The organism is Ruegeria sp. HKCCD6604 (genome assembly GCF_013110635.1).
Taxonomy (GTDB): Bacteria; Pseudomonadota; Alphaproteobacteria; order Rhodobacterales; family Rhodobacteraceae; genus Ruegeria.
This window is the reverse complement of sequence record NZ_WVQW01000004.1, coordinates 115,344-230,686: the sequence shown is the minus strand read 5'-3', so window position 1 is coordinate 230,686 and position 115,343 is coordinate 115,344. Positions and strand designations below refer to the sequence as shown.

The following is a 115,343-nucleotide window of genomic DNA, read 5'->3' as shown; positions in this document are numbered from 1 at the left end:
TTTCCTAAACCTCACTATCCTGATCAGCAGTGCCATCCATCGGCACGAGTCTTTTGCATGAAAATGAAGGGGCACCTGGTCCATGATAGACGCAGCGCTTTCAAACTATCCCCGCGCAAGGTTGATGACATCGGTTACCCCGGTCGAACGGCTTGAGCGTCTTTCTGACCAATTGGGGCTGGATCTGTGGATCAAGCGCGACGACCTGACCGGGCTCAGCTTCGGCGGAAACAAGACCCGCCAGCTGGAATTTTATATGGGCGAGGCGCTGAGGCAGCGGGCGGACACCATCCTGATCACAGGTGCCGTGCAATCCAATTTCGTGCGCACCGCGGCAGCTGCGGCGGCAAAGCTGGGAATGTCATCCGTTCTTCAATTGGAAGACCGCGTGACGAATATGGGAGAGTACTACCATCGATCCGGGAATGTTCTTCTGGCACAGCTTCTGGGGGCGGAACATATTGGCTATCCCAAGGGTGAGGACGAGGCGGGCGCGGACGGCGCTCTTCACGGACGCGCCGAGGAACTGGTTGCCATGGGTCGGAAGCCATACGTGATCCATCTGGACATAGATCACCCTCCGCTGGGGTCATTGGGCTATGTGGCGGGGGCGGCCGAGTTGCATACTCAGATCAGCGATTTCGACGCCGCAGTGGTGCCGTCGGGAAGCGGGGCAACCCATGGTGGGTTCCTGGCCGGATTGCGTTTGGTCGGACAGACTGCGCCTGTCTACGGCATATGCGTGCGTCGCGATCAAAACCAGCAGCACGCGCGACTGCAAAACGTCCTAGGGCGATTGGCGACCATGATGGGTTTCGACCCTGCTTTGGTCATGGAAGACATCTATACCTGGGACGGCGCCTTGGCGCCCGGATATGGGCGGATCGGTCGCGCAACCCGCGAGGCGTTGACCCTGATGGCGCGCTCCGAGGGCATCTTTCTTGACCCTGTTTATTCCGCCAAAACCTTTGCAGGGCTTCTTGGACTGGTTGAACAAGGCGCCATCGAAAAAGGCCAGAAAGTTGTTCTGCTGCACACGGGCGGTCAACCTGCGCTGTTCGGATATCAGGACGAGTTGCAACCAAGTTGACGCAGCGAAGCTTTGCGCCTGTGGTCCTGCGGGGCGACAGGATGGATGGAAGGGTGCTGCCCGCCGAACTGGCCGGGTAAGTACCCTACGACACTTTCGATTGATTGAGCAAAGACATGGCCCGCGCGACATCGCGGGTCTGCGCGCCGCCAACAATCATAGCCAGAATCTTTCCAAGATCAGGCGGCGAGGCCGGTGAGCAGCCAAAGCGGTCGCAAGTTTGCACGTAATCCACCGCTGTGCGCAGTTCGAACATTATTGCCTGCTGTTTGCGTGCGGTTTCCAGAGCCTCCGTGAACAGATCATCTGCGGCAGTGTCCATGGACCGCACCAACGCCTGTATCCGATCCGTCTCGGGCTGAGCCCAGGCTTCATTGGTCAGAACCTGCTGTTCACGGGCTTCATCCAGCAGGCGCTGAGCCGCCTTCGGGTCGTTCGCCTTCAATGACGCTTCGGCAAGGGCCGTCAGGAACACCGGCTTGTAGTTTCCGGCCCCGCTGGCCCACCAGGCTTCGGACGCCTCGCGCATTGCTCGGATCGTTTCCGGGCCTGGCTTGATCTGCGCGTCCGCCCAACACCGCCAAACATTCGCCGTCAGTGTCATGAAGGGGAAGGTGTGTTTGGTCGCCAGTTCCTCGAGGCGCGCGGCAACGTCGTAAACCTGTTCAGGTTCACGCCGCAACAGGTGCAGCATACACAGATATGTCAGCGTCTGTGCCAGGCTATGAGCGTGATTGAGTTTCTGCGCCGCCGAGATCGCCTGATGCTGAATCTCGAGCGCGCGGTCGGGTTCTCCGCGCAACCAGACCGTCATGCTCAGGAAGCAGGATGTAATGGCGGCATGATCCGTGCCGTAGACATAGGCAAGACGGCTGTGCTGCTGAGGATCATACAAGCGCAACGCTTGTCGCAGATGTGCATAGGCGGCGTCCTGCTGCCCGATATGCAACAAGACGGCACCCATGGCCCGATGGGCAATCATTATGTGATGCGTTTCGTCGGTCAGCTTGGACAGGTCCAGCAACTGCGCCGCGACGTCCTTGGCAAGGTCGTATTCGCCGCGGACCAGATGATACGCATAGAGACCATTGAGCACAGGGAACAATTGTTCGGTTTCGCCCAGCCGATTGCACAGGTCGCGGATCCGGGCATACACCGCACCCGTTTCATCGGCCGCGATGCCAGCGGTCGAGCGCAGAACGCCGGCCCGCAATGTCTGGATCTTGGTTTCCATGCGGTCGCGGTCAACCGAGTCTTCCTGCTGTTCAAGCAACGCCAACGCACGCCCCAACTGAGTGACTGCTTCAATCCCGGCCGAGCGTTCAACGGCACGTTGCCCGGCCAGATACCAGTGTTCTATCGCTTCGTCCGGCATATCTGCCATCGTGTAGTGATGAGCCAGAATTTCCGGACCGGCAGAGTTTTCGCGCAACGAGGCAGAGTTCAGTGCTTGGACCACACGCGCATGCAGCGTTCGCCTCTCGCGTTTCAGCAGGCTGTTGTAAGCGGTGTCGCGAATGAGAGCGTGACGATAACTGAACGTTTCCTCGGGCTCTGAGGCTGAAACAATCACGATCCCGGCATCCACCAGCAAATCCAGACCGGAACGTAACGCCCGTTCATCAAAGCGGGACACGCTTGCAATCATCGGATAAGAGAATTGCGGGCCAATGACAGCGCCGATCTGTGCCACTTCCTTGGCCGAGCTCAGTCGATCAAGACGAGCCATCAACGCGTCATGCAGTGTTTTCGGCACAGTGGGTGATGGCGTGGACCGGTCGATCGTATAGGCGTCGGCGCGTTCGGTCAGAAGATCGGATTCCAGCAGATCCTTCGTCACCTCTTCTACGAACAGCGGGACACCGTTGGATCTGGCGGCAATCAGACGGTGAATTTCGTCCGGGACGGTCTTGCCTTTGGCAACATCGTTCACGATCTCTTTGACCTGCGCGAAATCCAGTTGTTGAAGCGCGACGTGCATCAGGTTGCGTGATTGTGGCCAACCCGAATCAAAGCCTGTCCGATAGCTCATGACCATCAGCAGGCGCGCGTCCTCTATCCGGGTTACAAGCTGATCAAGCAGAGTCTTTGTCGTTGGATCGATCCAATGTGCATCTTCAAACAGCAACAGGGTCGGGGTTTCCTGCGCCATGCCGATCACATGGTTGACCAGCATGTCCAGCGTCTGCTTCATGATCTGCTCAGGGGTCAGATCCAGCGGGCCAAGCCTGTCTTCAAACGGGACCGACAACAGTGCCGCAGCCAGTTTCAGTGACCCTTCAGAAGGATCGCCCAGAACGCCGTGGATCTTGTTCAATTTTTCGTCCGCACTGTCACCGGCCCGCAGTTCGGCCGCGTTTTCAAGCTGGCGAATGATCGGGTACAACGCGCTTGCGTCATGAAAGGGCGAACACTGAAATCGAAGCTGTCGGTGTTTTGCGTCCGGGATCGTGCGGCGAAGCTCTTCGATCAGCCTGGATTTTCCTATGCCCGCCTCGCCCGAGACCAGCACCACCTGACCTTGACCCTGACGGGCCAGCTTCCACTTGCTTTGAAGGGTTTCATGCTCCTGCGCGCGCCCGACCAATGAACTCATCCGGGCGTCGTCTGCCGCAAGAAAACGGCTGAGAGTCTGGCGCGTGCCGGTGACCTGCCAGGCTTCGACCTCTTTGGCAAAGCCTTTCAATTGAAACGTGCCACGGCGCACATATTCGAACGCATCACCCGCCAATTCCCGTGTCGTCGGCGCGACGATCATTGTCCCCGGATCAGCCATCGATTGAAGCCGTGCGGCAAGGTTCGGGGTCTCGCCCATGGCGGTGCCATCCTCGAACATCTTCTCTCCCCGCAGGTCACCGACGACAACCAGGCCGGTCGCGATCCCTATGCGGACTTCAAGATGAGCATGCGTGCGGATTTCCGGAATTTCGCGAACGATCCGAAGACCTGCATGAATGGCGCGTTCCGGGTCGTCTTCATGCGCATGCGGAAAGCCAAAAAACACCATGATGCCGTCGCCATAGTAACTGGCGATATGCCCGTCAAAAGCGGCGACCGCAGCGGCGCAGGTCTCTTTGAACAGCCTCAGAACCTCGGCCAGATCTTCAGGATCCAGCTTTTGCGATATCGCCGTCGATCCAACAAGATCGATGAACATGACTGTCAGCTGTCTGCGCTCTGCAATGATGTTGGGTTCCTGATGCGTGCGATGTGATCCCGCAGGCTGCCCGGTTTCAACCCGTATTGCTTTCAGAAAGCGGCGCCTGGGTCCAAGGGGCAGCCCGATCGTGACAAGGTCATCGTCGCTCAGTTCCGGCAGATCACCCAGTTCGACCTCGTGCCGGTAGAAGGCATCGACATATTTGTACAAGCCGTTTCGGATCAGCCATTCATCAATTTCAGCCATTTGACCACCATGCATGGCCGCGACCAGGCCGATCCAAGCATTCCCCATTTCCCTCTGGTTGAAAGGACCAGCCCCGGGCGCAGTCCGGGAAAACACCACCCTATCAAGGACGACACGCGAATTCCGGTCAAGTGTTCAATTTAAGGGTGAGGAAATTTCATTGCGCGAAACGGTATCGGAGCCTGCCATCTCTATTCGCCGGTCCGAAAATCGATGTGAATGTGATTGCCGTCCGGATCCCAGACGTTCAACTGAACGGTGTCGATCGCCGTCAGTTCCACACGGCGATAGGAGACGCCATTTGTTTTGAGATGCGCTTCGAACCGATCCAACCCTGTCGCCGAAAAAGCGAAATGCTCAAGCTTCAGGTCTGCGTCCGAACCCGTGGCCTCGGCCTGGACACCGACCAGATGCACGAAGGCGTTTTCTTCGACATAAAGCCAGGCTCCGGGAAAGGGGAAGGGTGGGCGTGGCCCGACCCGCATCCCCAGCACGTTGCAGTACCATTCGATCATCTCGTCCAAACGCGTGGTGCGCAGATTGACATGATCCAGTGACGTGATCCCCATGGCCTAGCCTCGGGTCCATTTGATCGAACATCCCATTGAGGGTGTCTGATCTTGGGGGCCTTGCCCGGTCTCGGCAATTTGCAGCATCGCATTGACCAATTCTGGTTCGCGCTTGCTAGTCTGGCCGCGGCCCAGATTGTCCAGACGGCCCCGGTACTGCAACTTTCCATCCGCATTCAAACCGAAGAAATCCGGAGTGCAGACAGCACCATAAGCCTTTCCTACGGATTGATCCTCGTCCACGAGGTATGGAAAGTTGAAGCCGTTCTGCCGTGCAAATTCCAACATGTTCTGCGGCGAATCTTCGGCGTAATCGCGATAGTCGTTCGACATGACCGCCAACACGCCGATCCCCTTGGACATCAGCAGGTCCGTGTCCTGGGCAAGCCGGTCCGTGATCGTTTTGACATAGGGGCAATGATTACAGATGAAGGCGATCAGCAACCCGTTTTGCAGATGATCGGACATCTTGAAGGCCCGACCGTTCGGGTCTTTGAGCGTGAAGTCCGGGGCGTTCCAACCGAAATCGCAGATCGGAGTGTCGAGCAGCATGATTGTCCTTTTTGTGACCAATTGGCATGTTCAGACCAGCTTAGCTGACGGGCGCCGTTAAGTAGAGCGAGATTTCCGGCGTCATGTCTGCGACGGAATGCGCCTGCAAACGTAGCTGGTTCAGATCAGCAGCGTTGACAGGCTTGGGTAATAGCTGAGCAGAAGCAACACCAAAGTTACTGCGATCAGGAAAGGCCAAAGCGATTTCAGGATTGAACCGGGCGATGTGCCGCTCATGGACGAGGCGATGTACAATCCGATCCCGACCGGGGGCGTCAGCAGCCCAAGCACAAGGTTCAGGCAAGCAACAATGCCGAACTGATAAGGGCTGATATCATATGACCCGGTTGCAATCGGCAGCAGGATCGGAGTGATCAGGATGATCGCGGCGATGCCATCGATCACCATTCCAACCAGCAAAAGCGCAAGGTTCACGATCAGCAGGAACACGAACGGGTCCGAAGTGATCGAGGTGATCAACCCAGCCAGTTGCTGTGGTATTTCCTCATAGATGATGACCCAGCCGAACACGCTGGCGGCCGCGATCATGAACAGGATCATCGACGCGTTGGCCGCCGTGCGTTTGAACATCTGTGCCAGGTTGCTCGGCTTCAGGTCCCCGTAGACCAACCAGCCCACCAGAAACGCGATCAGGGACGCGATTGCGGCGGATTCGGTCGGTGTGGCGATCCCGAACAGAATGCCGCCTATGATCGACATCGGGATCAGCAGGGCGGGGGCCGCGCTGATCAAGGCCTGGACGGCTTCGGCACGCGTCATCCAATGCCCTTTCGGAAAGCTCTGCCACCACCCGATCAGGGTGATGACCGATGCAAAAGCCCCGGCAAGGATCAAACCGGGCAGGATTCCTGCAATGAACATGTCACCAATCGGGATCTGAGCCAGAACACCGAAGATGACAAACATCATCGACGGCGGGATGACCGGAGCCAGCAGCCCGCCCGCGGCCGTCGTGGCAGCGGCGAAACCCTTGTCATAGCCCTCCTCCTCCATCGCGGGGACCATGGCGCGCGACATCACCGCGATCTGCGCCGTCGCAGACCCGATGATTGCCGCCATGAACATGTTTGCCAGCAAGTTGATATAGGCCAGCCCGCCGCGAAACCCGCCGACAAATACCCGGGCCAGCGCGACAAGGCGCCGGGTCATGCCGCCTTCGTTCATCAATTCTCCGGTCAACATGAACAGAGGAATTGCCAGCAGGCCGTAATTCTCAAGACCGCCGAACATTTTCTGCGCGAAGCTGTCATAAAGAACCGTGTTGCCGCTTTCCCAGATGTACCAGATGGCCGTGATCGCCAGCACGATCGCCACGGGCACGGACAGAAGTAGAGTGGCCAGAAAGACGATGGGGCTCATGGCTGTGCCCCTTTGCCCGGGGGGCTCAGCAGATGCATGGTGGAATGCAGTGTCGCGCCCAGTGCGAAAAGCCACATCACCAACCAGAACAGATACTTTGGCAGGCCCAGGGTCAGCGTTGGCTCGGCGTAGATGAAATTGAATGTCTGACCTTGAAACGCCGCCACGTCAAATCCGCTGCTGGCGATGTCCAGCGGAAGGAACCAGCGCCAGCAGAACCACAGCATCGCAAGGGAAAAAGCAAACACGACCACGTCCACACCCTTGCGGATCAATGGTTTCGCGCGTTCGGGCACGTTGTCGGAAACGATGGAGATCGACACCGAGCTGCGATGGTGCAATGCGGAAGACGCGCCCAGAAAAGTCATCCAGACCATCGCGTAGATCGCCAGCTCATCAACCCAGAACAGGGCGTTGCCCGCCGTTCGCGTCACGACATTCAACAAAATCAGAGCCGTTATGCAGACTGCCAGAAAGGCAGCGCACCACAACTCGACCCGCGCCAAGCCTGCCGACAGCCGATACAACATCGCTGCTCTCCCGTGAAAAAGGGCGCAGGATCGAGCTGCGCCCCTTTCGTCATGCCGTTTTCGTTATTTTGTTTCTGCCGCAGTCTGCCGCAAAGCGTCAAGGGAAGAGGTTTTCTGGGACCAGATCCCGTTCCACTCTTCGATCGCGTCGCCAAAGAACGAGGCATCAACCTTTTTGTAGGCTTTGCCAGTGCCCTCGATCTGCTCCAGCCATTTGGCATCGTTTTCAACGTAGGCATCAATGGTGCTGTCGACATGCTTGGCCATGAGTTCCGCGATCATCGCGCGGTCTTCTTCAGACATACCAGCCCAGACCTTGGCCGATACCAGCCCGACCATCGGGAACATCATGTGATCCGACTGCACGATCGTGTCGGCGTGTTCATAATATTTCAGAACCCAGATCAGCTCGGCGTCCATGTCGATGGCGTCGACCTGACCATTGGCCAGCGCATCATAGACGGCAGGCAAGGGCATGGGCGTGGGTGCCGCCCCCACCGCGTTGTAGAAGTCGAGGATCGGCGTGAAAGGCGTGATCCGCAGCTTGAGGCCAGACAGATCTTCGGCGGAGGAAACCTCGCCCCGGCTGACGATCTGGCGCAATCCTGCCATCCCATATCCTAGTCCAACGACACCAACCTGCCCCGGCAAGGGTTCCAGCATGGATTTGGCCGTATCGGATCGCAGGATGCGCCCCGCGTGTCCAATGTCATCTGCCAGATAGGGCGCATAGAACGCCCCCAACTCGGGCGCGCGGTTCGAAACTTCAGCCACGGTCATGAAAGCCATGTCCAACGCGCCGGTCTGCAATTGTTGCAGCATTTCGGCCTCGTTCCCCAACTGGCGGGCCGGGAAGACCGATACCGAATGCGCGCCACCACTGGCCTCATTCAACTCGGCCCCAAACGCTTCGGCGGCTTTGGTCCAGATATGCGGTGGCGGCGTGATCAGACCCAACCGAAACTCTTCGGCGTGAGCGGCCACGGACGCCAATGCCAACGCAGCCGCAGAGGCGGCGATTTTTGCAAAATGTCTCATTACTTCCCCTGTTTGATCTTGTTTTACAACGTGACCCAGCCCTCGGGCGGTTCCTTTCCCGGGTGCACAGCCTGACAATTGGGGCAGGTGCGGTCTTGTTCCGAGGCATAGAACTTCTGATAAACCGGAGGCAGGTCATCAACGATGGACTTTAGCTGCATTTCCGCTCGATGCACCAGTGATCCGCATTCAAAGCAATACCATTCGATGGCGTCCAGCTCTCCGGTCTGGCGCTTGGGTTCAATCACAAGCCCGATCGAACCTTCCTGAGGGCGCTGTGGCGAATGGCGTACATGCGGAGGCAGCAGAAAAACCTCGCCTTCTCGGATCGGAACATCATAGAACTCCTCTCCGTCATAGATTTTCAGCACCATGTCGCCTTCAAGCTGGTAGAAGAATTCTTCCACCGGGTCATCGTGGTAATCGGTTCGCTTGTTCGGACCACCCACAACAGTGACCATCAGATCGGCGTCTTCCCAAACCTGACGATTCCCTACGGGCGGTTTGAGCAGATGGCGGTGTTCGTCGATCCAGGCCTTAAAGTTGAACGCTTTCAGTTTTGACATGTCCCACTCCCTATCCCGGAAAGTTTGGCGCGTTTTTTCATGACCGCAAAGAAATTATCAGCATCTCGCTATCCGATTTCCTTATACTGCCCGGCCTCACCCAGCTCAGACGCGCAGCCCGCTTTCATCAAATGCTTTGCGAATGATCGCTTTTTCGGCGTCGGTCAGTTCCAGCATCGGCGGACGTACACGGCCACCGACCTGACCCAGCAACTCTTGCCAGTACTTCCCGAATGCAGTGGGTTTGCCCGCAGGACGCGCGCGTTTCATCGCGTCGCGGACAGGGTTCAGACTGTCAAAGACACGTCGCGCTTCATCGGCCTTTCCCACAAAGGCCAGACGCGTGTATTCGTTCATCCGCTGATCGACCTTGCTTTGCAGCTGATAGGGCGGGGACGAGCAGAGATAGAGCTTCCAGTCCAGTTCCAATATGTTGTCCAGCCACTCATGTTCAGCCGAGGTCGAGACATGGATCCTGTCGCCCACCATATGGGTCAGCTTCACGTACATCTCGCGCGGGACCGAGTATTTTATCGCAACGATATTGGGTAAGTCCGCAATGCGAGCGCATTCTTCGGGTTGCATCAAATAGCCGCTGTCTGGATGGCTCCACATGGCGATGCCGATATCCAGTTCGTCACAAAAACGCTTGTAGTACTGGTACAAAACCTCTCCGCGATCGTGCACAAAGCTCAGAACCGGCGCGTGCAGTACGATGTAATCCGCACCGCAGTTCTGGGCGTGATGCGCCAGGTCCAAGGCCGTATTCATGTTCTGGTCCGAGACCGAGACGATTACACCGGCTTTGCCTGCGCATTCGTCAACGGCAATTTCGAAGTTGCGCTTGCGCTCTTCGATGCTCATCGAAAAGAACTCGCCCTGTTTGCCGGCGACGAAAAGGCCCTGGATGTCCAGATCATCGATCCAATGGCGGATGTTTGCACGCAGTCCCGATTCATCCAGAGACAGGTCATCATTGAACGGGTTCAGTGCCGCTGCCCATATCCCAGTCATATGTTCGCGGGCATAGGCCTTCGCATCGTGTTTTGAGTATTTCATTTCCAAAGTGGTCCCCGTGGCTTCATCAGGAACAAAACACACCAGGCGGGTCGGTCCAGTGCCATTTCAGGGAAATGGTTATCTGAAAAACATATACCACCAACTTACCAATTCAGATTTTTTCAATGCTGGTCTAGGGTCCAGACATGAAGATCGCAGTCATCGGAACCGGCGCAATCGCGCAGTTTGTGCAGCGCATGTTGCCAGAACATGGGCATGAGTTGGCAGCCATTCTGGTCAGACCACACCGCGTTGATCCAAAATCGCCCAAGTCAGTCGGTTCGGTTGATGACCTGCCGGCCGGAATCGAAATGGTTCTGGATTGCGCGGGGCACGAGGCATTGGCCGGTTTGGGTCCGGACATTCTGGCGCGAGGGCTGGATATCATCAGTGTCTCTGCCGGCGCACTTGCGGATCAGCAGGTCAGTGATCGGCTGAACAGGGCCGCGCGAAAGGGTGGGGCGCGGCTGCATCTGGCAAGCGGTGCCATAGGCGGGCTGGACTGTCTCAGCGCCGCAGCGGTCGGGCCGCTCAAATCCGTCACATATGTGGGGCGCAAGCCGCCGGCGGGGTGGAAGGGATCACTTGCCGAACACAGTCTTGACCTCGGCAACATCACCGCGGCTGAAGCACATTTTCAGGGTTCCGCACGAGAGGCGGCGCTGGCTTACCCAAAGAACGCAAATGTCGCCGCCGCCGTCGCCTTGGCGGGTGTGGGGTTCGATAACACACAGGTTCGTCTGATCGCCGATCCGACGATCCACAAGAACATTCACGAGGTCGAGGCTGAAGGCGATTTCGGCACGTTTCAGTTCCGGATCAGCGGCACCGCGCTGCCCGACAACCCGCGAAGCTCGGCGCTTGCGGCCATGAGCGTGCTGTCCAAGCTGGATCAGCTTTGCAAGCCGATTGTTCTGTAGCCATGGTTGGACGCCACTCTCGCATCGTTGACCGCGCCTTGACCCGCCTGAAGCTGCGACAGCTGCGTCTGCTGGTTGCAGTTGGCGCACATGGGAACATTCAGAATGCCGCGCGTGAGCTGGGAATATCTCAGCCAGCGGCAACCAAGATGATTCAGGATCTTGAACTGGATTTCGAAGTCAAGCTGTTCACGCGCACCAACCGAGGCGTTGTGCCAACGGTTTTTGGCGAAACTCTCATACGTCACGGGAAGCTGATATTTGCTCAGGTTTCCAATGCCGCGCAGGAACTGGACGATCTGAACGAAGGAAATTCCGGCCGTGTCGTGGTGGGAACACTGCTTGCAGCGTCAACTAGCTTGCTACCTGCCGCCATTGAACTGCTGTTGAAAGACCGCCCGAACGTTGCAGTCAAGATCAGCGAAGGGACCAACGAGGTGCTCATGCCCCGGCTGCTGTCGGGTGAGATCGACATGGTTGTAGGACGCCTGCCGTCGCACCGGCATCGCGACAAGATTCGACAGGAAAAACTGTTCGAGGATCGGATATTGGCCATTGTCGGCCCTAAACACCCGCTTGCGGGGCGGGACGCCGTGACCTTTGCGCAAACCAAGCCGTTTGGCTGGATTCTTCCCCCGCAAGAAACCACGTTGCGACGTCAGGCGGATCATTTTTTCGTCGGCCAGCAGCAATATGTGCCACCGGTCGCCATAGAATCCGTGTCCTACCTGACGAACCGGGCGCTGCTGCAATCCCGCGACCTGATCGGCCTTATGCCTGCCGAGGTCGTCGTCCAGGATATCGAAAACAACCATCTTGCCCAGCTCGCCTGGGAGGTTCCTTTCGGGCAGGGGCCGATTGGAGTGTCCTTCCGTGCCGATGACGATCTGTCGCCTGCGGGGCGCGCTTTCAAAACGGCTCTGCATCGGGCGGCGCAGAGCAGACAGACCAGATATTCGCCAATTTGATATCCGTATTCGCGCAATGCGCTTGAACTCATGCGAGGCATCGCGCGATCAAAAATCAAGGCAAATGGAGGCGCCGGTTTCATGTATCCAGAGCTCAGGCTGTTCATTGGCGGCACGTGGCGAAAAACCGGGCGCGATATCCCGGTTGTCAACCCGGCAACCGAGGAAGAACTCGGTCGATTGCCTTGCGCATCGGTGAAAGACCTGGACGACGCGCTGCAAGCGGCCGTCGAAGGCTTTCGACTGTGGCGCCGCACATCGCCGCGGGAACGCGCGGATACGATCCTGCGGGCGGCAGCCCTCATGCGTCAGCGGCAGGAAGAAATCGCGCATTCCATTACTCTGGAACATGGCAAGCCTTTGAAGCAGGCCCGGCTGGAGGTCATTCGCGGCGCCGAGTTCTTTGAATGGGATGCGGGCGAGGCGATGCGGACCTATGGGCGGATCATTCCGGCGGCGCAGGGGCACAAATTTGCAGTTCATCACCAGCCTGTCGGCGTTGTCGCGGCATTTTCGCCGTGGAACTTCCCCATGAGCCAACCTGCCCGGAAAATCGCCGGTGCTTTGGCCTCGGGCTGTTCGGTGATCCTGAAAGCGGCAGAAGAAACGCCTGCCGGCGCTTTGCACATAGCAAAAGCGTTCGAAGATGCCGGTCTGCCGGCAGGGGTTCTGAATTTGGTGTTCGGTGAACCATCCGAGATATCCGGCCATCTGATCCCGCAGGACCCCGTTCGCCTGGTGGCCTTCACCGGATCGACAACCGTCGGGCGTCATTTGACCATTTTGGCGGCCCGGCACGACACCCGAGTGCTCATGGAGTTGGGCGGCCACGCGCCGGTCATCGTTTGCGAAGATACGGATGTGCAATCGGCGGCCGTTTCAGGCGCGGTCCGCAAAATGCGCAATGCCGGTCAGGTCTGCACTTCGCCAACCCGTTTCTTCGCGCATGAGAGTATTTTTGACGCCTATGCGGCCGGGTTTGTTGCTAGGGCCAAAGCCACGGTTGTCGGCAATGGGCTTGACGCAACCGTTGAAATGGGCCCAACGGCCAACGACCGGCGCGTTCCAGCCTTGTCAGAGCTGGTTGAAGACGCAGTGGCACAAGGGGCAACGCTTGCCACAGGGGGATCGCGGCTTGGTGAGCGGGGATATTTCTTTGAACCCACGGTGTTATTGAACGTTCCTAAAGGGGCGCGGATCATGCGCGAAGAGCCGTTTGGACCGGTTGCGGTGATCAACCCGGTTGCTTCGCTGGATGAGGCGGTCGATCTAGCGAATTCAGTTCCATACGGGCTGGCGGGGTACGCTTTCACCAATCGGGCGGATTACATCGACCGTCTGATTGACGAGGTCGAGGTCGGTAATTTGTCGATCAACACGCTTGAAGCATCGATGCCGGAAACGCCCTTTGGGGGCGTGAAATCCAGTGGCTATGGTCGGGAAGGCGGAACCGAAGGCCTTGAGAATTACATGACGGTCAAGAACGTCTGGCATTCGGCCAAGATCTGCTGAAAAAGACCCCGGCACCTTCACCTGTCGACTTTTTCGCGACCAAGCCAGCCTTTTTCCTTTCGAAACCGACCAAAGGGCCAGCGCAACGCTGCGGTTGTGATTTCAATACCTGCGGAACCAACAAAGGCGGCAATGTGCCCTTCCTGATGGGGCGCCCGAACAGCGGATCATGACCTATGTCAATGACAGTAAACCCGCCTTGCTGTCCATTGGCCGGGAATTTCTGGCCGGACCGTGCGACAAAAACCATCGCGTCCTTTTGCCGGTGATGATCAGCGTTTCGGCTGACCTGCTGGGGGTTACCCGCCGGGCGGCCTGAACTCCGGAGGGACGGATGAACACTTGGCTGACGCTATCTGCACCAATCCCTGCCTGGGATACCGTGGGCTTCAAGAGGTCGTCGAGAGGGCCCACCGTAACGTCCACCCTTGGCATGGGCTCTGACTGCGCGCGCGTGTCTGAGCTTTGCGGCCAACCCGAGCCGGATTTGTCGTCCGGAAAAGAAGGCGGCGACGGCATAGGTCGCGCCGCACATGGTCGGCATGGCGTGGGCACGCTGCCGGTCGTTGGTGATCCCAACTCGGATTTGGAAGCGGTCAAAGCCGGTCTGCCCATTCTCGATCCGGCCGAACAGTCGGGATTCGCAGGACCCTTAATGTTTTCGGAGACTCAAAATGGCTGATGGATGCGCCTGTGACCGCCACGCCCACATGTATCTGACTGTAGATGACGCCCTTCAGCGCGGTCTTTCCGTCGCCGATCCTGTTGCCGAAACCGAGATTTTGCCGCTGGAACAGGCGATAGGCCGGGTTCTGGCCGAGGATTGCACCAGCAAGGTCGACATGCCTGCCTTCGACAACTCTGCCATGGATGGCTATGCCATCCGCACCGGTGATCTGGGCGATGGGCCGATGTTCGAACTGCCCATCGCCGGGCGCGTGGCTGCGGGCGACTGCGGTGACCATGATGCCCCTGAAGGCAGCGCTTTGCGCATTTTCACGGGCGCTCCGGTGCCGCCTGACTTCGATGCCGTGTTGATGCAGGAAGACTGCGATCTTCTGATCGACAGGATTCGATTCAGCCGCCGCCCGAAACCCGGCCAGCATATCCGGCGCGCGGGGGAAGATCTTTGTGCCGGGGGGCTGGTCCTGCGAGGCGGCTGTGAAATTGGACCGCGTGAGGTGGCAGCCCTGGCATCCGCCGGGTACGGCGAGGTCCTGGTGTTCCGAAAACTGAAGGTCACGATCTTTTCGACAGGCAGCGAACTGCGCCAACCGGGTGAGCCCCTTGGCCCCGGCCAAATCTACAACTCGAACCGATATATGCTGCTGGCGCTGTTGCAAAAACCCTGGATCGAACTGACCGACCGGGGGCCGGTCGTGGATGACCCGACCCGTCTGGAACAGGTTCTGCGCGAGGCGTGCGATGCCTCGGATCTGATCGTTACAACCGGGGGGGTGTCTGTTGGGGATGAAGACCACATGCCCAGACTGTTCAGTGAGATCGGCGGCGAAACCGATGTCATGAAAGTGGCGATGAAACCGGGTAAACCGGTCATGTTCGGGAGGCGCGGGCATGCTCTCTATGTTGGTCTGCCGGGCAACCCTGTTTCGGCCTATGTGACATGGCAGATAATCGGATCGCAGATGATGGCGCGCCGTGCGGGTCTGCGCCACAGGCCTCAGATACCTGTTCAGGCCGTGCTGGCTGAACCCGCGCAGCGTCACGCGGGCCGGCAGGAGTATCGTCCGGTCCAGATTGACGGCACCTCGCCCGAAGGCCTTCCCAAAGTGCGTCTGATGGCACCCTCCTATAGCGGCCGTGTTGCCTTGCTGGCGCAGGCAGACGGGTTGGCGATCATACCCGCTGAGATCGAAGATCTGCCCGCCGGGCATACGCTTGAATTGTTGAGGTTCTGATCCCCGCTAAACAGGTGCGTTGCCTTTTTTCCTGCAACTGCAACGCCGCGGTCATGGTGGGCAACCGGAGATCGGCCGGATGGTTGGCATCGCGTTCTTCGCGCGATGGCTGTGCCGGCCCGCGATGCATGCACCGGAAAACCGTCAGGTGGCGCGACAATCAAACCGAATACCGGCCTGAAAATTGTCGCAACCGATAAACTCCGTGACGGATTACGTCGTGACTGGGGCTTTCCCGGCGGCACATGATGCTTCGGCGCACTGAGGGTTAAGGACACAAATTCATGCGGTATTCGGCACTCGCGATTATGCGGCAGGTTTTGAACGGGCATCGGGGCTGGAAACCGGCATGGCGCGATCCCGAGCCTCAATCAAGCTATGATTTCATCGTGATCGGCGGCGGCGGTCATGGCCTTGCGACGGCATACTATCTGGCCAAGGAACACAACGCCGCCAGGGTGGCGGTTCTGGAAAAAGGCTGGATCGGTGGCGGCAACGTCGGGCGGAACACAACGATCATTCGCGCCAATTACCTGTTGGATGGCAACCAGCCATTCTATGAGCTGTCGCTGAAGCTGTGGGAAAACCTTGAACAGGACCTGAACTACAATGCGATGGTCAGCCAGCGCGGTATTCTGAACCTCTGTCATACGGACGCGCAGCGTGACGCGTATCGTCGTCGCGGCAACGCGATGATGTTCACCGGCTCTGGGGCGGAACTGCTGGATGCAGAGGGCGTTCGCGCGATGTATCCGTTCCTGAATTTTGACGATGCGCGCTTTCCGATCAAGGGCGGTCTGTTGCATCGCCGCGGTGGTACGGCGCGTCATGACGGTGTGGCCTGGGGCTATGCCCGTGCCGCGGATCAACGGGGGGTCGACATCATCCAGAATTGCGAAGTCAACGGGTTCCGCATCGAAAACGGAAAACTGCTGGGCGTTGAAACCACACGGGGTTACATCGGCGCCAAGAAGGTGGGCCTGGCGGTTGCCGGGTCTTCCGGGCGCGTGATGGCAAAGGCAGGGATGCGCCTGCCGATCGAAAGCCACGTGCTCCAGGCCTTTGTGACCGAAGGGCTGAAACCGGTGCTTGACGGGGTGATCACTTATGGCGCCGGACATTTCTATGTCAGCCAATCGGACAAGGGCGGTCTGGTCTTTGGCGGCGATATCGATGGCTACAATACCTATGCGCAACGCGGCAACCTGCCTGTGGTCGAGGACGTGGCCGAAGGCGGTATGTCCCTTATGCCGATGATCGGTCGCGCGCGCCTGCTGCGGATGTGGGGCGGCGTGATGGATATGTCGATGGATGGCTCGCCATTCATAGATCACACTGGAATTGACGGGCTCTACTTCAATGGTGGCTGGTGCTATGGCGGGTTCAAGGCAACGCCGGCATCTGGTTTTTGTTTCGCGCATCTGATGGCCACCGACCGACCGCATGACGTTGCAACTGCCTATCGGCTGGACCGGTTCAGAACCGGCCGGATGATTGACGAAAAAGGTGTGGGCGCACAGCCCAACCTGCATTGAGGAGGCCCGGACATGATCATCAATCATCCACTGCTTGGCCCGCGTGACGCGTCCGAATTCACCTATCTGGGCGACGCGAGCCTGATCAATCGGCCCGACTGGCAATCCGACACGGCCGCCGCTGAGTTTCACGACTATCTCTACCTGCGCGACAACCCGGCAGGAACCCACCGCGAGTTGTGGTTTCACGAGCAGGGCGACCGCTCGTGGCTGGTTGTGACACGCGACACGCTGACCCATGAAATTCTGGCAACAGAACTGGCGCGGGATGTAGCCCGCAAGACGGGGCGGGGAAAATGACCCAGAACAATCGTTTGCAGGGCGGTCTGATCGACCGGTCCAAAAAGCTGCGCTTTACCTTCGATGGCAAATCCTACGAAGGCTATCAGGGTGATACGCTGGCCTCGGCTCTGCTGGCCAATGACGTGCGGTTGGTTGGCCGCTCGTTCAAGTACCACCGTCCACGCGGTGTGCTTGCCTCGGGCTCGGAAGAGCCCAACGCGCTGGTCGAGCTGCGCACAGGCAACCGGCAGGAACCCAACACACGCGCGACCACGGTCGAACTGTTCGATGGGCTCGAGGCGACATCGCAGAACCGCTGGCCCTCGCTCGCCTTCGATGCGCTGTCGATCAATGATCGGCTTTCGCCCTTTTTGACGGCGGGTTTCTATTACAAGACCTTCATGTGGCCCAAGGCGTTCTGGGAAAAGCTCTATGAACCGATGATCCGCAAGGCGGCCGGTCTGGGCAGCCTGACGCAGGAGGCCGACCCGGATATCTACGACAAGGGCTATTTGCATTGCGATGTCCTGGTTATCGGTGCCGGTCCTTCCGGCCTGATCGCGGCGTTGACGGCGGCGCGGTCTGGCGCGCGGGTCATTCTGGCGGACGAAGACAGCCGGATGGGTGGGCGTCTGTTGTCTGACTGTGACCGGTTCGAGGGCATTTCGAATGCCGATTGGGTCGCGCAGACACTGGGAGAACTGGCGTCGATGGACAATGTGCGCCTTCTGACGCGCACCACCGTGTTCGGCACCTATGATCACGGCATTCACGGCGCCCTTGAGCGGGTCTCGGATCACCTTGCGGTGCCCGAGGCGGGGAAACCACGCCAGATTCTGTGGCGCATCTACGCGAAGCACTCGGTGCTTTGTGCCGGCTCTACCGAACGTCCGATTGCTTTCGAAAACAACGACCGACCGGGCATAATGCTGGCGGGCGCGATGCGGGCCTATGCAAACCGCTGGGCTGCGACACCGGGCCAGCGCGTGGCGATCTTCACCAACAATGACGAAGGACACCGCGCCGCACAGGATTTGATCAAAGCCGGGATCAAAGTTGTTGCCGTGATCGACCCGCGCCACGATGCACCGCGCATTGCCGAATGTGAATTGCTGGCCGGGGCGCAGGTCACGAACACGCAGGGCCGTCTGGGGCTAAAATCGATCAACGTGCAGATGGCCGATGGTCAGACCCGCCCCATCGAAGTAAGTGGTCTGGGCGTTTCGGGTGGGTGGAATCCGAATGTGCAACTGACATGCCATCAGCGCGGCCGCCCGCAATGGTTCGAACCGCTTGCAGCCTTAATCCCACCGGCTGAGCTGCCGAAAGGTATGGCTGTCGCCGGTGCCGCCGCGGGCAACCTGACCAGCCACGGGGCGATCGCCTCGGGCACCAATGCGGCACTTGCGGCGCTTGACGGCCTGGGGATCAGGGCCTGTCCGGTCAACCTGCCGAAAGCCGAGGATGATGAGATCCGTATCACCCCGTTGTGGCATGTGCCCGGCAAAGGCCGCGCCTGGCTGGATTTCCAGAATGACGTGACCGTCAAGGATGTCAAACTGGCCGAACAGGAAGGCTTCCGCAGTGTCGAGCATCTGAAACGCTATACCACCCTTGGTATGGCGACGGATCAGGGCAAAACCGCGAATGTCGGCGCGCTGGCCGTGATGGCCGAGATCACCGGCAAGAGCATTCCCGAAACCGGCACGACCATCTTCCGGCCACCGTACACGCCCGTGGCGATGGGGGCCTGGGCCGGGCGCTCGGTCGGAAAAGAATTCAAACCTACGCGACTGACGCCCAGCCACCAATGGGCCCAAGAACAGGGCGCGGTATTCGTCGAGGTGGGCCCCTGGCTGCGTGCGCAATGGTTCCCCAAGGCTGGTGAGACCCATTGGCGCGAGTCCGTGGATCGCGAGGTTCTGGCCGTACGCAGCGGTGTCGGCGTCTGCGACGTGACCACGCTGGGCAAAATCGACGTGCAGGGCGCGGATGCGGCAGAGTTCCTCAACAAGATCTATTGCAACGGCTTTGCCAAACTGCCGGTGGGCAAGACCCGTTATGGTCTGATGCTGCGCGAAGACGGTATTGCCATGGATGACGGCACCGCCGCCCGCCTGGCCGAGGATCACTTTGTGGTCACCACCACAACCGCAAACGCGGTTGGTGTCTATCGCCACATGGAGTTCGTGCGCCAATGCCTGTTTCCGGACATGGATGTGCAGATGATTTCGACCACCGACGCCTGGGCACAATATGCCATAGCGGGCCCGAAATCCCGCGAGTTGCTGCAAAAGGTCGTTGATGACGGCCATGACATCAGCAACGAAGGTTTTCCCTTTATGGCGTGTGGCGAGGTGACCATTGCCGGGGGGATCCCGGCGCGGCTTTTCCGCATCTCGTTCTCGGGCGAGTTGGCCTATGAGCTGGCTGTGCCTACCCGGTACGGTGACGCGCTGATCCGACATCTGATGGCGCTTGGAGAGCCCTTTGGCGTAACGCCGTATGGCACCGAAGCGCTTGGCGTTCTGCGGATTGAAAAGGGCCATGCCACCGGAAACGAACTGAACGGAACCACCAGCGCCCACAATCTGGCCATGGGGCGCATGGTCTCAGCCAAGAAAGACAGTATCGGTGCGACGCTCAGCGCACGCGAAGCACTGACCGATCCGGATGGCCTGGCTTTGGTCGGCATTCAGCCGGTCAACAACGCCGATACCGTGCTGGCCGGTGGCCATGTGTTCGACGAGGATGCGCCACACCTGCCGGAAAACGATCTGGGCTATGTCACATCGGCTGCCTATTCGCCGCACCTGTCCAGCAGCATCGGCCTGGCCTTTGTAAAACGCGGGGCGCAGCGATTGGGCGACACCGTGCAGATTGTCAGCCCGGTGGATGACACCAACATCAAAGCGACGCTTGTCAGCGCGCATTTCGTTGACCCCGAAGGAGAACGGCTCCGTGCGTGATTTTGTTACCAAGACCGCCATTGGCGGCAGTGAACCCAAACGGGACGTGGTCGGAACTCTGACCTTTCAGGAACGGGAGGATGTGGCGCTGGCATCCGTCTCGGCCCGGTTGGGACAGGAGGAAACCGTCAAAGCCAAACTTCAAACCGTTTGCGGAATCCCGGCGCCTGAGGCGGGGCGGTGGGAAAAGGGCGAAACCAGCAGCCTGCACTGGCTGGGCCCGGATCAGTACCTGTGCGAAGAAGCTTTTGCAGGCCCGTTGGACCTGGCCCGGCGTATGGAAACTGAGCTGGCCGGCATGGCGTCGGTGACCGATCAGTCGGACGCGTTCACACGCATCGACATGACCGGGCAGGGTGCAACAGGCTTGCTGCAACGCCTGACCGTTCTGGATGTCGAACAGATGCAGGCCGGAGCTTTCAACCGCACTGCAATCCACCATGTGGGGTGCTTGCTGCGCTGCAATGAGGCGGGAACGGATTTCTCGGTCTACGCGCCACGCAGCTATGCGATTTCAGTTCACCACATGCTGATCGAGGTGGCCAGGGCCCTGTGAAGGACGGTGCCCAAAGGACAAAGCCGCGTGTCTGGCGCCGCGGCTTCGTTCCTTGCGTTCCTGAGTCGGCGGCAGACCGAATTCGCGCCGATAGTTGCTTGAAAACGAACTGGCGCTGTCATACCCGACCGAAAGCGCGATTTCCTGCAAAGACTGGTCGGTGTAAAGCAGCTTCTGCCGCGCCGCATCCAGTCGCAGCCTGCGATAGTACCCTCCGGGACTGATCCCGGTTTCCTTCTTGAAATGCCGTTCCAATTGCCGGATGGACATGCCAACGCGCTTCGAAACCTGCTCGATCGAGATCTTGTTTTCGATGTTGTTTGCAAACAACTCGATGGCCCGTCGAACCGGGCGCGGCAGGGCATTGCGGGTCTGATTTTTGCTGTAGCCCGGCAAAACCTGCAACGTATCCGCATCGCGCAACGTCGCGTATTGGAACCAGCAGGCGGTTTCGACGGCAACCGCATCGGACACCTCGTCCGAAATCACGCCCAGCATGAACTCAAACACCGCTGAAGTCCCGGCAAAGGACATTCGGTTGCGATCTATCGTATAGAGCGTGTCACACAGGTTCACCCTGTCGAATTGTTCCTTCAAAGCAGCGGTGTAACAGAAATGTGCGCTACAGCTGTAACCATCGAAGAACTTTTCTTCCGCCAGCGCAAAAAGTGAGCCGCTGACCGAACCGATCCGCGCGCCACGGGACAATAGCCGTCGCAGCGCTCCGCCCGAAGCCTTGCGATCCTTCAACCGGGCTGAGGCCCCGGCAAAGACCAGCACGACGTCGGTTTCCTCAACCTCGGACAATGCCTTGTCAGGGTTGATGCTGAGGCGTGAGCTGGACATGATCTGTTGCCCATCTTCCGAAACGACAGTCCAGCCAAGACCATCGCTGCGGCTGATCTCATTGGCCACGCGCAGGGGGTCGATGGCCATGGACAAGGCAGCAAGCGGGAAATCTCCGAGGCACAGAAAGGTGAAATGGGTCATGCTTTGTCTCTTTGCCAGCACGATACCCCAACTACACCGATTTCGTCAGAACACCAAACGATGGGCGCGGCCGCGCTCGTATAGTTTTCGGTTCAACTCATCCGCTTGGGGCGCGCCGTATTCCAGCGCGAAAACAAACGCATGTGTAAGGTAAAAACAAGCGGCGTCGAGATCCTGATTTTGCTCGGCCCGGTCGGCTGCCTCGTGGTACAGCCGGATCAGCGCAGGCACATCATTATCCGCATGAGCCTGTAACAGTTGCTTGTCGAGTTCTTGCAGATCCAAGGTCAGCCTCTTACCGGAAACGCGAAGTGTGTTGGCCTGTACGCAATCATACGCTTTCTACCTTTTTGCGCCTGAGTCCCGATTTCCCAGCGTCGTTAGCGATGCGGACCGGCCCTTGATGAACCCATCAGACGCATCCGCATGCGTCTTTGCGCGATCGCGGAACATCGCCTGCATCTGCGATGTTCCTGATTGCAAATGACCGAGCAGGATACATCCGTGGCGCCCTCAGCCCATGATCCGGCCGGAAAGCCGCCTATGCCTCGGCACGGGCTTTTTCGATCTGAGTGGCCACCCAGTGGTGGAAACAATGCGTTGGGCCATCCATCGCGGGCGAGAAGCGGCCGCCGTCGAATTTGACGCCATGACGGCCTTTCTGCATGCCCTCGACCACGAACACGTCCTCTTCGAAAACGGTTTTCCAAAGCTGCGCGTTCTTTGCGCGCAACGCTTCGTGCTCGGGTGCGTCTTCCGGTTTTTTGGCGTAGTACAGCTCGATCCTTTCGTTCGACCGCTCATGCGTGATCGGATCGATGATGAAGGCAAATCCATGGTCGCGTTGAACACCCAGCAAGGTGTTCGGGTACACGACGATGTATTCCGCCCCTTCGTTCCACTTTTCGCTCAAATTCTGGAAGTCATCCAGTTTTTCGCCGTTCTGACCTTCAAACTGGCGATAGACGTAGGTGCCCTGACCCGAATACTTGCCCAGTTCATTGATGTTGTAGTGGTCTTCCAGACGCGAATAGCTGTTGAGACCCGGGTGAACCCAGGGCAGGTGATAGCTTTCGCAGAAATTTTCGACCGCCAGTTTCCAGTTCGACTCCAGCTCGAGCCGGACAGACGCGCCGGCGCCGCCATGATACATGGGCTGTTCAAAATCTTTCCAGCGTTCCATCAATTCGCGATGGACCTCTTCGAACTCCGGGGCGTTGCCATCCACATTTACGAAGACAACGTCGCGCCAGACATAGGAACGAATGCGGATCAGGCCCAGTTCAGCAAAGTCCAGATCTTCATGTGTGTTCTGTCCGGGGCCACCGACATGCGGCGCAGTGCGCAGTTCGCCATTCAGGCCGTAACACCAGCTGTGATAGGGGCATCGGATCGCGCCGCGGATTTTCTGCGGCTTGTCGACCAAAATCATTCCGCGATGGCGGCAGGTGTTCTGGAAAACGCCGATCTGCCCGTCACGGTCGCGCACCATCAGAAGCGGCACACCGAGGAAGTCGATCGGAAAGGCATCTCCCGCTTCGGGAATGTCCTTGCCAAAACCGATGCCCGACCAGTTCGCGAACAGGACCGCCTCCCGTTCCTCGGCGAAGACATCGGGATCGATATAATGCTCGTTCGGCAGGCCCTTGGCGGTGTTTACCGGGGTCAGAACAGACGAAAGCGCTGAATGCTTGTTCATCGGTTGCTCCTGAGTAATTCGGAATGTGTTGAACGTTACTCCCATTGGCCGGTCGAGCCGGCTTCATTCAATATCAAAAAACCTCATGGCCGATTGAGGCAGACTAAACCGAACCCCCGGACAATTCACCCAGCAACCAGTTTTTCAGCGCCAGGGCACCTTCTGTCAGTTGGTCGTCCGGGCGACCGACGAGGTAAAAATTGTTCGGGGCAGGGAGGCTGAATTCTTCCAGCGCAACAAGTTTTCCTGATGTCAGCATGGGCTGGATCAAGCGTTTCCACCCCAATGCAAGCCCGGCCCCTTTCCGGGCCAACTGCAACGCCAACGCATAGCTGTTTACGCGCGACTGCACCGGTACAACTCCGGTATATCCGAGGTCGTGAAACCAAGACGGCCAAGTGGTCCATGTGTTGTCCTGCGTTTCAAGGTGGATCAGGCGACGTTCGACCAGGTCTTCAAGGCTTGCCCCCTTCAGTTCCATGGCCATCTCGGGGCTACAGACCGGCGTCAGAGTATCACGGTACAGTTTAGTATGGTTCAGCTGCGAGTTCACGTCACGACCGTAACGGATGAAAAAGTCGATATCCGGTCTGTCCGAGAATGGCTTGTCTTGCGCCATCTGGTTCACTTTTACGTGCGGGTAGTCTTGCCAGAACCGGATGACCGACGGAGAAAGCCACAACGCCGCCACTGCGGTAGTGGACCCGACCGTCACCGGATTTTCTGAATCGCCGCTGCGAATCTTTTCAAGCACCTTCGATATCTGCCGGAACGACGAACCGAGCACTTCAAACAGGTCCTGGCCATCCTCGGTCAGCTCTACGCCCCTGTGCTTTCTGACGAACAGCGCCGAACCCAGTTCACTTTCCAGCGCTTTTATCTGGTGGCTGACAGCGCCTGGCGTAACCGACAGTTCGCCGGCCGCTTCTTTGAAGCTGAGATGCCGCGCGGCGGCCTCGAAGGCCGACAAAGTCGTGAGTGGTGGAAGATTATAGTGGCGTCGTGACATGGTGCTGCGTTGCTCAAAAGGTAGAGGTGAGTTACATTCATCCGAATGTGAGAAATTTTGCAATTGAAATCTATGTTTTTTCCTGCTGTTTGCGATCGGGTACAGAACCAAAGTCGACCGAGAACGAACAGGATGTGTGATGGATACACAAGTTGCCCGCCTCGTGCGCAAAACACGGCTGAGCCCGGACACGTCCGATTTTTGCTTTGAAATCGAAAACGGCCGCTTCACAAGCCTTCAACCCGGCGCACATGTCGATATCCATCTGGCCGACGATCTGGTGCGGCAGTATTCACTGTGGAGTTGGAGTCAGGACGGCCGTGTAATCAATGTCGCCGTCAAACGCGAAGATGAAGGGCGTGGCGGCTCGGTGGCCATGCACGCGCTTCAAGAAGGGGCGATGGTCGAAATCGGCGGGCCGCGGAATCACTTCAAACTCGAAAACCACGATCGGCATGTCACGTTGATCGCAGGCGGCATCGGGGCGACTCCGCTGGTTGCAATGGCGCGGGAGCTGATGAACCGCGGGCATGATTTTCAGGTCTACTACCTTGTAAGATCGAAAGAATTTGCAGCGATGGACGCGCAGTTCAGGGCCCTTGGGCTGGAGGAATGGTATCATTTGCATTGCGATGACACAGACGGCAGGTTTGATCTGGCATCGGTCATGCAATCGATGCCCGTCGGTGCGGATGTGTATACCTGCGGACCTGAACCGATGCTGAATGCTGTTCTGGAAGCAGGTGCATCCTTGCGTGGCGGGGCAATCCATTTTGAACGATTTGCACCCGCCTCTGACATCGACCACGACCCAAACGCGGAATTTCAGATCGAAATTCAGTCAACCGGCGCGGTCTACCCGGTCGGAAAGGAGGAAACCATTCTCGAAGTATTGCAGAACAACGGCGTGCAGGTCGATTTCGGCTGCTCTGAAGGGTTGTGCGGGTCATGTATCGTTGACGTTGTGTCAGGACACGTCGATCACCGCGACGGAATACTTACACCGCAAGAGCAGGAAAGCCACGAATTCCTGTGCACCTGCGTTTCGCGGGCCAAGTCCGATAAACTGGTCCTGAAGCTGTGAAGGACGCAGTGGTCACAACAAATCATGGCGCCGTAGTGTTCTCGCTAACATCGCAATCGAGTGAATTCGGTGGTCGCTTCATGTGATCGAAGTGTCGGATTCTCAAGTTAGAACATCTCACCCTTGCTATAGGTTTTTCGAAACTGGAAACCCAACAACCACTTTGGATGCTGCGACGATATTCAACCACAGGCTGACTTACCACTTAGGACCGGTGATGACAGCAGGCAGCAAGTAATCGGAGGAAATTTGCAGTAAGAGACGTAATGGGAGCACGCGTTATTACTGCAAGCCCAAGTTTGGGCTGAACACAACTCAACATCGGTTTGTGCAACGTGCATGATTGTCCACGTCGTGCAACGCGATGTTTTCCAGCACTTTTTCAGAAGAACAAAACGACACACTCGAGGAGGAACGCGCGATATGTCGATACCCGAACCTTTCACGGACGTTGAAATAGAAACGGCTGATTCCGGATTCTATGAAAACTACAGCGTCCCAATTGCCCTGATCAGCAAGGCCATCATGGTCGGGCTGGTCCTGTGGGCCCTGGTTTTCCCAGCGAATGCAAACAGCACATTGGGCAGCCTGAACAGTCAGTTGCTGGAGGTTTTCAACAGCTTCTACATCGTCATTGTCGGTTTTTTCTTCTTTTTCCTTGCCGTTGTTGCGATCATTCCGTCCACGGGTCGTCGGATCATGGGAACGCCGGGGGAAAAGCCCGAGTTTTCGAACTTCTCATGGTTCTCCATGATGTTCGGTGCCGGTCTTGGTGTGGGGCTCATGGTTTTCGCCACAGCAGAACCGCTGGGCCTTTGGGGATCTAACCCGGTTGTTGTTTCCGGCGCGGTCGAAGGTAACACACCTGAGGCATTGCAATCGGCTTACCGCTTCACTTTCCTGCACTATGGCTTCCACGCCTGGGCGATCTATGTCGTGACCGGCCTGTCGTTGGCTTACTACGCTTACACACGCGACATGCCTCTGACGATCCGCTCGGCGCTGACTCCGCTGTTTGGCCGTTTCGTCAACGGCTTTTTCGGCCACGTGGTCGACGTTTTGGGCGTTGTCGCGACGATCCTCGGCGTGTCCGTAACCATCGGTTATGGCGTCAGCCAGTTCATCGACGGACTTTATGCGATCACCGGCATGCAGTGGATCATGGATTTGGGTGGCGAGGTGCCGACCCCCAGCAAGGTTGGTCTGATTTCAGGCTTGGTCGTCATCATGGGCCTGTCGATCATTTCGGCGGTATCCGGTGTTGGCCGGGGTGTTAAGTACCTGTCCAACCTGAATCTGGTGCTGTCGATCATCTTGTTGGGCACTTTCGTGGTCTTCGGCTCGTTTGTCTTTGCCATGACCACTTATGGTACTGCCATGGTCGATTACATCCTGCACTTCCTGTCACTCAGCTTTAACGCCTATGGTCCGCTGTCGGCCGAAGCATTCGCAGCGGCCCTGCCGGCCGAGGCGCAAGCACATGCCGCAGACCTGATGGGTGGGGCGACCAACGCCTGGGGCAGCTTCGACGGCTTCAAAAGCGGTCTGGAAGGTGCAGCAGCCGAGTTGGACGAAGCAACCTTGGCCGCGGCTTATGCTGCGGGTGAGCAAGGTCGTCAATTCGGCTGGCAGGCAGGCTGGACCACCTTCTACTGGGCATGGTGGATCGCGTTCTCGCCCTTCGTGGGTCTGTTCCTGGCGCGCATCTCCAAAGGTCGCACCGTCCGCGAGTTCATCTTGGGCTGCGTGTTCGCACCTGCACTGGTGTGTTTTGCCTGGATGACCGTTCTCGGCGGCACAGCGATCGATCTGGAACTGGCAGGCGCGGCAGAAGGCGCGATCATCGGTGCATCGAACACCAACAAGCTGTTCACCACACTGTCCTACATGATCGACGGTGGGCTATTGTCCATGCTGAACGTCATGTGCGTGATCCTGATCATGACCTTCCTGGTGACTTCGGCGGACTCGGGTATTCTGGTGATGAACACCATCATGTCGGGTGGTAGCCAGGAAACCGGTATCAAGCACCGCATCATCTGGGGTGTGATCCTGACGGCAGTGATCGGTGCGCTGATCCTGGCGGCGGGTGAAAACAACCCTATGGACGCGCTGCGCAATGCCATGATCATCGGTGCGCTTCCGTTCACCATGGTGATGGGCCTGATGTGCGCATCGCTGGCCAAGGCGCTGTTCCGCGACAGTCAGCGTGACAAGCACTCTGCCAGCAGCACGCAGGCAGCCGAGTAAGGCGTAGGCACAAGAAAAACCTGGTCAGGCCGCCCGATCTGGGCGGCCTGTTCTTTTTTGGCAAAGCGTCGCCTTTGACGTGAAAAACCCCAATATCACCCCGAGGCCAAAGCCGCACTGATCGGCGAACCAAATCTGCCCCCTGTCGACCGGCCGCATGCCCCGTACGTCCGCCGCCCTTGGCTGACGTGGTGACAGTTTGCACACCGGACCGGCGGGGCCGCATCACCCGCCGGGGTCGATTTCCTTGCGGCTGCAACTTTGGATGAAAGGCCGCCTTAGGGCTATGGGCAGGGACTAGCGCTTACCTTGAACGGCATCGCTCAAGGTTTCGCCACCGATCTGGTCGTTCGCGCCTTGCGCAAGGCTGGGTGGGGCAAGGTTTTGGTCAATATCGGAGAGCATTATGCAAGTAGCCATCAGTGGCTGCTGGGTGTCTCGGATCCAGTGTACGGACCTGTCGAAGTCACGCATTTGAAAGACCGCGCCATCGCTACGTCCAGTCCCGGCGCCATGCGTCTGCGGTCCGGCAGTGCTCACGTAATCGACCCGATGGGCGAAAACGCTCCGCTTTGGTCAACGGTCAGTGTCCAGGCACCGGATGCTACAACGGCAGACGCGCTTTCAACGGCATTCTGTCATGCTTCTGAGGCTGAAATAGCAGCGACCCTTGCGCGGGCAGCCGGCGAGCGCATCGCGATCTGTGTGCGCCCCAATGGAAAAGTGGTGACACTGCAAAGATAAAAAGCCCCGGATCACACCGGGACTTTTCGATTTTACCGACCAATTCTTTACAAGCAGTCTTCAACCGCGCGTTTGGTCATGACCGAAACAAGATGGGCTCGATACGCCTTGCTCCCATGCAGATCCGCAATCATGTTCGCCGGATTTACACGCAGGTCCATAAGGGCATCAGGGCGAAACTCCTTGTTCAGCGCCTGTTCAGCCTCGGACCACCGGAAAACGCCGTCCTCGCTCGCGCCGGTAACCGCGACGCGTACGCCGTCCGCAAAGCGAGCCAGGTAGACCCCAACAAGCGCAAAACGCGACGCTGGCTGAAGGAATTTCCGGTAGCTCGCGGCTTGCGGTACCGGGAAACGGATTGATGTGATGATTTCACCCTCATCCAGTGCTGTCGTGAACATTCCCTGGAAAAAGTCATCGGCGGCAATCTGGCGCGCATTGGTCACGATAGTCGCCCCTGATCCCAATACGCCTGCCGGATAGCAGGCCGCAGGGTCATTGTTGGCAACCGAGCCGCCAATCGTCCCGCGGTTGCGGACTGCCGGATCGCCAATCTGACCGGCCAGCGCTGCAAGCGCTGGATACGACCCTGCGGCCTCGCGGGCGACGACAGCGTGGGGCGTCGCGCCACCGATCGACACCGATCCGTCATCCTCGATGCAAACGCCTTGCATCTCGGGAATTCCGCTGACCGACACCAACTTGGACGGGGCCGCCAACCGTTGCTTCAATGTTGGGATCAGCGTCTGTCCGCCCCCCAACGCCTGCGCATCCTCGGCGGCCAGTGCAGCAACCGCATCAGCGATGGTCGAGGGTTTCTCAAACTCGAAACTGTACATTTCGTCTTTCCTTTCCGAAAGGCGCGGATCCGCCCTTCATCTGGCTGTAAATATCTCGGGGGTCGTTTTTGGTTGCGCCATTGGTTCGAGAAACCAATGGCGACGGGCTGACCCCCGGTCCGCTCTCTCCACTCAACCGTTCATCGCCACCCAAACGCGCGACGGGCTGACCGGCATGTCGATATGGTCCACCGCCTTGCCGCCCGAATTCAGCGCGTCAAGAACCGCGTTGACGACCGCAGGTGGCGACCCGATCGCACCGGCTTCGCCACAGCCCTTTACGCCCAAGGGATTGTGCGTACATGGCGTCTGGCTGGAATGATCTACGCCGTAGAATGGCACGTCATCCGCACGCGGCATCGCATAGTCCATGAAGGACGCACTCAGCAGCTGGCCGTTTTCGTCATAGGCACAGTTCTCAAGCAGCGCCTGCCCGATGCCCTGACCGATACCGCCATGGACCTGACCATCCACGATCATCGGATTGATGATGTTGCCGAAATCATCCGCCGCAGTGAATTTCTCGATGCTGACCTGACCGGTTTCCGGATCGACCTCGACCTCGCAGGCATAGGCGCCTGCCGGGAAGGTAAAGTTGGCCGGATCATAGAAAGCGGTTTCCTCCAATCCAGGCTCCACTTCCAGCGGATAGTTGTGCGGGACATAGGCCGTCAGGGTCACATCGCCCCAGGCCACTGACTTATCAGTACCCGCAACGCTGAACTGGCCGTCCTTGAGCTCGATATCGGCCTCGGATGCCTCCAGCAAGTGGGCGGCGATCTTCTTGGCCTTGTCGATCACCTTTTCGGTCGCCTTGACCATGGCCGAGCCACAGACCGCCAGCGAACGCGAACCGTATGTGCCCATACCGAACGGGATTTTCGAGGTATCGCCATGTACGATCTCGACCATCGACTCGTCGATACCGATCATGTCGGCCACCACCTGCGGAAAGGCCGTCTCGTGTCCCTGTCCATGGCTGTGCGCGCCGACCATGACGCTGATGGAGCCTGTCGCATTAACCCGAACAGTTGCTGCATCATAGAGGCCCGCTCGGGCCCCGAGCATGCCGACAATGTTGGAAGGCGCGATGCCGCAGGCCTCGATATAGCAGTTAATGCCCAAACCCCGAAGCTTGCCGTTGGCTTCACTTTGCGCGCGCCGCGCTGCAAAACCTGCCAGATCGGCGGCGGCCTCAAGCTTGTCCATCGTTCCGTTGTAGTCCCCGGTGTCATAGGTCAGCGCCACCGGCGTGTCGTAGGGGAACTGCGTGATGAAGTTCTGTCGACGCAGGGCGATCGGATCGGCACCCAGTTCGCGCGCGGCTTTGTCGATCACACGTTCCAGCTGGTACGTCGCCTCGGGGCGGCCTGCGCCGCGATAGGCGTCCACCGGCACCGTATTGGTGAACATTGCCTTCACGTTCACCTGAATGACCGGCGTCTTGTAGTTGCCCGCCATCAGCGTGCCGTGCAGCCAGGTCGGGACCGAGCTGGAGAAGGTGGATAGATACGCGCCCAAATTGGCGTAAGTGTTGGTACGCAGGCCGACGAAATTGTTGTCGGCATCCAGCGCCAGCTCGATCTTGCTGACATGGTCGCGGCCCTGTGCATCCGACATGAACGCCTCGGACCGGCTGGCCGTCCACTTGACCGGGCGGTTGCAGGCCTTGGCGGCGAAGGTGCAGAATGCCTCTTCCGCATAGTGGAAAATCTTGGTGCCGAAACCGCCGCCCACATCCGGCGCCACGACGCGGACCTTGTGCTCGGGCAGGCCGAGCACAAAGGCGCACATCAGCAGCCGGATCACATGCGGGTTCTGCGACGTAGTATAGAGCGTGTATTCATCCGTGCCCCGACTGTATTCCGCCACGGCCACGCGCGGTTCCATCGGGTTGGCGACCAGACGGTTGTTCACAAGCTCCAGCGTGGTGACATGCGCGGCGTTGGCAAACACCTCGTTCACCTTGGCATCGTCCGCCTCACCCAGTTGCCAGTCATAGCAGATGTTGTTCTTCAGATCGTCATGGACCAACGTCGCGCCATCCTGCGCGGCTGCCTTCATTTCGATCACCGCGGGCAGTTCCTCGATATCCACTTCGATGGCCTCTGCCGCGTCGCGGGCCTGCTCAAGGCTGTCGGCCACAACGGCTGCGATCGGGTCGCCCACATGACGCACTTTGCCTTGCGCCAGAATGGGGTGCGGCGGCTCTTGCATCGGCGCGCCGTGCTTGTCGGTGACTTCCCAGCCGCAGGGCATGCCGCCCACGCCTTCGAAATCCTTGCCGGTAAACACCTTGACCACACCCGGCATGCCTTCGGCCGCCGAAGTGTCCACGGATTTGATCCGGCCATGCGCGATGTCGGACCGCAGAAAATGCACATAGGCCTGGCCATGTACGTTGATGTCGTCGGTATAATTGCCTGCTCCGGTCAGAAAGCGCACGTCCTCGCGCCGCTTGGAACTGGCTCCGATGCCACTGTCTTTGGGCATTGCTTGTTCTCCTCCCATAAACGGATGCTGCTGCATCCTTCACTCATCCCACGGGCGTGCTTCCGACGCCCGCAGCGGCATCATTCCGCAGCGATGCTGCCCACGTCCTGGCCGGATGCGGCCATGATCGCCTTGACGATGTTGTGATACCCGGTACAGCGGCACAGGTTGCCCTCCAGATACTTCCGGATTTCGGCCTCGGTCGGGCGCGGGTTCTCTTTCAGCAGCGCGGCGGCGCTCATCACCATGCCCGGAGTGCAGAATCCGCATTGCAGACCGTGGTGATCCTGAAACGCCTGCTGGATCACGTTCAACGACCCATCCGAATTGGCCTGACCTTCGATCGTGCCGACATCAGCCCCATCTGCTTCGGCAGCCAGCATGTTGCACGATTTCACCGCTTCGCCATTCACATGCACCACGCAAGCGCCGCATTGCGCAGTGTCACACCCCACATGCGTGCCCGTCAAAGACAGATGATCGCGCAGAAAACCGGACAGCAATGTCCGGCCCTCGACGTCTCCGCTTACGGCTTTGCCGTTCACGGTCATGGAAATTTTCATGACTTTCTCCTCCCTGAATTCCAAAGGATTAACCGCCTAACACGCGCTTGATCCAACCTTTCTTTTCTTCCCCGGACTCGCCTTCTTCCGAGGTTTCGGGCTCGGGCGCATCCTGAGGTTCGACCGCATTCTGAAAGTTCTCAAAGAACTGGTCGGCCATTTTTCTGGCAACCCCATCGATCACGCGCCCCCCCAACTGAGCCAGTTTGCCACCGACGCGTGCATCGACCGCGTAGGTCAGCAGTGTGCCTTCGGGGGCATCCGACAAGGTGACGTCGGCCACGCCTTTGGCAAATCCGGCCGCTCCTCCCTTACCTTCACCCGATAACTTCACGCTTTCAAGCTCCACGAGATCAGAAAGGGTTACAGAGCCTTTGAACGTCGCTTTGACCGGGCCTACTTTCTGCACGACGGTGGCCTCGAACCCGTTTTCGATCGAGCCTATCATCTCCTGACATCCCGGCACGCATTCCTTCAGAACTTCTGCCGACAAGAGCGAGGCCCAGACTTTGGATCGCGGCGCGGCGATGACGCGGCTGTCATTGAGTTCCATTTCACTTCTCCAAGTATATTTTTGTTACGCTACGCGGTGTTCGCAGCCTTGCCTATAAGACCTTGGGTGTAGTCACCGCAGCGCGGGCGGCGAATGTGTATGGCCGTGACGTTTGAATATTTCGGCGATGCGCCCTTCCTGCGACATCGCTTATTTGGAAACACCAGCATCATAGCTGTGTAACCGAAAATTGAAACGCGACTGATATTGGCTCAGGTCGCCAGCAGTTCTGATATCCTGGACGTCGGATAGTGCATTCACTGCGGTGGGCGACCAAGACGGAGTAGAAAACTTGGTCGTTCCTGACATGCTCGGGCATCGCCGGGCAGCCTGCAACCCGGACAAGAGAACGGCGAGCTGATCCGGTTCAGTTACAGAACATGTCACACGCTTCTGATCCTGATCCGGGGTGCGCGTTGTTATACGACCTTCCGCCAGTATGCGTGGTTTTCATTCGTTGCTAGGATTGGTTAGGCTGGAGACCATTTGAATGCAAAAGGCTATACCAGATGTTTGCTGAATCCGCCGCGCGCAATGATTTCGATAACGTTCTGATCGTTGATGACCATCCGTTGTTTTGCGACGCCTTGTCGATGACTCTGCAAAGTGTGGCTCAGATCCGGGAAGTCCATACGGCAGACCGACTGGAGGATGCCTTGGATCTGCTGGCAAGTGGGCTGAAGCCCGATGCGGTCATGCTGGATCTCAATTTGCCGGATGTGGACGGTCTGGAAGGTCTGATCCGCTTGAAGGCTTCCACGGACGCACCGGTAATCGTGGTGTCGTCGCTGACCGACAACCGCGTCGTCAGCCAGGTGATACAGGCCGGCGCATCGGGCTATGTCCCCAAGCACAGTCAGCGCAACGTGTTCCGTACTGCATTCGAGACCGTGCATGCCGGTGACGTCTTCGTGCCGGAAGGCTGCGTTTTGATCGACACAGAGGAAGACGACGAACACGGCGAAGCGGTCAAACGACTGGCGACACTGACAAATCAGCAGGCGCGCATCCTGCAACTGATCTGCGAAGGCAAACTGAACAAGCAAATCGCCTATGACTTGTCGATTGCGGAAACGACGGTCAAAGCGCATGTGACCGCAATAATGCGAAAACTGGGTGTCCAAAGCCGAACGCAGGCGGTTCTGATCGTCAAGAAAGCGTCCTTTGCCAGTGTCTTGCAAGACCAAGGCTAAGCGTCATACTCTCACGTCATCGTCGCGCTTTTAGGGAGGAGGCACGATGGACCAAGCAGTCGGGTGGGCAACAGCCCGGGCCCGTACGCCAGGCATCGTCAAAACGGCTTTTGCACGCCACGACACCGGGCAGTCGATCGAGACACTCAAACGCCAGTTGGGTGATGACGCACTTGCGCTTGTCATTCTTTTTGTCAGCCCGAACGCCGATGCATCCGTGGTGATCGCGGATGCCGAACGCGCCTTTGCGCCGACCCCGATTGTTGGTTGCACCACCGCCGGAGAGCTGGCGGATAATGGGTATTGCGAAGATCAGATCGTCGCGATCGGCCTGCCGCAATCCCATTTTGACATACGCACGGTTCTTGTTCCGGATCTGAACGAATTCGATTCCGACAGCATCATCAAAGAGATGATCCACAACAGAAATGCGATGATGGTAAACGCGCCCGACTGGAGCCATGAATTCACGTTCCTGATGATTGACGGGCTATCGACAAAAGAAGATGAACTGACGTCGGAATTGGCTGTGGGGCTGGGACCGGTGCCATTGTTCGGCGGTTCGGCGGGGGATGGAACCAAATTCGGGCGCACATATGTTCTGTATCAGGGGCAGGCAAGAAGCAACGCAGCCGTACTCACGCAGGTTCGCACGCCGTGTCCGATCAAGGTGTTCAAAACCGATCACCTTCTGCCCACCGCCCATCGCATGGTCGTGACCAAGGCAGACCCGGCAAAACGCATCGTTCAGGAAATCAATGCCGAACCCGCTGCCCGCGAATACGCCCGTATTCTCGGCAAAGACCCGGAACAGCTCACCACATTCACATTCGCGGCCCATCCAGTCGTTGTGCAAATAGGCGGGCAACACCATGTCCGCGCGATCCAGCAGGTGGCAGGAAATGGCGATCTCGTCTTTTTTTCGGCGATTGACGAAGGCTTGGTCCTGACGCTGGCAGAACCTCGGGACATGGTTGAACATCTACAGGAAGAAATCAGCCTGTTGACCGAGAAGCAGCTACCCGACACCATTTTGGGTTGTGACTGCATCCTTCGTCGGCTGGAGGCCCAGCAAAAGCAGAAGACGCACGCGATCTCGGACATCCTGTCCCGCCATCACGTGGTCGGTTTCTCGACTTATGGAGAGCAATTCAATTCGATCCATGTGAACCAGACCCTGACCGGCGTGGCGATATACCCGCCCGAGAAAGAGTAAGGTATGATCGAGCATCTCACAGACCCCTCGGACTCACTTGATCGTCAGAACGAGAAGCTTAGGAAAATCGCCGAAGCCCTGATGCGGCGGGTCGAAGAATCCACCAATGCCTCTGGCGCGGCTTATGCTCAGTTCCAACGGGCGGCGGTGCTTGAACAAGAGGTCCGCGCCCGAACGGATGACCTTGAGCGCGCGCTTGAGCTTCTGAATGACTCCAACGCCAGGTTGGCGCAGGCCAACAAGGAAACCGAAGCGGCGCGCGCAGATTTGGCAAATGCGATCGAAACGGTGCAGGAAGGCTTTGCCCTGTTCAATCGTGACGAAGAACTGGTGCTGTGCAACAGCCGGTTCGGGATGCATATGCCCGACATTCAGGAACAGCTGAACCCCGGCTTGCGCTTTGCTGAATACGTGGAACTGGTCAGCCAATCCGGGTTCCTGTCCTTGCCAGAGACAATGACCCCGGGGGACTGGGCCAAAAGCCGCCTGGATCGTCACGCAGATGACCACGTGGTGTTCAATGTTCGTCTTTCTGGCAATCGGTGGTCGCAAGTGTCCGAACACCGCACGCCAGACGGGGGCACCGTGATTCTGCAAACCGACGTGACAGACATCATGCGGATCGAACGGCAAGAAAGGGATCGCATTCTTGACGACAAGGCGCGGTTGATCCGCGCCACGCTTGAACATATCGATCAGGGCGTCTGCATCTTTGACAACAAGCACCGCATGATCGGGTGGAACACCCGCGCAAGCGAACTTTTGGCCATTCCGATCACGCAGTTTCAGATGGGCACGCGGTTTGAAACCCTGTCCAATCGCCTGGGCGACAACATCAGCTTTCAGAAAGGCATAACCGAGGCGGATCTGCTGGATTGGGTCAGCCGACCAACCTATCGCCGCCCTCTTCAGTTCCAGATGCATCGGGGGCGATCGAAAATCCTGTCGGTCTTTGCCCAGGAAATGCCCGATCGGGGCTTTGTGATTTCCTTTACCGATGTAACTGCGGAACGGAGGTCTGCGCAGGCTTTGTATGAAGCCAAGGAGCTCCTGGAACAACGTGTGGCGTCACGCACAATGGAACTTGCGGACGCGCTGAACGAGGCTGAACGGGCGAACGCGTCAAAATCGCGTTTTGTGGCCGCCGCCAGCCATGACCTGTTGCAACCTCTGTCTGCTGCAAAGCTCTATGTTGCGTCACTGGGCAGCGGTTTGGACACTGACACCGCCCGAACTGTCGCAGCAAAAGCAGAAAGCGCCCTGAACAGTGTCGAACACATTCTCGAAGCCCTGCTGGACATCTCAAAGCTGGATTCCGGGCGGGCCAAGGCGCATCTGTCCACGGTGTCGGTGGGCGAGCTTTTCTTGCAGATGGAAGACGCATTCAAGCCCGTCGCCCAGGCCAAGGGTTTGAGTTTGCGTTTTGTTGACACAAAGGCTCGGGTCACAAGCGATGCCAGTTACCTTCGGCGGATATTGCAGAACCTGCTTTCAAACGCGATCCGGTATACCGAGACCGGGAAAGTTCTTGTTGGTGTCAGGCATCGCAAGAACGCAATTGCTTTGGAAGTCTGGGACACGGGCATCGGCATAGCATCAGATCAAAGAGATATCGTGTTTCAGGAATTTCAGCGTTTGCATTCAGATGCCAGCGCCGCCGAAGGCATGGGATTGGGTCTTGCGATTGTCGAGCGGGCCTGCGGGTTGCTACAACACCCCATCCACCTGTTTTCCGAAGTTAGAAAGGGCACGGGGTTTTCGGTCGAAATACCTTTAGCCCGGGCGAAACCAGAGGTTTCTCTCTGCTCTTCAGTGGTACAAAAACCAAACTCGAATGTGCTGGGCAACACCGTCGCCCTGTTGATCGAAAACGATGAAAACCTGCGCGGCGCGTTGACCATGACCATCGAATCCTGGGGCGTCGAAGTTCTTGAATGCGAAAGCGAAAGCGAAGCGATTGGCCTTCTGCGCGAAATAGGTATCCTGCCAGATTTTGTTGTCGCAGACTATCAATTGAACAACGGGAAAACAGGTACGGACGCCATGCGTGCCCTGACGGATGAATTCGGGCATTTGCCCGGCTGCATTATTTCAGCCAATCGATCACAAGAGCTTGTCCAGCAGTGCAAACAAGCAAAGCTGCCGCTGTTCTACAAACCGATAGATGCGCAACAGCTCAAATCGACGCTGGAGGCCTCTGTTGCGCGCGGCATCTGAGTTCTTCAGGTTGTCGCCTGCGTCACAGTGCGGTCGCGTGTCTTTCAGAAATCTTCCGTCCGCGGGTTCGCGTTGGTCTGATCCAGCATCGATACAACTTCCGCCTTCCACCCCGCTTTTATTTTCAGCGCCAATTGCGACGGGGGGCGGTGATCCGGCGACAGGATGGCGTATTCGTATCTGAGGGGGTCCTTGAAAGGCAGGAATACCACACGGCCATGCGAGATGTTCAGTTTCCGTTCCGTCGCGACGGTTAACGGATCGACAATCGAGCAGCACTGCCCCGATCCAACAAACGGAATAAGCGGAAGAAAATACTGGCACGTCACACTTGGTTTGTAAGTGGCGGCAACCATCTGAAAAGCGCGTTGCACTTTCTTCTGAAAAGGGTGGGTGTCGTACAGTCCACCCATTGGCACATCATCGAGATCCGAAATCGTCACAGCCTTTTCTTTCGCCAACGGGTTGTCCCGATCCATTGCGCAAAAGCAGTCTCCGCTGATGATCTCTGCCGTGAATTGCGGCTTCTTTCCGACCGCGTGTTCGAAATCAGCAAACCCGAAATCAATGTTCTGAGTGCCTGCAAGTTCCATTATCTGTGGCGAACTGCGGGTTGACAGCGTAACCCGGATGTCCGGGTTCCCGCCAACTGAACGGCTGATGAAATTCGGGAAGGCAAAAATGGACGGTCCCGGCATGGCGGCAATGTTCAGATTGCCCGAACTTCCTTTAAGAAGCCCGTGCATCGTGCTGGAAACCGTAGATAATCTGTCCAGTATTCCGGTGGTCTCGGCCAGCAGGTAATGCGCCTCTGGCACTGGGATCAGACGCCGGCCTTTTCGTTCGAACAGGGTCAGTCCAAGACTTCTTTCCAGGTTCTTGATTGCTAGGCTGATAGCAGGTTGTGTCCTGTTCAGCTTCTTTGCGGTTTGAGAGATGGACCCGGTTTCCATCACCTCACGAAAAACGGTCAATTGAGCAAGGTTCATGTTTAATATATAAGCGAAACTTTCGTTTTGTTAAATATAACAAATTTGTATTTATGCTAAAACTCCATAGGCTGAACGGATCAGAATTCGGACAAACCGAATCCAATGATCCACAACTGGGAGCTTACGATGAGATTGATGAAATGCCTGACGGGTTTGGCTTTGGCGGGTGCATTGGCTGCACCGGCGCTTGCACAGGACCCAACCTTTTTCCGCATCGGCACCGGCGGTGCAGGCGGCACTTATTTCCCGATCGGCGGGACCATCGCCAACGGAATTTCGGCCCCTCCGGGCTCACGCCCCTGCGAAGAGGGCGGCCAATGCGGCGTGCCCGGGTTGATCGCGATTGCACAGTCGACAACGGCGTCAGTCTTCAACAATGCCGCCGTGCAAAACGGCGAGCTTGAGGCCGGCCTGGCCGCGGCAGATGTAACCCGTTCGATGTATCTGGGTGAGGGCAAGTTTGAAGGCAAACCCCACCCGAAACTGCGCATCGTCGCAAACCTGTTCCCGGAAGACCTGCACCTGGTTCTTCCCGCAGGTCAGACGATCAACGATCTGAGTGATCTCAAAGGCAAGCGCGTTGGTATTGCCCAAGCTGGTTCCGGCACGCAGGTGGCCGTGTTGCAAATGCTGGAAGCATGGGGCGTCAACCGTGACAACATGGATGAGGCCGAGTTGAACAACAGCCAGAGCGCCGAGCGTCTGGCCGATGGCCAACTGGACGCCTATTTCTACGCAGCGGGATGGCCGGTTGCCGCGATGGTGCAGTTGTCTTCGACCAAGGGCATGAACCTGCATTCCTTCAGCGATGAAGATTTGGCAAAGATCAACGAGATCATTCCTGCCTATATCCCGTCCGCTATCCCGGGTGGTGTATATGAAGGCATCGATTCCGAAACCAAGACCCCCGCGGTAAGCGCGATGCTGGTTGTTTCATCGGATCTGTCCGAAGATCTGGTCTATCAGCTGACCAAGGCCCTGTGGAACGACAACACGCGCAAGCTGCTGGACAACGGCCACGCAAAAGGCAAGCAGATCACGCCTGATACTGCGCTCGACGGCGTCGAGGCGCTGGGTGTTCCGCTGCATCCGGGTGCCGAGAAATTCTATAAAGAAGCCGGTCTTCTTCAATAACCACACCTGACTGTAACCTGTCGTCGGTGCCCCTTCCCGGGGCACCGCACTCTGGAATCATGCGAAATCGGGGGGCCATCATGTCCGAGACCCAGAAACTTGATGACCACGAACTGACGGCCGAGGAACTGGCGGCCATCGAAGAACAGTTCGACGAAGGCGCCGCTGTCCGGCAGGTCACGCCCACGGCAGGCAAGGTGTTGCGTGTCGTCGCCCTGATCTTTGCATTCTACGAATTCTTCACGGCTGGCTTCGGTTTGCCTGCCGACCACTGGCACATGGGCATCTATCTGGCTCTGCTGTTCATTCTGGTCTACGCCACGATCCCGATTGTCGGGGCCAAAAGCCTTTATGCTCTCAAAGTCAGTCGCTTCCGCATCGGCAACGTCCCTCTTTATGATCTGGTGTTCATGGCGCTTGGCATCATCGCCGCACTTTACGTTGGTTTCGCCTGGCGCGGCATCCCGTTCCTGGGGATCGAGGAACAAACCTTCCGCATGGGCAACCCAAACATCTATGATGTGATCCTCGGCGTCATCATCATCCTTCTGGTATTGGACATTGCGCGCCGCACGCTGGGTTGGGTATTGCCGCTGATCATCTGCGTATTCATCTCATACGCGCTGATGGGCCCCTATTTTCCCGGATTGCTGCAACATCCGGGCGTGAACTTCAAAACCTTCGTATCGTCAATGTACTTCCCGCAGGAAGGAATCTATGGCGTGACGCTTTGGGTCGTTTCGACCATCGTGTTCCACTTTGTCCTGTTCGGCGTGATCGCTCAGCGAACGGGGCTTGGACAACTGTTCATTGACAACGCAACCATTTTGGCGGGTCGCTATACAGGCGGTCCGGCCAAAGTGTCGGTGGTATCCTCGGCCTTTTTCGGCACGATCTCGGGCTCTTCGGTGGCCAACACCGTTTCGACCGGCGCGCTGACAATTCCCAACATGAAGCGCCTTGGATATCCCGGTCACTTTGCAGGCGGGGTCGAGGCCGCGTCTTCGGCCGGTGGTCAGATCACTCCGCCCATCATGGGCGCTGCGGCCTTCATCATGGCCGAGTTCCTGGAGGTGCCCTATACCACAATCGTGATCGCAGCGATCTTTCCGGCGATCCTGCACTATGTCGGCGTCTTTGCCGTGGTGCATCTGATGGCACGCAAGCTGAACCTGCAAGGTCTGGCGAAAGAGCAATTGCCGCAGCTCAAGGCCGTCTGGGCCGAGGGTTGGGCCAATATCGTGCCGCTGATCGGTCTGCTGGTGGTTCTGTTCACTGGATACACGCCCTTCATGTCGGCCTTCTGCGGCATATCTCTGGCGGTGATCGCGGGCATGTCGCGGATCAAGCAACCGCCAACACTGATCTACGCAGCGGCGTTCTTGGCCTTCGTGCTTTGGAAGTTCTCCGACGGTGGGTTCGACCTGTCAATGACCGCGATTCTGTGCGGATTGTCGGTAATCGCCACGCTGAACCCGCAGAAGCGGATCGAAGTGCCCGAGATGCTGCAAGCGGTTGAGTTGGGTGTGAAATACTCTCTGGCCGTGGGCGCTGCAGCCGCTGCGGTAGGTATCGTCGTTGGTGTGATCAACACAACCGGTATCGGTTTCCGCATCGGGTTCATGGTTACTCAGGGCGCAGGAAACCTCGCCGCGGACCTTTACAACATGATTTCGTTCGGCAGCTGGCAATTGTTTGCGATGGAAGACCTGCAATTGTTTATCTCGCTGGTCTTCATTGCCATCGTTTGCATCCTGATGGGTGCCGGCATCCCGACCACGGCGCTGTACATCATGCTCGTCTCGGTGGCGCAGCCGGCGCTGGCGCAGTTGGGGGTTCCACCCATCGCCAGCCATCTGTTCGTGTTGTATTACGGCGTGGTCTCCGAGATCACACCTCCGGTCTGTACGTCGGCCTATGCGGCGGCGGCGATTGCGAATTCCAACCCGTTCCGCACCGGGCTGTCCGCCTTTACGCTGGGACTGGGCAAGGTCATCGCGCCAATGGCGTTCGTCTATGCGCCGGTTTTGCTGTTCGTGTCTTCCACCGGGTTCGATCTTTGGGAATTCACCTATACCGCCGCCAGCTGTATTGCCGGCGTCATCGCCCTTTCGGCAGCGGTCGTGGGGTATTGGTTGCAGCCACTCAACCTCGTGTCGCGCATCCTGATGGCCATTGCCGGGATTATCTTCGTGGCGCCCACGCTGACGGCTGACCTGATCGCATTGGCGGTGGCGTCTCCTGTCATCGTCACACAGGTGATCGCCCGCAGCCGATTTCAAGCAACGGTCTGACATGCCTGAACAAGTGACCATCATCGGCGCCGGGATCGTCGGTCTGTGCTGTGCGCTCTCGTTGCAGGAGCGCGGTATTGCCGTGCGTCTGATCGACCGTGGAGAACCGGGGCAGGAGACATCGTTCGGCAATGCCGGTGTCGTCTCGCCCTGGTCGGTCATTCCACAGGCCACGCCGGGTATCTGGAAAACGATCCCCGGGATGCTGTTGGACCCGAAAAGCGCGTTGACCGTCAGACCTTCGTACTGGCCCAGGATGATACCCTGGGGCCTGAGGTTCCTGAAGAATTCAAGCGTGAAATCCGTACGCAATATCTCGGACGCAATGGAGGTGCTGTGCCGCCCTTCGATAGATCTGTACCGAAGACATCTGCAAAATACCGGGCACGAAGACCTTATTGTTGATTCCAACTATATCCACGCGTTTCGCAACCCGGATCAGGCTGACCTGAAAGAACTGGGATATCTGATCCGGCAGGAAAAAGGCGGACATCTAGAGCGGATCGACGGACCGGAATTGCGCCGGATCGAACCTGCGTTGTCCAGAGATTTCAAGGCTGCGATCCTGATCAAGGGACAGGCGCGGGTCACGTCTCCTGGCCGGGTCGGTGCGGTTTTGGCCGACAAGACACGTCAACAAGGCGCCGAGTTCGTGCGGACAGAAGTCAAAGAATTAAAGCGCACGGAAGACGGACAATGGCACTTAACGTCACCGGCCGGCGCGCTTCACGCCGATACTGTCGTGCTGGCCGCCGGGGTTTGGTCTGCCGGGTTGCTGAAACCTTTGGGTTTGCCCGTGCCACTGGTGGCCGAGCGTGGATACCATGTCCAATTCCCGACCCCCTCTGCCAGCCTGGAAAACTCGGTGATGGACGTGGACGCCAAGGTGGTGGCCAGTTCAATGCAGGACGGTCTGCGTGTGGCGGGCACGGCCGAATTCGGCAGCATCGACGCGCCGCCGGATCCACGCAAACAGTCGCTTCTGTCCGCACAGGCCCGCGCAATGATGCCGGATCTGAACACCTCGGATACACAGTTCTGGATGGGCAGACGCCCGTCTTTTCCCGACAGTTTGCCTGCGATCGGTCCGGTTGAGGGGCACAAGGGCCTGTTCACCGCCTTTGGTCATTCCCATTACGGTTTGATGATGGCCCCCAAAACAGGTGAGTTGGTGGCTGATCTGGTGTCAGGGCAACGCCTCAACATCCCATTGGATTCATTCGCCTTGTCGCGATTTTGACGCGCAACAACCACCGTTTCGAAGAAGGATTACCCCATCATGCCGATCTATCAGGGTGGACAGAATATCTGCGGAGCCTCTATCGGGGTTTTGTGTTTGGAAAGCTATTTTCCCAAACCTCCCGGTCATATCAAGAACCCTTCCAGCCTGCCATTCCCGGTGCTGTACGAGATGATAGATGGCGTCACGGTGCCTACGCTGCTGAACAATCCGACGCCTGATCTTCTGAACCCCTTCATAAAAGGCGCGCAACGGCTTGAGGCTGAGGGCGTGCGCGCCATTACCGGAAGTTGCGGGTTTCTCGCCCTGTTCCAAAAAGAGTTGGCTGCGGCCGTATCGGTGCCTGTCTTCGCTTCGAGCCTGATACAGGTGCCGTTGGCCTTTCACATGACCGGGGCCACCGCACCGGTCGGGGTGATTACAGCAGATTCGTCAGCGCTGACGCAACGCCATTTCGAAGGCGTTGGAGCGGGGGGTGTTCCGGTGGCCGTACAGGGTCTGGAACACACCAGTGAGTTTGCCGAAGTCATCCTGCGCAACGCGCGCACCCGTATGGACACAGATCTGATCGAGGCCGAAGTGCTGGACGCTGCACGCAGGCTGAAGCGCGAAACACCTGAAATACGCTCTGTGGTATTGGAATGCACGGATCTTCCGCCTTATGCAAAACGCATTCAGGAAGACCTGAAACTGCCGGTCTTTGACCTGACGACGCTGGCGCAAATGGCGCACAATGTAGGCGCGCGCACAGGGTATTGCGGGCTGATGCCGTGGGGCTGAGGCCCTTGCAGGCTCGTGTTTTCGTCCAATGGCTCAGACATGTCGAATAGCCGCGAAAACAGTCGCTATTTGCCGATGCTTTTCGACGGACCGGCACATGGGACTTTCCCTTGCTGAAACGGCTGGTTAAGAAGCCCTTCCATTGCCGTTTCAGGAGGCCCCCTTGGACCGTATCGCCCGCACCATAGCCACCGAGATCAATGCACGTCCCGATCAGGTCGGTGCTGCGATCAATCTATTGGACGACGGAGCGACGGTTCCCTTTGTCGCCCGCTATCGGAAAGAAGCAACCGGTGGGTTGGACGACACCCAATTGCGCCTTCTGTCCGAGCGTTTGACCTATCTGCGTGAGCTTGAGGCACGGCGGGAAACCATCCTGAAGTCGATAAAAGAACAGGGGAAGCTGACCGAAGATCTGAGTAAATCGATAGCTCGGGCAGAAACCAAGGCACAGCTGGAAGACATCTATCTTCCTTACAAGCCCAAGCGGCGCACCAAGGCGATGATCGCGCGTGAAAACGGGCTGGAACCCCTGGTCGAAGCCATTCTGGCCGATCGCGATGCGGACCCGGAAACACTGGCCGGGGCATACCTGAGCGAGGCCGTTGCCACCCCTCGTGACGCGCTGAACGGCGCGCGGGACATTCTGACCGAACGATTGACGGAAAATGCGACTCTGCTGGGTGAGTTGCGGGCCTTCATGCAGCGCGAGGCACTGCTCAGTGCAAGGGTTGTCGACGGGAAAGAACAGGAAGGCGCCAAGTTCAGTGATTATTTTGACCATTCCGAACGATGGGCGGATGTTCCGTCGCATAGGGCATTGGCGATGCTGCGGGCGTCAAAAGAGGGCATTGTTTCACTTGATATCGCGCCGGAACCGGAGTTCGGGGCAGCCCGGGCCGAATCCATCGTGGCCGCGCATTTGCAGACCCGTGGCCAAGGACCGGGTGATGCCTGGTTGCGCAAGGTGGCCGGGTGGACATGGCGGGTCAAGCTTTCGCTGTCGATGATGGTCGAACTGATGGCCGAACTACGCAGTCGGGCACAGGACGAGGCAATTCAGGTCTTTTCACGCAACCTCAAAGACTTGCTGTTTGCTTCTCCGGCGGGTGCCAAGGCCACTTTGGGCCTCGATCCCGGCATCCGCACCGGCGTGAAAGCGGCGGTGGTTGACGCAACGGGCAAGGTCGTGGCCACTGACACGTTATATCCCTTTCAACCCAAAAACGATTTGCGCGGAGCGCAGGCTGCCATCCTGAATCTGATCTCGGCCCATCAGATCGAACTGATCGCCATCGGAAACGGAACAGCGAGCCGCGAAACCGAACGGTTGGTTGCGAATACGCTGGCTCTGCTCCCCAAGGCGGTAAAAGCGCCAACCAAGGTGGTCGTGTCCGAAGCGGGGGCTTCGGTCTATTCCGCGTCGGAACTGGCAGCACGAGAGTTTCCCGATCTGGACGTTTCGCTGCGTGGGGCGGTGTCCATCGCCCGGCGATTGCAGGACCCTTTGGCAGAACTGGTCAAAATCGAACCGAAATCCATCGGTGTCGGGCAATATCAGCATGACGTTGACCAGCACCGCCTGTCGCAATCCCTGGATTCCGCGATCGAGGATGTCGTGAACGCGGTCGGGGTTGACCTGAACACGGCCTCTGCACCTTTGCTTGCGCGTGTGTCGGGGCTGGGCCCCGCGCAAGCCGAAGCCATCGTCGCCCATCGCGATCTGAACGGGCCGTTCCAATCGCGCAAGGACCTGTTGTCCGTTGCCGGGCTGGGGCCGCGTGCATTTGAACAATGCGCCGGGTTTCTTCGCATAAGGGACGGCGCCGAACCGCTTGATGCGTCGTCGGTGCATCCCGAAGCCTATGAAGTCGCCCGCCGCGTCGTGTCGACCTGCGGGCGGGATATCAGGCACATCATGAGCCATGAGGGGGCCTTGAAAGGCTTGCGGGCACAACAATTCGTAACCGAAGATTTCGGCCTGCCCACGGTTCTGGATATCTTTGCCGAGCTTGAGAAACCCGGACGAGACCCCCGGCCCAGCTTTGTCACGGCCACTTTCGCGGATGGCATCGAAGAGATAACCGATCTGAAGCCCGGAATGGTTCTTGAGGGCACCGTGACAAACGTGGCGGCCTTTGGGGCTTTTGTGGATGTGGGCGTTCATCAGGACGGTCTGGTTCACGTCAGCCAGTTGGCCGACCGCTTCGTCAAGGACCCGCATGAGGTCGTCAAGGCCGGGCAAGTCGTGAAAGTGCGCGTTGTCGAGGTGGATGTACCCAGAAAACGGATCGGGCTTTCGATGCGCAAACAGGGCGGCGGTGGAAAGCGGCGCGCCTGATCTGCAATCTGCACATTATCCGGGCGTAACGACATGAAGGCGTTACCCGCCGGAAATAGCGTGCAGACCGATACGGGCAGCCGGCATGCGTTGTTTTCATTGCGCGCTGAACTGGGTATCAGCAAGAGAGTTCGCAGCGCCGCCAATCGGATCGAAATGGAAACGACAGTTCATGCAGTACCACAACACGCCTTACGACAAGCTTCAGGTCGGTGATACTGCCGAGCTGGCCCGCACGTGCTCGGTCGATGATTTCTATGTGTTCGCCAACAATTCCGGTAACCACAATCCGCTTCATCTGGCCAGCGAAGACGGCGACGGCGACCACATCAACGAAGCGGTTGCCCCTGCCATGTTCGTGGGGGGCCTGATCTCGGCCGTTTTGGGGAACGTTCTGCCGGGGGCAGGGACGCTCTACAAATCGCAGCGATTTGATTTTGTGGAAAGGGCGCATGCCGGTGATGAGCTGGTATCCAAAGTCACCGTTCTGGAAAAGCGACCAAACCGGGAGGTTGTCTTTGAAACGGTCGTTACGCGCCCATCGGACGGTGCCGTGATCGTGAGCGGGCAGGCCGTTGTGATCGCGCCGGAGAAAGAGATGGTGTTCGCCGAGTTGGATCTGCCCGGGCTGGTGGTAAAACGTCATCGTCACTTTGATGCCATGCTGGAAAAGGTGCGCCCGCTGCCGCCCATGCCGACTGCCGTTGTGGCCCCGGAAGAGCCCAACGCCTTGGGTGGGGCGCTGCTGGCCGCACATGAGACGATCATCACACCCATTCTGATCGGTGACCCGGACAAAATCGCGAACGCGGCCGCCGAAATCGGAGCGTCGTTGGATGGGATTGAAATCATACCGCAGAGCGATCACGTCAATGCGGCCCATGCGGCGGTCGACCTGGTTGCAGAAGGTCGAGCGAAAGCGCTGATGAAAGGGCATCTGCATACGGATGAATTGCTGAAGGCTGCGCTCAGGCGTGAAAACGGCCTGCGCACCGGCCGCCGCTTTACCCATGTCTTTGTCATGGACGTGCCCGGACAACCCAGACCTTTGTTGGTGACGGATGCGGCGATCAATATCGAGCCGGACCTTGAAACCAAGATTGATATTGTCCAGAACGCAATCGACCTGGCCCTGTCGTTGGGGATCGAAAACCCCAGGGCGGGTGTTCTGTCTGCCATCGAAACCGTCAATCCGGCGATCCGATCCTCGGTTGATGCGGCTTTGCTGTCGAAAATGGCGGAACGCGGTCAGATCAAGGGCGGGCTTGTTGACGGCCCGCTTGCCATGGACAATGCCGTTAGCCTTGCGGCTGCGCGTTCCAAGGGGGTTGTGTCGGATGTCGCGGGCAAAACCGATATTCTGGTGGTGCCAAATCTGGATGCCGGGAACATGATGGCCAAGCAGCTGACCTATATCGCCAATGCAGAAGGGGCCGGTCTGGTCATGGGGGCCAAAGCTCCGATCATTTTGACCAGCCGCGCCGATGACGACAAAGCCCGGCTGGCATCCTGTGCCGTGGCGGCACTGCACGAAGCCTTTTCCTTACCGCGCACCGGAGCACCCGCATGACACATGTCGTGACACTGAACGCTGGATCGTCTTCCATGAAATTTGGTCTGTTCGAGCTGACCGATGACGATCCGATCATGGTGTGCACCGGCGCGGTCGAGCGGATTGGAGAGCCAGAGCCGCTTGTCAAGGCGAAGTCTTCCGACGGAAGTGTCCTTGCTAGCGGTACCGCCGGAGAAATACGCGATCACGCCGCAGCGTTGGACTGGGTTTTGAACCTGCTTGCGCGCTCATTTCCAAACAGCGACGTGACTGCGGTCGGGCATCGTGTTGTCCACGGTGGACCTGACATCGACGCTCCGGTGCCATTGACCAAGGCGTCCATTCAAGAGCTGGATAAGCTGTCCCCTTTTGCACCCTTGCATCAGCCGCACAATCTGGCCGGAGCCCGGGCCGCGATGGAACGTTTTCCGAATGCGGTTCAGATCGCCTGTTTCGATACGGCCTTTCACCGCAATCATCCGTGGGAGAATGACGTTTTTGCCTTGCCGCGCGAGTATTACGACAAAGGTGTTCGGCGATATGGCTTTCACGGGCTCAGCTATGAATTCATTTCGGATCACATGGCAAAGACAGCGCCGCTTTTGCACGAAGGGCGCGTGGTCGTGGCCCATCTGGGCAATGGTGCATCGATGTGTGCGATGATCGGAGGGCGCTCCGTCGGATCGACCATGGGGTTTTCGGCCCTTGACGGGCTGCCGATGGGGTCACGCTGTGGTCAACTTGATCCCGGCGTGGTCCTTTATCTGATGGACCAGGAAGGGCTGAGCGCTGACGAAATCTCAGACCTGTTGTTCCGGAAATCTGGGCTGTTGGGCCTGTCCGGGCTGTCCAACGATATGCGTACCCTGGAAAAGGCGGACACACGCGAAAGCCGACAGGCGATCAGCTATTTCACCTTCCGTATCCGGCGCGAGCTTGGCGCGATGGCAGCCATTCTCGGCGGTATCGACGCCTTGGTGTTTACCGGTGGGATCGGAGAAAACTCACGTCTGGTGCGTGAGCGGGTATGCTCTGGGATGGGGTGGCTGGGCATCGAGCTCAATCCTGATGCAAATGCGGACAATGACCGGATCATTTCAACCGATCTGTCCCGCGTCGTAGTGATGGCAATCCCGACCAATGAAGAACTGGTCATTGCCCGTGCGGCGGCTGACCTGTTGGCAAAACGCCCACGGCTCAGAACTGCCTAGCGATTTACGTCTCGACATAGGTCCAGCGATAGGCAGGCGGGGTCGGTCCCTTGTTCCGGCCGCCTTGCTGCATCTGTTCCCACGCATGGGCCAGAATGCCAACAGATCTGGATAGGCAAAACAAACCGCGTGCCAGTGGGGGCGCAAAACCCAACTCGGCATAGATCACCGCGGTGGCACCATCTATGTTCATTGGAACGGGCTTCCCTTTGCGCCGGGCCAACTCTGCCTCGATCGCCTGTCCGATCTGTAGGAACTGACCATCGCAAGCCCCGTCCTTCACAGCATCACGGACCAACGCCATCAGACGTGGTGCGCGCGGATCCGTCGGCGTGTGGAACCGATGGCCAAAACCCGGCAATATCTTTCCTTCACGCTCGATCCACTCGTCCAGCGTTTGATCCAACCGGCCAGGATGTTGCGCCACGAAATGGTACAGCATAACCGCTTGCTCGCCAGCCCCGCCGTGAATATCCCCCAACATGTTCACTGCGCTCGCCATCGCGTTGTTCAGGGGCAGTCCGCAGGTTACGGCCATCCGCGCCGTTGCGATCGAAGGCGCCTGAGGCCCATGGTCCACGGCGGCGACCAGCGCGGCCTCGAACAACCGGGCCTGCGCCCCAGATGGTCGGTCGCCACGAACCATGAACCAGATCATCTCGCTGAAACTGAGACTTCCGATCAGATCCTGAATCGGCTCTCCGCGCAGGTCGATCCGGCCCGGTTCCATATCGATGATGGAAGTCGTCCACCAATCGGACACATCGCTCATATGATGCCTTCCTTGCTCAAAGCGTCAATTTCCGCACCGGACAACCCAATTTCAGACCAGATCGCGTTATTGTCTGCCCCAAGTTCAGGCGGCGCGGTATGGGGCATTTGCCGTTCGCTGTCCATGACAATGGGGCTGCCTGCAAGTTTCATGTCTTCGCCCTGCACCCGCAAAGACCCGATCAGGCCGCGACCGGCAAGCTGTTCGTCATCAAGCGCCTCGGCCACGGTCAATACCTGCCCGGCCGGCACTCCGATTGCGTTGAGTTCGCTGACCCAGTCTGATGCCGCTCTGGTCCGCAAGGTCTCCTCCAGCGCCGCGCGCAGGGCGTGGCGATTGCGCTTGCGGTCTTCGCGCGTTTCATAGTCCGGGTGGGCCAGCAGGTCTTGCCGGCCCAGATGCCGGGCCAGTGCCTGCCACTGTTCGTCGCGGTTGGCGGCAATGTTGATGGGCGCGTCAGAGGTTGCAAATGTTCCTGATGGCGCTGACGTCGTGTTTTCGTTGCCATGGGCCCCGGGAATGGCACCGGCGATCAGATAGTTCGACACGACCCAACCCATTGTCGAGATCACGGCCTCGGACATTGCCACATCCAGATAGGCCCCGCGAGGATCCGCGTTCAGGGCGGCGGACACTGCAAAAGCGGCCGTCATCCCACCGATCGTGTCCGCCAAAGGATAGCCAACGCGATAGGGTGCGGTGTCAGGACCGCCGGTGACAGACATCACGCCACTGATACCCTGCACGATCTGGTCATAGGCCGGATCGCTTCGGCGCGGGCCATCCTGACCGAACCCGCTTATAGCACAGTAAATCAGGCTGGGGTTCACATCGCGCAAGACGCCATACCCAAGTCCAAGCCGATCCATCACACCGGGGCGAAAGTTCTCTACCAATACGTCGGCCGTCTGTACAAGGCGTTTCAGAAGCGCCTTGCCCCGTTCTGATTTCATGTTGAGCGTGATAGACTTCTTTTCAGCATTCTGCGCCAGAAAGCTGACGCCCATACCGGCCTTGTTTCTGGCAGGATCAGCACCCAGAACGCGGGCAAGGTCGCCACCGTCAGGGCGTTCGACCTTGATCACTTCGGCGCCCATGAGCGCCAGTTGATAGCAGCAATACGGACCCGCGAGGACATTCGTCAGATCGAGAACCCGTATTCCTGCCATTGGCTCAGTCACCGTCGGCAACTCCTGCGGCCCGAGCACGCGCCCGGCGCGCGCGATAGCTGGGCAACAGCACCAGCAGCACCGCGACAACAAGCAGACCCAGCGTCATCGGACGTTCCCAGATGAAAGCAATACCGTCATAGAGCTGCATCGAGCGGGCAAAGTTATCCTCCATCATCCCCCCGAGGATGAAACCGATCAGCAGCGGCGCAAGCGGGTAGTCGGCAAATTTCAACGCCGTGGCGCAAACACCGAAGCCAACAAGTATCAAAAGCTCGGTCGCGTTGTTCTGCCCGATATAGGCCCCCATCAGAGTGAAGAACAAAATGAAGGGGATCAGGTAATTGCGCGGAACCGAGAGAACCTTTGCGATATATGGGATCAGCGGCAGGTTCAGGATCAGCAGAACAAGGTTGCCAATGAACATTGACATGATGACGGCCCAGAATATCTGCGGCTCGTCCAGCATCAGCCGTGGGCCGGGTGTCACGTTCAGGGCAATCAGTGCGCCAAGCAGGATCGCGGTGGTGCCAGACCCGGGAATGCCCAGTGTCAGCAGCGGCACGAAAGAACCGGTGCATGCCGCGTTGTTCGCCGTTTCGGGCGCAGCCAGACCTTTTATTGACCCTTTACCGAATTCGTCCTGTTCCTCTTTCGGGGCAATGTTGCGCTCGACCGCGTAGCCGAGGAAGCTGGCAATCGTTGCCCCCGCACCGGGCAGAACCCCGATGAAGAAGCCCTGTACAGATTGGCGGCCGATCACCGGTGCGATGGCCTTGGCTTCACTGCCTGTGATGCGCAGGTCCTTGATCTCGCCGTCATCCCCCTGAAGGTTTTTGGGTTTGAGCACCAGAAACAGCGCTTCGGGCAGGGCGAACATGGCCATGGCAAGCGTGATGAAGCCAAAGCCCGATTGCAGATCCATGATACCCATTGTGAAACGCGGCAGGTTGAACAATGCACCTTCACCGACCGTTGCCATGATCAACCCAAGTAGCGTCATGATGACGGCTTTGGCCACTTGACCGGTGCCTGCGAAGGCTGCGATTGCCGACAGGCCCACGACCATAAGCGCGAAATACTCGGCCGAGTGGAACAGCAGTGCCACCGACGACAGAGCAGGGGCAAAGACCATCAACAAAATGGCTCCGATCGTACCGCCGGCAAAACTTGCAATAGCTGCAACAGTCAACGCTTTGCCCGCTTTGCCCTGGCGGGCCATCGGATAGCCGTCGAAACTGGACGCAACAGTGCCCGCGACCCCCGGCGCGTTGAGAAGGATCGAAGATGTCGAACCGCCAAAGATGGCGCCGTAATACACTCCGGCCAGCAGGATCAGCGCTGCGGACGGGTCGCCCATGGAAATCGCGACCGGGATCATGATGGCGATGATCGACATCGGCCCAAGACCCGGAAGCATGCCGATGAACGTGCCGATCAGGCACCCTGCGATCACCATCAGCAGGTTTTGAATTGAAAACGCCGTTTGCAGACCGATCAGAAGTCCTTCGAGCATGTCAGCCTCCGAAAATGCCCGGCAATGGGCGCATGTAGATGCCAAGAACTTCCTGAACCAGATACCAGACCGCGCCTGTGGCGATCAGCGCGACGGGTAGCATGACGTGCCATTTGCGCTCACCCAGAATGAAAGACCCGAGGATCAGAAAGGCCGAGGTCGAGATCAGAAACCCAACAGGGCGCAGGCAAAGCGCGTAAATCACCATCAAGGCCAGCAACATAAGTGCTTGATCAAGGTGGTATTCCCCCAGTCGCCGGTAATCGATATCGGCTTCCTTTGGTTCCGCCTTTTCAAAACCCAGCAAAATGATCGTGGTGGTAACGACACCCAGAACCGACAGCACTTTGGGGAAGGTGCTGGGCCAGATCGGATTTCGCTGCATGAAAGGGGGCAGGCTGCCGTCCATCGTGAACCAAGCGGCGTAGCCATATGTCAAACACACACCCAGAAGAATGAGCGCGATCCAGCGATCCAGCGCCATGAGAGCCCCTCCCTGTTCCTGTTCGTGGGAAGGCAGAGCGGCGGATCCGCTCTGCCGAAAACGGACTTAGAGGAAGCCCAGCTTTTTCATAAGATCGCCGATCTGCTGTTCCTGCTGCTCCAGGAACGTCTGGAAATCTGCGCCCGAGTTGTGGATGTTGACCCAACCATTGCGTGCACGAACCTCTTCCCATTCCGGGGTGTCGTACATCTTGGCAATCGCTTCTTGGTAGGCGGCCAGTTTTTCTTCGGGCAGGCCGGGGGCCGCGAAGAAGCCGCGCCAGTTCACGAAGGTGGTATCAATACCCTGTTCCTTCATCGTCATCGCGTCAGGAGCCGCATCAACGCGCTCTTCGGATGTCACGCCGATAATCTTGACTTCACCCGCATTCGCCAGATCGACCGCTTCCGAGAAACCGGTGGACAAGGCGGCGATTTCACCCGACAGCAGGGCCGCCATGGCTTTGCCGCCCGCATCATAGGGGATGTATTTCACGCCAAGCGCATCCTTGCCCGCTGCTTCCATCACCATCGCCGCCACCAGATGGTCCATGCCGCCGGGAACCGAGCCGCCACCGATCGCTGTGCCGCCTGGGTCCGCATCAAAAGCGGCAAGCAGATCCGCCATCGAGTTGATCGGGCTGTCTTTGCCCACAACGATCGCGGCATAGTCGCCGATAGTGCCCGAAACCAGCGTCAGATCGCGGAAGTTGTGAGGAAATACACCGGTCAATGAGCGGATCACGATCGGCGTCGAGTTCACCATCAGAGTGCCATGATTGCTGTCGGCATTTTCAATCAGGTATCCAATGGCTTTGCCACCACCGCCGCCCGACATGTTTTCGTATGACGCCGTGCCGACAAGGCCAGCTTCTGTCAGCGCTTCGCCCGTGCCGCGCGCCGTTCCGTCCCAGCCGCCACCGGCGCCACCGGGGATCAGAAAGTGAATGCTGTCCACGACCTGATGGCCATCAGCCAAAGCCGGCCCTGTCAGGCCAATTGCGGCCACAGCTGCGATCAGGGCGCGACGGCCCAGTGTGAATGTCGTCATGATGTCCTCCCATTTGACAACCAGCCGCATGGCGGCTCAGATTGGGTGGAACAAAAACACATCAACCTGACATCAACCTGTCACGCACGAAAAATAGCAAAAATCCCATGAAATTCCTCCTTGTGGAAGACAATCTTGATCTGGCGAACGCCATCTGTTCGCGCATGAGGTTAGACGGCCATGTGGTTGATCATGCGTCTAAATTGGACGAGGCGACCGCCTTTACCGAAACTCAGGAATACGACCTTATTCTGTTGGATATCATGTTGCCGGATGGGGACGGGCGCGACTTTCTCAAACGGCATCGCGCAGGTCGCCTGGACACCCCCGTGATCGTTTTGACCGCACGCAGCCAGGTTTCGGATCGAATCGGTTCGCTGGATCTGGGGGCCGACGACTATGTCACCAAACCGTTCGACCACGCCGAACTCGAGGCCCGCTGCCGCGCCGTTCTGCGTCGCAAATCCGGGAATTCACGGACAACGATTGAAGTGGGCGGAATAGTCTTTGATCCATTGGCAGGTCATCTGACCGTAGGGGATGAGACTGTTTCGTTGCGCAACCGGGAACTGCGCCTTCTGGAACTGTTCATCAGCGCGCCTGGTCAGGTTTTTTCGAAACAGAAACTGACCGACCGGCTTTTTTCATATGATGACGATGTCTCGGACAATGCTATCGAAGTTTACGTTGGCCGCCTTCGTAAACATCTTGAACCGTCGGACCTGAAGATCACCACGCTTCGCGGTCTTGGGTACAGGCTGGATCATGCCTCCTGATCCCCCTCCTGATCCCTATGTGTCAGGATCGCTTCGGAACAGGCTGGTCCTGACTTTGATCGGTGGTGCCGCGATATTGGCGTTTCTCCTGTTTATCGCCGTTCGCAACTATGCCGCACAGGTCGCGCAACAAGGGCAGGACAACATCCTGGGGGCGTCTGTCACCTCAATTCTAGACGCGGCCGCCTTGCGCGACGGTCAGTTGGAGGTTGATATTCCCTATGCAGCCTTCGCCATGCTCAGCACACCGTCCGACGACCGGGTTTTTTACGCAATTTTTCAGGATGGCGCGTTTCTTTCAGGATATGAAGATCTGCAGCAGGCCACAGGGCAATTCGACGGCAAGTGGAGCTTTCAAACCAGTCGGATAAGGGGTGAAACCATACGTCAGGTCAGTGCTCGGCGAACCTTGGTGGGCCTGAACAAACAAACCGTTATCGAGGTCGCGTTGGGCCAAACGCAGGACGCGCTTGCGGAAACTCTGGACCAGATTTCACGCAACGCGGCGATTTTGGGCGTCGGGTTCTTTGCCCTTACCGCTGCGCTGTCGTTCTGGGCCACCTCGTCTACGATTGGCCAATTGAACAGGCTTACGACCTCTGTCACCCGGCGCGGCCCGCAGGACCTGAGCCCGTTCAAAAAGCCCGTACCCCGCGAAATGGCGCCTTTGGTGGCGTCGTTGAACTCTTTGATGGGGCGACTGGATCAGTCATTGAGCCAATCGGAAGATTTCATCGCCGAAGCGGCCCACCGGGTGCGCACCCCTTTGGCAACCGTTCGATCTTATGCCGATGCCACGTTGCAGAGGGTTGAAAAGGAAGAAAATCGCGAAGCATTGCGCTCAATGGTGCGGGCGATTGATGAAAGCTCGCGCGCGGCGGGGCAATTGCTGGATCATGCGATGATCACGTTCCGCGCCGATCATCTGGAGCGCGAAGACATTGATCTCAATGCTTTGGTCCGTGATCTGGTGCAGCGTCTCACGCCAATCGCCGAGATGAAGGACTTGTCGCTTTCCCTGAGTGGCGATCCAAAGGTTTCCTACTCGGGAGATCCGATTCTTATTCAAAACGCTGTGCGCAACATGATCGACAACGCTCTGAAATATGCCCCTGCGGACAGTTTTGTACGCATCGAGGTTGTTTCGGAGCCACGCATTCAGATAATTGTCAAAGACCGTGGGCCGGGGTTTCCTCCTGACGAGATCGGCACTTTGACGCGCCGTTTTGAGCGCGGGAAGAACGCAAGCGGAACCATCGGATCCGGATTGGGCCTTACAATCGTTCAGGACGTGGCATCTGCGCATGGTGGCTCACTGGAATTGACCAATCGGCAGGGGGGCGGCGCGTGCGTTATCTTATCGCTTTGATTTTCTTCAGCCTTCCTGTCGTTGTTGCCGCCCAAACCTGGGAGGACAGGCAGGTTTTCAACGCCTCGGCAAATGAGGCGCATCTACGCGTGATCTCAAGCACGGACACCTTTCTGTTCGAACCCTTGATTGCGGGTTTCATCGAAGAAAACCCCGGTATCTCTGTTGAATACCTGGTGACCGGCACCGCAGATATCGACCGAATAGTCCGCGCCGCGCCGGAAGACTTCGATGTTGTCATATCCAGCGCGATGGATCTGCAACTGAAGCTGGCAAACGACGGTTTCGGGCGTATCATCGACGACATACCGCTGCCATCCTGGGCCCAATGGCATCAAAGCCTGTTCGCGTTCACATCGGAACCGGCGACAATCGTGATTAACCGCGCGGCCTTTGCCGGCGGCCCCATCCCCGAGACCCGGCAACAACTAATCGAAATCCTTCGTTTGCGTCCCGATGATTTCAGGGGCCGTGTGGGCACCTATGACATCCGTCAATCCGGTCTGGGTTATCTGTTCGCAACGCAGGATGCCCGCGCGTCCGAGACGTATTGGCGGCTTATGGAGGTGATGGGTGGATTGGACGTACGCCTGTACTGTTGTTCGGCGGATATGATCGATGACCTCGTCAAAGGTAAGATTGCAGTGGCTTACAACGTTCTGGGCAGCTATGCCGAAGCCCGCGCCGGAAGCAAGGACACTGTGGAAATCATTCTGCCGTCGGATTTTCAGACGACCATGATGCGCACGGCCATGGTGTTGAATGGCACCCCGCAACCGGACGCGGCCACGTCTTTTCTCAAACACCTGATTTCCAACCAAACCAAGCGGGTAGGCGACCCTGTTACCTTGCCGCCCTTGGCCCCACACGAAACTGGCACCGATCGCGAAATGATTGGGCTGGACCCGGGGCTCATGACATTTCTGGACAGGCTGAAACGCCGCCGTTTTCTGGCTGAATGGGAAAACGCGGTCATCCAGCGATAACCGCGTCCGCATCATTCGCGAAACGCGCGGTTGAAGTAGTCTGCCATCGGTTTCACAAGATAGGACAACGGCGTGCGTTCGTCGGTCTTGATCAGAGTCTCAACCGGCATACCCGGCAAAAGTTCCTGACCATTGAGCCGGTCGACCTCACCGTCATTCAGCACCACTTCGGCGCGGTAAAAAGTGAAACCGGACTGTTCATCCGTGAAGGTGTCCGCCGAGACGTTGTTGACCTGTCCTTCGAGTTCGGGCGTTTCGCGTTGATTGAACGCCGGAAAGCGCAGGGCAACGGATTGCCCGACATGCAACTGATCCACATGGATCGCATCCACCCGCGCTGCCACCAACAGCGGCGTGTCCTGCGGAACCACATACATCATGGGTTCGCCCGGCTGAATGACCGATTGCAGAGCAAAGACCTGACTGCCGTAAACCGTTCCGCTGACAGGTGCGCGAATTTCAAGCCTGGCCAGACGTTCCGCCAGGGACAAACGTCGTTCCCACAGCTCTGCCACCTGCGCCTGAACGTCCCGCAAAGTGGTGATCGCTTCTTCCCGCCGGGTCGCGGTCAGTTCGACAATCTTGATCTCGGTTGATGCAATCTGTCCCTTCAGGCGCGCAACGGAGGCTTCCAGTTTGCCGATTTCGCCTGTCAGACTGGCTTCTTCGCGTTGCAGCGCCAGCACGCGGCTGTTTTGTGTCAGACCCCTGCTCAACAGGCTTTGCTGATCCTTCAACTCCGCCTCGATCAACTCTGTCTGGCGGCGCAACGAGACCAACTGAGCCTGCGTGCCTGCGATCTCGCTTTCTATCTGAACCAACTGTTTGCGCAGTTGTTCGTCCTGCTTGGACAGCGTTTCCAGCCGGGCATCAAACAGATTCTGCTGTCCCTCAATCAGGTCGGGATCAATGTTGTACTCTTTTTGAACCTCGGCCAGGCGCGCCGCCAATTCTTCGGATGTCAGGCCATCCCGCTCGGCCTCCAGCCGGGCACGGCGGGCCAGCAGATCAAAGAGTTGAGATTCTACGATCGTCTGTTCCGAAGACAGAAATGTGTCATCCAACCGCAAAAGCAAATCGCCCGAGGCAACCGTATCACCGTCGCGCACGAAAATCTCGCCGACCACGCCGCCGTCAGGATGTTCAACGACCTGACGGTTGCTTTGAACTTCGATTACGCCCGAAGATACAATCGCCCCGGCCAGCCGCGTTTTCACGGCCCAAAGGCCCAACCCGCCGACCAGAATGCCAAGGGCAAGGAATCCCACCAGCGCAGGTATTTTGATGCCCCAGACGGGGACGGGTGTCTTGGTTGATTTTTTCGCCATTATTCACCTACGGGGCTAAGCTTGCGCTTAATCGCGCCCGCATTCTGGACCATTGCGTTCAGAACCTCGTCGCGGCTGCCGAACCTTACGACCTGGCCTTTTTCCACAACAGCAAGATCGTCACATTCCGAAATGGCCTGCGGGCGGTGCGTCATGATGATGGCGGCCTTTCCCGCTTCCTTGAGGCCGCGCACGGCTGCATTCAAAGCTTCGGTGCCATCTGCGTCGAGGGCCGAGTTCGGCTCGTCCAAAATGAGCAGAACCGGGTCGCCATACAGCGCACGGGCCAACGCAATGCGCTGTTTCTGACCGCCCGACAACTGACTGTCATTGCCTTCAAGGAAGGTGCCGTAACCCTTTTCCAATGACAGGATCAGTTCATGTGCCTTGGCCTTCTTGGCCGCCGCAACCACCGCTTCTGAATCCGGGTTTTCCGACATCCGTGCAATATTCTCAGCAACGGTTCCGTTGAACAGAGTGACCTGCTGCGGCAGGTATCCGATATGGCTGCCCAGATCGTTGGGATTGTATTGGTCCAACGTGGCGCCGCCCAACCGGATCTCGCCCGCCGCCGGTCTCCAAAGCCCAAGCAGAGCCTTGGCCAGGGTCGTCTTGCCCGACCCACTTTTCCCGATCACACCAAGCGCCTTTCCCGGTTCCAGTTTCAGGTTAACGTTCCGCAACGTTGGCGCAGTAGCACCCGGAGGGATTACCGTCAGGGATTTGGCTTCCAATTGGGATTTGGGGATCGGCAAACGAATCCGCTGTTCCTCTGGCGGTGTCTGGTCCAGAAACCGGTTCAACGAATTCCAGGCCGTGCGTGCCCGTTCGACCAAACTCCATTGGCCGACAGCCTGTTCCACCGGGGCCAAGGCCCGTCCCAAGAGAATCGAGCCCGCAATCATCGCCCCGGGCGTCATTTCGTTTTGCAGTACCAACCACGCGCCCAAAGCCAGCATGGCAGATTGCAGGAAAAGCCGAAGCGATTTCGTCAGCGACGTGAAGCTACCTGTCCAGTCACTGGCGGAAATGCTTTGACGCAAAGCTTCCGTACGCTGGTTCAACCACCGCCTGGTCACGTCCGCCTGCATTCCCTGAGACCGTACAACTTCTGCTGCCTGCCTCGCGTGTTCGGAAAAGGCATTCGCCCGCGCCGCAGCGGATTGTGCTTCGGCCACCTTACGGCTGGTCAGGGCCTGGTTGAGCAAAGCAATCACCACAAGCAGTACGCCACTTGCAACGGCCAACCAGCCAAGCAGTGGATGAAAAATGAATATCGCCCCCAGGAAGACAGGTGTCCACGGAATATCCATAACTGCAAGCAACACGGGCGAAGAGCACAAGGTGCGAATGGCCTCGAGATCCCGCAGTGCAGTTGCCGGAGCCGATCGCACCTGGGGCACCAGAGACCGACGCATTGTGGCTTCGAAAACGCGCTCATCCAGCTTCGACTGGAACCGCGCACCAAAGCGGGCAACAATACGACCGCGTGCATAGTCCAGCATGGCCATCAGCGCATAAAGCAACGCAACAAGCAAAAACAGTGCGGTCAGAGTTTCAACTGCCCGTGAACCAAGAACCCGATCATATACTTGCAGCATGAACAGCGGACCTGTCAGCATGAGCAGGTTGACGAAGATGCTGAACAAAAACGCCAAGGCCAGAAAGGCAATGCCCTGATTGCGCACGTTGCGCAATTCATGGCGAGGGGCCGCTGACAGGCGGTGTTGAGGTTTCACAGTTTAAAATCCACATCATTCGGACAGGCATCGCCGCATTTAGAAAGTTAGTTCAGCATTGCCAAGTTTGCACATGTTTTTTTGAGCAAGAAACCGCAGACTGCGGGCTGGAAGAAGCACTTTTTGGCCAACGTCGCAAAGACTGTCTCAACGTTTGAACTCGGTGGTTCCGACGCACAGCAACTATGCGGTAACTATGCGGTCGCGGCCAAAAGCACCTGACCAGTTCCGAGGTCTGGGCCAACGCAAGATCAGGTTGTCGGCGACGGATACGCCAATGATGGCCCGCACAATCCGCGTCAGGTGATGACTGATTGCAAAGCCTGCGTCAGCGCCCGAGATCAAAATAAGAGCGCCTACTCAGGCTGCACAGAAGATGCGTGTTCGCGCATTTCAGCAGCGCGACCGCACAAACTATCAGGGCCAATAGGACAAACGAATAATACCTCCTCGCAAAGATGTTTGGAGTATCACCGTGATCGATCGCGGAACTTCGCGCGGCACACTATGGGTTTAAGATGTTGCCAGAACTGCCTGGAAACACCGGTTGTGGCTTGCTGGCGGCAGGGTATGTTGCTACGGCTCCGCTCAAACCTTGGCGATTTGCTTTCACCCTTCTGTTTGGTTTGACAGAGCTGACAAGGCGGGCCTGCAGGGCCGGGACACCGATCGAAATCGCAAGCCTTTTCACCGATCTACGCCAGAAACGGCACCGTCAGTTTACCCGAACGGGCCGCCTCCAGCGCCAAAGGATCTTTAAATCCAAAAGCTGTCTTCGTCCAAATGGGGTGTAAGTGTCGGACTGGCCTCGTCATCCTTGACGTCCAAGTTCCCACTCAATACGGCGGCCAATGAGTCTTCGGAAACGTTAAGCGCCCCGTCCTGAGCCTGATGCAAGTTCACCAGTATGTAGTCGTCTTCTACGTCTTCGGGAGCCTCAAGGTCAGGGACGAACTTTAGAATATCGACCGTTTCATCCCAATCGGACACACCCAAAACTTCTTCGCCCATCGGCGTTTTCTGATCGCCTTCAGTAAACCGAGCGAGTTTGGGCAATCCGTATCCCACTGTCCCACTGCCATCGATATCAAAGCCATAGAAAGTTTCGACCGCGACCACGTCAGGGACGGTGTTGGAACTGACATATACACCATTGGAATCCGTGACCCATTCACCGTAAGTTCCGTCCGAATTCTTCCACAATACCCGGTAGCCGCCACCTGAAGCCTCGGCGTGAATGGCCTGCCATCCGGAGAAGCTGTTCGGTCCGACAGTGGCGTTGTTGAATGTCAACTTGGTGGTGCCGCCAATCAGATATTCACCTTGGGTTGTCGCCCCCAGCGTTGTCGCGCCGTTGGATTCAATGCTGATCGTTCCATGACCCGTCAGCCCGTCATTGTTCAAGTCTACACCATAGAAGACCTCTACATCCGCAACATTGGTGATTGTTGTACTGCTTTGGAACTCACCGGCCGCATTCGTCGTCCATTCACCGTAGGACCCATCCGAGTTCTTCCACAACACCCGATAGCCGCCACCCGAAGCCTCGGCCTGAAGCGCCTGCCAACCCGGGAAGCTGCCAGGACCGGCATTAGCCTGGTTGAGCTTCAAGTCGATGCTGCCGCCGATTACATATGCGCCATTGGTTGACGATCCCAGCGTCGTGGAACCGTTGGATTCGATGCTGGTCGTGATATGGCCGATTTGCCCATCATTGTTCAGATTTGCGCCATAAAAGACCTCGACATCCCTGACGTCGTCTATGCTGCTGCTGCTGACAAAACGACCATTGGCATCCGTCACCCATTCCCCAAACGTGCCATTCGCATTCTTCCACAGCACCCTGTAGCCGCCGCCCGAAGCCTCGGCGTGGATGGCCTGCCAGCCAGGAAAACTGCCCGAGCCGGCTTTGGCGCCGTTTATGGTCAGTTCAATGGTGCCATTAATTAAGTATGAACCTAGGCTTGACGAAACGAGTGTCGTGGAGCCAGTGGTTTCAACCGTGACCGTACCATGACCCGTCAGCCCGTCATTGTTCAAATCAGCACCATAGAAGGCCTCAACATCAGCCACGTTGCCGATGCTGCCGCTGCTGAGGAACTGACCATTGGCATTTACCGTCCATTCCCCGTACGTCCCATTCACGTTTTTCCACAGCACTTTGTAACCGCCGCCCGAAGCCTCGGCCTGAATGGCCTGCCAGCCGGCGATCGTGTTTTGACCAACAGCCTGACCATTAAATACCAGCGTCACGTTCGAGCTGCCTGCATCCAGAACGTAAATGCCCTGACTTGCATGTTTCAGTGTGGTGCCGGTCGTCTCGATATCCGAAAGCTGCATGGCAGCTTCGATATTCGAACGAGTATACGCCTGTGATCCATTCAGGAATTGAATGGCCTCGACATCATCTTCCACTGTGAAAGTGATACGTGAAACGGCATCGATAAATTCGTATTTCGTGCCGTTTTTAATGAACAGATAGCTGCTGATGGCGCTGACAAATCGGATTGTGTCAGTGCCGCTTCCTCCGGAAAACGAGCCGGCATTGTTGGTCACAATGGCCCAATCGTCGCCCTGGCCGCCGAAAACCTGGTCTGCGCCGGAACCGTTCGCCAGATAAATGGTGTCGTTCCCCAAACCGCCATAAACGGTGTTGTTGTTGGTTCCGTCGGACACTGAATAGATCTTATCGTGACCATGGTTGCCATTCAGAACGTTCTGAGCGGTATTCCCGACGATCACGTCGTCACCGGTCCCGCCGATCGCGTTTTCAATCACAACGCCATGCGCGATTGTAAAGCCGCCCTTTATGCCCTCTGCGTAAGACACTACGCCGCCGCCGGTCTCGGAATAATCCAGTGTTGCGGCCCGCAGGTCGATCCGCGCCTTCGAACTGCCGACATGCTGGATGGTATCGTTTCCACCAGTATCCCAAATAGACTGATAGCCGGTACCCGCAACGTTTGCCCAAGGAAGCGTGTAGGTATTGTTGGCAGAGTTGTGGTTGGTATTGGCGCCATACATCGCCTGCAACGCAGCAATGTCCAAAGCGCCAAGACCCGTTGAACCACCATAAGTCGCGTTGACAGAGAGAATTCCGTTCTTTTCGGTCCAGCCATCATTATACGACATCACCGTGTAGACACCCTGATTCAGGCTGCCGGTCCCGAAAGAGTCAAATGGCGATGTGACGCCATTCATCACGGTTGTACCCAAACCGGTGTCGTGGGGATGACCCAACCCTAGCGCGTGGCCCAGTTCGTGGAGCAACGTAGTAAAGAAAAACCCGCCCGGATCGCCGTTTCCATTTGCTCCGGCAGTCCAGTAGGCGGTGTTGAAAGCGCCTTCGGAGGGGTTGCGCGATGGCGTGTAGTGGTAGCCAAGCGTTCTAGGATTTAAAAAAAAGCTGGTGGGCGCAATGACCTCTACCAAGTCGGCGGAAGCGCTGCCGGATTCGACAAACCTCACATTTGCGACAGCCTCGATGGCAGAAAGAGCTGCTCGGAATTCCGCCTTGTATTCCGCAGTCCACGCTTGTGTGCCCGCGTATTGTTCGAAGTGATAAGAAATTGTGGTGGTGTTCGAGGGATTGCCGTCACCGTAGGCAACATAACCTTGTATTGGACTGAGCGGAGAAGAAGCGGAAGGTCTTGGTATTATAGTCGTAGTAGCCATTGCTCAGCCCTGTACCTCGGAAGATTAGATTGCGCTCAGATGCACGCTTAAATTGTTCTTTTTATGACAAACTACTATGCACCAACCCTTTTGAAACAGGAGGTGACACCAAGTTTCAAATGACACTTTCTTTCAACGGCAGAACCGTCGCATAAGTGCAACAGAAACCCGCGATCCCTGGCTGAACCGAGCGCCGAGATTGATTTGCTACGTTGAACCGTTGGCAACATACTCAGCAATGGCGGCCCGGCTGCCACGCTGCCATATCAGGGTCAGCCAGCGGGCAAAGGCGTTGGAAAACTGTGTGCTGATTCCAAAATCACCGCTGTAGAAACCCTGTTCCAGCCAAAGCTCAGGATCAGCTTTGGACGCCTTTGCAGTGCTGTTCAGGCTTTCCCATTGGGGATCATTGGGGGTGATCTCGGAGCCATCCTCACGAATACCCGCGCACATCCGGCACCAGAACGCTTCGGCGAGGGCGAGCCCGTTTGCAGAAGACCCTGATGCAAATGCATCGCGGAGCGACGGTAGCAAAAATCCAGGATGTCTTGCCGATCCGTCGAATGCAACCCTGCGTGTGGTGTCGTGAATCGCCGTGTTTGCAAATCGGCTCTCGATCAACTCAAGGTACTCATTTGCAGTGGTTTCGGGAACCGCTTCGACATGCGGAAGGATTTCTTCGACCTACACTTTTCGAAAAAACGCCACGATGTCCGGGTCCTTCATGCAGTCGGCAATCGTCGGAACACTCAGTACTTCTCCGACATTCGCCAACAGTTGATGACCTCCGTTCAAAATGCGCAACTTCATGGTCTCGTAACCATGGACGTTGTTGGTCAGTATTGCGCCGACGTTTTCGAGGGGCGGACGTCCGGCGCAGAAGGCATCCTCGATGACCCATTGACGAAAGTTCTCATGCGAGACGGGCGCTCTGTCATCGACGCCAAGGGCGCGGCATTGCGATACCAATTGGTCGGTCGTCGCTGGTACGATGCAATCCACCATCGAGTTGGGAAACGCGCCACGCCTGTCGATCCAGTTGGCCAGTTCCGGGTCGGACATGCGCGCCAATCCCACAACACAGTTTCGCAAAATCGTTCCGTTGCCCTGAAGATTGTCGCAGCTGAGCGCCGTGAACGGGTTGAGGCATTCGGCGCGCCGTCGTCTGAGTGCCGCAACCATTGCGCCAAAGGCCGTACGGGGCTGATTGGGGTTTTCTGCGTCATGACGGATATCTGCGTGATCGAAATCGAATGCGCCGCTGTTGGCATCCAGAAAATATCCCCCTTCGGTAACAGTCAGCGAAACGATCCGGGTGGCCGGGTCGGCCATCGCGTGGATGAGGGCAGCGTTGTTTTCTTCGATCGGCAGGTAATCGATCATCGGGCCAATCACCTCGGCGGACATTCCGTTTGGCCCCAACTCGATCAGCGTTGTGAGGCAATCCTGCGCCAGCAATCGTTCTCGCATGACGGCGTCATAGCTTCGCACACCCGCTCCGACGATTGCCCAGTCATGGGCCAACCCCTGCTGCATGAGCCGATGGATATACCAGGCCTGATGCGCGCGATGGAAGTTACCCAATCCTATATGAACGATGCCCGGCGTCAGATCCGTACGTTCATACATCGGAGTCTTCACGGTGGTTGGCAGCTTGGAAAGGCTCTCTTGCCGCAGCCGTGCAGGGGTTTTTGCGTTCGCCACAGGGTCCATCAGCTCATCCAATTTCCGCCGTCGACATTGTAAGTCTGCGCGACGATATACTTGGCCTCGTCAGAGGCCAGAAAAACCGCCATGCCCGTCAGGTCTTCCGCGCGCCCCATGCGGCCATATGGAACAGCTGCCGCCACTTCGCGCTTCTTCTGGCCAAGGGGCTTGCCTTCGTGTTTTGCAAAAAAGGCGTCCACGCCATCCCAGTGTTCGCCATCGACGACACCGGGGGCAATCGCGTTTACATTGATCCCATGAGAAATCAGGTTCAGCCCCGCTGATTGGGTCAGGGATATGATCGCCGCTTTGCTGGCGCAGTAGACAGCGACCAATGGTTCACCCCTTCGCCCGGCCTGCGAGGCCATATTGATAATTCGGCCTTTGGTTCCGTGTTTGATCATATGTTTGGCGACGGCCTGCATCGTAAACAGCGCGCCCGCGACGTTGATGTCAAACACACGATTGTAGTCGGCGCGCTCGATCTCGACGAATGGTGCGGCGCTGAAGATGGCCGCGTTGTTGATCAGAATGTCGATTGGGCCGAATTGCGCCGCGGTTTTGACTATGGCCTGATCGATGCTCTGCTGGTCGGTCACGTCCATTTCGACAGCGAAAGCTGCCGCGCCAATTCCAGCGACCGCGCCCTGCGCGCGCTGGATGTCGGCGACGGCGACCCGCGCGCCCTCTGCCACATAGGCCTTGGCAAATGCCAATCCAATGCCCCGCGCAGCCCCTGTAATCAGGGCGGTTTTGCCCGTCAGACGTTTCATTCGATCCGCAGACCGTCTGCGTCAAGTCTGTGGATCACATCGGCACGTGGGGTCAGATGAATGCGATCCCCATGGCGGAAACCAACCTCGCCATCGGCACGAACAGTGATTGTCTCCGCCAGTCCGGTGTCGTGGACGTGGAAAAACGTGTCCGAACCAAGATGCTCAGAGACGCTGACACGCCCGGACCATTCTCCTTCGGACTCCGACACCGCGATGTGTTCCGGTCGAATGCCGATCGTTCGTGCGCCGTGCTTTGCCGCTTCGGGCCCTTCGATAAAGTTCATCTTTGGCGAGCCAATGAATCCTGCAACAAACAGGTTGCGAGGCGTTCGGTACAGTTCCAGCGGGCTGCCAACCTGTTCGATCACGCCAGCCTGGAGCACAACGATCTTGTCCGCCATCGTCATGGCTTCGACCTGATCGTGGGTGACGTAGATCATCGTTGTCGCGAGGCGTTCATGCAGCTCGCTGATCTCCAACCGCATGCCCACCCGCAACGCTGCGTCGAGGTTTGAAAGCGGTTCATCGAACAGGAACGCGGCCGGTTCACGAACGATTGCCCGACCAATGGCGACGCGCTGGCGTTGACCACCGGACAACTGGCCCGGGCGGCGATCCAGGTAATCGGTCAGGTTCAGGACGCCGGCCGCACCTTCAACCCGCTTGTCGATTTCAGCCTGATCCAGTTTCGCCATGCGCAGCGGAAAGGCGATGTTCTTGCGAACGGTCATATGCGGGTAAAGCGCATAAGACTGGAACACCATTGCCAGCCCCCGTTTGGCGGGCGGCACGTCTGTTGCGTCTGCTCCATCGATTTCTATGTGGCCACTGGTGATGTCTTCCAGCCCTGCGATCAGGCGCAGCAGCGTGGATTTTCCGCAGCCCGAAGGGCCGACGAAAACGGTGAACTCGCCATCTTCAATGGTCAGGTCCAGCGGAGGGATGACCTGAACGTCGCCGAAGCTTTTGGTCACGGACTTGAGTTGTATGCGTCCCATGAGGAATGCTCCTTATTTCACAGCGCCGAAGGTCAGGCCGCGGACAAGTTGTTTCTGGCTGAACCAGCCAAGGATCAGGATGGGTGCAATTGCCATGGTCGAGGCCGCGCTGAGCTTGGCAAAGAACAGGCCCTCGGGGCTGGAATAGCTGGCGATGAAGGCCGTGAGCGGTGCCGCGTCAACAGCGGTCAGATTGAGGGTCCAGAATGCCTCGTTCCACGCCAGGATGAAGTTCAGCAGCACAGTCGAAGCAATCCCAGGGATGGCCATTGGGGTCAGGACATAGAGGATTTCCTCTTTCAGCGTCGCCCCATCCATCCGCGCGGCTTCCAGAATTTCACCCGGAATTTCGCGGAAATAAGTGTAAAGCATCCAGACGATGATCGGCAGGTTGATCAGCATCAGCACCACGACCAACCCTCCGCGCGTATCCAGAAGGCCCAGTTGGATGAACAGCAAGTAGATCGGGTACAGCACACCTACGGCCGGCAACATCTTGGTGGACAGCATCCACAACAGGATGTCCTTGGTTCGTTTGGACGGAACAAACGCCATCGCCCAGGCGGCGGGCACGGCGATGATCACGCCCAGCATGGTCGATCCACCGGCGATGATCACCGAATTCCACAAGAACCGCATATAGTCCGAGCGTTCCTGCACGATGGCGTAGTTTTCCAGCGTCCAGTCAAAGTTCAAAAACAGGGGCGGGCTGGCAATGGCCTGCGCTTCGGTTTTGAAGCTGGTCAGGATCGTCCAGAGGATCGGGAAGAAAATCAGCAGTCCAACAGCCCAGGCAAGGGCGGTGTTCAGCGATTTGCGTCGAGATGTGACAGCGCGGGCCATGAGTTTTCCTCCTCACGCGTCCAGGTTTTTGCCGACGATGCGCATCAGGAAGATCGCAACGATATTGGCAAGGATGATGGCGTAGACACCTCCTGCTGATCCGAGGCCGACATTCTGGCTTTCCAGCACACGCTGGAAGATCAGGTAGGTGAGTGTACGGGTGCCGAAAGCGCCGCCGGTGGTCACGAAGATCTCGGCGAAAATCGACAAAAGAAAGATTGTTTGGATCAGGATCACAATGGTGATCGCACGGCCAAGATGCGGCAGAAGGATGTGATAAAAGCGCTTCAACGGCGGTGAACCATCCATCTCGGCGGCTTCCAGTTGCTCGCTGTCCAGCGACTGAATGGCGGTCAACAGGATTAGCGTTGCAAAGGGCAGCCATTGCCACGAAACGATCATGATGATCGAGGTCATCGACGCCTCGGACAACCACGAGATCGGCTCGGCCCCGAAAAAACGCCACAGATGGGCCAGCAATCCATTGACCGGGTCCATAAACATGTTCTTCCACACCAGCGCAGACACAGTGTGCATGACGAAGAACGGCGCGATGACAAGGATTCGGACAATGCCTTGCCCCCACATCGGCTGATCCAGCAGCATGGCAAGCAGAATTCCGAGAATGACGATTATGATAAGAACACCGCCAACAATGACCAGTGTTGCCTGCACCGCGGGCCAGAATGTACTGGACGAGACAAAGCGGACGTAGTTGTCGAACCCGACCCAGCCCAGATCACCCCCGCGCAGAGGCAGATATTTCTTGAAAGAAAAGTACAGCGTCATCGTCAATGGCACGAGCATCCAGCCAAGCAGCAGGACCACTGCGGGTGCCATCATCAGGCGAGCAACGGATCGGGAGTGTTGAGTAGCCATTACGCAAACCCTCTCTGTTCAGGCGCAACTCAGCCTGCGAGAAAAACGCGAGTTGTGGAAGTGGAGAGAGCAGGGGACAGATCACCTGTCCCCTACTGGGAGGGATGCCTCAGTACCCTGCGGCTTCCATTTCTTCAGCCGTAAAGGCCTGCGCCTTTTCAAGCGCTTCATCTACAGTCTGCTGTCCGGCATAAACCGCCGAGAATTCCTGACTGACCTGTGTGGCAATGCCCGCGAATTCCGGAATCGCAACGAACTGGATGCCAGTATAGGGTGTTGGCTTGGCACAGCAGTTCTGCGGGTTGGCCAACAGGATCGACTCGAGCGTCATCTTGGCGAACGGAATGTCCTTGTAGTTCGCGTTCTCATAAAGCGAGGTACGCGCGCCCGGAGGGACATTGGCCCAACCTTCGTTTTCCGCCACCAATTCGATGTAGTCCTTCGAAGTAGCCCATTCGATGAACTGCTTGGCTGCATCCTCTTTCTGGGTTCCCGCCGGAATGGCCAGTGCCCAGGCCCACAGCCAGTTGGCGCGCTTGTCGACGCCTTCCGAATTTGGTGCCAGAGCAAACCCGACCTTGTCCGCGACAGTTGAATCATCCGGATTTGTCACGAAGGACGCCGCAACAGTGGCGTCGATCCACATTCCGCACTTGCCCTGTTGGAACAGCGACAGGTTTTCGTTGAAGCCGTTGGTCGCGTAACCGGCAGGGCCGGATTCATTCATCATGTCGACAAAAAAGGTCAGCGCCTCTTTCCATTCGGGCTGATCAAACTGAGGTTTCCAGTCTTCATCAAACCATCGCGCACCAAAGGAATTCGCAGTCACGGTGATAAAGGCACCGCCTTCACCCCAACCCGCCTTGCCACGCAGGCAGATGCCGTTGATGTCGTTGTCACGGTCCGTCATCGCAGCCGCCGCCTCGCGGATAAACTGCCATGTCGGCGCCTCAGGCATCTCCATCCCGGCCTTTTCCATCAGGTCGGTGCGATACATGATCATCTAGCTTTCGCCATAGAACGGTGCCGCATACAGCGTGCCCTCATGGCTCAGGCCACCCGCCATCGCAGGAAGCAGATCGCCGACATCATATTCCTCTGACAGTCCATCCAAAGGAACCAACCAGCCATTCGCGCCCCAGATCGGCGTTTCGTACATACCGATGGTCATGATATCGAACTGACCGCCCTTGGTGGTGATGTCGGTGGTAACACGCTGACGCAAGACGTTCTCCTCCAGCGTCACCCATTCCACGTCGATACCAGTCGCCTCGGTAAAGTTGTCGGTATAGCCCTGCATCCGAATCATGTCGCCATTATTGACGGTTGCGATCGTGATCGTTTCTGCATGGGCCGCGGCCGTTGCGACAAAGGTTAACGCCGTCGCCGCACGAAGTGCGTTCTTCAAATACATCCTTGTCCTCCCTGAGCTTGGATGCTGTACACAGAAAGTAGTGTGTAAATTGTCGCGACGTCAATAAAAACTTTACGCGCGTTAAAATTTGTAGGTTACGCGGAATCCGTCAAAACCAGTCTTGCGGGAAACAACGTTTCTGACCGCGTCTTGAATTTCCCTCCACTTTCAATGAGTTGAAACAGGGTTTCGACGCTGCGACCGGAAACATTGTCATAGTCATGAGCCGCCGTTGTCAGGGATGGGCAAGTGAACTGCGCGAAGGGATGGTCATCATTTGAGGCCACGCGCAGCGCGCAACTGTCATCACGACCGACGCGAATCCCCTGTTTGTAGCAAGCTGCAAGAAAGCCAATCGCCAGTCGATCATTGCTGCACAGAACCGAGTCGGTTCGCAAACCGCGCTCTTCCAGAACTTTCAGCGCCCCTCTTTGGCCGATTTCTTCAAACGCCCAGCCTTTGCCTTCAACTTTGATAATATGCGGCTCGAGTCCGAGACGTTCCATCACTTTGATATAGGCTTTCCTTCGCTTGTTGGCGTTTGGGTTCGCAGGTGTGCGCATTTCAAAGAACGAAGGCGGTTCACCAGTGCGGGTCATGTATTCGACGGTTTGTGAAACAAAGCTGAAGTTATCAGAACCAACGAATGCAGCCCCCAAACCATCGAGATTACTGTCAAACAAGATCGTCGGAACATTGGCACAGAATTTCTCTATTGCTGATCTGTCCGAAACGCGTCCGAGAGGCGCCAAAAGTACCCCTGCCGGCTTCATGGATTGCAGACCGTCCAGAATTTCGTTTTCCAGCTTTTGTTCACCATGAGAGCTGAACAGGAACGGACGGTATCCAGCCGCGATACAGCTTTGTTCCAGATAGCGTGCGATTTCAGCAAAGAACGGATCGGCCAGATACGGTACGACGATACCGATATTCTTGGTAAGCTTCCGGTTCTGGTTCACCGCGTAAATGTTGGGGCGATAGTCGAACCGTTCCAGCGCCTCTTCGATTCGGGCCCGCGTCGTGGGGCGAACGCTGTCGGGATCGTGAAAGTATTTGGATACCGTGGGGCGCGAGATGCCGCTGAGCGCTGCAAACTCTTCCATATTCTTTATCTTGGTCATGCCAGTCTGCCTGCTGGTTTTGTTCGTCGTGAACTTATCATAGATTTACATATTCTTTGCGCGCGCTAATAAATCAATAGCCAGAGCGGCCTCGTGCAACCAGCGCGCGACAAGGCGTTCAAAGGGATTTCGAGAGTGACGCCGGCCTTTTTGCAAGATTCATTCAAATTGATGACAAGGCTGGCAAAACGTATCCAGGAAGGTCTGCGTGTGGCTTGGCCGGCGCTTACGGCCGATAACTGTGGACCGAACAGCAGGCTTGGACGGGGTAAGAAAAAGGTTAGAATAATATGATCGAACACTGAACCCAAATTCTTGACGATCTTATCTAAGCGATTGGTTTTAAACTATGGATGCTATTGCCCAACTGACCAATTGGATGATTGCCGAGGGGCGTCGTTCGGATGACCCGGAAAAAGTGGTGTCATATTTCTGTTCGTCTCTGATCGAGGCGGGTGTGCCGCTCTGGCGGGTCAATATTGGTCAGCGTTTCGCCAATCCGCTGCTCATCGCATGGGGGATCGTTTGGACACCGGATGGCACCGAAAGCTATGACGTAACACATGAGACCATGCTGACGGATGGGTATGTCGGCAGCTCATTCGAATACATTCTAGAACACCGGAAGCCACTTCACAAAAGTCTACGGCAATTGGATCCCAAGACCGAGCACTCATCATATCTTGATTTCGCCGAGCTGGGTGGCACCGATTACTATGCTACGCTGCTATATTACGGAGACGGATCGCTGCACGGCTGCACTTTTGTCACCCGGTCGCCAGAAGGCTTCTCGCCCCGGCATCTGAAAATGATTGAGGATGCATTGCCCGCTTTGTCCTCTGCTCTGGAACCGGTCACGATGCGCAAGTCGTCCAAAGGTCTTCTGAGAACCTATCTTGGCGATGGGCCTTCTGATGCTGTGTGGAACGGGAGGATCAAGCGAGGGGAACGCACGACCCTTGACGCAGTTGTCATGTTCTCTGACCTGCGCGGTTTCACCGCTCTTTCGGACAGGGCATCCGAAGAGGACGTTTTCGACATGTTGAGTGGATATTTTGATCTGGTCGTGCAGTCTGTCGAAGAGAATGGCGGCGACATTCTCAAGTTTATGGGAGACGGCATTCTGTCGATATTCACCGTCGCGACACAGCAAGATTTGAACGACCAATGCAAAAGGGCAGCACGGGCCGCTCAAAGCGTATTGACCGATTTGGCCGCACTCAACCATCGCCGCGAAGAGGCTCGGAAGCCGCCTTTGGATATAGGCATCGGGATCAATGTCGGACAGGTCAGCTATGGCAATATCGGCAGTCCCGGCAGGCTGGATTTCACTGTTCTGGGTAGGGCAGTCAACCTCGCAAGCCGTATTGAGGTATTGACGAAATCCCTGGGCCAAAGAGTTCTGGCGACGTCAGCCGTTGCCGCTGCTTCGCCTGACCTGTTCTCTGCTTGTGGGTTTCACGAAGTTCGAGGGCTTGCCGGATCCATCGAGCTGTATTCTCTCGTCGAAAAGGAGCATCAAGGCAGTCCCATGCCGGATCGCCACATTGATCCGGACAACATGGATTGAGAATCGCAAGCTTCTACATTGTCCTCAATGGCCGGTTTCGATTTGGGCTGCGGGCGACCGGGCCTCGCACTGCGCTGACTAAGGTCCCGTCGCTGGACCTTTCGACGAGACGTATTCGCGCTCAAGGACCTGCGCGCATCCAAAGCTGGTGCTGCGGACACACCTGGCCTTTTCGCGTCACAAAGCAATCCGGGCCGAGGTCATGGCTTTTCCGTAACCACCCGCCATGAGGCCCGTGATCGCGCCATTCTCGATGTCCAGATCGACCTTTATCAAGCTCGGGCTTGCCGGGTTCATAAACACCCCTTGTTCGATTTCAAATGATCGCTGAGACGTGCCGCAAAAATCATGCAACACGCATGCAAGTGGCCCGGCTGCCATCCCCATGGCGGCTTCTTCATCTATCGCGTATCTGGGTGCGAACATACGGGTTGTGGCGTCCCGACTGGTGATTGAAGGGGCTTTCGTGAATACATAATAGCCAATCAGATCCAGTTGCTCGCTGATTTGCTTGATTTTGGCCAAATCTGGTCTGATTTTGGCAAGGCCCGCCGCATCCGAAAGACCGACGAGGATGAAGCTGTTGCCGGTGTTGACCAAAACCGGAGCAAACCTCTGATCCAGGTCAGTTTTGTCGACCCCGAGAGAGCTCAGCACATCGTCGAGTTTCACGCCCTTTTCGATCCATTCCTGAGCACCCGAGTAGCGTGGGGCCAATTGTTCCATATTGGCGGCGCCGTCTTTCGTGAGTATGCGCCTGGGGCCATCAACAGTTTCCTTTGACGTATCGGGCTTGGGGATCCGGCCAAGCGCATCAAGGTGAGAGAAGGCGGCGATTGTTGCATGACCGCAATGAGCGATGCGCCGGTTCGGTGTGAAGAAATCCAGCTTGAAGCCTTCCGTCTTGGACCGCGAGACAAACGCCGTCTCGGACAATCCAATTCTTGCCGCCACGGTTTGCATATCTTGCGCGCTCAGATCATCAGCGTCCAGAACGACGCCTGCGGGATTTCCTCCGGTGCCACCGTCGACAAACCCGTGCACGATTTCAACCGTGAATTCCTTGGCAGTGTTTGCTTGCGTGTTCATTGATCGTCTCCAAACATGAGGCCGCGCCCTTGATCGAGGCGCGGCCAGTTGCGCATCAGTTGCCGGCGGCGCTGATGCGGTTCAGGAATGCAGTCATCTGTTCCGCAATTTCAGGCCCATATTCTTCCAGCGCGAAGTGTCCGGTATCAAGCAGATGAAACTCAAGATCCTTCAGGTCGCGTTGATAGGGCAGGGCGCCTTCGGCCGGAAAGATGTGATCATTCTTACCCCACATCAGCAGCGCAGGTGGTTGATGCTCACGAAACAACGCCTGCCATTTCGGGTACTCGGCGACGTTGGTGCCGTAGTCCAGGAAAAGTTCAAGTTGCACCTCCTGATTACCTTCGCGATCAAGCAGGTATTGGACGTGCCAATAGTTGTCCGGGCTGATCAGTTCCGGCCTTTGTACACCATGGGTGAACTGCCACTTGGTCGCATCCAGAGTAAGAAACCCACGAAGCTGGTCGCCATTCTCTTTCAAGGGGTCGGCCCAATAGGCTTTGATCGGGTCCCAGAATTCGCGCAGCCCTTCCTCATACGCATTGCCGTTCTGAATGACGAAGCCGGTGACCCGTTCGGGCTGTTCGGCAAACATCCGGAATCCAACCGGGGCACCGTAATCCATCAGATAGACCGCGTATTGATCGACACCTTTCCGATCCAGCAGGGAGGTCATGATTTCGGCGATATTCGCAAAGGAATACTCGAAGTCTTCGGCTTGCGGCATATCCGACGCCCCAAATCCGGGAAAATCGGGCGCGATCACGTGATAGTTCTTGGCCAGTTCAGGGATAAGGTTGCGGAACATATGTGACGAGGTCGGAAACCCATGAAGCAACAGAACGGTTGGCCTGCTCGGGTCTCCGGCCTCACGATAGGCGATATTGACCTCGCCGATTTTTTCTGCGCGGAAATTGACCGCTTGGGTGGCTTCAATGCCGGTCTCACTTGCGATTGCAGGGGCCGGAGTTAATGGCACCGCGATGGTAAGCGCGAGAAGACTGGCGCTGAGGATGGATTTCAAATTGCGCGACATGGGTATTTCCTTTCTTGGGGTTTTGGGGCGCGTCTGAACGCGCGGGGTTCAGCATCGGTCAGCGTTTATGGCCGGGCTTTTCGTTGCGCTCTGCGTTTTGAGCTTTCAGTTCCGCCAGTTCATCGCGAAGCGGCGCCATGTGCTCTTCAAACTCTTCCAGGGTCAGGCGTTGGGGGATGTGCTGCGGGCAGTTCCAGTCCATCGCTTCAAGCTTGATCACAATGGCCCGCTCTGGCTGGCCCCTGTAATTCGGGTCATGCAAACGTTGCATCAGGGCCGGATCATCCGCGCCATCAACAAGTTTCGCCCGGCCCCAGATCTTGAGGCGTCTCCGGTTGGGATAGTCCATCAGGATCAATGAAATGCGATCGTTGTTCAGCAGGTTACCTGCGCTCAGATATTGCCGGTTGCCGCGAAAATCCGCGTAGGCAAGCGTCCGTTCATCCAGCACTTTCAGAAAGCCTGCCGGTCCGCCGCAGAATTGAACATAAGGCCAGCCGGTTTCAGAGACGGTCGCCTGATAGAAGCCGTCCCTTTGTGCGATGAAGCTGGCTTCGACCGGGCTGATGAGGTCTTCCTGAACGGCGCCGGCTAGAAACTTTGCATAGCCTTCAGCCGATCCGTTCTTGGCCTGTGTTGCACGTACGGAAGGCGTAAAAATGATTTCTGCAAATGGGCGTGTCATTGAATTCTCCGTCTCAACCGGGCAGAGCCCTGGGGTTGAGGTGAAGCTAGTCAAAGCTTGGGTGTTGCAGAATATCCCTATTTGGCAATATATTATTCCAAAATATGGAATAGTTGTTTGGATAGATTTCACGCACTGAGCGTTTTTGTGAAGGTGGCCGAGCTGAATGGCTTTGCTGCCGCAGCGCGCCACCTCAATATGTCGCCACCAACGGTAACCCGACTGGTCTCCATGCTGGAGGACAGCCTGGGGCTTCGTCTTTTTGTGCGCACCACGCGATCAGTCATGCTGACGGACAGCGGGCGAAGGTTTTTTGAAGATGCCAGACGCATTTTGATGGATCTCGAGGAGGCAGAGCGTGCCGCCGTCGGATCCTATGCCGAACCGACCGGGGAACTCAGCGTGACCGCATCGGTGTTGTTCGGCCGTATGTTCGTCACTCCGATTCTGGGTGGATTTCTGGAACTGTATCCAAAGATCTCTGCGCGCACTCTCTATGTGGACCGCGTGGTCAATCTGGTGGATGAGGGCCTCGACGTCGGCATCAGGATTGGAAATCTTGCAGACTCAAGCCTGATGGCCTTGAGATGCGGTGCGGTGAGGCAGGTCGTGTTTGCCGCTCCGGCATATCTTGATGCGCGCGGCGAACCAGACACACCCGACGACCTGGCCAATCACGCGATCATAAACTCAACCGCCCTGCACGCCTCGGCCCAATGGCATTTTCAAAAAAGCGAAATGGTTATGACAAAGCGCGTAAACCCGCGCATCAGCATGAACACCAATGACGCGGTGATCGAGCTGGCCCTGCAAGGGCATGGCATCGGGCGGCTTTTATCCTATCAGGTTGCACCCTACGTTGCGGACGGGCGGCTCAGGACCGTTCTGAATTCGTATGAGCCACCCGAGGTCCCCATCCATCTTGTGCATCAAGAGGGCCGCACCGTGTCTGCAAAAGTGCGCGCTTTTGTCGATTTTGCGGCCAAGCGTCTCATATCCGACCCCTATTTGGATGGATTCCAACACAGGCCTGTGAGTTAGGCCAAAAGATCCGCCGAACCACGCCATCCGGTCGCGACCAGGGTCGCCAGGGTCCTGACCGACAGATCACTCTGGGCATGCCCTTTGAGGTGATACAGCGCGAGGCCTGCCCATATGCGAACATGTGCAACCAAGCTTGCCACCAACTGGATCTGCCGGCACAAAACTGAAATCTCAGGTTCCGGGTGCACACGCTTTTCGAAGCGATAGGGCCAGCATTGAGCATGCAATCACGTTTGACCCATGGTTTAGTCGGTCTTGCCCCAAGCATCGTGCGCGATCAGCGCTGCTTCGACCCGGTTTCGGGCGTGGAGCTTGGACAGGATTGCCGTCATGTAGTGCTTTACGGTTTTTTCCTGAAGATCCAGTTGATCTGCGATCTCCCGATTGCTCATCCCCTTCGCCACACGTCGAAGTATTTCTTCCTCGCGATGCGTGAGATCATCCAGAACATCACTTTCTTTGGAAGCTTCCGCCTCTCTGTTGATCTGAAGCAGCACGCGCGAGGCCAGCCCGGGCGACACGAAACCTTCACCTGCGGCGATGCTGCGCAGTGAGGCCGTCAGTTCGCTGGCTGTCACACCTTTGACGATGTAGCCGATTGCCCCTGCTTCCAAAGCATCCGCAACGTCACTGTTGTTTTCCGAGACCGTCAATATCGCGATGAATGGCGGATTTGCCATGGCCGCGATTTTTCGCGTCGCATTTATGCCGCCTCCGGGCATCGAAAGATCGAGGATGGCGATGTCAGGTTGATGAATGCCGACAAGTGAAATTGCCTCATCCGCGCTCGAGCCGGCAGCGAGAACTTCGAACCCATCGGCTTCGTCCAATGTCCGGTGCAATCCGTCCCTGAAAATCGGGTGATCATCCGCTATTACGACAGATGTTGTCATGACGTACTCATCTTTCTGGGAAATAGTGTCATTGTGACAGAGGTGCCTTTGCCAGGGCTTGACCTGACTTCGAACCTGCCGCCGATACTCTCAACCCGATCTCGCAAGCCCAAAAGCCCCTGGCCTCCATCGTCACGCAGTACTTTTCCGTCCGAGGGGTCAAATCCGGCCCCGTCATCGTTGACATGAATGACGACCCGATCGTCATGCGCCTTGCAAATGACGGTGCATCGAGAATTCGGAGCATACCTGGCGGCATTGGAAAGCGTTTCCTGAAGGAACCGAAAAACACACAACTTGTCGGAGACGGACAACTCGATCGTCTGACTTCCCTGAAGTGAAACATCCGGCCGCAACGGGCTGTGTTCCGAGTGATCTTCTATCGCTCTTTTCACCACATCAATCAGTGGCAGATTGTCGATGTCCGGAGCGGACAACCCTCGCGACAAGGCACGAATTTCGGCCAAGGACTTCTGCAAAGACTGTTGAATCTCCTCGGCCTCCGCAGGCTTTTCAGGCCTGTCCGAGAATGCCGCCTCCAACCTGAGAGCCGCGAGGGACAGATATTGAGCGGGACCGTCATGAAGCTCGGAACCAAGTTTCTTCAGAAACCGGTCTGTTTGCGTGGCATATCGTTCCGACGCTTCGACCACGCGCGACCGCAGCCTGGCGTTCTGCTCTGCCATCTGCTCACTCTCCTTCAGACGCCGCTCCAACAGGCGCCCCTGACGTCGAATGGTGTTGTCACCGATTGCCACGATGGAAAACAGCACGATTGTACTTGCCGCAAACGCTGACCCGACGACCAGCCAGCTTGTCCGGCGGGCTCTGGCCATATCAACTTCCAGCTGTTCAGCTTTCTCGTAAAACTCTGCAACTGCAATGATATCTCCTGACCAGAGTTCTCGGATCGGGCTGTACACTTCAAGTAGCGGGATCCCAAGTGCTGCTTCTGCGGCGCTTTCGGCATGGTCGAGATCTTCGAACGAACCCGAAATCTCTCCGCTCCAGGCTCGGCTCAGATCGTCAGTCGGATCGAAACGGCTTCCAATGATGGTCGGATCCGACGCGTGCGCGATCACGCCGCCTTGCTTCCAAAACTTGAAGGACACAATGCGGTCACGCAGTGGCTGGGTCATGAAAATTTCGTCCAGTGCCCGCCTTGCTTGATCGGAAAGACGATCCCCGTATGCAAGTTCCTGACTGAGAGGGGATACGATGCTCTCCATATACAGCGCCGCGGAGTTGGCGGAGTTTTGGACAACTGCATTCTCGATCCGATTTGACACCCACACGCCAACTATCGCGGTGGCCGTTCCCATCACGACAATGCAGGCCGCAAGAAAAACTCGCGACAATGACCAATTGCGAACTGACAGATCGGAAGTCTCGGGTCTCATTTCACGTTCAACTATGAACGACAATCCCTGTCCGCGCCACCGACCTTGGTCTGAACTCATCAGCGTTCGGTTTCAGAATTTGGATCATGTCGACCCCTTGATCGCGCAATCGCGCAGGCGGCGGACAGAAGGCACGCGTGGCCTTGCAGGAGGTACACGGAGTTCGCTCAAAACTCCGTCCAGACGACCAGCGCATCGGCCCAAAGCCGTCCTCGGAGGAGCCACACCTACGGGCGAGTATTTTTTTGTCACCCCGGCAGAGCAATGGACAGGCGTTCAACCAAAGCTCTTTGCACAATGGCAAATCTGGGAGTGCGCGCTATCTCGTCCAGTGTCGCCACCCACAGCGGAACGTCTATTCCGGGATCAATTTCTGACGACCGATGAAGCCGAGGATCCGCATTCCCAATAAACGAGGGCAGAAACGCTTTGCCCACCCCGGATGCCGCCATCTGCTGAAGCACCAAAAAGCTGTCTGCCCCGTTGGTCATCTCATCGGCGCTGACATGTTCGGCCAACCATTTGGCGGGAAGCGAGCGGCTCAACGCCCCATCAAGCCTCATCCATTTTCGGTTTGGGGAACCGTCGTCAAAAACGCCGAATGACAGGGTTCCTGCACGTTCGCTGACAAGCCCTTCCTCAAGTTTGATCGAGGGTCGCACGGCGATGTCCGCGGTCAACCTCGACAGATCATGATGGCTGTTGCCACTTAACAAAGTCAGTTCCAAGCCGGGGTAAAGCCGCGATATCTCAGTCAATATTTGGGGCAGTACAAGCTGACAAAGGCTGTCCGTGGACGCAATGCGGACCTGACCCGCAGGGGACCGGTTGGCACCCACAATTGCCCGCTCTACGGAAAGTACCGCCTCTTCAACGCTTTCCATCGCCGAAAGAATTGCACTGGCCTCGGGCAGGGCGGTGTACCCTGACGGGTGTTTTTGAAAGATCACGCATCCAAAACGTTCTTCAAGCGCGGCGACTCTGCGCAGCACCGTTGCATGAGTGACACCCAGCGCCCCGGCAGCCGCATTCAGTGATCCGTGTTTCCTTACGGCCAGCGCGTATCGAAGATCATCCCAGTTTTGGTTGTGCATAAAATAACAAGGAACGACGAATAACAAACAATTACAAGAAAAATTGTTCAGGCTAGTATTCGACGCATTGAACAGGGAGACGCACAATGATCAAGAAAATCCCGGCCGTTGCGGCAGGTTTGTTGTCGGCAGCCATCATTGGATCAGCCATCGCCCATGAAAGCGAAAATCCTGCGGTGAAGGCTCGGACCTCAATCATGCAGCTCTATTCCTTCAATCTTGGCACATTGGGCGGCATGGCCAAGGGAGAGGTTGAATATGATGCCGAGGCAGCAACACGGGCCGCAAATAACCTGGTTGTTCTGACGCAGATCGATCAATCTGCGATGTGGCCTGCCGGATCCGACAATGCGTCCGACCCGTCCACCCGAGCCTTGCCAGCCATCTGGGAGAACTTCCCGGATGTAAGTGCAAAAGGTCAGGCCATGGCTGAAGCCGCGGTTGCGATGCAGGCGGCGGCAGGCCAGGATGTCGATGCCCTGAAAGCGGCGATGGGTGATCTGGGCGGATCGTGCTCGGCATGTCACAAAGCTTACAGGGCGCCGAAAGACTAAAGGAGCGCTGGCCATGCGGCGTTTGTTCATTTTCGCCGCAGGTATCGCTGTACTGGTCGGGCTGGTCGGTTTGGTGCTGACTCGTCCGAAAACAGTTGACCAGACACAACTGAACGGGGTTGTTCCGGATCTCAGTCGAGGTGAGACAGTGTTTTACGCGGCTGGATGCGCGTCCTGTCATTCTGCTCCGAACGCAACGGATGAGGAAAAGCTGGTGCTCGCTGGCGGCCGTCGGTTTGCGTCGGATTTCGGCACGTTCATAGCCCCGAACATATCCAGTGATCCGGTTACCGGCATCGGATCGTGGTCCGCATTGGATCTGGCCAATGCTCTGCTTCACGGGACCGGGCCCGAAGGACAGCATTATTTCCCCGCATTTCCCTATACATCCTACGCCAACATGTCAGCCGAGGACGTTGTTTCGCTGCATGCCTTCCTCGGCACTCTGCCGGCGGTTCCAACCGAAAGCGCAGCGCACGAGGTTGGCTTTCCCTTCAATATTCGACGCGGGCTGGGCGGGTGGAAGCTGTTGTATCTGAAACCGGGCTGGGTTGTGCAAGGCGATCTGACTGACCAGCAAATTCAAGGCCGATACCTGGTAGAGGTGTTGGGACATTGCGCAGAATGTCACACGCCGCGTAACGGGTTAGGAGGCCTGAAACACGATCTCTGGCTGACAGGTGCACCAAACCCCAGCGGAAAGGGACGCATCCCCGGGCTGACTTCTGCCCAACTGGATTGGTCCGAGGCTGATATTGCCGAATATCTGAAATCCGGCTTCACGCCGGACTATGACAGCGCGGGTGGTGAGATGGTGGAAGTCATCGAAAACACATCCCGCCTTACGGATGACGACCGTCTGGCGATTGCGGCCTATCTCAAGGCCGTGCCCGCGTCACCGACAGGCTCGCCGTCAGAGTAACCCTTTTTGGCGCCATGCGGCCGATGCCAGATGTCCTTGCCAGCCGTCAGCACGAAGCCGCAAGGCCTATTCCCTTTTCGCCAAACTCCTGTTTTACGTTCTGGGCACCGGAACGCAGCACACGCCCGCGTTTCTGTTTAGGATTGATTGAGGGTCGTGGCCAAATGACACAAAAAATCGCTCTTTGGTCCATTCCGATATCCCTGGCGGTACTGGCCCTGAAGCTGCTGGCCTGGTGGCTGACAGGTTCGGTGGCGTTGTTGTCGGACGCGATGGAATCCACCGTCAATGTCGCGGCGGCCCTGCTGGCTTATTTCGCGGTTCGGGTTGCAAACAAGCCCCCTGATGAAAACCACCCCTTTGGTCACAAGAAAGCTGAGTATCTTTCCGCTGTTGTCGAAGGCGCATTGATTGTGTTGGCGGCGTTCTTGATCATCAGAGAGGCCGTGCTGGCACTTCCCAATCCGCATCTTGAGGATGCGCCTTTTCTTGGAATCGCCGTCAATGTCATTGCAACGGGCGTGAATGGCGCATGGGCCTACTTATTGCTCAGAATCGGCAGGCGCGAGGGTTCACCTGCATTGGAGGCAAGCTCGCGGCATATTTTTACAGATGTCATGACGTCAGCGGGTGTCATCGCGGGACTCATGCTTGCACTTGTCACCGGCTGGCTGATCCTTGACCCGATCCTTGCAATTCTGGTCGCGCTGAACATCCTGTGGGAAGGATGGAAAGTCATTCGAGCGTCCGTTGACGGCCTGATGGATGTGAGCCTTTCCGACCATGACCTGCAAGTTGTTTCCGACACCATTGAAAACAATCTTGGCGCTGCGCTGGAGTATCACGACCTCAAGGGACGCAGATCCGCAAATATCATCTTCGTCGAGTTTCACCTCGTTGTGGACGGCGCGATGTCGGTCAGCGCGGCGCATGACATCTGCAACGAAGTCGAACACGCATTGGAACGCATTTATCCTGGTTCTGTCTTTGTCATTCATCTCGAACCCGATGATGAGTTGAAGGGCAACGGAGCAAAACCGAGCCAAATCTCCTAAACCACGCGGTGCAATCGATTACGACGGAAGTCGTGGTTTTGGCCGGGACGTTCGGCCTGCAATTCGTCAGACCTAAGCCCGATGTCGGGAAGCAACGCCCCGGGTAATCTGTCACCGACACCATGAGATGGGTCGAACAGAACTGGAGGCGAAAAAATGAAACTTCAAGGAAAACTGGGCCAGCTTCTCAGCACCGCAGCACTGGCTTCGTTGATTGCCGCGACGCCTTACGCGCCGAAGTTTGACGCGGAAGGGCGCTTGCACCTTGAACCAGCCTATGCCTTTGCCAAAAGCGGCAGCGGAAAAGACGGGGATGGCGGCGATGATGATCGGGGGGATGATCGTGGCGGCGAACGGGACGACAACTCGGGGTCGGGCAACAGTGGTCGCGGGGGTGATCGCGACGACGACAGGGACGATGACCGCGACGACGACAGGGACGATGATCGCGACGACAATTCCGGATCCGGCAAAGGTGGTCGCGACGATGATGACGATGATGACGACGACGATGATGATGACTCGAAGCGGTCGAACCGAGGCAGCGGCAAAAAGGATCAATCCCGGTCAGGAGGCGGGTCATCGCGCACTGCCGGCGTAACCAAGGTTGAGACGAACGCCAACGGCATCGAAGTGCGTTATGCCGATGGAACCAAAGAAGAAATCGAAAACGGTCGGTATGAAAGAAAGAATGCTCAGAACCGCACTGTGGAAGAACGGCTGGCGACAGGCGCCGATGTCTCAAGGCTCCGGTCATTGGCAGATGGTATCTCCATCGACAACGTGCGCGCGTCCGGCCAAGGAGGTTCTGCGGGAAGCCGCCCGACGAAGGTTGAACGTCAGGGCAACAATATCGAAGTGAACTATGCCAATGGCTGGAAAGAAGAGATCGAGTTTGGCCGTTACGAATTGAAGGACCCGTTCAACCGGACCGTTGTCGAGAGAAATGCAACCGCCGCTGACCGCCGGAGATTGCAGGCGGCAGCCAACTAGGCAACAATAACAGGTCGAAAGACAAAAGGCGGCTCCTCATCGTCAGAGGCCGCCTTTTCCTATCGTCATTGCCGCCGGTTATTGGCGTACTGCATTGCGATCAAGGGCTTCTTGCCCAAAGTGCTGACGCAAGATCCCGCCTAATACGACAGGCACGGGTATAAATGTCGCAACCCGCCATGACCCGAAGTTTCATGTATGTCCTGCCCCTTTCGCGCTTGCAACAACAACCCATCCACTGGTTGTGAACCCTGATCCTAGCGTTCACCGCGCCGATAGGGTGCCATCAGCGCAGCAGGCACCTCGGCCCTGCGGGCGACGAGAACGAGCGCGACGATGGAAAGCACATAGGGCGCCATCAGGAAGAGTTGATATGGCACGCCTTCAATCGCCGTTTGCAGCCGCAATTGGTATGCATCGAAAAAGGCAAACAACACGGCGCCAATCAACGCCTTGCCGGGCCGCCAGCTTGCGAACACAACCAGCGCGATGCAGATCCAGCCGCGTCCTTGAACCATGCCCGGAAAAAAACTGTTGAACGCCGTTGTCGTCAGGAACGCGCCACCCACTGCCATCAACGCCGATCCGAGAACCACTGCACCAACGCGAATACGGATGGGGTTCAGCCCCTGCGCCTCGACCGCGTGCGGGTTTTCACCTGTCATGCGAATGGCCAGCCCCAACGGTGTCCGGGCAAGGACGTAAGCCATCACAGCCACCGCAAACAGCGCCAGATAGGTCGGCAGGGCCTGGGAAAACAGGATCGGACCCAGAATGGGGATGTCGGAAACACCCGGAACATCGAGAGGCTGGAAAGGTTCTATCGTCGGGGGCAGATCGCCCACTTCAACAAGCAACCGGTAAAGGTAGTAAGCCAACGCGGACGCAAACAGCGTAATGCCAAGCCCCGATACATGTTGCGACAAACCAAGCGGGACCGTCAGCATGGCGTGCAGCAATCCCATCACCGCGCCGCAAAGCGCGGCAATCATCAGGCCCACCAGCAAAGGTGCGCCCATGTAGACGGCAAGCCAACCGCTCATCGCGCCCATGGTCATGATCCCCTCGATCCCCAGATTGAGAACACCCGAACGTTCACAGAGCAACGCGCCGAGGACTCCGAAAATAAGCGGCGTTGCAATGCGCAGCACGGACGCCCAGAGGCTGGTATTCAGCAGCAGATCAATTGCATCACTCATCGGCGCACCCGGTAAGTTGTGAAAAGAAGGGCCACGATCATGGTGAGCAGGCAGAGCGCCACGATCACATCGGCAATGAAGCTGGGAACGCCGGTTGCGCGGCTCATGGCGTCGGCCCCGACAAAAACTGTGGCAACGAATACGGCGGCGGCGACCACACCGGCCGGATGCAATGCGGCAAGCATTGCGACGACGATGCCGGCATAGCCGAATCCGGGGCTCATGGTCGTGGTGACCCCGGCTGTAACACCCATGACTTCGACGGAACCTGCCAGACCCGCCAAAGCACCGGAGAGCAGAGCCACACCCATGATCGTTCGGGGCAGAGAAACTCCGGCAAAGGCAGCGGCACTGGCGTTCAAGCCTGCGGCGCGTGTTTCAGCGCCAAAAACCGTGCGGGCCAAGATCAGCCAAACAACACCTGCTGCCGCGATGGCAAAAAGCAGCCCGATATGAAGGCGCGTGCGGGGGATAAGATCCGGCAGGCGGTACTCTCCGCTCACTGGCACGGAGGAAGGCCAGCCAAAGGCCATCGGATCGCGCATCGGACCCTCGATCATGAGGCCGACGAAAAGGATCACAATGAAGTTGAGCAGCAGGGTCGTCACCACCTCATCCACCCCGAAACGCAGGCGCAAATAAGCGGGGCCCGCCAACAGGGCCGCACCCGCCGCCATGCCCGCCAGCATCAAAATCGGTATACCGATCCACCCGGGAACCCCGAGAGAATGCCCGATCCAGGCGGTAATCAGTGCGCCGACAAAGAACTGCCCCTCGCCGCCGATGTTCCAAAGACGCGCCCGAAAGGCGACGGCCGCGGCCAGCCCGGTAAATATCAGCGGCGTGGCGCGGGTCAGCATCTCGGTGATCGAAAGGCGTGACCCAAGGGCGCCGGTCAGCATTTCACCATAGGCAGTCAACGGGTTCACACCTGCCGCTGCGATTAAACCCGCAGCCAATAACAACGCGGTAAAGATCGCGGCCAGCGGCGCAATGACCACAAGGTACAGCGGTACATATGTGCGTCGTTCAAGCCGCATCATCATCTTCCTTCCAGACACCTGCCATCATCAGGCCAAGGCGTTGCGGGTCAGCCTCATCAGCGGATATCGGTTTCGACAATCGACCCTTAACGATCGCCTGTATTCGGTCTGAAAGAGCTACGGCTTCTTCAAGTTCTTCTGAAATAAGCAGGATCGCAGCACCCTCGGCCCGTGTGGCCAGAAGCTCGGCATGAACTGCGGCAATTGCCCCTTCATCAAGGCCCCGCGTCGGCTGGTTGGCGAGCACGAAACGCGGTCCGTTGGTCAGGACTCGCCCCAGGATCAGCTTTTGCATGTTGCCGCCAGACAGCAGCCGTGTGCGCGTGTCGGGACTGGCCCCTCGGATATCAAATCGTTCGATAAGCCCTGCGGTGTATTCTCGGGCGGCGCGTTGTCGGACAAAGCCTCGGCGCGAAAACTCTGGTGTGCGCAGACGTTCAAGAACTGCATTTTCCCACAGGCTCAATTCACCTACGACACCTTCTGCATGGCGGTCTTCCGGTACCCTACCAGCGCCAGCCTGGATCATGCCACGCGGGCCCAGATGGCCGATATCCTTGTTCAGCAGTGTCAACTGCCCGGCGTTAGGGTGGATCAATCCAGACAACAGCCCGCCAAGCGAGGCCTGACCATTGCCTGATACGCCGACGATACCAAGGATCTCGCCTGCATGGACGGTGAATGACACGTCATCCAGCCGCAATTCACCGTCTTCTTCCACGCGCACATCGTTTGCGACCAGAACCGGCGCGCCAATCTCGTGGTCTTGACGAACGGGTCGTTCCACCTTGCGGCCAACCATCAGTTCCGCCAACTCTCCGGGGGTGGTTTCAGGGGTCCTGCGTTCCGCGACCAACCTACCGCCACGAAGAACGGCAACACGGTCAGAGGCCGCCATGACCTCATGCAGTTTGTGACTGATGAAGATAAGCGACAGACCCTCTTTCGTCATGTCGCGCAGCGTCTCAAACAGGCGCATTGCCTCGGGCCGGGCCAGAACGGCCGTGGGTTCATCCAGAATCAGTATGCGCGCGTCTCGGTACAGCGCTTTCAGAATTTCGACGCGTTGACGTTCACCCACGGAAAGGGACTTGATCTTGTCGTCGGGGTTCACGGGCAGACCAAACCGATCCGCGATCTGCAACAACTTTGCGCGCGCCTCGCCACGTGCGGACCGTGCGCGTGTAAGGGGTTCTGAACCAAGCATGACGTTTTCAAGAACCGTGAGGTTGCCCGCAAGCGTAAAGTGCTGGTGTACCATGCCCACACCTACCTCGATCGCTGCGCGGGGCAGACCCGGAGGCAACGCTTTGCCAAACACCCTAACAGAGCCTTCGTCTGCTGCGTAGTGGCCGAACAGGATGTTCATCAGCGTCGTTTTGCCTGCGCCATTTTCACCCAACAATGCAAGGATTTCACCCTGGGCCAATGACAGGGTCACATCATCATTGGCGGTAAGCGTTCCAAAACGCTTTGTTATGCCGTGAAGTTCCAGAACCTTGTTCATGTGGGCAGGCCTGCGATTGGAGACGGAAAGGTAAGTTCGGGCGCACGCGCCTCGATCAGAGCGCCAAGTTTCAGCAGCCCAACATCCGAGCCGGGTGGTCCCATCAGTTGCACACCGATTGGCAGGCCATTTGCCATGCCAAAAGGCAATGCCAAAGCCGGCAAGCCTGCAACATTGGCAAGCGCTGCGTTCGGGGCAAAGGCCTCCAGCCGCGCCATGAGTTCATCTGCGGAGCCGCCAGACAGATCCAAACTGCCAATAACGGGCGGTGCAGACGATAGGACCGGCATCAGGACAGCATCGACAGAACTGAAAATCTTGCGAGCACGATATGTCAGACGAGCAAGCTGCCGTGTGGCCGCAAAAAGCGCGGTGGCAGATGTGGCACGGCCCTCGGCAGCCATGGCGGCGGCAAGCGGTGGAACCTGGTCATCAGATATCCTGAGTGCAATGAGCCACTCGGCCAGCGAAACAGCCAGTATCGTGCGTGCAATTGCATGAGCCTCGGCCCCCATCTCGTCCGGGGTACAAATGTCATACACCTCGCAGCCTGCATCGCGCAGAGTGTCAGCCGCATCCTTGGCGGCTTTGCACTGGTCAGTTCCGCAACGCTCGGGCAGTGCCAATGCAATGCGGGGGCGGTCCGCCGGATATACCGGGGCCATGGGCTGGGCTACGGCTTGAAAGGCGGTTTCCACATCGCGAACGGACCGTGCCAGAACCAGTTCTGACGCTATCCCCATCAGGTGATTGGTAAAATCAGGGCCTCCGGGCACCGCACCACGTGACGGCTTGAGCCCGGTCAAGCCGCAGCACGCGGCAGGTACTCTGATGGATCCGGCCGCGTCCGTGGCATGAGCAATGGCGACGATGCCGCCTGCAACCGCAGCCGCGGCACCGCCAGATGAGCCACCGGGCGTCAACGCGGGATTCCACGGATTGCGGGCCGCAACCATGCCATCTGGTTCACATGTCAGGGAAAGGCCGAATGGCGGTGTTGCCGACACGCCAAAAGGGATCAGGCCGGTCTGGCGCAATTCATGCAGCAGGCAGCTGTCAGTTTCGGGTTTTAGCCCTTGCGCGCGGATTGCTGCGGATCCGGCCGCAGCGGGTAGTCCTTTTGCGAAACCACCGAGGTCTTTCACCAAAAACGGAACCCCATGAAACGGACCCCGTTGGTCAGATGGCAATGCGTCTGCTGCCCTCGCCCCGGCGAGAGCCATGTCTTCGTCCAGAAATGCCACAGCCCCCAAATCCGCCTGCGCGTGGCAGGCAGAAAGACTTGCCTCCATCACGTCGACGGCAGAAATCTGCCCTGCCGCAATGGCAGCCGCAAGAGCCGTGGCATCGGTCACGTCAAAGCCCGCGGAATCAGGAGGGCTCGCTTTCGTCGATCGGAACATCCCATTCGCCGGATTGGATCGCGGCCTGTTTGGCCTCCATCGCCGGGATGGCGTCGGCAGGCACTTCGTCAGCGACATAGATCAGCTCATTGCCGCCATGGGCCATGAAGGAATATTCAGTATAGTTGCGCCCGGTGGGTTTGCCGGCCTGAACATCCGCCACGATGGCTTCGATGGTTGGCCCATAATTCCATATCGCGTTGGCAAAGACCGTACCGGGATAGCGCGGTGTATAATCGATAAGTGAACCGATGGCTTTCACACCACGCGCCTGAGCCGCATCCGCCGTTCCGATCCGTTCACCAAACAGGATGTCCGCGCCCGCATCGATCTGGGCAATCGCGGCTTCCTGCGCGCGGGCGGGATCAAACCATGCTCCGATGAAACCGTTGAGGAAAGTGGCGTCAGGGTTCACTTCACTGACGCCCATCCGGAAAGCATTGATCAGCAGGTTCACCTCGGGGATCGGATAACCGCCGACGGAACCAAAAACACTGCTTTCCGACATTTGGCCGGCAAGCATTCCGGCCAGATAGGCCGCCTCGTGGTTGCGGGTGCCGAAGACACCAAAATTGTCGCCCTCCGGTCCGCCGGAGGACCCCATCAAAAACGCGGTATCGGGGTAATCACCCGCCACTTCGCGTGCTTCGCGTTCCACCGCGTAAGACTCGCCCCAAATGATTTGCGCGCCGCCTTCGGCGTATTCGCGCATCGCACGGGGATAGTCGGTCGGAGCCACACCCTCTGAAAACTCATATTCGATCAGACCAGCCTCGGCGGCTTCCTGCATCGCCACGTGGATCCGGCTGTTCCATGCATTTTCGACCGGAGACATATGCACGCCAGCGACGCGGATCGCCGATTGTGCATTGGCGCGGCGGATATAAGCCGGCAGGGCCAGCGTGGCCGCGGCGCCGACCATCAGTTGACGACGTGTAGTGGTGAGTTTCATCGGAGTATCCTCTTCTGTTGGTGGCAATTATTTTTGTTCTTGGTCTTCCTGAATATTGGGCCTGGGCGCGTAATCCGCGGGATCCAGGGTCGAGGGGCGGCCGGGCAGGGAAAGCGCGGCCAGTCTTGGTTCGGTGCGCGCCAGCACCTTGCCGTTTTTGATGACGGCAAGACGTGTGGCTTTCATGCGAACAGCTTCAATCTGGTCACGCGCTTGCAGCACAACCATGTTGGCTGGGCCGCCTTTGCGAATTGTCGGGTCAGGCAGACCCATGGTCTTGGCACCGTTCTGGGTAACGGATGTGAAAGCCCATTCCATCGCTTCGCGGGATGTCATCGGCACCGCATGCACGCCCATATGGGCCACTTCCAGCATGTCGGCGGACCCAAGAGAATACCATGGATCCATGGTGCAATCCTGCCCGAAGGAAACGTTCACACCTGCTGTACGCAATTCTGGTACGCGTGTCAGGCCACGGCGGCGCGGATAAGTGTCCGAGCGGCCTTGCAGAGTGATATTGATAAGCGGGTTCGGCACGACGTTCATGCCGCTTTCCGCGATCAGCGGAACAAGCTTCGAGGCATAGTAATTGTCGTATGAATGCATCGCGGTGACGTGGCTTGCAGTCACACGACCCCCGAGCCCAAGGCGCGTGGTCTCATAGGCGAGGGTTTCCACATGGCGCGACATCGGATCGTCGCTTTCATCACAGTGCAGGTCCAGCATCAGGTCGCGATCTGCGGCAATCTCGGCCAGCCTCGTGACCGATCGGGCGCCTTCCGACATCGTGCGTTCAAAATGCGGGATGCCGCCCACCACATCGACCCCCATATCGAGCGCCCGGATCAGATTTTTCTCTGCATTTTCCACGCGGTACAGTCCATCTTGCGGGAATGCCACCAATTGCAGGTCAATATAGGGGGCAACCAGCTTGCGCACTTCCAGCAAAGCTTCGACACCCACCAACGGAGTTGACGAAACATCCACATGCGAACGGATGGCCAGCAATCCCTGCGACACGGCCAGATCGCAATATCGCATGGCCCGCTCAATCACCGCTTCGGGCGTCAGAAGGGGCTTCAGCTCTCCCCAAAGCGCGATGCCCTCCAAAAGCGTGCCCGAAACATTCATACGTGGCGACCCGAGGCTCAGCGTGGCGTCCATATGGAAGTGCGGGTCGACGAACGGAGGTGAAACCAGGCGGCCCGTTGCATCGATTTCTTCGCGCGCCTCACCCATGATGTCAGCGGCAATCTCCGCAACACGGTCGCCCTTGATCGCAATATCCACCGGTTCGCGGCCATCCGGCAAGCTGGCCCTTCTGATGATGATGTCAAACATTCATCCGCCCCCTAATTTGACCACATGGTAAAAGTATTCAAAAAAATTGCTATTTTTTTTTACGGTGTTCTGGAATTGGTGCCTGTGCCAGCCTCTCAACTGCTCATTATCAAAGCCCGACTGATTAAATTTTGGCCGTCTACAGCCCGGGATTTGGGGCAATGAACGCCCCGAGCCAAAAGAGCGCCCGGTTCATCCGCAAGATTGTTTGCCGATGCAAACAAAAGCTCTGCCCGCCACCGCACAGCGATTTTCGATGACCGGTGCGGCGAACAGGGGCGCCAGCCCACTGAAAAAAGCTCAACCAGAACGTTGTTTGGTGAAGACATTGACAATCCGCCATCTGAAAGTGCCGTGTTTCATCTCGAACGGAATTGGTGATACCTCCTTGCACGTCATGACCAATGTCGCGCCAACGATCCTTTCCACGGTTTCCAGCCAGTTTATCGATGACTGGCTGACGGCATTGCGTACGCTATGCCCCGAGGCGCAGTTGGCGTCGCTTCTCGGCCGGTCGGGTTTGGTCGCAGATACGCGTCACCCACATGGTCGCGTCACGTTGGATCAGATCGTATGTCTCTATCAACTTGCCGCAGTAGAGACCGGTGATGAGATGATGGGGCTTTGGAGCCGCCCAATCCGGCCGAGAGCCCTGCAACATCTTTTGACGACAGTCCGGGAAGCCACGTCTCTTTCATCGGCGCTTTATCGCTTTTCGACCTTCTGGAACTTGTTGCTGGATGACTATCGGTTTGATCTGGATGACGCCGACAACATGTTGGTGCTTACCCTGAAGCCACGGGGCGCGGCTCAAGTTCAGCGGTTCGGGCACATGCTGATACTCAAACTTGCCCACGGGCTCATGTCTTGGCTGGCGGGGCACGAAGTTCCGGTCAAGGCTGTCGATTTCGTGTTTGAGCGCCCCGACTTTGATCAGGATTACGCGGTCATCTTTCCAGCACCGCTGCGGTTCGGCCAAGGTGCCACCGCGATTTCGTTCGATCCGAATGCGCTGGGTCCAGTGCAGGCGCGCAGCACAAATGACCTTGACAGGTTTTTGCACAACGCGCCCCGAGACTGGATCTTCACCAGTTCGCGAGAGCACACCCAATCGCTGCGGGTGCGCACCTATCTGGTCCAATCAGGATGGGACGCGGCAACCCTGACCCAGACGGCATCCGCGATGCACATGACCCCCCGCACCCTGATCCGCAGGCTGCATGCGGATGGTACATCGTTTCAGGCCATCAAGGATGCCCTGCGGCGTGATATCGCTATCCGTGATCTTCAGGCGGGGCGCAAAAGCGTTGAAGCCATCGCACATGAAGTCGGATTTTCGTCGGCGGCCAATTTCCACCGGGCCTTTCAGCGCTGGACCGGAAGCACGCCGAGCTCATACCGCAGGGTGCAAATGTAGGGCGCCCGATTTGTCACTTTTAGACAATGATCTGTCATTGCACGAGATGGTCCCCAGCGGGCAGGATCGCCATATCTTGCTGTAGAAAAACGTTCTTATCGGAAGTTTTGCCCTCAAAAAATATCATCCCACTCATCCATGGCTTCCCGGTTGTGGCGCCATCTGAGAATGACCGTCGTGAAAGGATCCACCAATGTCAGACAAACTCGACACCATACTCCAAGCCGCACGCGACCACGCCGAGCAGGTGATCCTGCCCAATGTGGATGCCTGGAACGCCGCGAAGAAGTGGCCGCGCGATGCTTCGGACAAGGCCGGGGCCGCTGGTCTGACGGGGCTCTACGCCCCCGAAGAGTTTGGCGGGCAGGCCTTGCCGCTGGCAGAAGGCATACAGGTTTATGAACAACTGGGACGGGGCGATGGCGCATATGCCTTTGCGCTGTCGATGCACAACATCTGTACCTTTGCGGGCTGCGGCTATGGCACGGATGCCTTCAAGGAAAAGTGGGCGCGGGACCTGACATCTGGACGCAAGCTGGCGAACTTTGCACTGACCGAACCACAATCCGGATCGGACGCAACAAACATGTATTCGCGCGCCGTGGTCAATGACGACGGCACATGGACGATCAGCGGCGCGAAGGCATGGGTCAGCCTGGCGACCGAGGCGGATATCTATTTCACCGTGGTCAAGACCAGCGACGCACCCGGCCACAAGGACATGGCGATGATCGCCATTCCCGCCGACGCACCGGGCCTCAGTTTTGGGCCGCTTTATGATACCCCGTCCTACAACTTCCTGCCCTTGGCCGAAATGTACATGGACAAGGTCGTGGTCGATGAAACCAACATCATCCTGCCCATTGGTCAGGGTTTACAGGGCGCGCTCATGGCCATCGACATTGCCCGTATTTCGATTGCCTCAGGATGTTGTGGATTGATGCAATCCGCGCTGGATACGGCGTTGTCCTATTCCAAGAACCGCAAGATGTTTGGCGGCAGGAACCTTGATCTGGACGGGATTCAGTGGATGCTGGGCGAGGTTGCAACCGACCTTGAAGCCTCGAAACTTCTCTACCGAAAGGCGGCAGAATCCCTTGGCACGCCCGAAGGCCCCTTGATGGCGGCCCATGCGAAAAGGTTCGTGCCCGATGCCGCCGTGAAAGCCGCGAACACCTGTACGCAGGTCCTGGGTGGTGCGGGGCTGTTGCAACCCTACGGCCTGGATCGCTTGTCCCGCCTCGCGCAAATGTTGCGGATCGTGGACGGGACGACGGAAATCAGCCGTGTGGTCATCGGGCGAGCCTTGCAAAAGCGTGCGGCAACTCTGCCTGATCTGCCGGTACCGAAAGGTTTTGGCGAGACCGACTGAATGTCCCGCACCGGTTCGATCGGCGCCAATCTGAGATTCTGCGCAGACATCAGCAAGATCAAAAGGCCGGCCGCATTATTGCGGCCGGTTGCCTGAATGGTTGACCGTGGTGCTAACTCGCCATGCACAAGGTCGCGCAAAGCGTATGAAGCTTTGCTTTCTGACGGCACTGACATGTGGGACGGTGACCAGCGAAGGGCAGGGGCACGGGGGTTGAGAACATCAAAAATCCCGACCACTCAATCGAGCCCGAAACAAGCCAATCGCGATTGCGGAACATTGCAATCTGACGAACCCGGGATCTGCCAAAGCAGATATGCTCCATTGGGCATTGCAGTATCCCAGTCAATTGGGTCCACCGATATGTTTGGAAAACGAAGGGCTTGAAGGTGCCCACAATCTCTGAAGACGGGCGTATTCACAACACGTATAATGATGATTATGGTAAATTTATTTGGTGCGGGTGGAGGGACTTGAACCCCCACGCCTTGCGGCGCCAGAACCTAAATCTGGTGCGTCTACCAATTTCGCCACACCCGCAACCAAGCGCGTTTGCGCTGGAATGAAGCGGTCAATAACAAAGCTTGCATCGGAGTGCGAGAGGGAAAATTCGAGGAATACAAAGTTTGTGACTTGCCGGGCTGCCTCGTTGAGAATTGCAACCTGTTCCGGTCTTGTTGATACCGCAAGCAACACAACGGCCGAGAAACCAGAGGCATCTGACTCCCACCTTCAACCGGTTTGAGAGTACCTATATGAAGCTGCTTTACGGCTTTTGGTTCACATGTTGACGCCTGGCACAATCAAGTCGTCAAAAAACGCGCTAACGTTGAATAGACGCCAGCACTTCAGGTCGGAACTTGTGGCGCCAGACTTGGTGGAGAATCAAGGCACAACGGGCCAGAGTTGATGCAGTCTGACCCGCAAAACTGCCTCAGACTGTGCTGCTGGAACTGCCTGGGCATTTGGTTCCATCCTCCAGATCTGGTGTTTTCAGAAAAGCAGCGAAACATAAATAATTGTTTTTATTCAGAAGTATGAAGCCAAAAGGTTTTCGACCCTCAAATCATTCGAATGCACCGGAAAAGACGTCACCTCTGCCCCAATTGACTGCGCCGACTATGCATGCATACAAGCTTGCCGGACGTTTCTCGGTCTGATCTGCCGCATCGAAATACTCGCATCGGTTGAGGCATTCTTATGAGAGATCGACCACATTGCCGCCACAATTCAACCGCTAAAAAATCTTATTCGCGCCAAAATAACACCGCCTTGAAGGTACTTGTTGTTTATCAGGAGTTAATGAGTCTTTTTGCCACTTTGGCGCCGGTACGAGTTTTTTTGCTCAACTCCAATACAAGGCTTTCTGCTGTGACCGATTTGAATCCCTCCGCTGCCGCCGAGCAAGAAGCTGTCTTCTTCGCTCGTGAGAGTTTCCTTGGTGAGCTCAAGACTCTGAATCGCGACCACCCGACCACAGGCTTTGGCATTTCCCTTCGAACGCATTCGGGTGAACATTATCTGCTTGCGAACGCCCGCATGCCGTTACCCGCCGCAAAATCCGAAGGTTTCCCGACCGGGCGCCGCGTTGCATGCCTCGAGAACGGCGACCGCTTCAGCTCGATCGAAGTTCTGGCCGATTCCAAATCGTACGAGACCATTTCACCTCGGGCCGAGGCCGAAATACTGGGCAATGCATTGGACCTGATCGCGCGGATCGACACTCTGACAAGCGTTCCGGCAGGGCGTGTTGCGCATGCGCCCCAAATTGCTGCAACGGGAACCGGAGGTTAAGTATGGCGCGCAACGATCACCTTTTGTCTGTAGGCAACGAAGCACTGGCACCGATGACGGCGACCATGGCTTCACTGACGGCTCAGATTGATCAACTGACTGAGGTGGCTGATGCGCGCTCCTCGGCACGGCTGGCGACCCTCAAGACCCGGATGGAAAATTTTACCGCCAGCGTCACGATGGTGGGCCAGGTCAAGGCCGGAAAATCCTCGATCGTCAATATTCTTGCCGGGCGCCCTGGCCTGCTTCCGTCAGACGTCAACCCGTGGACGTCGGTGGTTACGACCCTGAACATCAACACGCGCCCGCCCGGTGATACAAAGGCCAAGTTCACGTTTTTCGAGCAGGAAGAATGGGACAACCTGATGGTCGGCGGCGGTCGTCTCGGTGAATTGGCCAATCGCGCCGGCGCAGATGACGAGATGGAAGACATCCGCCGCCAGATCGCCGAGATGAAGGCCAAGTCAGAGGAACGTCTTGGCAAACATTTCGACCTGATCCTGGGCCAAAGTCATCAGTATGATCATTTCGATGAGGAACTGATTCAGCGCTATGTCTGCCTGGGCGATGAAGATGATCCCGATATTGATCCAAAAACGGGCCGGTTTGCTGATGTTACCAAATCAGCCGAGCTGTATATGGACATTCCGCAATACCCCATCGCGCTGAAAGTGTGCGACACACCCGGTGTGAACGATACGTTCATGGTGCGTGAACAAATCACTCTGCGCAGCCTGCGCGGATCCGAAGTCTGCGTTGTGGTGTTGGCGGCAAGCCAAGCCCTGACGACCATGGACATGGCTCTGATGCGCATTATCGCGCAGTTCGAGAACCGGCAGATCATCCTGTTCGTCAACCGGATCGACGAGCTGTCCGATCCCGTGAACCAGGTTCCAGAGATCCGTGACCGCATTCAGGACACGCTGAAACAAAACAATATCGACACGAATACCAGCGTCGTGTTTGGCAGCGCATTATGGGCCGAAGCGGCGTTGACCGGGAACCCGGATATTCTGACAGAAGAGTCGCGCCAGGCTTTGAACACGTTCTACCTGGCCGCCGGCTTCGGTGATCAGGCGGCCTCGCTCGACAAAATCTGGGCGCTGTCCGGTCTGCCCGATCTGCTGCTGGCCATGAATGAGCGCATTGCAGAAGGTGCCGGAGCGCGCCTGATGGACCGCGTCCGCCATCGGGCGCGTAACATTGCCAGTCAGATCCGCGCGACTGCGGTTGCCAAGAATCTGTCCGATTGCGAAGGCGTTGCACGGGATCTCGACGGCGTATCGCCCGAAGAGGCGATAAACACGGTTTCAGCCGAATACGAAAAGAAAGCCGCCGAGTTGACAAATGCGCTGCGCGACAAAGTGTTGGAGCGTCTGAAGTCAGCCGAGGACAATTTCGTCAAACGCGCAACGGACTCTCTGATCGCGCATCTTGAAAAAAATGGCGAACAAGGCACGTGGCAATACGATCCCGCGGGTTTGCGGACGTTGCAAAAGGCTGCCTATTTCAGTTTCGCCCGCGCCATGCGAAAGGATGCAGGGGCGTTGTACGCAACCGCTGCTGCGGACGTCGAAGCGCTTTATCATAAGATACTCGGCAACCATCTGGGCGAATTCAGCATCGAAGCGCCCATTGTTCCCCGTGTTCCGCCGCCTCTCGGCATCGGCAGGACGATCGCACTGGACTTGCAAAGCACCTGGTGGCGACGTTGGTGGCAACGCCGAAAGGGGTTTGAGGCATATGCGGCGGACTACACGCGGTTGATCGCGTCCGAGGCAAACTCGATCACCAAGGATATCGAGGAAAACCAGATCGCGGCGGTTCTGGAAAACGTCCGTGCGATCCTGACGGATTTCCTGCGCGAGCAGAAGGAAACACTGCTGAGCATCTCGTCTTCTGCCGACAAGAACCCGGGTCAGACTGCGGCGGCGATGGCGGGCTTGCAGCCACAGAAATCCAAGGACGAGATTCTGGGTGACATACTGAAAGATCTAAGCAACGAAGCGGCATAAGTAGAAAAATGGCAAAAGATACACAAACACGCTTTGTTTCTCCGAAGGCATGGGAACGCATCGAGCAGTGGTCCCGTCGCAAACCGGTTTTCGCCCTGATGGGCGAGTTCAGCGCCGGTAAATCCACGTTGATGAACTTTTTGCTGCGAACGCAGACCTTGCCGACGCAGGTGACGGCAACCCAGTTGCCACCGGTCTGGTTTAGCTGGGGCAGTCAAGCGCCCTATATCAAACGCCATGACGGAAGCACTGAACTGATCGAGCTGGATCAGCTTGAAACCGTTGGCGTCAATGACGCACAGTTCATCCGCATCTTCCTTGAGGCCGATATTCTGGAAGCTGTCGACCTGATCGACACACCCGGCATTTCGGACCCCAAGATCTCGACGGATGTGTGGCAACGCGCGGTGGGTCAGGCAAACGGCGTTTTGTGGTGTACCCACGCGACACAAGCCTGGCGCGAAACCGAACGCGCGACATGGGTTTCCCTACCCGAGAGGTTGCAACACAACTCTTTGCTTTTGGTGACGCGGGCAGATGCCCTGAGCCTCAAAGACCGTCAAAAAGTACTGCGCCGCGTTAACCGCGAAGCTGGTCACCTGTTCAATCGGTCCATTTTGTTTTCGGCCCGCGACGCGATGACGGCCCGGGACAAGACAGGCGATGCCGAGATGTGGTCGCGCAGCGGCGGAGGCAAGATGATCGACAGTTTCCTGGAGATCACGGAGCAGATTATGGACAACCGCGCCGATCAGTTGGCTCGATACCAGATCGACAAGAGCCAGGCCGACGCACCCAAAGTCAAACCATTGCGCCCTGCCCGTTCATCAAGCGAGCCGACAGCCAAAGACGAAGCCACACCCTTGAGGTTGGTGAACCCCTTGGAGGCCGCCGGGCAATCGAACGCTGAAGGCGCTACAGTTGTAACCAGCTTTCCGGTACGGCCTGCCCGGGTCGAGCGGCGCTCGGATGAGGCCGAGCGGGTTCGGATCGATGCGGAAGAGGCTGAACGGCTGCGCGCAGAGATGACGGCAGAGCCGGTTCCGCTGCCCGTTGAACCCGACACAAGCGATGATTTGCGTTCCTTTTTCAAGGACACCTCGAATGACCCGCTGGAATTGACGAATGTCGCGGGCCTTGAGGATGACGAAGACGAATTCGAACTGTCCGTTGACGCCGATCTGGAGGACGCATTGGATGACGACACGGGCGCTCTGGATGATGCTGAAATCAGCCCCGCGCCTCTTGCGGCTGTTGACAATTCCGATGATGTGCTTGCCTCGCTGAACACTTCGATGCAAGAGACCCAGATCGTGCCGGATGGCGAAGAAGAGGAATCCGAGCAGGCCGATTTGGCTGAAGATCGCGGCATAGAAGTTTCTGTATCCTCGATTACGGCATTGATGGCCGCGCAAACCGGCAACACTGCGGATGAGTATGAGCCGGAACCCGAAACCAGCGGTTTGATCGAAGCGGCCACCACCGAACAGGTTGACGCAGTTGAAAGAAGCGTTGCCACGCTGAGTGGCCTGCCCGAAGTTGCGGTCGGATCGCCTCTCAGCGCGTCGGATATGTGGCAGGAGGTTTCGAGAAATGAAGACCTGCCGCAAGATGCAGAAGGGCTGAAGAATGTATTCAAGGCCTTTCTGGCCGAGTTTGATCAGATCGCCATTGAACACAGCGAAAGGCAAACCAAAGAGGCACTTCGATCCATTCCGAAAGCCAAAGAAAATAGCGGCGCTGAATGGCATGTGTTGTAAGGGTATCCGAATCGAGCTAGTGAGAAACTCATAAATGAAAACAATGGATTAGATGTCTATTCAAGCCGCACTGAACTCCGCCATGGAAACGATACCCGACTGTATAGCAGCCGGGTATATCGACATGGAGACAGGGATGCTTTTGGGCAGCTCTGTTTCAGATCCCGACTGCGCGGATTCGTTGGATGTTTTGGCGGTGGCTGTGGCCAATCTGTTTCAGGGGCGCGGAGTTGCAGCCTTTGAAGCGCTCTTGCGTCAGGCTGGCAGTGCAGACGAAGAAAACGCTGGCTTTGGGGAAGTCGCCGTTTTTTCCAAGGACAGGCTAAACATCTTTTTGCGGACCAAGGAATATCCTGATCATGTGGTCTGCTATATCTGTCGCAACAGTGCGAATGTCGGACTGGCGCTTACCAAATCACATCTCAGTCTGGGGCCGGTTGCGGCTGCGGTTTGAACGGGACCAGAGGGGGTCACGGCATGATGGACACGGACATTCTCGACCTGCTTGAAGATATCAGGCGGACCTCGGTCGCACGGCTGTCTCCGACCGTGAGGATCGCAGGAGAAACAGCGGCCGCGCGCCGTTCAGCGGTATTGCGGGCAATCCGTGGCACAGTATTGCCGCGCCGGTTGGAATTTACTGCCACAAACGGGGATTGTCTGGCAATCGAGGTGAACAGCTCCCGGATCACCGATGTTTTCAAGGTACCGGCAGGTGAGATTCCGGACTTTGAAACGGAATCACGCGCCGAATTGATTGAGAAGCTGGCTGGATTGGTGTCGGAGATCTCCGCATCGCCTGCTCCGCTTGAGTTGACTTCGGGCAGACCGGACACAGCGCTTGAAGTGGATGAGGTAGGTATCACCTTCAGCGAAATCGAGAAAGCCTGCGCCGCCATCGAGCTTCCGTCCGAGCCAATTGTTTCCGTCGTCCCGAGTGCTGAGAAACCTGTTGATGACTCTCTGCCCGCCGAGGCAACACCCGATGCAGCGGAAACACTTGCCCAACGTTTTTTTGAAGCGTCGAGCCGCTTCGCCTCGGGTCGTGTGTTTGTGGACAGTTCGGACGAAGCCGCACCTCTTTTGGAAGGCGTTTGCAAGCCATCTGAGCCGATGCATCCCGACCAGGACACGCTGGCCCGTTTTGTGGCTGATCTTGCCGGCTGGGATGGCGACTCTCAGCAAGAGAGTGAAGACCCGCAGTTGATTGTCATGCGGCCATCGGGCGGGAAAGGGGCCGGTCTGGCCGTTTTGAGTGACGGTGGTCAGATCGCGGTCGCCATCCACGAAGCCCGCAAACTGGGGGCGGTCGTCAACCTGTGGACCTCTTTGCAGGAGGCCGAAAAATGATTGCCTCCGTTGAATTCAAATTTTCGACTACTTCAATCTGTTTTTTATTGTAACCAGGGTAATGAGTAATGAGTGAAACACATCGCCGCGAACTTATTCGCATAGCAGAAGAAATGAACGGGGCAACCAATGATGAAACGCGCCAGTTCATTTCGCGCATCATTGGTGATCTTGGCAATCTGAAACCGTCAATTGCGTTTGTCGGGCAAATCAAGGCTGGAAAATCGCGTCTGATCAACGGCTTCACCGGTCAGGCCGAGTATTTGCCTTCGGATGTAAACCCCTGGACAACTGTTATCACCGATATGCATTTCGGGCACCCGTCCGGCAGGACCCAAGGTGCCGAATTCCATTTCTTCGACAATTACCAATGGCAATCGCTGATCGCCGAAGGTGAAGAACTGCGCAACATGTTTCCCGATGACGAGGACAGCTATAAGCGCGAGATGATCGAAGAACAGGTCGAGGCCATGAAGGTCCGGGCGCGTCGACGTCTGGGTGACAGCTATGAACAACTGCTGGGGCAACAGCACGATCTGGACGAACTGACGTCAGATGACCTGGCCAGATATGTCTGTGCCGGGGATGATCCGTCCGAAGACGGGGCTTTGGATCCGGGCAGTGATCGCGGGCTTTACAGCGACATCACCCGCAAGGCCGAGGTCTTTTTTGACCTGGGCCATTTTCCGTTTCCGCTGACGGTCACCGACACGCCCGGCGTGAATGATCCCCTGCTGATCCGCGAAGAAATTTCACGACAGTATCTGAAGGAATCCGATTTCTTTGTGGTGGTTCTGTCCGCGCATCAGGCATTGTCGCGCGCGGATCTGAAACTGTTCCGGTTGATGCAAGCGCTGGAACTTGGGCAGATCGTCGTCTTCATCAACCGCGTGGACGAATTGGGCGGCGGCGCCGAAGACGCGGCCAAGGTTCGTCTGGATGTATTGGACGGGTTGGAAAAGGCGCTCGGCAACTCGAACATCGATGTCCTGATGGGCAGCGCGCAATGGGCGCATTATGCTCTGACCGGTGATGAAACCGGAGTAAACCACGACCACGTTCTGGCATGGCTGCGCGCCCACCCGGAACAGATGCAGCAATATCTCAACGGTGTGGCCGAGATCAAACAAGGCCCGGGACCGATCAGCCGCGAAGCGGTTCTGCGCTTTGCCGCAATGATCGCGTCGGGCCTGCCCGATCTGCGTCGTCATGTCACTCAGGCTTTGACGGACGGACCGATCAACGAACAGTTGCGGATGGCCTGGCAACATCTCGACAGCTTCGCACGCGGGGAGCTTGAGCGCTCTCAGGTTCGTTTGCGGGCGCTGCAAGATGAAGACGGCTCGGATGTTCGAAATGCCGATGAAAGCGACAAGACACTTGGCGACCTACGCAAGTTGATTGCTGAAAAAACGCAGGAGATCACGCGTGACATGGATGATGTCCTGTCGAATCTGCGCGGGGTCATGGATGACACTGTCTCGGAATCGGTGGCTATCGTTGTGCGCGGACCGGACGGCCAGTCGCCTCTGCTGGCAAAAGGCGGAGAGACCGAGCTCAATTTTACGCCATTGCGCGAGCGTATGCGTGAACTGGTACAGGGGGCGTCGCAAGTTGTTCGGCAGCGCATGCTCAGCGAGCTTTACGCGATCGACATGCATTGCAATGCCGCCTTGCGGGCATTGCCGGGATGGCAAGAACCGGTCGACAATCGCATGAACACCAGTGCTGTACGTTGGTTCCGGCCTGACACCACCGCCCTGACCCGTGGCATTACCGTTGAATTGCGTGTAAACTGGCTGTCGCGTCTGATCTCGCGCAACAGCGTTGTGGCGCGTGCAGAACGGCTGATCGTGCAGGAATTCGAGCTGATCGGGGATGACCTGATCGACACGACCCGCGACGATCTGTTGGAACGGCTGAATACGGTTCTGGACCACTATATGGCCCTTCTGGCCGGTCATCTTGAACACCGGTCCAACTCAGGAGAGCTGAACGCCCAGGCGGAAGCGCAAGGTGCATTCGACAAAGCGCGTCGCATTGCAGCTGAGCTGGAGACGGTTTTTGGAACACCCGATGCGGATGAAAGACAAGCAGAGGCTGCGGAATGATTGAATTTCCCGGAACTGAAAAGGAAGTACGCCAACTGGAGCGCTTCCTGACCGCAACTGAAAACCTGACGCCTGACGAGGCGTTGGAGGATATGCGTGCGCGGGCTCTGACCCACGCTGAACGTCTGTCAAACGCGGTCAATATTGGTTTCGCCGGGGAATTCGGCGCAGGCAAGTCAAGTCTGGCGAACATGCTGGCTGGCGCGGACATTCTGCCAACTGGCCCGCAGCATCTGAAATTGCCGCTGGTGATCGTCGCCTACGCGGATGCGCCCGAAACGACTGTCGGTTGGTGGAACAGGGAACCAAAGACCTATTCCGGCATAGTGCTGGAAAAAGCGGCCAAGGAGGAGCCCGATTTCATATCGGTCGGCATCAATACTCCGGCCCTCAAGGAAATATCACTGTTTGATCTTCCGGGCTCGGGTGCTCTGGATGATACCTACAAGCCGACTTTGGATCTGCTGAACTTCGTCGATTGTGCCATCTGGTGCACAAATGGAACCAATGCCTGGCGCGAGACCGAGCGCCACTTGTGGTCTCAGGTGCCCCCCGAACTGAGGGCCAACAGCCTGCTGGCCGTAACACATGCTGATCTGCCACCGGTGCAGGGTGCCCTGGACCGCGTCCTTGCGCGCCTGAACAAAGAAAAAGAAGGAATGTTCCGCGCCGTTGTCCCAATTGGTACGCCGGTCGCCGTGCGTGCCATGGCGCAAGAGCCCGAGCCCGACTTTGCGCTTTGGGAAACCTGCGGCGGGCAAAACCTTGCGGAACACGTGCTGGAAGCGGCATCCGACCGGCGCCGTGGCGATCTCGAGGCTGCGCGGAAAGATTTGCAGCAGGACTTCCTGCCCTATCTTGAGGCGCTGAAGGGCGCAGAGCCAGAACCTGTTTCGAATGATACCGCATCAATGCATTCAACGCTTGGGTCTGCCCTGCCCCCGTTGAACAACCCCATTCTCGAGGACTGGCTGGCCGCAATAGCAAGCATCTATGAAGATCTACGTGAAACCTCTGACATCGAACCAGCCGCGTTTCTGAGCAGCTGTCAGGAGATCGTCGAAGATTTTGCGGAACGGCTGGAACAAGGTGGCGAAATCGACCCCGAAGCTGATTGGATTCCCGCAGAATTTGAAAAGGCGACAGATTTGCTTTTGTTGCTGCAATTCGAAAGCGGGGACGCACCATTGAAGGACGCAATCAGCATTCTGGCGCAGCTGGGCGACAACCTTGCCTGGGCTGGAAGCACGGTCGCAGCGGCGCATCCGAAAACCGGAACCTGACGCTTTCCCGTCAAGATTGAGCTGCATTGCAGCGATTCGAAGGGCCGAGGAATCGGCCCTTTATTGTTTCGAATTCGTGGACCAACACGCTTGATTTCGGGTTTAAGTTTTCAATCAGCCCATACTCATTGTCTATATATAGATCCGCATATACCACTAGGCACAACATATGCCATCATGCGAAAAACGATCCATAGTGAAGCCATCAGGCGGCCCCAATAAAGTCAAATTTGAAACGTCTAACCGTTCTTAAGTGTCCTGCGGTTGTTTTTGGTTGTGAGTTCGTGGGCTGTCGGCCCGGTTTTTCTAAGCCGCAAAATGAATAGAACGGGCGGATTGAAATGAGCCACAACCAGGCTGTCGGCGCGACGCGCGACGAACCGAAAATTGAAGGATTGCAGCCAGGCGCAAAGCTGTTGCGCGGGCAGTATGAAATCCTCCGCTATCTCAGCAACGGCGGATTTGGGATCACTTACCTGGCGCGCGACAGCCTGGAGCGCGACGTCGTGATCAAAGAGTGTTTCCCCGGAGCGCTGTGCCGCCGCAACGGTGATCTGGTCGAACCAAACGACCCATCCTTCAAGGACGACCTGCGCTCGATCATTGACCTCTTTATTCAGGAGGCGCGCAATCATGCGCGTCTGGTACATCCCAATATCGTAGATGTGCATCAGGTGTTCGAAGACAATGACACCGCATATATCGCAATGGACCTGATCCGTGGGTGCGACCTGCTGGATTACGTGGAAAACCCGGAGAATGACGGCGGCCCTGATTTCATCGTACAGGTCACCGAAAAAATGCTGTCCGCGGTGTCTTTCATTCACCAGAGCGGCATGTTGCATCGGGACATTTCGCCGGACAACATTCTGATTGATGAGAACGGAGACCCCGTCCTGATCGATTTTGGCGCCGCACGCGAGCAAGCGGCGAACAAATCGGCAGCATTGCTGACCCTGCGCGTCATCAAGGATGGATACTCTCCGCACGAATTCTATGTGCGGGGCGCGGATCAAGGGCCCAGCAGCGACCTATATGTTCTGGCCGCCACGCTTTATCACGCAATCAGCGGTGAACGCCCCATCGACGGCCAGAGCCGCCTGAACGCGTTCAACAACGGGCAGGATGACCCCTACACGCCATTGACCGGTCGTTTCGAAGGATACCCAGACGGGTTCCTCGAGGCGATTGACAAGGCGATGGAAGTTCACGCCACGGATCGTCTTCAATCTGCATTGGATTGGTTGCGCATGTTCCGCGGCCCCGGCGTCATGTTCGACACATTCGCCTATCGGCCCGTGTCCGTGATTGTCGGAATGGATCGCAAAGATAAAGAGGAAGAAAAGGCCCGGATCAAGGCCGAAAGCGAGAACGCCGAAGCCGTAGTTACGGCCCTGCTGGCCGGAAACTCGGACATCGTTCTTGGCAACGAAGACAAAAAAGATGTCGATCTTACCAAAATCTCTAAGAAAGAGGAAACCCCGGTCGCTGTCGATACAGTGGTTCAGAGCGGGTCCGGCGGCAGCGGCAAGCTGATTGCAGGCGCGGCTGTTGTTGCAGTTGCGTTGGCCGCGGGTGGTTTCTTTGTGATGTCCGGCGACAAGACGGAAGACCAGGCAGAAACACCGGTCGCGCAGCCCACGGCAGACATACAATCCGCCGAGACAGAGGCGCCCGTTACAGAGCCTTCTGTCACAGAGGCCACCGATCCCGAACCCGAAGTGGCCATTGCACCCGAACCCAAACCGGAAGAGCCTGTCGAGCAGGCACAATCAGTACCTGCGGAGCCAGCTGCCACAGAAACAGCCTCCGCAGACACTGAACGTTCCGAAGTTCCGGCACAGTCGGAAGAAGCGACTGATATTGCAGCAGTGTCTGAGATCGAGACACCTGCGACTGATGCAATTGCCAACGCCGGAGTTCCGGCGGAACAGCAGGTGGCGTTTGCGCATTGGGATGTCGATATCCCCTTCCAGACATCCCGCCGCCGCGGCTCGACCGGAGCCACCATTGCAGTTACGGGGGTGGACGCCAATCAGGACATGAGCGTGATCGGCGATTGGGTACAGCGTGGCGCTGTCATCTATACCCTGAATGGCAGCCCAGTCCGTCAGGATGTTCCTTTTGCGGCGCAGGTTCTGGATAACCTGAAGGTTGACGCCGATGGGTACACAAGGGTTGCTGCCCGCTATCGCCCGCTGGGTCAGACCCGGGCGCAAAATGGTCTGTTGGCCCTTCCCGCCATACGATCCGTTGGTTTGGAAAATGGTTACACCTTTACCGTTAGCGCCGAAGGCAATAGCGGATGGCAAACCACGGTGAACGCAGTTCCGGCTGACGCGGCAGGAAGCCTGCAAAAAGACGATGTCCTGCTGAATGAAAGCCATTCCGGCATCACATTTGACGGCTCGGAAAGCCTTGATGAGATGCTGGCCGCACTCGTTTCAAGCGAGCAGCCTGAGGCAAATCTGACAGTGTTGCGCAATGGGGCCGAGACGGCCGCAATCATGCAGCTTGCACAGGAGTAATCTGACCGGTTCAAAAGTGATCTGCCAGTGTGTGTTTGCTGAGGGTGGTATCAAGGTTTGCCACCCTGGCGGGAACCGGCCCGCCGCAGAATGTACCAGTTCCCATGGGTATCCATTGAGTGGCTCTGCGCTGACGTGCAGGGAACAGTAGCAGCTTACGACGCGGCTTATCTGCGTCACTAACTTGAAGGTGTCGACACCATGTTCAAATACAAAAGCCCTCTGAGCCGGCTTCTCGAAGGTGCCGGCAAATCCAAAGAAGAAGACGTTGCCGAGAAACCGGCCGCAGTAGACGGCGCCGTAAGCGAAGAAGAAAAGCAGGAACCCATTGCGGATTTCAACGCACTGCGCGCCGCATTGGCCGGTGGAAACATGACATCCGAATCCTATGAGGAAACGGATGAACTGATCCCCGAAGAAAAGATGCCCGAGTTCGACGAGGCCGAGCCGGAGGCAGTGACCGAACCCGAGGTGTCGATCTTCGCCGAAGACAGTTCGGAAGAAGAAGACCACCTGGAAGAGGACGACGCTCCGAAAAACGTTCTGGGGGAAGAGCATGCCGAAGAACTGGTTGAGGTCGAGCAGGTTGTCACCCTGCATGTGACGGAAACACCCGCCGAGACTTCGCCAGAGGAAGCAACGGCCGAGGTCGTGTCCGAACCTACCGAGCCAGAAGTCGGCGAGGTTGAGGTTGCCGAAGCTCCGGCCCCAGAAGCAAAGCAGGTCGAAGAGACCGCTGAGCCGGTGATTGAGCAGGTTGCACCAGCCCCCGCCCCGGTCGAGGATCGCCGTTCACGGGTCAAGACGACATTTCTGGGATTTGAGCGCGCCGATACGCATGTTCAGGACTTGATCGAATCCTCCGAACCCGTAGCGAAAGCAGAAGCGGCGCAAGAGACATTCCCGGTGGGCTGGCTGGTAGTAACAGCCGGTCCGGGACGAGGTTCAAGCATTACGCTCACCGAAGGCCTGATGCAAATCGGACGCAACGATGACCAGGCCATTCAGTTGGATTTTGGCGATACCGGCATTTCGCGCTCGAACCATGCAGTCATCGCCTATGACCCCGAAGACCGGAAGTGTTACTTGGGCCATGGCGGCAAGGCCAATCTTGTACGTCTAAATGGCAAACCTGTTCTCAGTACCGTGGCCCTGTCCAGCGGAGACCTGATCCGCATCAGCGAAACCTCGATCCGGTTCATGGCCTTCTGTGACGACGGCTTTGATTGGCGGGATTCCTGATTGATGCTGGCAACTCCGGCATATGATGTTGCGCTGATCCTGAACCAGGGTCAGCGGGAAACGCAGGAAGACGCGATTGCGGCCCGCATGTTTGACGCGTCGGACGCGGGTTATGTTGTGATTGCGGACGGTATGGGTGGCCATGAGGCGGGTGAAATAGCTTCAGAAATGATTGTGGCCGCATGGCGCGACGCGCTGGACCCAGAACTTGAGGCAGAAACACTGAACGAAGGATCCGCGATAGATGCGCTTCCGTTGGCCGCCATGCAAGCCAATGCCGCGATCGCCAACTACACCGAGGCCCGGGGCCAAGGGTTCAACATGGGATCGACCATGTTGGGTGTCCTTCTTCTGGGGCGGCGTGTGTTCTGGATTTCGATCGGCGACAGCCCTCTTTACCTGTTTCGAGATGGAGCGTTGACGCAGGTCAACGAAGACCACTCGATGGCACCCGTGATTGCGTCGAAAGTGGCTTCTGGCGAGATCACCGAAGCGGTGGCCCGGGAAATGGACCGCAATCAATTGACGTCCGTGGTTACGGGCGGGGCCATTCCCAAAGTGGATTGCCCGGAAGATCCATTGATCGTGTCGCCCGCCGATGTCCTGATCCTTGGAAGTGATGGGTTGCAGTACATCAGCGACGCCGAAATTCAGGCCATTCTGCGGGATCATCAACAGGGGCTGGCACAAGACATTGCCGAAGCATTGCTGACGGCTGTGCAGGCCAAGGGTGACCCGGATCAGGACAATCTTTCTATCGCAGTGGCGAAACTTACAAGAACCTAAACAGGCAAAGCAACAGGACCCATGAAAAAGCACTTACTCATATCAAGCCTTGCCCTTGCTGCCGCCACGGGCGCGGCATCTGCGCAAGAGGCGTGTTCAAGTTATGAAATTCAACGCGGCGATAGCTTACGGGAATTGGCAATCGAAGTGTATGCGACCGAAGACTTTCGGATCATTTTCGACGCGAACCGGGATGTTATCGGTTCCAACCCCAATATTATCCGCGTCGGCGACGTTCTGGAACTGCCCTGTCTGGAAGATGTCGGGCGCGCTCCGGTGCTGGCTGACACCGAGGCAGAGCGGCTGGCTGCGGAAATGGCGGCTGAGCTGGTAAAAGCCGCAGAAGAACGCGCTGAAAAAGCTGTGGCCGAAGCAGAAGCACGTGTTGCCGCAGCGGAAGCCGAGGCAAAGAAAGCGAGTGAAGACGCGGTCGTTGCAGCACGGGCTGCTGCCAAGGAAGAGATCGAAGCCGCCCGCGCCGAAGCTGCTGCTTTGATCCGCAATGCCGGAACGGGTGAACGGCCCGAGATTCGGGATCGTCAATTGCTGTTGATCACCGGTGGGAACTACGCTCCGTTCACCGATGAATCTCTGCCCAATCGGGGGCTCTATACCCATCTGGTTGAGACAGCGATGTTTCGTGCCGCTCCCGAACAGGCCTACAAGATTCAGTTCGTCAATGACTGGTCATCCCATCTGGACCTGTTGATGCCGACGCTTGCATTTGACGCCACCTTCCCCTGGTCGCGCCCCAATTGCGAAGAGGCCGTTGCGCTGTCGGAAGATGATCGCAACCGGTGCGAGACCTACAATTTCTCAAACCCGTTCTACGAGGTTGTGGATACGTTCTTCGCCCGGGAAGGTTCCGGCTATGAGGAGACATTGACCTATGCCGACTTTGCCGGTGCAACGATCTGCCGGCCGGAGGGTTGGTCCCTGTCTCACATGGACGCGGTAAGCCTGTACGAACCGGTCATCAAACTTCTGCGCCCAACGTCACCGGATGATTGCTTTCACGCTCTGATGGATGGCACCGCAGATATCGTCGCCATCGAGGCACATCTGGCAGCCGAGGCAATAGATCGGCTTGGGTACAAGCACCGGATTATCGAAAACCCCAACCTAGCGGCCATCAAGTCGCTTAACGTCATGACCCACAAAGATAATCCTGATGGGGAAGCGATCCTCGAGACGCTGAATCAGGGTCTGGCAATCATGCAGCAATCGGGCGAATGGCGCGACATCGTGTCGACCGCCCTGCGTCATCAAATGGAAAATGGATAAGGCCCCTATCTGGCCTCACAAACTAAAGTCTGGAGGAAGTGGACATGTTTAACGAGAAGATAAAGAAGGTAGCGCTTTCAGCAACCGCGATCACCGCTCTGAGTGCGGGCGCCGCTGCGGCGCAGGAAGCTTGTACCAACTACACCGTCCAGGACGGTGACACCATGGCGACCATTGCAATCGCAGCGTACGGCACGTCGAACTATCAGCCGATCTTCAACGCGAACCGGAACGAAATCACCAACCCCAACGCTCTGGAGCCAGGTCTGGTTCTGGCCCTTCCCTGTGAAGACGGCAGCCTGCCCAATGGTCAGAGCGCGCAGGAAATCATCGCAGCTGAAGAACAACGTGCAGCCAGCGTCAAACGTTCGAGCGTCTACCAGCCGCCGATCAAGCTGGTGACCGGCAATGGCTGGGCACCTTTCGCAGATGAATCGCTGAACGGTGGCGGAGCAATCACCCGTCTGGGCACCACGGCTTTGCAGCGTGGCGGCAACGCGCGCGACTATTCCGTAAGCTTCGTGGATGATTGGAACTCGCACCTGGAAACTCTTCTGCCTCTTGGCGCCTTTGACGTGTCCATGGCGTGGAACATGCCGGATTGCACCAACCGCACTTACGAGTGGTCCTGGGAAACCGAGGTGCGCTGCACACAGTTCGATTCATCTGTTCCGGTCTACGACATTGTCGTCGGGTTCTACACCATTCCCGAAAGCCAGTATGCGAATGCGACAACCTTTGAAGAACTGAAGGGCGCCACCATCTGCCGTATGGATGGCTGGTTCATCCATGATCTGGAACAGGAAGGTCTGCACAATGGTGAAACCATGACGCTGATGCAGCCGATCACCGCACGCGAATGCCTTGACGCGGTCCTGACCGGCACCGCAGATGTTGCAACCTTTGAAGTTCAGCTGTTCTCGGACACAATGGTTGAAATGGGACTGAACCAGAACGACCTGGTTGAGAACCCGTACGTGACCTCGCTTTCCTCGCTGCGCTTTATCAGCCACCGCAGCAATCCGTTCGGCAAGCAATACCTGGCGATGTTGAACAAAGGCCTGAACGAGATGCGCGAAACCGGGGAATGGTATGCGATCGTCTCCGACACGCTGCGCGAGCACAACGAAAAACTGATGGCAGCGTCGAACTGATCCCTCGGTTCAGCTGAAACTTTGGGGCCGGTTCTTCAGTCGGCCCCTTTTTTGTCAGCGTTAAACACGAGGTTTTTCAGAATGACAAATTTTGGCCTCTTATCTGCTTCATAACAGCCTCAAATGCGCAGCACCTTCTAACCCCAAGCACGATCATCATTCAATTGATGCCAATGAAAGAGCGTGATTTTCCTATGATACAGGGCGCCTTCAATATTCAGAATAACTCACCGTCGTCCGCGACCAGATCGGATTTGGACGTTGCAGTGATCTTGCCCTGCTACAACGAGGCCGTTGCCATAGGTGAAACCGTTCGGCAATTCCGTGCGGCCCTGCCCGACGCAACGATTTACGTATATGACAACAATTCCACCGACGACTCCGTCAAGGTCGCGCTTGAGGCAGGCGCCCTAGTCTATTCCGAAACATACCAGGGCAAAGGCAACGTGGTCCGTCGAATGTTTGCCGACGTTGATGCGGATGTCTACGTTATGGCTGACGGGGATGCGACCTATGACAGCGCGGCGGCGCCGGAATTGATCGACCTGCTCGTGTCGCAGAATCTGGATATGGTCAACGGCGCCCGCGTGAATGAAGAAACCGAAGCCTATCGGCGCGGCCACAAACTTGGCAACGCGTTGTTCAGTTGGCTTGTGAAATTCTTCTTCAACAGCAAAATCAACGACCTGCTTTCGGGTTACCGCGTTTTCAGCAGACGCTTTGTCAAAAGCTTCCCCGCAGTATCAAACGGGTTCGAGATTGAAACAGAGCTAACAGTTCATGCGATGCAGATGCGCATGCCAATCGGTGAGGTTCAAACAAGATACTCGTCACGCCTGCCAGATTCGAACTCCAAGCTGGCGACGTTCTCCGACGGATGGCGGATTCTCAAAATGATCGGCTTGTTGATCAAGGATGAAAAGCCCGTTGCGTTTTTCCTGTCATTGGCCGTGTTGATGTTTTTGCCTTCGCTCTTTGTGTTTGTGTCCGTATTCCGGGAATTTTTGGAAACAGGGCTTGTCGATAGAATTCCGTCTGTCGTCGTCGCAGTATCTGGTTTTGTTGCGACAATGCTGTCCATCGTCTGCGCTTTGATTCTGGAATCTCTGGCTCTTGCCCGTAGGGAAGCACGTCGTCTGTCATATTTGCAGCACAAAGGTGTAGCTGCGTCAGGCGTTGACCAAATCAAGCCATCGCTTGTCGAGGCTCAAACCCGTCGATTTGGCTGATCAGAACCACCCCCAGTTCAATGCTAGGCAAATGAACGGCCTGTTCGCGCGTAAGCGTCTGAACACGCTGGTTTGTTCAAGGATTTGGTGAACCAGATACGCAAATGGCCAGCACCCCAAATGCTGGCCATTTTTCTGAGTGAGTGATATAGCCCTAAGGCCTCACCAGTGAAATTCTTTGTCCCCAAATACCTAACGCGGACTGAAAACCGGCGCTATTGGGGGAATCCCGTAAATCTTAAATTTTTTCCAAAAATCAGGATCTTTCGATCCTTGCTGACCGCCCTGTTCGCAGTTTCGGGAAAGCGATCGAAATTTGCGCCTGCGAGCGGACGGCCAAGCGCTGAAATCCAAAGTGATGCCCAGATGTTTACCGGGCACACATTGCGCAAGTCGTTCATAGAACCTGACAAGACTGGTTTTAACGGCGCAGCCACAGCAAGCTACAGATCGTCAGGCGCAAGCTTCGGCGCGGGTCTTTTGGCAATCCCGCGTTCCATGAAAAGGACCGCGCAAAGGCGGTCCCTTCGTGTTTTGATGTCGGACGAAACTCGCCCGCCTGTTCGACGGCAATCAGCCGATGATTGCGTTCAGCGTAGCGCTGGGGCGCATCACAGCGGCGGTTTTGACCGGGTCAGTATGATAGTATCCGCCCAAATCCACCGACGGTCCTTGGACTGCGGCCAGTTCCGACAAGATCTGCTCTTCTTTGTCTGCCAGCGCTTTTGCAAGGGGTGCCATTTCAGCTGCCAGATCGGCATCGTCAGATTGGGCAGCCAAGGCTTCGGCCCAGTAGCGCGCGAACCAGTAGTGGCTGTCGCGGTTGTCCGGTTCGCCGACTTTTCGACTTGGCGACCGGTTGTTGTCCAGAATGCCCTGAGTTGCGGCCTCTGCCGCAGCGCCAAGAACACCTGCCTTCGCGTTTCCTTTGACGTCGGCCAGGAAGTTCAGGGATTCCCCAAGCGCGCAAAACTCGCCCATCGAATCCCAGCGCAGGTGATTTTCCTCGACCAGTTGCTGCACGTGTTTCGGTGCCGAGCCCCCTGCCCCGGTTTCGAACAGGCCGCCGCCATTCATAAGCTTGACGATCGACAGCATCTTGGCCGAGGTTCCCAGTTCGAGGATTGGGAACAGGTCGGTCAGATAGTCACGCAGCACGTTGCCGGTGATGGCGATGCTGTCCTTTCCGGCGGTGATGGTTTCCAGCGTCTGGCGGGTTGCCTCGCGCGGGGCCATGATCTGGAACTTGTCAGCCACGCCCGCAGCCTTGAGCGCCGGTTCCACGTATTTGATCAGCTCGGCGTCATGGGCGCGGTTCGCATCCAGCCAGAAGATCGCCTCGGATCCGGTCAGGCGCTGACGGTCCATCGCCAGTTGGATCCAGTTCTCGATCGGCGCCTTCTTGACGGTGCAGGCCCGCCAGATGTCACCCTTCTCGACCTCGTGCGAATGCAGGGTCTCGCCGTTGGCCAGAACGATGCGCATTGTGCCGTCGGCGGGTGCCTCGAAGGTGGTCGGGTGGCTGCCGTATTCCTCGGCTTTCTGCGCCATGAGACCAACGTTTGCGACCGCACCAGCAGTGGCCGGGTTCAATGCACCATTGGCTTTGAAGAACTTGATGCTTTCATCATAAACAGTTGCATAGCACCGGTCGGGGATGACGCAATTAGTATCACCCTTGGCACCGGTCTCATCCCAACCCTTGCCGCCCGCGCGGATCACCGCTGGCATCGAAGCATCAATGATCACGTCGGAAGGAACATGCAAGTTGGTGATGCCCTTGTCGCTATCCACCATATACATGGATGGACGATCAGCCTTGATCGCGTTTATTGCGGCGACGATCTCGGCATTGTTTTGAATCCGCTCAAGCAAATCGCCAAGACCCGAGTTCGGATTCACACCCAGCGCATCCAGTTCCGCACCGAATTTTTCGAAAACCGGCGCCAACCAGGCCTTGACCGCATAGCCAAAGATGATCGGGTCCGAGACCTTCATCATCGTGGCTTTCAGGTGCAACGAGAACATTGTGCCGTCTTTCTTGGTGTCCTCGATGGCCTCTGCAAGGAAGGATGACAGTGCTTTGACCGACATGAAGGTCGCATCAGCCACGGTGCCTTCTTCCAGCGGCCACGCGTCCTTCAGGACAGTCACACTGCCGTCTTTGCCGACAAACTCGATCCTTGCATCGCCCGCTTGGGCAGCGGTGATGGTGGCCGATTTCTCATTGGCGTAAAAATCGTTGCCCGACATGGACGAGACTTTGGTTTTGCTGTCCGAGGTCCATTCGCCCATGGAATGCGGGTTGTTGCGGGCATAGTTTTTGACAGCCCGCGCCGCGCGGCGGTCACTGTTACCTTCACGCAGAACCGGGTTCACGGCCGAGCCTTT

The 115,343-nt window shown here is 57.3% G+C and carries 90 protein-coding genes, 1 tRNA gene and 3 pseudogenes (1 of these 94 only partly in view); 48 read left to right on the top strand and 46 right to left on the bottom strand.

Annotated elements, in window-relative coordinates:
• Window positions 1–82: 82 nt before the first annotated feature.
• Window positions 83–1,090, top strand: coding sequence for a D-cysteine desulfhydrase family protein (locus GS614_RS12740; RefSeq protein ID WP_171726487.1), 1,008 nt, complete (start codon window positions 83–85; stop codon window positions 1,088–1,090).
• 85 nt (window positions 1,091–1,175) lie between these two features.
• Here the strand turns inward: GS614_RS12740 and GS614_RS12735 are convergent, their stop codons facing one another.
• From GS614_RS12735 to GS614_RS12700, 8 genes are all read right to left on the bottom strand, one after another.
• Window positions 1,176–4,544, bottom strand: a complete 3,369-nt coding sequence (locus tag GS614_RS12735; RefSeq protein ID WP_171726486.1) for an AAA family ATPase — start codon at window positions 4,542–4,544, stop codon at window positions 1,176–1,178.
• Window positions 4,545–4,687: 143 nt separating this feature from the next.
• Window positions 4,688–5,065, bottom strand: coding sequence for a VOC family protein (locus tag GS614_RS12730; protein WP_171232091.1), 378 nt, complete (start codon window positions 5,063–5,065; stop codon window positions 4,688–4,690).
• A 3-nt stretch (window positions 5,066–5,068) separates the two neighbouring features.
• Window positions 5,069–5,617, bottom strand: coding sequence for a thioredoxin family protein (locus tag GS614_RS12725; RefSeq protein ID WP_171726485.1), 549 nt, complete (start codon window positions 5,615–5,617; stop codon window positions 5,069–5,071).
• Between the two features lie 120 nt (window positions 5,618–5,737).
• Window positions 5,738–6,997, bottom strand: coding sequence for a TRAP transporter large permease (locus GS614_RS12720; protein WP_171726484.1), 1,260 nt, complete (start codon window positions 6,995–6,997; stop codon window positions 5,738–5,740).
• A complete protein-coding gene (locus GS614_RS12715) occupies window positions 6,994–7,527 on the bottom strand; it encodes a TRAP transporter small permease (protein WP_171205185.1) in 534 nt (177 codons plus the stop codon). The genes GS614_RS12720 and GS614_RS12715 overlap by 4 nt, the downstream gene beginning before the upstream one ends.
• 63 nt (window positions 7,528–7,590) lie before the next feature.
• Complete coding sequence (locus tag GS614_RS12710) at window positions 7,591–8,565, bottom strand: TRAP transporter substrate-binding protein (RefSeq protein ID WP_171364397.1); 975 nt, start codon at window positions 8,563–8,565, stop codon at window positions 7,591–7,593.
• 23 nt (window positions 8,566–8,588) lie between these two features.
• Window positions 8,589–9,131: a 3-hydroxyanthranilate 3,4-dioxygenase gene (locus GS614_RS12705; RefSeq protein ID WP_152460347.1), complete on the bottom strand. Its 543-nt coding sequence runs from the start codon at window positions 9,129–9,131 to the stop codon at window positions 8,589–8,591.
• Between the two features lie 105 nt (window positions 9,132–9,236).
• Window positions 9,237–10,190: a dihydrodipicolinate synthase family protein gene (locus tag GS614_RS12700; protein ID WP_171726483.1), complete on the bottom strand. Its 954-nt coding sequence runs from the start codon at window positions 10,188–10,190 to the stop codon at window positions 9,237–9,239.
• Window positions 10,191–10,336: 146 nt separating this feature from the next.
• Here GS614_RS12700 and GS614_RS12695 point away from each other — a divergent pair, with 146 nt between their 5' ends.
• From GS614_RS12695 to GS614_RS12650, 10 genes are all read left to right on the top strand, one after another.
• On the top strand, window positions 10,337–11,110 hold the full coding sequence (locus GS614_RS12695; RefSeq protein WP_171726482.1) for an aspartate dehydrogenase: 774 nt from the start codon (window positions 10,337–10,339) through the stop codon (window positions 11,108–11,110).
• 2 nt (window positions 11,111–11,112) lie between these two features.
• Entirely contained in the window at window positions 11,113–12,078 is a 966-nt protein-coding gene (locus GS614_RS12690; protein ID WP_171205183.1) for a LysR substrate-binding domain-containing protein, read from the top strand.
• A gap of 81 nt (window positions 12,079–12,159) precedes the next feature.
• The gene (locus GS614_RS12685) at window positions 12,160–13,590 is read left to right on the top strand and encodes an NAD-dependent succinate-semialdehyde dehydrogenase (RefSeq protein ID WP_171726481.1); all 1,431 of its coding nucleotides are present in this window, start codon (window positions 12,160–12,162) and stop codon (window positions 13,588–13,590) included.
• A 169-nt stretch (window positions 13,591–13,759) separates the two neighbouring features.
• Window positions 13,760–13,909 (top strand): hypothetical protein, encoded by a 150-nt coding sequence (locus tag GS614_RS12680; RefSeq protein WP_171726480.1) that lies wholly within the window; start codon window positions 13,760–13,762, stop codon window positions 13,907–13,909.
• A gap of 15 nt (window positions 13,910–13,924) precedes the next feature.
• Window positions 13,925–14,272: a hypothetical protein gene (locus GS614_RS12675; RefSeq protein WP_171726479.1), complete on the top strand. Its 348-nt coding sequence runs from the start codon at window positions 13,925–13,927 to the stop codon at window positions 14,270–14,272.
• Window positions 14,265–15,509 (top strand): gephyrin-like molybdotransferase Glp, encoded by a 1,245-nt coding sequence (gene glp / locus GS614_RS12670; RefSeq protein WP_171726478.1) that lies wholly within the window; start codon window positions 14,265–14,267, stop codon window positions 15,507–15,509. Before GS614_RS12675 ends, glp begins: the two co-directional genes overlap by 8 nt.
• 284 nt (window positions 15,510–15,793) lie before the next feature.
• Window positions 15,794–17,044, top strand: a complete 1,251-nt coding sequence (locus tag GS614_RS12665; RefSeq protein ID WP_171726477.1) for a sarcosine oxidase subunit beta family protein — start codon at window positions 15,794–15,796, stop codon at window positions 17,042–17,044.
• A 12-nt stretch (window positions 17,045–17,056) separates the two neighbouring features.
• The gene (locus GS614_RS12660; protein WP_171119335.1) at window positions 17,057–17,344 is read left to right on the top strand and encodes a sarcosine oxidase subunit delta; all 288 of its coding nucleotides are present in this window, start codon (window positions 17,057–17,059) and stop codon (window positions 17,342–17,344) included.
• Window positions 17,341–20,295 (top strand): sarcosine oxidase subunit alpha family protein, encoded by a 2,955-nt coding sequence (locus GS614_RS12655; protein ID WP_171726476.1) that lies wholly within the window; start codon window positions 17,341–17,343, stop codon window positions 20,293–20,295. Before GS614_RS12660 ends, GS614_RS12655 begins: the two co-directional genes overlap by 4 nt.
• The gene (locus tag GS614_RS12650) at window positions 20,288–20,851 is read left to right on the top strand and encodes a sarcosine oxidase subunit gamma (protein WP_171726475.1); all 564 of its coding nucleotides are present in this window, start codon (window positions 20,288–20,290) and stop codon (window positions 20,849–20,851) included. The genes GS614_RS12655 and GS614_RS12650 overlap by 8 nt, the downstream gene beginning before the upstream one ends.
• On the opposite strand, the gene GS614_RS12645 is transcribed toward GS614_RS12650, so the two are convergent.
• The 4 genes from GS614_RS12645 to GS614_RS12630 all read right to left on the bottom strand — a co-directional run bounded on the left by GS614_RS12645 (window position 20,810) and on the right by GS614_RS12630 (window position 24,549).
• On the bottom strand, window positions 20,810–21,841 hold the full coding sequence (locus tag GS614_RS12645; protein ID WP_171726474.1) for a GlxA family transcriptional regulator: 1,032 nt from the start codon (window positions 21,839–21,841) through the stop codon (window positions 20,810–20,812). The genes GS614_RS12650 and GS614_RS12645 overlap by 42 nt on opposite strands.
• Window positions 21,842–21,886: 45 nt before the next feature.
• The gene (locus tag GS614_RS12640; RefSeq protein ID WP_171205176.1) at window positions 21,887–22,126 is read right to left on the bottom strand and encodes a hypothetical protein; all 240 of its coding nucleotides are present in this window, start codon (window positions 22,124–22,126) and stop codon (window positions 21,887–21,889) included.
• A gap of 256 nt (window positions 22,127–22,382) precedes the next feature.
• Entirely contained in the window at window positions 22,383–23,540 is a 1,158-nt protein-coding gene (locus GS614_RS12635) for an aromatic ring-hydroxylating dioxygenase subunit alpha (RefSeq protein ID WP_152460334.1), read from the bottom strand.
• A 103-nt stretch (window positions 23,541–23,643) separates the two neighbouring features.
• Window positions 23,644–24,549 (bottom strand): LysR substrate-binding domain-containing protein, encoded by a 906-nt coding sequence (locus tag GS614_RS12630; protein ID WP_171726473.1) that lies wholly within the window; start codon window positions 24,547–24,549, stop codon window positions 23,644–23,646.
• A gap of 139 nt (window positions 24,550–24,688) precedes the next feature.
• On the opposite strand from GS614_RS12630, the gene GS614_RS12625 reads away from it, so the two are divergent.
• The 3 genes and pseudogenes from GS614_RS12625 to GS614_RS12615 all read left to right on the top strand — a co-directional run.
• The gene (locus GS614_RS12625) at window positions 24,689–25,633 is read left to right on the top strand and encodes a PDR/VanB family oxidoreductase (protein WP_171726472.1); all 945 of its coding nucleotides are present in this window, start codon (window positions 24,689–24,691) and stop codon (window positions 25,631–25,633) included.
• A 423-nt stretch (window positions 25,634–26,056) separates the two neighbouring features.
• Window positions 26,057–27,883, top strand: a complete 1,827-nt coding sequence (locus GS614_RS12620) for a BCCT family transporter (RefSeq protein WP_171726471.1) — start codon at window positions 26,057–26,059, stop codon at window positions 27,881–27,883.
• A gap of 306 nt (window positions 27,884–28,189) precedes the next feature.
• Window positions 28,190–28,627, top strand: a pseudogene (locus GS614_RS12615) (FAD:protein FMN transferase); the annotation flags it as partial.
• Between the two features lie 47 nt (window positions 28,628–28,674).
• Here the strand turns inward: GS614_RS12615 and GS614_RS12610 are convergent.
• From GS614_RS12610 to GS614_RS12595, 4 genes are all read right to left on the bottom strand, one after another.
• Window positions 28,675–29,466, bottom strand: coding sequence for a xanthine dehydrogenase family protein subunit M (locus tag GS614_RS12610; protein ID WP_171726469.1), 792 nt, complete (start codon window positions 29,464–29,466; stop codon window positions 28,675–28,677).
• A gap of 132 nt (window positions 29,467–29,598) precedes the next feature.
• Window positions 29,599–31,959, bottom strand: a complete 2,361-nt coding sequence (locus tag GS614_RS12605; protein ID WP_171726468.1) for a xanthine dehydrogenase family protein molybdopterin-binding subunit — start codon at window positions 31,957–31,959, stop codon at window positions 29,599–29,601.
• A gap of 80 nt (window positions 31,960–32,039) precedes the next feature.
• The gene (locus tag GS614_RS12600) at window positions 32,040–32,522 is read right to left on the bottom strand and encodes a (2Fe-2S)-binding protein (protein WP_171205170.1); all 483 of its coding nucleotides are present in this window, start codon (window positions 32,520–32,522) and stop codon (window positions 32,040–32,042) included.
• Window positions 32,523–32,550: 28 nt separating this feature from the next.
• Window positions 32,551–33,075: a CoxG family protein gene (locus GS614_RS12595; protein ID WP_171726467.1), complete on the bottom strand. Its 525-nt coding sequence runs from the start codon at window positions 33,073–33,075 to the stop codon at window positions 32,551–32,553.
• A 509-nt stretch (window positions 33,076–33,584) separates the two neighbouring features.
• Here GS614_RS12595 and GS614_RS12590 point away from each other — a divergent pair.
• From GS614_RS12590 to GS614_RS12580, 3 genes are read left to right on the top strand one after another with little or no spacing between them, the layout of a single operon-like run.
• A complete protein-coding gene (locus tag GS614_RS12590; protein ID WP_171726466.1) occupies window positions 33,585–34,268 on the top strand; it encodes a response regulator transcription factor in 684 nt (227 codons plus the stop codon).
• Between the two features lie 46 nt (window positions 34,269–34,314).
• On the top strand, window positions 34,315–35,484 hold the full coding sequence (locus tag GS614_RS12585; protein WP_171205167.1) for an FIST N-terminal domain-containing protein: 1,170 nt from the start codon (window positions 34,315–34,317) through the stop codon (window positions 35,482–35,484).
• 3 nt (window positions 35,485–35,487) lie between these two features.
• Window positions 35,488–37,701, top strand: a complete 2,214-nt coding sequence (locus tag GS614_RS12580; protein ID WP_171726465.1) for a PAS-domain containing protein — start codon at window positions 35,488–35,490, stop codon at window positions 37,699–37,701.
• Between the two features lie 44 nt (window positions 37,702–37,745).
• On the opposite strand, the gene GS614_RS12575 is transcribed toward GS614_RS12580, so the two are convergent.
• Entirely contained in the window at window positions 37,746–38,675 is a 930-nt protein-coding gene (locus tag GS614_RS12575; RefSeq protein ID WP_253285361.1) for a LysR family transcriptional regulator, read from the bottom strand.
• 144 nt (window positions 38,676–38,819) lie between these two features.
• On the opposite strand from GS614_RS12575, the gene GS614_RS12570 reads away from it, so the two are divergent.
• From GS614_RS12570 to GS614_RS12540, 7 genes are all read left to right on the top strand, one after another.
• Window positions 38,820–39,827 carry a TAXI family TRAP transporter solute-binding subunit gene (locus GS614_RS12570; protein WP_171119318.1) on the top strand — a complete coding sequence of 336 codons (1,008 nt, stop codon included), beginning with the start codon at window positions 38,820–38,822 and terminating at the stop codon, window positions 39,825–39,827.
• 80 nt (window positions 39,828–39,907) lie between these two features.
• On the top strand, window positions 39,908–42,121 hold the full coding sequence (locus GS614_RS12565; RefSeq protein WP_171169690.1) for a TRAP transporter fused permease subunit: 2,214 nt from the start codon (window positions 39,908–39,910) through the stop codon (window positions 42,119–42,121).
• Between the two features lies 1 nt (window position 42,122).
• Window positions 42,123–43,361, top strand: coding sequence for an FAD-binding oxidoreductase (locus tag GS614_RS12560; protein ID WP_171169688.1), 1,239 nt, complete (start codon window positions 42,123–42,125; stop codon window positions 43,359–43,361).
• Window positions 43,362–43,400: 39 nt separating this feature from the next.
• The gene (locus tag GS614_RS12555) at window positions 43,401–44,141 is read left to right on the top strand and encodes an aspartate/glutamate racemase family protein (RefSeq protein WP_171169686.1); all 741 of its coding nucleotides are present in this window, start codon (window positions 43,401–43,403) and stop codon (window positions 44,139–44,141) included.
• Window positions 44,142–44,304: 163 nt separating this feature from the next.
• Window positions 44,305–46,482 (top strand): Tex family protein, encoded by a 2,178-nt coding sequence (locus GS614_RS12550; RefSeq protein ID WP_171726464.1) that lies wholly within the window; start codon window positions 44,305–44,307, stop codon window positions 46,480–46,482.
• A 172-nt stretch (window positions 46,483–46,654) separates the two neighbouring features.
• Window positions 46,655–48,052: a bifunctional enoyl-CoA hydratase/phosphate acetyltransferase gene (locus GS614_RS12545; protein ID WP_171726463.1), complete on the top strand. Its 1,398-nt coding sequence runs from the start codon at window positions 46,655–46,657 to the stop codon at window positions 48,050–48,052.
• On the top strand, window positions 48,049–49,245 hold the full coding sequence (locus tag GS614_RS12540; RefSeq protein ID WP_171726462.1) for an acetate/propionate family kinase: 1,197 nt from the start codon (window positions 48,049–48,051) through the stop codon (window positions 49,243–49,245). Before GS614_RS12545 ends, GS614_RS12540 begins: the two co-directional genes overlap by 4 nt.
• A 4-nt stretch (window positions 49,246–49,249) precedes the next feature.
• Here the strand turns inward: GS614_RS12540 and GS614_RS12535 are convergent, their stop codons facing one another.
• From GS614_RS12535 to GS614_RS12515, 5 genes are all read right to left on the bottom strand, one after another.
• On the bottom strand, window positions 49,250–50,017 hold the full coding sequence (locus GS614_RS12535; RefSeq protein WP_171119312.1) for a citryl-CoA lyase: 768 nt from the start codon (window positions 50,015–50,017) through the stop codon (window positions 49,250–49,252).
• Entirely contained in the window at window positions 50,014–51,186 is a 1,173-nt protein-coding gene (locus tag GS614_RS12530) for a CaiB/BaiF CoA-transferase family protein (protein WP_171666315.1), read from the bottom strand. The genes GS614_RS12535 and GS614_RS12530 overlap by 4 nt, the downstream gene beginning before the upstream one ends.
• A gap of 4 nt (window positions 51,187–51,190) precedes the next feature.
• Complete coding sequence (locus GS614_RS12525; RefSeq protein WP_152460312.1) at window positions 51,191–52,702, bottom strand: tripartite tricarboxylate transporter permease; 1,512 nt, start codon at window positions 52,700–52,702, stop codon at window positions 51,191–51,193.
• Between the two features lies 1 nt (window position 52,703).
• The gene (locus tag GS614_RS12520) at window positions 52,704–53,186 is read right to left on the bottom strand and encodes a tripartite tricarboxylate transporter TctB family protein (RefSeq protein WP_152460311.1); all 483 of its coding nucleotides are present in this window, start codon (window positions 53,184–53,186) and stop codon (window positions 52,704–52,706) included.
• A gap of 66 nt (window positions 53,187–53,252) precedes the next feature.
• Entirely contained in the window at window positions 53,253–54,236 is a 984-nt protein-coding gene (locus tag GS614_RS12515; protein ID WP_171666311.1) for a tripartite tricarboxylate transporter substrate binding protein, read from the bottom strand.
• A 107-nt stretch (window positions 54,237–54,343) separates the two neighbouring features.
• On the opposite strand from GS614_RS12515, the gene GS614_RS12510 reads away from it, so the two are divergent.
• Genes GS614_RS12510 through GS614_RS12500 form a run of 3 tightly spaced genes read left to right on the top strand, consistent with a single transcriptional unit; the run spans window position 54,344 to window position 57,367 of the window.
• A complete protein-coding gene (locus tag GS614_RS12510) occupies window positions 54,344–55,012 on the top strand; it encodes a response regulator transcription factor (RefSeq protein WP_152460309.1) in 669 nt (222 codons plus the stop codon).
• A complete protein-coding gene (locus GS614_RS12505) occupies window positions 55,002–56,381 on the top strand; it encodes a sensor histidine kinase (protein WP_171726461.1) in 1,380 nt (459 codons plus the stop codon). Before GS614_RS12510 ends, GS614_RS12505 begins: the two co-directional genes overlap by 11 nt.
• Complete coding sequence (locus GS614_RS12500; protein ID WP_171726460.1) at window positions 56,360–57,367, top strand: extracellular solute-binding protein; 1,008 nt, start codon at window positions 56,360–56,362, stop codon at window positions 57,365–57,367. The genes GS614_RS12505 and GS614_RS12500 overlap by 22 nt, the downstream gene beginning before the upstream one ends.
• 11 nt (window positions 57,368–57,378) lie before the next feature.
• Here GS614_RS12500 and GS614_RS12495 read toward each other — a convergent pair whose 3' ends face one another.
• From GS614_RS12495 to GS614_RS12450, 10 genes and pseudogenes are all read right to left on the bottom strand, one after another.
• Window positions 57,379–58,695, bottom strand: a complete 1,317-nt coding sequence (locus tag GS614_RS12495) for an HlyD family type I secretion periplasmic adaptor subunit (RefSeq protein ID WP_171364369.1) — start codon at window positions 58,693–58,695, stop codon at window positions 57,379–57,381.
• The gene (locus tag GS614_RS12490) at window positions 58,695–60,434 is read right to left on the bottom strand and encodes a type I secretion system permease/ATPase (RefSeq protein WP_371809401.1); all 1,740 of its coding nucleotides are present in this window, start codon (window positions 60,432–60,434) and stop codon (window positions 58,695–58,697) included. The genes GS614_RS12495 and GS614_RS12490 overlap by 1 nt, the downstream gene beginning before the upstream one ends.
• Before the next feature lie 756 nt (window positions 60,435–61,190).
• Window positions 61,191–64,109 carry a M10 family metallopeptidase C-terminal domain-containing protein gene (locus GS614_RS12485; RefSeq protein ID WP_171726459.1) on the bottom strand — a complete coding sequence of 973 codons (2,919 nt, stop codon included), beginning with the start codon at window positions 64,107–64,109 and terminating at the stop codon, window positions 61,191–61,193.
• 207 nt (window positions 64,110–64,316) lie between these two features.
• A pseudogene (locus tag GS614_RS12480) lies at window positions 64,317–65,822 on the bottom strand (mannitol dehydrogenase family protein).
• The gene (locus tag GS614_RS12475; RefSeq protein WP_171726458.1) at window positions 65,822–66,589 is read right to left on the bottom strand and encodes an L-iditol 2-dehydrogenase; all 768 of its coding nucleotides are present in this window, start codon (window positions 66,587–66,589) and stop codon (window positions 65,822–65,824) included. The pseudogene GS614_RS12480 and the gene GS614_RS12475 overlap by 1 nt, the downstream one beginning before the upstream one ends.
• Window positions 66,586–67,590 (bottom strand): ABC transporter ATP-binding protein, encoded by a 1,005-nt coding sequence (locus tag GS614_RS12470; protein WP_171205154.1) that lies wholly within the window; start codon window positions 67,588–67,590, stop codon window positions 66,586–66,588. Before GS614_RS12470 ends, GS614_RS12475 begins: the two co-directional genes overlap by 4 nt.
• A 12-nt stretch (window positions 67,591–67,602) precedes the next feature.
• Entirely contained in the window at window positions 67,603–68,433 is an 831-nt protein-coding gene (locus tag GS614_RS12465; RefSeq protein WP_152460301.1) for a carbohydrate ABC transporter permease, read from the bottom strand.
• A gap of 12 nt (window positions 68,434–68,445) precedes the next feature.
• Window positions 68,446–69,312 carry a carbohydrate ABC transporter permease gene (locus GS614_RS12460; RefSeq protein WP_171726457.1) on the bottom strand — a complete coding sequence of 289 codons (867 nt, stop codon included), beginning with the start codon at window positions 69,310–69,312 and terminating at the stop codon, window positions 68,446–68,448.
• 109 nt (window positions 69,313–69,421) lie between these two features.
• Window positions 69,422–70,726 (bottom strand): annotated as a pseudogene (locus GS614_RS12455) (sugar ABC transporter substrate-binding protein).
• A gap of 95 nt (window positions 70,727–70,821) precedes the next feature.
• Entirely contained in the window at window positions 70,822–71,847 is a 1,026-nt protein-coding gene (locus GS614_RS12450) for a LacI family DNA-binding transcriptional regulator (RefSeq protein ID WP_171726456.1), read from the bottom strand.
• A gap of 349 nt (window positions 71,848–72,196) precedes the next feature.
• Between GS614_RS12450 and GS614_RS12445 the strand changes: the two genes are divergently transcribed.
• Window positions 72,197–73,417, top strand: a complete 1,221-nt coding sequence (locus GS614_RS12445; protein ID WP_171726455.1) for an adenylate/guanylate cyclase domain-containing protein — start codon at window positions 72,197–72,199, stop codon at window positions 73,415–73,417.
• 177 nt (window positions 73,418–73,594) lie between these two features.
• On the opposite strand, the gene GS614_RS12440 is transcribed toward GS614_RS12445, so the two are convergent.
• The 3 genes from GS614_RS12440 to GS614_RS12430 are packed head-to-tail and all read right to left on the bottom strand — an operon-like array spanning window position 73,595 to window position 76,227.
• Window positions 73,595–74,506, bottom strand: a complete 912-nt coding sequence (locus tag GS614_RS12440) for a PhzF family phenazine biosynthesis protein (protein ID WP_171726454.1) — start codon at window positions 74,504–74,506, stop codon at window positions 73,595–73,597.
• A gap of 55 nt (window positions 74,507–74,561) precedes the next feature.
• A complete protein-coding gene (locus GS614_RS12435) occupies window positions 74,562–75,542 on the bottom strand; it encodes an alpha/beta fold hydrolase (RefSeq protein WP_171726453.1) in 981 nt (326 codons plus the stop codon).
• 58 nt (window positions 75,543–75,600) lie between these two features.
• Window positions 75,601–76,227, bottom strand: a complete 627-nt coding sequence (locus GS614_RS12430; RefSeq protein ID WP_171726452.1) for a pyridoxamine 5'-phosphate oxidase family protein — start codon at window positions 76,225–76,227, stop codon at window positions 75,601–75,603.
• 117 nt (window positions 76,228–76,344) lie between these two features.
• Between GS614_RS12430 and GS614_RS12425 the strand changes: the two genes are divergently transcribed.
• A complete protein-coding gene (locus tag GS614_RS12425) occupies window positions 76,345–77,268 on the top strand; it encodes a LysR family transcriptional regulator (RefSeq protein ID WP_171726451.1) in 924 nt (307 codons plus the stop codon).
• 248 nt (window positions 77,269–77,516) lie between these two features.
• On the opposite strand, the gene GS614_RS12420 is transcribed toward GS614_RS12425, so the two are convergent.
• The 3 genes from GS614_RS12420 to GS614_RS12410 form a co-directional block, all read right to left on the bottom strand.
• Window positions 77,517–78,164: a response regulator transcription factor gene (locus tag GS614_RS12420; RefSeq protein WP_171726450.1), complete on the bottom strand. Its 648-nt coding sequence runs from the start codon at window positions 78,162–78,164 to the stop codon at window positions 77,517–77,519.
• Entirely contained in the window at window positions 78,161–79,303 is a 1,143-nt protein-coding gene (locus GS614_RS12415; protein WP_171726449.1) for a sensor histidine kinase, read from the bottom strand. Before GS614_RS12415 ends, GS614_RS12420 begins: the two co-directional genes overlap by 4 nt.
• 509 nt (window positions 79,304–79,812) lie before the next feature.
• Window positions 79,813–80,658: a LysR family transcriptional regulator gene (locus GS614_RS12410; protein ID WP_171726448.1), complete on the bottom strand. Its 846-nt coding sequence runs from the start codon at window positions 80,656–80,658 to the stop codon at window positions 79,813–79,815.
• 86 nt (window positions 80,659–80,744) lie between these two features.
• Here GS614_RS12410 and GS614_RS12405 point away from each other — a divergent pair, with 86 nt between their 5' ends.
• The 4 genes from GS614_RS12405 (at window position 80,745) to GS614_RS21985 (ending at window position 84,182) form a co-directional block, all read left to right on the top strand.
• Window positions 80,745–81,212: a cytochrome c gene (locus tag GS614_RS12405; protein WP_171364348.1), complete on the top strand. Its 468-nt coding sequence runs from the start codon at window positions 80,745–80,747 to the stop codon at window positions 81,210–81,212.
• 13 nt (window positions 81,213–81,225) lie between these two features.
• Window positions 81,226–82,134, top strand: coding sequence for a cytochrome c (locus GS614_RS12400; protein WP_171726447.1), 909 nt, complete (start codon window positions 81,226–81,228; stop codon window positions 82,132–82,134).
• Between the two features lie 164 nt (window positions 82,135–82,298).
• Entirely contained in the window at window positions 82,299–83,189 is an 891-nt protein-coding gene (locus GS614_RS12395) for a cation diffusion facilitator family transporter (RefSeq protein ID WP_216597848.1), read from the top strand.
• 156 nt (window positions 83,190–83,345) lie between these two features.
• Window positions 83,346–84,182: a hypothetical protein gene (locus tag GS614_RS21985; protein ID WP_216597847.1), complete on the top strand. Its 837-nt coding sequence runs from the start codon at window positions 83,346–83,348 to the stop codon at window positions 84,180–84,182.
• Between the two features lie 257 nt (window positions 84,183–84,439).
• On the opposite strand, the gene GS614_RS12385 is transcribed toward GS614_RS21985, so the two are convergent.
• From GS614_RS12385 to GS614_RS12360, 6 genes are read right to left on the bottom strand one after another with little or no spacing between them, the layout of a single operon-like run.
• On the bottom strand, window positions 84,440–85,381 hold the full coding sequence (locus GS614_RS12385) for an ABC transporter permease (RefSeq protein ID WP_171169638.1): 942 nt from the start codon (window positions 85,379–85,381) through the stop codon (window positions 84,440–84,442).
• On the bottom strand, window positions 85,378–86,421 hold the full coding sequence (locus GS614_RS12380; RefSeq protein ID WP_171726446.1) for an ABC transporter permease: 1,044 nt from the start codon (window positions 86,419–86,421) through the stop codon (window positions 85,378–85,380). The genes GS614_RS12385 and GS614_RS12380 overlap by 4 nt, the downstream gene beginning before the upstream one ends.
• A complete protein-coding gene (locus tag GS614_RS12375; protein WP_171726445.1) occupies window positions 86,411–87,931 on the bottom strand; it encodes an ABC transporter ATP-binding protein in 1,521 nt (506 codons plus the stop codon). Before GS614_RS12375 ends, GS614_RS12380 begins: the two co-directional genes overlap by 11 nt.
• Window positions 87,928–89,334, bottom strand: a complete 1,407-nt coding sequence (locus GS614_RS12370; RefSeq protein WP_216601171.1) for an amidase — start codon at window positions 89,332–89,334, stop codon at window positions 87,928–87,930. Before GS614_RS12370 ends, GS614_RS12375 begins: the two co-directional genes overlap by 4 nt.
• Window positions 89,303–90,286 (bottom strand): BMP family protein, encoded by a 984-nt coding sequence (locus tag GS614_RS12365; protein ID WP_171726443.1) that lies wholly within the window; start codon window positions 90,284–90,286, stop codon window positions 89,303–89,305. The genes GS614_RS12370 and GS614_RS12365 overlap by 32 nt, the downstream gene beginning before the upstream one ends.
• 27 nt (window positions 90,287–90,313) lie before the next feature.
• The gene (locus GS614_RS12360; RefSeq protein WP_171726442.1) at window positions 90,314–91,627 is read right to left on the bottom strand and encodes an amidohydrolase family protein; all 1,314 of its coding nucleotides are present in this window, start codon (window positions 91,625–91,627) and stop codon (window positions 90,314–90,316) included.
• A gap of 397 nt (window positions 91,628–92,024) precedes the next feature.
• On the opposite strand from GS614_RS12360, the gene GS614_RS12355 reads away from it, so the two are divergent.
• Together GS614_RS12355 and GS614_RS12350 are read left to right on the top strand one after the other, a co-directional pair.
• Window positions 92,025–93,044, top strand: coding sequence for an AraC family transcriptional regulator (locus tag GS614_RS12355; protein ID WP_171726521.1), 1,020 nt, complete (start codon window positions 92,025–92,027; stop codon window positions 93,042–93,044).
• Window positions 93,045–93,237: 193 nt separating this feature from the next.
• Window positions 93,238–94,416 (top strand): acyl-CoA dehydrogenase family protein, encoded by a 1,179-nt coding sequence (locus tag GS614_RS12350; protein ID WP_171726441.1) that lies wholly within the window; start codon window positions 93,238–93,240, stop codon window positions 94,414–94,416.
• 455 nt (window positions 94,417–94,871) lie between these two features.
• Here GS614_RS12350 and GS614_RS12345 read toward each other — a convergent pair.
• A tRNA-Leu gene (locus GS614_RS12345) sits at window positions 94,872–94,956 on the bottom strand.
• A gap of 660 nt (window positions 94,957–95,616) precedes the next feature.
• Between GS614_RS12345 and GS614_RS12340 the strand changes: the two genes are divergently transcribed.
• From GS614_RS12340 to GS614_RS12280, 13 genes are all read left to right on the top strand, one after another.
• Complete coding sequence (locus tag GS614_RS12340) at window positions 95,617–96,210, top strand: hypothetical protein (protein WP_253284262.1); 594 nt, start codon at window positions 95,617–95,619, stop codon at window positions 96,208–96,210.
• A 2-nt stretch (window positions 96,211–96,212) separates the two neighbouring features.
• Window positions 96,213–98,225: a dynamin family protein gene (locus GS614_RS12335; RefSeq protein WP_171169617.1), complete on the top strand. Its 2,013-nt coding sequence runs from the start codon at window positions 96,213–96,215 to the stop codon at window positions 98,223–98,225.
• Between the two features lie 8 nt (window positions 98,226–98,233).
• Window positions 98,234–99,985: a dynamin family protein gene (locus GS614_RS12330; protein ID WP_171726440.1), complete on the top strand. Its 1,752-nt coding sequence runs from the start codon at window positions 98,234–98,236 to the stop codon at window positions 99,983–99,985.
• Window positions 99,986–100,067: 82 nt separating this feature from the next.
• A complete protein-coding gene (locus GS614_RS12325) occupies window positions 100,068–100,439 on the top strand; it encodes a hypothetical protein (protein ID WP_253285359.1) in 372 nt (123 codons plus the stop codon).
• A 23-nt stretch (window positions 100,440–100,462) separates the two neighbouring features.
• A complete protein-coding gene (locus GS614_RS12320) occupies window positions 100,463–101,335 on the top strand; it encodes a hypothetical protein (RefSeq protein ID WP_171726437.1) in 873 nt (290 codons plus the stop codon).
• A gap of 68 nt (window positions 101,336–101,403) precedes the next feature.
• Complete coding sequence (locus GS614_RS12315; protein ID WP_171169607.1) at window positions 101,404–103,446, top strand: dynamin family protein; 2,043 nt, start codon at window positions 101,404–101,406, stop codon at window positions 103,444–103,446.
• Window positions 103,443–104,729 carry a dynamin family protein gene (locus tag GS614_RS12310; protein WP_171726436.1) on the top strand — a complete coding sequence of 429 codons (1,287 nt, stop codon included), beginning with the start codon at window positions 103,443–103,445 and terminating at the stop codon, window positions 104,727–104,729. Before GS614_RS12315 ends, GS614_RS12310 begins: the two co-directional genes overlap by 4 nt.
• A gap of 341 nt (window positions 104,730–105,070) precedes the next feature.
• On the top strand, window positions 105,071–107,257 hold the full coding sequence (locus GS614_RS12305; RefSeq protein ID WP_171726435.1) for a serine/threonine-protein kinase: 2,187 nt from the start codon (window positions 105,071–105,073) through the stop codon (window positions 107,255–107,257).
• Window positions 107,258–107,458: 201 nt separating this feature from the next.
• Window positions 107,459–108,499, top strand: a complete 1,041-nt coding sequence (locus tag GS614_RS12300) for an FHA domain-containing protein (protein WP_171726434.1) — start codon at window positions 107,459–107,461, stop codon at window positions 108,497–108,499.
• A gap of 3 nt (window positions 108,500–108,502) precedes the next feature.
• Window positions 108,503–109,285, top strand: a complete 783-nt coding sequence (locus GS614_RS12295) for a PP2C family serine/threonine-protein phosphatase (RefSeq protein WP_171119276.1) — start codon at window positions 108,503–108,505, stop codon at window positions 109,283–109,285.
• A 21-nt stretch (window positions 109,286–109,306) separates the two neighbouring features.
• Window positions 109,307–110,569 carry a transporter substrate-binding domain-containing protein gene (locus GS614_RS12290; protein ID WP_171726433.1) on the top strand — a complete coding sequence of 421 codons (1,263 nt, stop codon included), beginning with the start codon at window positions 109,307–109,309 and terminating at the stop codon, window positions 110,567–110,569.
• 44 nt (window positions 110,570–110,613) lie between these two features.
• Window positions 110,614–111,723 (top strand): LysM peptidoglycan-binding domain-containing protein, encoded by a 1,110-nt coding sequence (locus GS614_RS12285; protein ID WP_171726432.1) that lies wholly within the window; start codon window positions 110,614–110,616, stop codon window positions 111,721–111,723.
• Between the two features lie 266 nt (window positions 111,724–111,989).
• Window positions 111,990–112,952, top strand: coding sequence for a glycosyltransferase family 2 protein (locus GS614_RS12280; RefSeq protein ID WP_371808054.1), 963 nt, complete (start codon window positions 111,990–111,992; stop codon window positions 112,950–112,952).
• A gap of 573 nt (window positions 112,953–113,525) precedes the next feature.
• Here the strand turns inward: GS614_RS12280 and GS614_RS12275 are convergent.
• A protein-coding gene (locus GS614_RS12275) for an NADP-dependent isocitrate dehydrogenase (RefSeq protein WP_171726430.1) crosses the window boundary here: on the bottom strand, window positions 113,526–115,343 show its 3' portion. Its footprint extends 396 nt past the window's final position; only the last 1,818 of its 2,214 coding nucleotides appear in the window; the start codon falls outside the window, past its right edge — the gene reads right to left on this strand; the stop codon is at window positions 113,526–113,528.

Coding starts and splice junctions, on each gene's coding strand:
- GS614_RS12310 (WP_171726436.1), top strand. CDS start 103,443: ATGATTGAATTTCCCGGAACTGAAAAGGAAGTACGCCAACTGGAGCGC.
- GS614_RS12395 (WP_216597848.1), top strand. CDS start 82,299: ATGACACAAAAAATCGCTCTTTGGTCCATTCCGATATCCCTGGCGGTA.
- GS614_RS12405 (WP_171364348.1), top strand. CDS start 80,745: ATGATCAAGAAAATCCCGGCCGTTGCGGCAGGTTTGTTGTCGGCAGCC.
- GS614_RS12730 (WP_171232091.1), bottom strand. CDS start 5,065: ATGGGGATCACGTCACTGGATCATGTCAATCTGCGCACCACGCGTTTG.
- GS614_RS12530 (WP_171666315.1), bottom strand. CDS start 51,186: ATGGCAGGAATACGGGTTCTCGATCTGACGAATGTCCTCGCGGGTCCG.
- GS614_RS12450 (WP_171726456.1), bottom strand. CDS start 71,847: ATGACCAAGATAAAGAATATGGAAGAGTTTGCAGCGCTCAGCGGCATC.
- GS614_RS12470 (WP_171205154.1), bottom strand. CDS start 67,590: ATGGGACGCATACAACTCAAGTCCGTGACCAAAAGCTTCGGCGACGTT.
- GS614_RS12495 (WP_171364369.1), bottom strand. CDS start 58,695: ATGGCGAAAAAATCAACCAAGACACCCGTCCCCGTCTGGGGCATCAAA.
- GS614_RS12680 (WP_171726480.1), top strand. CDS start 13,760: ATGACCTATGTCAATGACAGTAAACCCGCCTTGCTGTCCATTGGCCGG.
- GS614_RS12380 (WP_171726446.1), bottom strand. CDS start 86,421: ATGCGGCTTGAACGACGCACATATGTACCGCTGTACCTTGTGGTCATT.
- GS614_RS12630 (WP_171726473.1), bottom strand. CDS start 24,549: ATGTCACGACGCCACTATAATCTTCCACCACTCACGACTTTGTCGGCC.
- GS614_RS12365 (WP_171726443.1), bottom strand. CDS start 90,286: ATGAAACTCACCACTACACGTCGTCAACTGATGGTCGGCGCCGCGGCC.
- GS614_RS12400 (WP_171726447.1), top strand. CDS start 81,226: ATGCGGCGTTTGTTCATTTTCGCCGCAGGTATCGCTGTACTGGTCGGG.
- GS614_RS12385 (WP_171169638.1), bottom strand. CDS start 85,381: ATGAGTGATGCAATTGATCTGCTGCTGAATACCAGCCTCTGGGCGTCC.
- GS614_RS12565 (WP_171169690.1), top strand. CDS start 39,908: ATGTCCGAGACCCAGAAACTTGATGACCACGAACTGACGGCCGAGGAA.
- GS614_RS12290 (WP_171726433.1), top strand. CDS start 109,307: ATGAAAAAGCACTTACTCATATCAAGCCTTGCCCTTGCTGCCGCCACG.
- GS614_RS12625 (WP_171726472.1), top strand. CDS start 24,689: ATGGATACACAAGTTGCCCGCCTCGTGCGCAAAACACGGCTGAGCCCG.
- GS614_RS12655 (WP_171726476.1), top strand. CDS start 17,341: ATGACCCAGAACAATCGTTTGCAGGGCGGTCTGATCGACCGGTCCAAA.
- GS614_RS12360 (WP_171726442.1), bottom strand. CDS start 91,627: ATGTTTGACATCATCATCAGAAGGGCCAGCTTGCCGGATGGCCGCGAA.
- GS614_RS12705 (WP_152460347.1), bottom strand. CDS start 9,131: ATGTCAAAACTGAAAGCGTTCAACTTTAAGGCCTGGATCGACGAACAC.
- GS614_RS12600 (WP_171205170.1), bottom strand. CDS start 32,522: ATGAAAATTTCCATGACCGTGAACGGCAAAGCCGTAAGCGGAGACGTC.
- GS614_RS12300 (WP_171726434.1), top strand. CDS start 107,459: ATGTTCAAATACAAAAGCCCTCTGAGCCGGCTTCTCGAAGGTGCCGGC.
- GS614_RS12695 (WP_171726482.1), top strand. CDS start 10,337: ATGAAGATCGCAGTCATCGGAACCGGCGCAATCGCGCAGTTTGTGCAG.
- GS614_RS12595 (WP_171726467.1), bottom strand. CDS start 33,075: ATGGAACTCAATGACAGCCGCGTCATCGCCGCGCCGCGATCCAAAGTC.
- GS614_RS12555 (WP_171169686.1), top strand. CDS start 43,401: ATGCCGATCTATCAGGGTGGACAGAATATCTGCGGAGCCTCTATCGGG.
- GS614_RS12415 (WP_171726449.1), bottom strand. CDS start 79,303: ATGACCCAGCCACTGCGTGACCGCATTGTGTCCTTCAAGTTTTGGAAG.
- GS614_RS12320 (WP_171726437.1), top strand. CDS start 100,463: ATGATGGACACGGACATTCTCGACCTGCTTGAAGATATCAGGCGGACC.
- GS614_RS12475 (WP_171726458.1), bottom strand. CDS start 66,589: ATGAAACGTCTGACGGGCAAAACCGCCCTGATTACAGGGGCTGCGCGG.
- GS614_RS12715 (WP_171205185.1), bottom strand. CDS start 7,527: ATGTTGTATCGGCTGTCGGCAGGCTTGGCGCGGGTCGAGTTGTGGTGC.
- GS614_RS12445 (WP_171726455.1), top strand. CDS start 72,197: ATGGATGCTATTGCCCAACTGACCAATTGGATGATTGCCGAGGGGCGT.
- GS614_RS12590 (WP_171726466.1), top strand. CDS start 33,585: ATGTTTGCTGAATCCGCCGCGCGCAATGATTTCGATAACGTTCTGATC.
- GS614_RS12560 (WP_171169688.1), top strand. CDS start 42,123: ATGCCTGAACAAGTGACCATCATCGGCGCCGGGATCGTCGGTCTGTGC.
- GS614_RS12465 (WP_152460301.1), bottom strand. CDS start 68,433: ATGGCCCGCGCTGTCACATCTCGACGCAAATCGCTGAACACCGCCCTT.
- GS614_RS12540 (WP_171726462.1), top strand. CDS start 48,049: ATGACACATGTCGTGACACTGAACGCTGGATCGTCTTCCATGAAATTT.
- GS614_RS12585 (WP_171205167.1), top strand. CDS start 34,315: ATGGACCAAGCAGTCGGGTGGGCAACAGCCCGGGCCCGTACGCCAGGC.
- GS614_RS12305 (WP_171726435.1), top strand. CDS start 105,071: ATGAGCCACAACCAGGCTGTCGGCGCGACGCGCGACGAACCGAAAATT.
- GS614_RS12725 (WP_171726485.1), bottom strand. CDS start 5,617: ATGCTGCTCGACACTCCGATCTGCGATTTCGGTTGGAACGCCCCGGAC.
- GS614_RS12460 (WP_171726457.1), bottom strand. CDS start 69,312: ATGGCTACTCAACACTCCCGATCCGTTGCTCGCCTGATGATGGCACCC.
- GS614_RS12685 (WP_171726481.1), top strand. CDS start 12,160: ATGTATCCAGAGCTCAGGCTGTTCATTGGCGGCACGTGGCGAAAAACC.
- GS614_RS12350 (WP_171726441.1), top strand. CDS start 93,238: ATGTCAGACAAACTCGACACCATACTCCAAGCCGCACGCGACCACGCC.
- GS614_RS12620 (WP_171726471.1), top strand. CDS start 26,057: ATGTCGATACCCGAACCTTTCACGGACGTTGAAATAGAAACGGCTGAT.
- GS614_RS12330 (WP_171726440.1), top strand. CDS start 98,234: ATGGCAAAAGATACACAAACACGCTTTGTTTCTCCGAAGGCATGGGAA.
- GS614_RS12315 (WP_171169607.1), top strand. CDS start 101,404: ATGAGTGAAACACATCGCCGCGAACTTATTCGCATAGCAGAAGAAATG.
- GS614_RS12660 (WP_171119335.1), top strand. CDS start 17,057: ATGATCATCAATCATCCACTGCTTGGCCCGCGTGACGCGTCCGAATTC.
- GS614_RS12295 (WP_171119276.1), top strand. CDS start 108,503: ATGCTGGCAACTCCGGCATATGATGTTGCGCTGATCCTGAACCAGGGT.
- GS614_RS12580 (WP_171726465.1), top strand. CDS start 35,488: ATGATCGAGCATCTCACAGACCCCTCGGACTCACTTGATCGTCAGAAC.
- GS614_RS12520 (WP_152460311.1), bottom strand. CDS start 53,186: ATGGCGCTGGATCGCTGGATCGCGCTCATTCTTCTGGGTGTGTGTTTG.
- GS614_RS12510 (WP_152460309.1), top strand. CDS start 54,344: ATGAAATTCCTCCTTGTGGAAGACAATCTTGATCTGGCGAACGCCATC.
- GS614_RS12370 (WP_216601171.1), bottom strand. CDS start 89,334: ATGTTCCGATCGACGAAAGCGAGCCCTCCTGATTCCGCGGGCTTTGAC.
- GS614_RS12285 (WP_171726432.1), top strand. CDS start 110,614: ATGTTTAACGAGAAGATAAAGAAGGTAGCGCTTTCAGCAACCGCGATC.
- GS614_RS12335 (WP_171169617.1), top strand. CDS start 96,213: ATGGCGCGCAACGATCACCTTTTGTCTGTAGGCAACGAAGCACTGGCA.
- GS614_RS12505 (WP_171726461.1), top strand. CDS start 55,002: ATGCCTCCTGATCCCCCTCCTGATCCCTATGTGTCAGGATCGCTTCGG.
- GS614_RS12410 (WP_171726448.1), bottom strand. CDS start 80,658: ATGCACAACCAAAACTGGGATGATCTTCGATACGCGCTGGCCGTAAGG.
- GS614_RS12710 (WP_171364397.1), bottom strand. CDS start 8,565: ATGAGACATTTTGCAAAAATCGCCGCCTCTGCGGCTGCGTTGGCATTG.
- GS614_RS12610 (WP_171726469.1), bottom strand. CDS start 29,466: ATGTACAGTTTCGAGTTTGAGAAACCCTCGACCATCGCTGATGCGGTT.
- GS614_RS12645 (WP_171726474.1), bottom strand. CDS start 21,841: ATGACCCATTTCACCTTTCTGTGCCTCGGAGATTTCCCGCTTGCTGCC.
- GS614_RS12420 (WP_171726450.1), bottom strand. CDS start 78,164: ATGACAACATCTGTCGTAATAGCGGATGATCACCCGATTTTCAGGGAC.
- GS614_RS12665 (WP_171726477.1), top strand. CDS start 15,794: ATGCGGTATTCGGCACTCGCGATTATGCGGCAGGTTTTGAACGGGCAT.
- GS614_RS12545 (WP_171726463.1), top strand. CDS start 46,655: ATGCAGTACCACAACACGCCTTACGACAAGCTTCAGGTCGGTGATACT.
- GS614_RS12700 (WP_171726483.1), bottom strand. CDS start 10,190: ATGAAATACTCAAAACACGATGCGAAGGCCTATGCCCGCGAACATATG.
- GS614_RS12690 (WP_171205183.1), top strand. CDS start 11,113: ATGGTTGGACGCCACTCTCGCATCGTTGACCGCGCCTTGACCCGCCTG.
- GS614_RS12525 (WP_152460312.1), bottom strand. CDS start 52,702: ATGCTCGAAGGACTTCTGATCGGTCTGCAAACGGCGTTTTCAATTCAA.
- GS614_RS12435 (WP_171726453.1), bottom strand. CDS start 75,542: ATGTCGCGCAATTTGAAATCCATCCTCAGCGCCAGTCTTCTCGCGCTT.
- GS614_RS12355 (WP_171726521.1), top strand. CDS start 92,025: ATGACCAATGTCGCGCCAACGATCCTTTCCACGGTTTCCAGCCAGTTT.
- GS614_RS12375 (WP_171726445.1), bottom strand. CDS start 87,931: ATGAACAAGGTTCTGGAACTTCACGGCATAACAAAGCGTTTTGGAACG.
- GS614_RS12325 (WP_253285359.1), top strand. CDS start 100,068: ATGGAAACGATACCCGACTGTATAGCAGCCGGGTATATCGACATGGAG.
- GS614_RS12740 (WP_171726487.1), top strand. CDS start 83: ATGATAGACGCAGCGCTTTCAAACTATCCCCGCGCAAGGTTGATGACA.
- GS614_RS12485 (WP_171726459.1), bottom strand. CDS start 64,109: ATGGCTACTACGACTATAATACCAAGACCTTCCGCTTCTTCTCCGCTC.
- GS614_RS21985 (WP_216597847.1), top strand. CDS start 83,346: ATGAAACTTCAAGGAAAACTGGGCCAGCTTCTCAGCACCGCAGCACTG.
- GS614_RS12340 (WP_253284262.1), top strand. CDS start 95,617: ATGAGAGATCGACCACATTGCCGCCACAATTCAACCGCTAAAAAATCT.
- GS614_RS12570 (WP_171119318.1), top strand. CDS start 38,820: ATGAGATTGATGAAATGCCTGACGGGTTTGGCTTTGGCGGGTGCATTG.
- GS614_RS12430 (WP_171726452.1), bottom strand. CDS start 76,227: ATGACACGCCCATTTGCAGAAATCATTTTTACGCCTTCCGTACGTGCA.
- glp (WP_171726478.1), top strand. CDS start 14,265: ATGGCTGATGGATGCGCCTGTGACCGCCACGCCCACATGTATCTGACT.
- GS614_RS12635 (WP_152460334.1), bottom strand. CDS start 23,540: ATGAACAAGCATTCAGCGCTTTCGTCTGTTCTGACCCCGGTAAACACC.
- GS614_RS12440 (WP_171726454.1), bottom strand. CDS start 74,506: ATGAACACGCAAGCAAACACTGCCAAGGAATTCACGGTTGAAATCGTG.
- GS614_RS12735 (WP_171726486.1), bottom strand. CDS start 4,544: ATGGGGAATGCTTGGATCGGCCTGGTCGCGGCCATGCATGGTGGTCAA.
- GS614_RS12720 (WP_171726484.1), bottom strand. CDS start 6,997: ATGAGCCCCATCGTCTTTCTGGCCACTCTACTTCTGTCCGTGCCCGTG.
- GS614_RS12605 (WP_171726468.1), bottom strand. CDS start 31,959: ATGCCCAAAGACAGTGGCATCGGAGCCAGTTCCAAGCGGCGCGAGGAC.
- GS614_RS12535 (WP_171119312.1), bottom strand. CDS start 50,017: ATGAGCGATGTGTCCGATTGGTGGACGACTTCCATCATCGATATGGAA.
- GS614_RS12515 (WP_171666311.1), bottom strand. CDS start 54,236: ATGACGACATTCACACTGGGCCGTCGCGCCCTGATCGCAGCTGTGGCC.
- GS614_RS12675 (WP_171726479.1), top strand. CDS start 13,925: ATGAACACTTGGCTGACGCTATCTGCACCAATCCCTGCCTGGGATACC.